This window comes from Pseudoduganella lutea, assembly GCF_004209755.1.
Lineage (GTDB): Bacteria > Pseudomonadota > Gammaproteobacteria > Burkholderiales > Burkholderiaceae_D > Rugamonas > Rugamonas lutea.
Window position 1 is genome coordinate 5910252 of sequence record NZ_CP035913.1, and the last position, 115343, is coordinate 6025594.

At 65.9% G+C, this 115343-nt stretch carries 96 protein-coding genes and 1 riboswitch (2 of these 97 cut by a window edge); of the genes, 56 read left to right on the forward strand and 40 right to left on the reverse strand.

Translation table 11 applies throughout. The features are described 5' to 3' along the window. The 10 genes in view from EWM63_RS32560 to EWM63_RS25065 are tightly spaced (at most 16 nt apart) and all read left to right on the forward strand, a layout consistent with a single transcriptional unit that may run on beyond the window. Positions 1 to 16, forward strand: the 3' portion of a protein-coding gene (locus EWM63_RS32560) for a glycoside hydrolase family 3 protein (RefSeq protein WP_229487498.1). The gene continues 1160 nt to the left of window position 1, outside the view; only the last 16 of its 1176 coding nucleotides appear in the window; the start codon falls outside the window, past its left edge; the stop codon is at positions 14 to 16. Further along, positions 13 to 1233: a glycoside hydrolase family 3 C-terminal domain-containing protein gene (locus EWM63_RS32120; protein ID WP_371861254.1), complete on the forward strand. Its 1221-nt coding sequence runs from the start codon at positions 13 to 15 to the stop codon at positions 1231 to 1233. Before EWM63_RS32560 ends, EWM63_RS32120 begins: the two co-directional genes overlap by 4 nt. Further along, the gene (locus EWM63_RS25030; RefSeq protein WP_130188949.1) at positions 1230 to 1835 is read left to right on the forward strand and encodes an NADPH-dependent FMN reductase; all 606 of its coding nucleotides are present in this window, start codon (positions 1230 to 1232) and stop codon (positions 1833 to 1835) included. Before EWM63_RS32120 ends, EWM63_RS25030 begins: the two co-directional genes overlap by 4 nt. A gap of 10 nt (positions 1836 to 1845) precedes the next feature. Next, positions 1846 to 2493 carry a gluconate 2-dehydrogenase subunit 3 family protein gene (locus EWM63_RS25035; protein ID WP_130188950.1) on the forward strand — a complete coding sequence of 216 codons (648 nt, stop codon included), beginning with the start codon at positions 1846 to 1848 and terminating at the stop codon, positions 2491 to 2493. A gap of 8 nt (positions 2494 to 2501) precedes the next feature. Continuing rightward, positions 2502 to 4214 carry an FAD-dependent oxidoreductase gene (locus EWM63_RS25040; RefSeq protein WP_130188951.1) on the forward strand — a complete coding sequence of 571 codons (1713 nt, stop codon included), beginning with the start codon at positions 2502 to 2504 and terminating at the stop codon, positions 4212 to 4214. Positions 4215 to 4230: 16 nt separating this feature from the next. Further along, a complete protein-coding gene (locus EWM63_RS25045) occupies positions 4231 to 4917 on the forward strand; it encodes a TetR/AcrR family transcriptional regulator (RefSeq protein ID WP_130188952.1) in 687 nt (228 codons plus the stop codon). A gap of 10 nt (positions 4918 to 4927) precedes the next feature. Next, positions 4928 to 5875: a sugar phosphate isomerase/epimerase family protein gene (locus EWM63_RS25050; protein ID WP_229487499.1), complete on the forward strand. Its 948-nt coding sequence runs from the start codon at positions 4928 to 4930 to the stop codon at positions 5873 to 5875. A 9-nt stretch (positions 5876 to 5884) separates the two neighbouring features. Next, positions 5885 to 6880, forward strand: coding sequence for a sugar phosphate isomerase/epimerase family protein (locus tag EWM63_RS25055; RefSeq protein WP_130188953.1), 996 nt, complete (start codon positions 5885 to 5887; stop codon positions 6878 to 6880). A 12-nt stretch (positions 6881 to 6892) separates the two neighbouring features. Next, positions 6893 to 8104 (forward strand): MFS transporter, encoded by a 1212-nt coding sequence (locus tag EWM63_RS25060; RefSeq protein WP_130188954.1) that lies wholly within the window; start codon positions 6893 to 6895, stop codon positions 8102 to 8104. Positions 8105 to 8106: 2 nt separating this feature from the next. Then, positions 8107 to 8880, forward strand: coding sequence for a sugar phosphate isomerase/epimerase family protein (locus tag EWM63_RS25065; protein WP_130190606.1), 774 nt, complete (start codon positions 8107 to 8109; stop codon positions 8878 to 8880). A gap of 170 nt (positions 8881 to 9050) precedes the next feature. On the opposite strand, the gene arsN2 is transcribed toward EWM63_RS25065, so the two are convergent. After that, on the reverse strand, positions 9051 to 9488 hold the full coding sequence (gene arsN2 / locus EWM63_RS25070; RefSeq protein ID WP_165390915.1) for an arsenic resistance N-acetyltransferase ArsN2: 438 nt from the start codon (positions 9486 to 9488) through the stop codon (positions 9051 to 9053). Positions 9489 to 10007: 519 nt separating this feature from the next. On the opposite strand from arsN2, the gene EWM63_RS25075 reads away from it, so the two are divergent. Continuing rightward, positions 10008 to 10655, forward strand: a complete 648-nt coding sequence (locus EWM63_RS25075; RefSeq protein ID WP_130188956.1) for a TetR/AcrR family transcriptional regulator — start codon at positions 10008 to 10010, stop codon at positions 10653 to 10655. Between the two features lie 179 nt (positions 10656 to 10834). Further along, positions 10835 to 11767, forward strand: a complete 933-nt coding sequence (locus EWM63_RS25080) for a TIM barrel protein (protein WP_130188957.1) — start codon at positions 10835 to 10837, stop codon at positions 11765 to 11767. 121 nt (positions 11768 to 11888) lie between these two features. Here the strand turns inward: EWM63_RS25080 and EWM63_RS25085 are convergent, their stop codons facing one another. Both EWM63_RS25085 and EWM63_RS25090 read right to left on the reverse strand, forming a co-directional pair. Then, entirely contained in the window at positions 11889 to 13370 is a 1482-nt protein-coding gene (locus EWM63_RS25085) for an MFS transporter (RefSeq protein WP_130188958.1), read from the reverse strand. Positions 13371 to 13416: 46 nt separating this feature from the next. After that, positions 13417 to 14325: a LysR family transcriptional regulator gene (locus EWM63_RS25090; protein WP_130188959.1), complete on the reverse strand. Its 909-nt coding sequence runs from the start codon at positions 14323 to 14325 to the stop codon at positions 13417 to 13419. Between the two features lie 233 nt (positions 14326 to 14558). Between EWM63_RS25090 and EWM63_RS25095 the strand changes: the two genes are divergently transcribed. From EWM63_RS25095 to EWM63_RS25110, 4 genes are all read left to right on the forward strand, one after another. After that, on the forward strand, positions 14559 to 15773 hold the full coding sequence (locus tag EWM63_RS25095) for an MFS transporter (RefSeq protein WP_165390916.1): 1215 nt from the start codon (positions 14559 to 14561) through the stop codon (positions 15771 to 15773). Positions 15774 to 15908: 135 nt separating this feature from the next. Further along, a complete protein-coding gene (locus EWM63_RS25100) occupies positions 15909 to 16898 on the forward strand; it encodes a sugar phosphate isomerase/epimerase family protein (protein ID WP_130188961.1) in 990 nt (329 codons plus the stop codon). A 30-nt stretch (positions 16899 to 16928) separates the two neighbouring features. Continuing rightward, positions 16929 to 17321, forward strand: coding sequence for a C-glycoside deglycosidase beta subunit domain-containing protein (locus EWM63_RS25105; protein WP_130188962.1), 393 nt, complete (start codon positions 16929 to 16931; stop codon positions 17319 to 17321). A 332-nt stretch (positions 17322 to 17653) separates the two neighbouring features. Next, a complete protein-coding gene (locus EWM63_RS25110) occupies positions 17654 to 19882 on the forward strand; it encodes a TonB-dependent receptor (RefSeq protein WP_130188963.1) in 2229 nt (742 codons plus the stop codon). A 148-nt stretch (positions 19883 to 20030) separates the two neighbouring features. On the opposite strand, the gene EWM63_RS25115 is transcribed toward EWM63_RS25110, so the two are convergent. Both EWM63_RS25115 and EWM63_RS25120 read right to left on the reverse strand, forming a co-directional pair. Beyond that, positions 20031 to 20222 (reverse strand): hypothetical protein, encoded by a 192-nt coding sequence (locus tag EWM63_RS25115; protein ID WP_130188964.1) that lies wholly within the window; start codon positions 20220 to 20222, stop codon positions 20031 to 20033. After that, positions 20209 to 20727, reverse strand: a complete 519-nt coding sequence (locus EWM63_RS25120; protein WP_130188965.1) for a hypothetical protein — start codon at positions 20725 to 20727, stop codon at positions 20209 to 20211. The genes EWM63_RS25115 and EWM63_RS25120 overlap by 14 nt, the downstream gene beginning before the upstream one ends. A gap of 229 nt (positions 20728 to 20956) precedes the next feature. Between EWM63_RS25120 and EWM63_RS25125 the strand changes: the two genes are divergently transcribed. After that, positions 20957 to 23107: a TonB-dependent siderophore receptor gene (locus tag EWM63_RS25125; RefSeq protein ID WP_130188966.1), complete on the forward strand. Its 2151-nt coding sequence runs from the start codon at positions 20957 to 20959 to the stop codon at positions 23105 to 23107. A 74-nt stretch (positions 23108 to 23181) separates the two neighbouring features. On the opposite strand, the gene EWM63_RS25130 is transcribed toward EWM63_RS25125, so the two are convergent. After that, entirely contained in the window at positions 23182 to 24510 is a 1329-nt protein-coding gene (locus EWM63_RS25130; protein WP_165390917.1) for an NAD(P)/FAD-dependent oxidoreductase, read from the reverse strand. 34 nt (positions 24511 to 24544) lie between these two features. Beyond that, entirely contained in the window at positions 24545 to 24937 is a 393-nt protein-coding gene (locus tag EWM63_RS25135) for an HAD family hydrolase (RefSeq protein WP_130188968.1), read from the reverse strand. A 98-nt stretch (positions 24938 to 25035) separates the two neighbouring features. On the opposite strand from EWM63_RS25135, the gene EWM63_RS25140 reads away from it, so the two are divergent. Continuing rightward, positions 25036 to 26040 (forward strand): LysR family transcriptional regulator, encoded by a 1005-nt coding sequence (locus EWM63_RS25140; RefSeq protein ID WP_130188969.1) that lies wholly within the window; start codon positions 25036 to 25038, stop codon positions 26038 to 26040. A gap of 44 nt (positions 26041 to 26084) precedes the next feature. Here the strand turns inward: EWM63_RS25140 and EWM63_RS25145 are convergent, their stop codons facing one another. Then, positions 26085 to 26978 (reverse strand): LysR family transcriptional regulator, encoded by an 894-nt coding sequence (locus EWM63_RS25145; protein WP_130188970.1) that lies wholly within the window; start codon positions 26976 to 26978, stop codon positions 26085 to 26087. 91 nt (positions 26979 to 27069) lie between these two features. Between EWM63_RS25145 and EWM63_RS25150 the strand changes: the two genes are divergently transcribed. The 4 genes from EWM63_RS25150 to proX all read left to right on the forward strand — a co-directional run bounded on the left by EWM63_RS25150 (position 27070) and on the right by proX (position 31458). Next, positions 27070 to 27501 (forward strand): PACE efflux transporter, encoded by a 432-nt coding sequence (locus tag EWM63_RS25150; protein WP_130188971.1) that lies wholly within the window; start codon positions 27070 to 27072, stop codon positions 27499 to 27501. 515 nt (positions 27502 to 28016) lie between these two features. Then, positions 28017 to 29267, forward strand: coding sequence for a glycine betaine/L-proline ABC transporter ATP-binding protein ProV (gene proV, locus EWM63_RS25155; RefSeq protein ID WP_130188972.1), 1251 nt, complete (start codon positions 28017 to 28019; stop codon positions 29265 to 29267). After that, entirely contained in the window at positions 29264 to 30367 is a 1104-nt protein-coding gene (proW, locus tag EWM63_RS25160; protein WP_130188973.1) for a glycine betaine/L-proline ABC transporter permease ProW, read from the forward strand. The genes proV and proW overlap by 4 nt, the downstream gene beginning before the upstream one ends. A 41-nt stretch (positions 30368 to 30408) precedes the next feature. Beyond that, positions 30409 to 31458: a glycine betaine/L-proline ABC transporter substrate-binding protein ProX gene (proX, locus tag EWM63_RS25165; RefSeq protein WP_130188974.1), complete on the forward strand. Its 1050-nt coding sequence runs from the start codon at positions 30409 to 30411 to the stop codon at positions 31456 to 31458. A 55-nt stretch (positions 31459 to 31513) separates the two neighbouring features. Here proX and EWM63_RS25170 read toward each other — a convergent pair whose 3' ends face one another. Both EWM63_RS25170 and EWM63_RS32125 read right to left on the reverse strand, forming a co-directional pair. Next, positions 31514 to 32806 (reverse strand): PQQ-dependent sugar dehydrogenase, encoded by a 1293-nt coding sequence (locus EWM63_RS25170; protein WP_229487500.1) that lies wholly within the window; start codon positions 32804 to 32806, stop codon positions 31514 to 31516. Next, complete coding sequence (locus EWM63_RS32125) at positions 32803 to 33372, reverse strand: DUF2231 domain-containing protein (protein WP_229487501.1); 570 nt, start codon at positions 33370 to 33372, stop codon at positions 32803 to 32805. The genes EWM63_RS25170 and EWM63_RS32125 overlap by 4 nt, the downstream gene beginning before the upstream one ends. Positions 33373 to 33517: 145 nt before the next feature. On the opposite strand from EWM63_RS32125, the gene EWM63_RS25175 reads away from it, so the two are divergent. Together EWM63_RS25175 and EWM63_RS25180 are read left to right on the forward strand one after the other, a co-directional pair. After that, positions 33518 to 35578, forward strand: a complete 2061-nt coding sequence (locus EWM63_RS25175; protein WP_130188976.1) for a TonB-dependent receptor domain-containing protein — start codon at positions 33518 to 33520, stop codon at positions 35576 to 35578. A gap of 100 nt (positions 35579 to 35678) precedes the next feature. Next, a riboswitch (cobalamin riboswitch) is annotated at positions 35679 to 35899 on the forward strand. 115 nt (positions 35900 to 36014) lie between these two features. Then, positions 36015 to 38063 (forward strand): TonB-dependent receptor, encoded by a 2049-nt coding sequence (locus tag EWM63_RS25180; protein WP_130188977.1) that lies wholly within the window; start codon positions 36015 to 36017, stop codon positions 38061 to 38063. Between the two features lie 170 nt (positions 38064 to 38233). Here the strand turns inward: EWM63_RS25180 and EWM63_RS25185 are convergent, their stop codons facing one another. The 3 genes from EWM63_RS25185 to EWM63_RS25195 form a co-directional block, all read right to left on the reverse strand. Continuing rightward, positions 38234 to 39301: a porin gene (locus EWM63_RS25185; RefSeq protein WP_130188978.1), complete on the reverse strand. Its 1068-nt coding sequence runs from the start codon at positions 39299 to 39301 to the stop codon at positions 38234 to 38236. Beyond that, positions 39298 to 39993, reverse strand: a complete 696-nt coding sequence (locus tag EWM63_RS25190; RefSeq protein WP_130188979.1) for a YczE/YyaS/YitT family protein — start codon at positions 39991 to 39993, stop codon at positions 39298 to 39300. Before EWM63_RS25190 ends, EWM63_RS25185 begins: the two co-directional genes overlap by 4 nt. 71 nt (positions 39994 to 40064) lie before the next feature. After that, a complete protein-coding gene (locus EWM63_RS25195; protein WP_130188980.1) occupies positions 40065 to 41834 on the reverse strand; it encodes an adenine deaminase C-terminal domain-containing protein in 1770 nt (589 codons plus the stop codon). 154 nt (positions 41835 to 41988) lie between these two features. Here EWM63_RS25195 and EWM63_RS25200 point away from each other — a divergent pair, with 154 nt between their 5' ends. Beyond that, the gene (locus EWM63_RS25200; protein ID WP_130188981.1) at positions 41989 to 42906 is read left to right on the forward strand and encodes a LysR family transcriptional regulator; all 918 of its coding nucleotides are present in this window, start codon (positions 41989 to 41991) and stop codon (positions 42904 to 42906) included. Between the two features lie 45 nt (positions 42907 to 42951). Here the strand turns inward: EWM63_RS25200 and EWM63_RS25205 are convergent, their stop codons facing one another. Next, positions 42952 to 44325 carry a uracil-xanthine permease family protein gene (locus EWM63_RS25205; protein ID WP_130188982.1) on the reverse strand — a complete coding sequence of 458 codons (1374 nt, stop codon included), beginning with the start codon at positions 44323 to 44325 and terminating at the stop codon, positions 42952 to 42954. A 539-nt stretch (positions 44326 to 44864) separates the two neighbouring features. Between EWM63_RS25205 and EWM63_RS25210 the strand changes: the two genes are divergently transcribed. The 11 genes from EWM63_RS25210 to EWM63_RS25260 all read left to right on the forward strand — a co-directional run bounded on the left by EWM63_RS25210 (position 44865) and on the right by EWM63_RS25260 (position 62159). Then, on the forward strand, positions 44865 to 45908 hold the full coding sequence (locus tag EWM63_RS25210; protein WP_130188983.1) for a LacI family DNA-binding transcriptional regulator: 1044 nt from the start codon (positions 44865 to 44867) through the stop codon (positions 45906 to 45908). Beyond that, positions 45905 to 47176 (forward strand): sugar ABC transporter substrate-binding protein, encoded by a 1272-nt coding sequence (locus EWM63_RS25215; protein ID WP_130188984.1) that lies wholly within the window; start codon positions 45905 to 45907, stop codon positions 47174 to 47176. The genes EWM63_RS25210 and EWM63_RS25215 overlap by 4 nt, the downstream gene beginning before the upstream one ends. Beyond that, complete coding sequence (locus EWM63_RS25220) at positions 47173 to 48240, forward strand: carbohydrate ABC transporter permease (protein WP_130188985.1); 1068 nt, start codon at positions 47173 to 47175, stop codon at positions 48238 to 48240. The genes EWM63_RS25215 and EWM63_RS25220 overlap by 4 nt, the downstream gene beginning before the upstream one ends. Further along, complete coding sequence (locus tag EWM63_RS25225) at positions 48237 to 49124, forward strand: carbohydrate ABC transporter permease (RefSeq protein ID WP_207221153.1); 888 nt, start codon at positions 48237 to 48239, stop codon at positions 49122 to 49124. The genes EWM63_RS25220 and EWM63_RS25225 overlap by 4 nt, the downstream gene beginning before the upstream one ends. A gap of 14 nt (positions 49125 to 49138) precedes the next feature. Further along, complete coding sequence (locus EWM63_RS25230) at positions 49139 to 50116, forward strand: glycoside hydrolase family protein (protein WP_130188986.1); 978 nt, start codon at positions 49139 to 49141, stop codon at positions 50114 to 50116. A 56-nt stretch (positions 50117 to 50172) separates the two neighbouring features. After that, positions 50173 to 52515, forward strand: a complete 2343-nt coding sequence (locus tag EWM63_RS25235) for a GH32 C-terminal domain-containing protein (RefSeq protein WP_130188987.1) — start codon at positions 50173 to 50175, stop codon at positions 52513 to 52515. 1 nt (position 52516) lies between these two features. Then, complete coding sequence (locus tag EWM63_RS25240) at positions 52517 to 53656, forward strand: ABC transporter ATP-binding protein (protein WP_130188988.1); 1140 nt, start codon at positions 52517 to 52519, stop codon at positions 53654 to 53656. Next, a complete protein-coding gene (locus EWM63_RS25245) occupies positions 53653 to 54621 on the forward strand; it encodes a carbohydrate kinase family protein (RefSeq protein WP_130188989.1) in 969 nt (322 codons plus the stop codon). The genes EWM63_RS25240 and EWM63_RS25245 overlap by 4 nt, the downstream gene beginning before the upstream one ends. A gap of 71 nt (positions 54622 to 54692) precedes the next feature. Next, positions 54693 to 57539 (forward strand): TonB-dependent receptor, encoded by a 2847-nt coding sequence (locus EWM63_RS25250; protein WP_130188990.1) that lies wholly within the window; start codon positions 54693 to 54695, stop codon positions 57537 to 57539. A gap of 576 nt (positions 57540 to 58115) precedes the next feature. Beyond that, on the forward strand, positions 58116 to 59072 hold the full coding sequence (locus tag EWM63_RS25255; protein ID WP_130188991.1) for an alpha/beta hydrolase: 957 nt from the start codon (positions 58116 to 58118) through the stop codon (positions 59070 to 59072). 90 nt (positions 59073 to 59162) lie between these two features. Further along, positions 59163 to 62159, forward strand: a complete 2997-nt coding sequence (locus tag EWM63_RS25260) for a TonB-dependent receptor plug domain-containing protein (RefSeq protein ID WP_130188992.1) — start codon at positions 59163 to 59165, stop codon at positions 62157 to 62159. 70 nt (positions 62160 to 62229) lie between these two features. Here EWM63_RS25260 and EWM63_RS25265 read toward each other — a convergent pair whose 3' ends face one another. Together EWM63_RS25265 and EWM63_RS25270 are read right to left on the reverse strand one after the other, a co-directional pair. After that, positions 62230 to 63321, reverse strand: a complete 1092-nt coding sequence (locus tag EWM63_RS25265; RefSeq protein WP_130188993.1) for an excisionase family DNA-binding protein — start codon at positions 63319 to 63321, stop codon at positions 62230 to 62232. 123 nt (positions 63322 to 63444) lie between these two features. Continuing rightward, a complete protein-coding gene (locus EWM63_RS25270; RefSeq protein ID WP_130188994.1) occupies positions 63445 to 64365 on the reverse strand; it encodes a LysR family transcriptional regulator in 921 nt (306 codons plus the stop codon). A gap of 102 nt (positions 64366 to 64467) precedes the next feature. On the opposite strand from EWM63_RS25270, the gene EWM63_RS25275 reads away from it, so the two are divergent. Both EWM63_RS25275 and EWM63_RS25280 read left to right on the forward strand, forming a co-directional pair. After that, positions 64468 to 64794, forward strand: coding sequence for a nuclear transport factor 2 family protein (locus tag EWM63_RS25275; protein ID WP_130188995.1), 327 nt, complete (start codon positions 64468 to 64470; stop codon positions 64792 to 64794). A 295-nt stretch (positions 64795 to 65089) separates the two neighbouring features. Next, complete coding sequence (locus EWM63_RS25280) at positions 65090 to 66709, forward strand: GMC family oxidoreductase (RefSeq protein ID WP_130188996.1); 1620 nt, start codon at positions 65090 to 65092, stop codon at positions 66707 to 66709. A gap of 15 nt (positions 66710 to 66724) precedes the next feature. On the opposite strand, the gene EWM63_RS25285 is transcribed toward EWM63_RS25280, so the two are convergent. Then, the gene (locus EWM63_RS25285) at positions 66725 to 67792 is read right to left on the reverse strand and encodes a LacI family DNA-binding transcriptional regulator (RefSeq protein WP_165390918.1); all 1068 of its coding nucleotides are present in this window, start codon (positions 67790 to 67792) and stop codon (positions 66725 to 66727) included. 387 nt (positions 67793 to 68179) lie between these two features. On the opposite strand from EWM63_RS25285, the gene EWM63_RS25290 reads away from it, so the two are divergent. From EWM63_RS25290 to EWM63_RS25315, 6 genes are all read left to right on the forward strand, one after another. Beyond that, the gene (locus EWM63_RS25290; RefSeq protein WP_130188998.1) at positions 68180 to 69121 is read left to right on the forward strand and encodes an ABC transporter substrate-binding protein; all 942 of its coding nucleotides are present in this window, start codon (positions 68180 to 68182) and stop codon (positions 69119 to 69121) included. Between the two features lie 160 nt (positions 69122 to 69281). Beyond that, on the forward strand, positions 69282 to 70790 hold the full coding sequence (locus EWM63_RS25295; protein WP_130188999.1) for a sugar ABC transporter ATP-binding protein: 1509 nt from the start codon (positions 69282 to 69284) through the stop codon (positions 70788 to 70790). 9 nt (positions 70791 to 70799) lie between these two features. Continuing rightward, complete coding sequence (locus tag EWM63_RS25300; protein ID WP_371861126.1) at positions 70800 to 71867, forward strand: ABC transporter permease subunit; 1068 nt, start codon at positions 70800 to 70802, stop codon at positions 71865 to 71867. An 11-nt stretch (positions 71868 to 71878) separates the two neighbouring features. Next, entirely contained in the window at positions 71879 to 72793 is a 915-nt protein-coding gene (locus EWM63_RS25305; RefSeq protein WP_130189000.1) for a carbohydrate kinase family protein, read from the forward strand. A gap of 231 nt (positions 72794 to 73024) precedes the next feature. Continuing rightward, positions 73025 to 74257, forward strand: a complete 1233-nt coding sequence (locus tag EWM63_RS25310) for a maltoporin (RefSeq protein WP_130189001.1) — start codon at positions 73025 to 73027, stop codon at positions 74255 to 74257. A gap of 249 nt (positions 74258 to 74506) precedes the next feature. Next, positions 74507 to 74800 carry a hypothetical protein gene (locus EWM63_RS25315; RefSeq protein WP_130189002.1) on the forward strand — a complete coding sequence of 98 codons (294 nt, stop codon included), beginning with the start codon at positions 74507 to 74509 and terminating at the stop codon, positions 74798 to 74800. Positions 74801 to 74832: 32 nt separating this feature from the next. Here EWM63_RS25315 and EWM63_RS25320 read toward each other — a convergent pair whose 3' ends face one another. The 4 genes from EWM63_RS25320 to EWM63_RS25335 form a co-directional block, all read right to left on the reverse strand. Then, positions 74833 to 76413, reverse strand: coding sequence for an EAL domain-containing protein (locus EWM63_RS25320; protein ID WP_165390919.1), 1581 nt, complete (start codon positions 76411 to 76413; stop codon positions 74833 to 74835). 195 nt (positions 76414 to 76608) lie between these two features. Then, on the reverse strand, positions 76609 to 77394 hold the full coding sequence (locus EWM63_RS25325; RefSeq protein WP_130189004.1) for a DeoR/GlpR family DNA-binding transcription regulator: 786 nt from the start codon (positions 77392 to 77394) through the stop codon (positions 76609 to 76611). Between the two features lie 34 nt (positions 77395 to 77428). Beyond that, the gene (locus EWM63_RS25330; RefSeq protein WP_130189005.1) at positions 77429 to 77908 is read right to left on the reverse strand and encodes a heme-degrading domain-containing protein; all 480 of its coding nucleotides are present in this window, start codon (positions 77906 to 77908) and stop codon (positions 77429 to 77431) included. 10 nt (positions 77909 to 77918) lie between these two features. Next, positions 77919 to 78956, reverse strand: a complete 1038-nt coding sequence (locus EWM63_RS25335) for an oxidoreductase (RefSeq protein WP_130189006.1) — start codon at positions 78954 to 78956, stop codon at positions 77919 to 77921. Between the two features lie 259 nt (positions 78957 to 79215). Here EWM63_RS25335 and EWM63_RS25340 point away from each other — a divergent pair, with 259 nt between their 5' ends. Both EWM63_RS25340 and EWM63_RS25345 read left to right on the forward strand, forming a co-directional pair. Further along, positions 79216 to 79866: a hypothetical protein gene (locus EWM63_RS25340; protein WP_130189007.1), complete on the forward strand. Its 651-nt coding sequence runs from the start codon at positions 79216 to 79218 to the stop codon at positions 79864 to 79866. A gap of 273 nt (positions 79867 to 80139) precedes the next feature. Next, the gene (locus EWM63_RS25345; RefSeq protein WP_130189008.1) at positions 80140 to 81744 is read left to right on the forward strand and encodes a pectate lyase family protein; all 1605 of its coding nucleotides are present in this window, start codon (positions 80140 to 80142) and stop codon (positions 81742 to 81744) included. A gap of 141 nt (positions 81745 to 81885) precedes the next feature. Here EWM63_RS25345 and EWM63_RS25350 read toward each other — a convergent pair whose 3' ends face one another. The 6 genes from EWM63_RS25350 to EWM63_RS25375 form a co-directional block, all read right to left on the reverse strand. Then, complete coding sequence (locus EWM63_RS25350; RefSeq protein ID WP_130189009.1) at positions 81886 to 83982, reverse strand: TonB-dependent receptor family protein; 2097 nt, start codon at positions 83980 to 83982, stop codon at positions 81886 to 81888. 1 nt (position 83983) lies between these two features. After that, on the reverse strand, positions 83984 to 85378 hold the full coding sequence (locus EWM63_RS25355) for a PepSY-associated TM helix domain-containing protein (protein ID WP_130189010.1): 1395 nt from the start codon (positions 85376 to 85378) through the stop codon (positions 83984 to 83986). A 173-nt stretch (positions 85379 to 85551) separates the two neighbouring features. Continuing rightward, positions 85552 to 85980, reverse strand: coding sequence for a DUF2946 family protein (locus tag EWM63_RS25360; RefSeq protein WP_130189011.1), 429 nt, complete (start codon positions 85978 to 85980; stop codon positions 85552 to 85554). Positions 85981 to 86085: 105 nt separating this feature from the next. Further along, positions 86086 to 87384, reverse strand: coding sequence for a polyamine export protein PaeA (gene paeA, locus EWM63_RS25365; RefSeq protein ID WP_130189012.1), 1299 nt, complete (start codon positions 87382 to 87384; stop codon positions 86086 to 86088). Positions 87385 to 87581: 197 nt separating this feature from the next. Continuing rightward, the gene (locus EWM63_RS25370; RefSeq protein WP_130189013.1) at positions 87582 to 88133 is read right to left on the reverse strand and encodes a DUF6484 domain-containing protein; all 552 of its coding nucleotides are present in this window, start codon (positions 88131 to 88133) and stop codon (positions 87582 to 87584) included. Next, entirely contained in the window at positions 88133 to 90226 is a 2094-nt protein-coding gene (locus tag EWM63_RS25375; protein ID WP_229487502.1) for a type VI secretion system Vgr family protein, read from the reverse strand. Before EWM63_RS25375 ends, EWM63_RS25370 begins: the two co-directional genes overlap by 1 nt. On the opposite strand from EWM63_RS25375, the gene EWM63_RS25380 reads away from it, so the two are divergent. Both EWM63_RS25380 and EWM63_RS25385 read left to right on the forward strand, forming a co-directional pair. Then, the gene (locus EWM63_RS25380) at positions 90225 to 90404 is read left to right on the forward strand and encodes a hypothetical protein (RefSeq protein WP_130189014.1); all 180 of its coding nucleotides are present in this window, start codon (positions 90225 to 90227) and stop codon (positions 90402 to 90404) included. The genes EWM63_RS25375 and EWM63_RS25380 overlap by 2 nt on opposite strands. 240 nt (positions 90405 to 90644) lie before the next feature. Further along, a complete protein-coding gene (locus EWM63_RS25385; protein WP_130189015.1) occupies positions 90645 to 90872 on the forward strand; it encodes a hypothetical protein in 228 nt (75 codons plus the stop codon). 9 nt (positions 90873 to 90881) lie between these two features. Here EWM63_RS25385 and pdxR read toward each other — a convergent pair whose 3' ends face one another. After that, the gene (pdxR, locus tag EWM63_RS25390) at positions 90882 to 92321 is read right to left on the reverse strand and encodes a MocR-like pyridoxine biosynthesis transcription factor PdxR (RefSeq protein WP_130189016.1); all 1440 of its coding nucleotides are present in this window, start codon (positions 92319 to 92321) and stop codon (positions 90882 to 90884) included. A 76-nt stretch (positions 92322 to 92397) separates the two neighbouring features. Here pdxR and EWM63_RS25395 point away from each other — a divergent pair, with 76 nt between their 5' ends. Continuing rightward, positions 92398 to 92832, forward strand: coding sequence for a carboxymuconolactone decarboxylase family protein (locus EWM63_RS25395; protein ID WP_130189017.1), 435 nt, complete (start codon positions 92398 to 92400; stop codon positions 92830 to 92832). Next, positions 92829 to 93431, forward strand: coding sequence for an FMN-dependent NADH-azoreductase (locus tag EWM63_RS25400; protein ID WP_130189018.1), 603 nt, complete (start codon positions 92829 to 92831; stop codon positions 93429 to 93431). Before EWM63_RS25395 ends, EWM63_RS25400 begins: the two co-directional genes overlap by 4 nt. Positions 93432 to 93436: 5 nt before the next feature. Here the strand turns inward: EWM63_RS25400 and EWM63_RS25405 are convergent, their stop codons facing one another. Both EWM63_RS25405 and EWM63_RS25410 read right to left on the reverse strand, forming a co-directional pair. Next, positions 93437 to 94030, reverse strand: a complete 594-nt coding sequence (locus EWM63_RS25405; RefSeq protein WP_371861127.1) for a DUF308 domain-containing protein — start codon at positions 94028 to 94030, stop codon at positions 93437 to 93439. Next, a complete protein-coding gene (locus EWM63_RS25410; protein ID WP_307720799.1) occupies positions 94027 to 94797 on the reverse strand; it encodes a TetR/AcrR family transcriptional regulator in 771 nt (256 codons plus the stop codon). Before EWM63_RS25410 ends, EWM63_RS25405 begins: the two co-directional genes overlap by 4 nt. Positions 94798 to 95024: 227 nt before the next feature. On the opposite strand from EWM63_RS25410, the gene EWM63_RS25415 reads away from it, so the two are divergent. Both EWM63_RS25415 and EWM63_RS25420 read left to right on the forward strand, forming a co-directional pair. Further along, the gene (locus EWM63_RS25415; RefSeq protein WP_130189019.1) at positions 95025 to 96362 is read left to right on the forward strand and encodes a hypothetical protein; all 1338 of its coding nucleotides are present in this window, start codon (positions 95025 to 95027) and stop codon (positions 96360 to 96362) included. After that, positions 96359 to 96886, forward strand: coding sequence for a M15 family metallopeptidase (locus EWM63_RS25420; RefSeq protein WP_130189020.1), 528 nt, complete (start codon positions 96359 to 96361; stop codon positions 96884 to 96886). Before EWM63_RS25415 ends, EWM63_RS25420 begins: the two co-directional genes overlap by 4 nt. On the opposite strand, the gene EWM63_RS25425 is transcribed toward EWM63_RS25420, so the two are convergent. Next, positions 96883 to 100014, reverse strand: a complete 3132-nt coding sequence (locus tag EWM63_RS25425) for an alpha-1,6-glucosidase domain-containing protein (RefSeq protein ID WP_229487503.1) — start codon at positions 100012 to 100014, stop codon at positions 96883 to 96885. The genes EWM63_RS25420 and EWM63_RS25425 overlap by 4 nt on opposite strands. Positions 100015 to 100863: 849 nt before the next feature. On the opposite strand from EWM63_RS25425, the gene EWM63_RS25430 reads away from it, so the two are divergent. Continuing rightward, positions 100864 to 101817, forward strand: a complete 954-nt coding sequence (locus EWM63_RS25430; protein ID WP_165390920.1) for an IS1595 family transposase — start codon at positions 100864 to 100866, stop codon at positions 101815 to 101817. A gap of 86 nt (positions 101818 to 101903) precedes the next feature. On the opposite strand, the gene EWM63_RS25435 is transcribed toward EWM63_RS25430, so the two are convergent. From EWM63_RS25435 to EWM63_RS25470, 8 genes are all read right to left on the reverse strand, one after another. Next, positions 101904 to 102215 carry a hypothetical protein gene (locus tag EWM63_RS25435; RefSeq protein ID WP_130189021.1) on the reverse strand — a complete coding sequence of 104 codons (312 nt, stop codon included), beginning with the start codon at positions 102213 to 102215 and terminating at the stop codon, positions 101904 to 101906. A 352-nt stretch (positions 102216 to 102567) separates the two neighbouring features. After that, the gene (locus EWM63_RS25440) at positions 102568 to 103650 is read right to left on the reverse strand and encodes a M12 family metallopeptidase (RefSeq protein WP_130189022.1); all 1083 of its coding nucleotides are present in this window, start codon (positions 103648 to 103650) and stop codon (positions 102568 to 102570) included. A 104-nt stretch (positions 103651 to 103754) separates the two neighbouring features. Continuing rightward, complete coding sequence (locus EWM63_RS25445) at positions 103755 to 104912, reverse strand: hypothetical protein (protein WP_130189023.1); 1158 nt, start codon at positions 104910 to 104912, stop codon at positions 103755 to 103757. A 1300-nt stretch (positions 104913 to 106212) separates the two neighbouring features. Continuing rightward, on the reverse strand, positions 106213 to 107346 hold the full coding sequence (gene lldD / locus EWM63_RS25450; RefSeq protein ID WP_130189024.1) for an FMN-dependent L-lactate dehydrogenase LldD: 1134 nt from the start codon (positions 107344 to 107346) through the stop codon (positions 106213 to 106215). A 146-nt stretch (positions 107347 to 107492) separates the two neighbouring features. Then, a complete protein-coding gene (locus EWM63_RS25455) occupies positions 107493 to 108563 on the reverse strand; it encodes a glycosyltransferase family 4 protein (RefSeq protein ID WP_165390921.1) in 1071 nt (356 codons plus the stop codon). Continuing rightward, positions 108560 to 109609 carry a glycosyltransferase family 9 protein gene (locus EWM63_RS25460; protein ID WP_130189026.1) on the reverse strand — a complete coding sequence of 350 codons (1050 nt, stop codon included), beginning with the start codon at positions 109607 to 109609 and terminating at the stop codon, positions 108560 to 108562. The genes EWM63_RS25455 and EWM63_RS25460 overlap by 4 nt, the downstream gene beginning before the upstream one ends. Positions 109610 to 109728: 119 nt before the next feature. Next, positions 109729 to 110169 (reverse strand): hypothetical protein, encoded by a 441-nt coding sequence (locus tag EWM63_RS25465; protein ID WP_130189027.1) that lies wholly within the window; start codon positions 110167 to 110169, stop codon positions 109729 to 109731. 102 nt (positions 110170 to 110271) lie between these two features. Next, positions 110272 to 110517 carry a hypothetical protein gene (locus EWM63_RS25470; protein ID WP_130189028.1) on the reverse strand — a complete coding sequence of 82 codons (246 nt, stop codon included), beginning with the start codon at positions 110515 to 110517 and terminating at the stop codon, positions 110272 to 110274. Between the two features lie 313 nt (positions 110518 to 110830). Between EWM63_RS25470 and EWM63_RS25475 the strand changes: the two genes are divergently transcribed. Together EWM63_RS25475 and EWM63_RS25480 are read left to right on the forward strand one after the other, a co-directional pair. Then, the gene (locus EWM63_RS25475) at positions 110831 to 111265 is read left to right on the forward strand and encodes a SiaC family regulatory phosphoprotein (protein ID WP_130189029.1); all 435 of its coding nucleotides are present in this window, start codon (positions 110831 to 110833) and stop codon (positions 111263 to 111265) included. Between the two features lie 72 nt (positions 111266 to 111337). Further along, the gene (locus EWM63_RS25480) at positions 111338 to 112927 is read left to right on the forward strand and encodes a methyl-accepting chemotaxis protein (protein ID WP_130189030.1); all 1590 of its coding nucleotides are present in this window, start codon (positions 111338 to 111340) and stop codon (positions 112925 to 112927) included. Positions 112928 to 112971: 44 nt separating this feature from the next. Here EWM63_RS25480 and EWM63_RS25485 read toward each other — a convergent pair whose 3' ends face one another. After that, positions 112972 to 114564 carry an EAL domain-containing protein gene (locus EWM63_RS25485; protein ID WP_130189031.1) on the reverse strand — a complete coding sequence of 531 codons (1593 nt, stop codon included), beginning with the start codon at positions 114562 to 114564 and terminating at the stop codon, positions 112972 to 112974. A 324-nt stretch (positions 114565 to 114888) separates the two neighbouring features. Here EWM63_RS25485 and EWM63_RS25490 point away from each other — a divergent pair, with 324 nt between their 5' ends. After that, positions 114889 to 115343, forward strand: partial view of a PEP-CTERM sorting domain-containing protein gene (locus EWM63_RS25490; RefSeq protein WP_130189032.1) — the 5' portion only. It continues 133 nt past the right edge of the window; the window shows 455 of its 588 coding nt (coding positions 1-455); it begins with the start codon at positions 114889 to 114891; its stop codon lies off the right edge, out of view.

The window sequence follows — 115343 nt, forward strand, 5'->3', positions numbered from 1 at the left end:
TGCACGCGCGGCATGACGATCGACTATTTCGACAATGCCGATTTCGCCGGCCTTCCGGTGCTGAGCGAAACGCGCGATACCAATTCGCTGACCTGGTTCCACGGCGTGCATGAAGCGGGCGCCTTCCAGGCCGCCGCGGGAACGCGTGCCAGCGGCCTGTTCACCGTCACCGAAGCGGGCGAGCACCGTTTCCATGTGGGCGGCACCGGTGCGCTGCGCCTGCTGGTCGACGGCCGTGAAGTCTTCCGCCGCGACGAACAGCTGGCGCCGGGCGACGTGATGGGGCGCCTGAAAAGCGGCGATGCCGACAGCGTCGCCATCCACCTGGAGGCGGGCCGCACGGTCGAAGTGGTGGTGGAACTGCGCTATACGCCGGCCCGCTGCCAGGGCCTGTGGTACGGCGTGCGTGCCCCGGGAACGGCCGAAGCGATGTTGACCGCCGCGGTGCAGGCGGCCCGCGATGCCGACGTCGTCATCCTCGTGGTCGGCGAAACGTCCGATGCCAGCGTGGAGAGCAAGGACCGCGCCGATACGTGCCTGCCGGCCGAGCAGGTCGCCCTGATCGAAGCAGTATGCGCCGCGAATCCGCACACGGTCGTCGTCACCAATGTCGGCCATGCGTTCGACACACGCTGGGAAACCCGCGCGAGGGCGGTGCTGCACTGCTGGTACCCGGGACAGGAATTCGGCACGGCGCTGGCCCAGGTGCTGGCCGGCGACCGCGAGCCGGGCGGCCGCATGCCCGTCACGATCGCGCGCGAGGACGGCGATTACCCGGCCCTGTCGCTGCAGCCGGACGCGCAGGGCGACCTGCCCTACAGCGACGGCGTGCGTTTCGGCTACCGGGGCCTGGCGGCGCGCGGCACCGCACCGCGGCAGCCGTTCGGCGGCGGGCGCGGCTATGCCGAGTTCCACCTGCGCGATGCCGGCGTGCGGCTGGCCGGCGACGGCTGCGAAGTGACTGTCACGCTGCGCAACACCAGTGCGCGGGCCGGCGCGGAAGTCGTGCAGGTCTATCGCACCGAACCCGAGCTGACGCTGGTCGGCTACGCCAAGGCCTGGCTGGAGCCGGGTGTGGCCACGAATGTCGTCATCGCCATTCCGTTGCGCCGCATGCAAGTGTGGCGCGGCGCCTGGCAAACGCTGGAAGGCCCGGTCCACCTGCTGGTGGGTCATTCCAGCGCCGACCTGCCGCTGTCGGTATCCATCACATTACAGGGAGACACACCATGAACCAGTACACGAACCAGGCCCGCGCCAGCGGCAGGGCACCCTTCATCGTCGGCGTCGGCGGCACCACCCGCCCCGGTTCCAGCACGGAAAGCGCGTTGCGCTCGACCTTGCGCCATGCCGAGGAGCTGGGCGCCGAGACCATGCTGTTCGGCGGCGAGGCGCTGGCGTCGCTGGCCGGCTATGCGCCCGAACTGAGCGATCGCACGGAAGGCCAGCGCGCGCTGGTCGAAGCGGTGCGCCGCGCCGATGCGGTGATCTTCGCCTCGCCCGGTTACCACGGCGGCGTGTCCGGCCTCGTGAAGAATGCCATCGACCTGCTGGAAGACCTGCGCGCCGACGAACGCGTGTACCTGGACGGCATGCCCGTCGGCTGCATCGTCACCGCGGCGGGCTGGCAGGGCTGCAACACCACGCTGGCGGCCATGCGCTCGATCGTGCACGCGCTGCGCGGCTGGCCCACGCCGCTGGGCGTCACGCTCAATACGGCCGGCGTGAAACTGTTCGATGGCGATGGCCAGTGCACCGATGCGCAAGTGAGCGCCAGCCTGCGCACGCTGGCCGAGCAGGTGGTCGGCGTTCGCAAGCCGGCCTTTGCAGCGTGAGGGGCGCGCCATGACGATCAACAGAATACGGTTCGACCGGCAACGCCCAGCCGCCGCGAAAGAAGGCGTGTCGCGCCGCGACGTGCTTGCCGCGCTGCTGGCCGGGGCCACGCTGGCCACCACCTGGACCGGTGCCGCGGCCGCCGCGGCGCTGAAGGCGGCCGGCGCAGCGGCGACCGTGCGGCCCGGCCTGAGCGCGGGCGAAGCCGCCATCCTGTCGGCCGCGGCGCAGGTGATCATCCCCACGACCGACACGCCCGGCGCAAGAGAGGCCGGTGTACCGCAGTTCATCGGCGCGCTCGTGTCGAACTGGATGACCGACGACGAGGCGACCCTGTTCCGCGCCGGCCTGGCAGGCCTGGACGACAGTGCCCGCCAGCGCTGGCAGCGCGGCTTCGCCGAATGCACGGCGGAGCAGGGCGCCGAACTGCTGCAGGCGCTGCGCGCGGCCAGCCCCTATGGCGGGCGCACGTTCTCGCTGGCCGACCGCATCCTCGATCCGAAGGCGCCGTTCTACCTGCGCCTGCGCGACCTGGTCGTGCTGGGCTATTTCACGTCCGAGGCGGGCAGCAACCAGGAACTACGTTACCTGCCGGTGCCAGGCAAGTTCGAATCGAATGTCGACATCAAGACCTGGCCTTACCAGGTCGTCATCTGAGGACCGCCATGAGCAAGGACAAGGACAAGGACAAGGGCGCGCAATTCGACGCCATCGTGATCGGCTCGGGCATCACCGGCGGCTGGGCCGCGAAGGAACTGACCGAGAAGGGGCTGAAGGTGCTGGTGCTGGAACGGGGCGCGAAGATCGAGCATCAGACCGGCTACATCCACGAGTTCACGCCGCCATGGCAGGCGCCCAACGGCGGCCTGCCGGAACGCGAGCTGCATGCGCGCGATTACGAGATCCAGAGCAAGATCGAGCGGGGCGCGTTCAGCTGGGCCAACCGCCATTACTGGATCAACGACCGGGAGAATCCCTATGAGCAGGTCAAGCCGTTCCGCTGGCACCGCGCCAATGTGCTGGGCGGGCGATCGCTGACGTGGGGCCGGCAATCCTACCGCTGGGGCAACGACGACTTCCTCGCCAATGCCCGCGACGGGCATGGCAACGACTGGCCAATCCGCTATGCCGACCTGGCGCCGTGGTACAGCCACGTCGAACGGTTCATCGGCGTCAGCGGCCAGCCGGAAGGGCTGGAACATTTCCCCGATGGCGAGTACCTGCCGCCGATGGAGATGACGGCGCTGGAGCGCGCGCTCAAGGAGCGCATCGAAGCACGCTGGAAGGAGCGCCGCGTCACGATCGGCCGCGTCGCCAATCTCACCGTGGAACACAATGGCCGCGGGGCGTGCCAGAACCGCAATATCTGCAACCGCGGCTGCTCGTTCGGCGCGTATTTCAGCTCGCTCAGCTCGACCTTGCCGGCCGCGCAGAAGACTGGCCGGCTGACGGTCCGTACCGACAGCGTGGTGGAAGCGATCGATGTCGACCCGAAAACGAAGCGCGCCACCGGCGTGCGCGTGATCGATGCGAAGAGCGGCGAGAAGATGACGTTCAAGGCGCGGGTGATCTTCCTGTGCGCCTCCACCTACGGCACGCTGCAGGTGCTGCTGCAATCGCGCAGCGAGGCGAACCCGAACGGCATCGGCAACCACAGCGACAAGCTGGGGCGCTACCTGGTCGACCACCATGGCGTGGCCGCGTTCGGCGAAATCAAGGGCTTCGAGGACCGCAACTACAAGGGCCGCCGTGCCACCGGCATCCTGATCCCGCGCTTTCGCAATCTCGGCCGGCAGGACGAGGACGCCGACTTCACTCGCGGCTATGGTTTCCAGGGTGGCGCCATGCGCGACGACTGGACCAACACGGCCGCGTTGACGGACGACTTCGGCGCCGGCATGAAGCACAACATCGCCCGTCCCGGCAAGTGGGTCGCCTTCCTGGGCGCCTTCGGCGAGCAGCTGCCGCAGGTGAACAACCGCGTGACGCTGAACGACAAGAAGCCCGGCAATTACGGCTTGCCGCAACTGTGCTTCGACGTGGCCTACGGCGAGAACGAGCGCAAGATGGCTGTCGATGCCGGTAAACAGGCCGAGCAGATGCTGAAAGCGGCCGGCGCCGAGCGCGTGCAGCTGATTCCCGTGCGGACCATGCCGGGCGTGTCGATCCACGAGATGGGCGGCGCGCGCATGGGGCACGACCCGGCGGAGTCGGTGCTCAATGCCCACAACCAGGTGCATGGCGTGGACAACCTGTTCGTCACCGATGGCGCGGCCATGGCCTCGGCCGGCACCGTCAATCCGTCGCTGACCTACATGGCGCTGACGGCACGCGCGGTCGATTACGCGGTGGCGCAGATCAAGGCCGGGCGCATCTGACGCACGGGAAAATTCCATGCATGCCATCGACCCCCACGTGCGTCCGACAAAACAGGACCGCAGCCAGCGTTCGTTCGAGCGCATCGTCGAAGCCACCATCGGGCTGCTGCGCGAGCGGTCCTATGAAGACATCAGGCTGGCGGAAATCTGCGAGCGGTCCGGCGTGTCCACCGGCGCGCTGTATGGGCGGGTCGGCGGCAAGGACGACCTGCTGCGTGCCGTGCAGGTGCGCTTCCTCGCGGAGCTGGCGTTGCGCTTCGAGGCCCACGCCGTGCGCATTGCACGCGGCTCGCATGGCCTGGCCGATACCGTGCCGGCCGTGGTGGGTGCGCTGGGCAACCTGCTCGACGAGAACGCCGGCGTGCTGCGTGCGTTCATGCGCGCCAGCGCGACGGATCCGGCGATCGAGGAAGTGGGCAAGCGGTCGGCGCAGCAGAATCATGCGCGTTTTTCCGCGCTGCTGATGCGGCACGTGGACGAGATCCGCCACCCGCAGCCCGAACGCGCCGTCGCCAGCGGCATGCTGCTGGTGTATTCCGCGCAGGCGCGCTCGCTGGGGCTGGACAACGTCAGCGGCCAGCTCGGCGCAGCGGAGTGGCAGGCGCTGTTGCGGGACCTGAGCGACATGATGCTGGCCTACCTGACGTTCGGCCAGGCTTCGACACACCAGATTTATAACCAACATTCCAATTCCAATGATTGAAAGGCGGGAGATGACGACCGATAAAAAACTGCGCTGGGCCTACATGGACCACTGGCGCATCGATACACCGCAGGGCCAGCTGTCGCAATACACGTCCGTGAAGCGCTTCGACGCCTTCCTGAAGCAGATCTCGGCGATCGGCTTCGAAGCGATCGAAACGTTCGATTTCCACCTGGGTCCGCTGCGCGAGCTGTTCGGCTCGCTGGAGGAGGCCCGCGCCTTCATGCAGGAGCGTGGCATCGACCGCGTACTGAGCCTGTTCCATGCGGTGATGTACGACGAGCGCCAGAGCGCGCCGCACGTGCGCGCCACGCACGACCACATCTTCAATTACGCGCAGCACATCATGCGTTCCTCGCAGGGCCTGGGCGTCGAGAACTTCATCGTGATGCCGGCCGGCCTGTACTACGACGTGGAACCGGTCACCGACGACAAGCTGCGTGCCTGCGCCGAGCTGTGGAACCGGGTCGGCAAGATGACGCTGGAGTATGGCGTCAAGACGTGCTGCCACCACGAGTTCTTCTGCGGCATCCGCTCCGCCGAGCAGCTGCGCAAGTTCTACGAATGGACCGATCCCCGCTACGTGTTCCTGTGCCTGGACACGGCGCAGCACGTGATCGCCGGCGTCGACCCCATCGACCTGTACCTGAAGCTCCACGACCGCTGCGGCGGCTTCCACATGAAGGACACGAAGCATGTGGACCTGGCGGGCGACTACCGCCGCAAGCCCGATGCCGAAGTGATGGCGCCGACCACGCCGCGCTGGTTCCACGAGATGGGCACGCCGGGCGGCCTGGTGGACTTCCCTGCGCTGATGGCGGCGATGAAGGAATGCGGCTACGAGGGCTGGGTCGGCGTCGAGCACGACAAGGCCGATGTCGGCGGCGGCAACTACCCCGAAAGCACGGCACTGTCGGCCTGGTATATCCAGCACGTGCTGAAGAAAATCTACGCGTGAGGTGACGGCATGAACGACAAAGGCATGAATCAGCGGATCAAATGGGCATATGGCGTCAACCAGTGGAAGGCCGGCTTCACCAGCTTCGCGCGGCTCGAGGAAATCGAACGGGCTCTGAAGGTGACTGCCGCCTGCGGCTTCGATGCGGTGGAACTGAACGCCGGCAGCGGGCGCTGGGATCCCATCGGGCGACCGGAAAACGTCGCCATCAACTACGGCTCCGCGGCGCACTTCCGCCTGAAGCTGGCGGAACTGGGGATCCACCGCGTGGCCAGCACGTTCTTCGATCCCACCGTGATGAGCTTTGAAGAACTGCACTTCGGCCTGATGAGCACCGTGCCCGCCGACCGTGCCCGCATCGTGGCGCAGGCGCGCATCCATGCGGCGATGCTGGCCGAGCTGGGCGGCGAAGTGCTGGTGGTACGGCCATTCCCGTCGTTCTGGAAGGAGGGCGGGCTCGATGACGAACGCATGGCCGCCGCCGCGGCGTGCTGGAACGAGGTCGGCGCCATGGCCGCGTCGCTTGGCCTGAAGACGGCGCTGCACGTGGATGCGCTGTCCGCGCTGCGCACGGTGGGTGAATTCGAACGCCTGCTGCAGCTGTGCGACAGCGACCATGTCGGCCTGGCGATCGACACCGCGGAGCTGACCATCGCCGGGCACGACGTGGTGGCGCTGTACCGCCGCTTCCACCAGCGCGTGGTGCACTTCCATTTCAAGGATGCGCTGGCGGTCGACACGCTGGGCGAGTATCGCCTGGCGAACGCCGAGCGGGCGATGATCGCGGCGGGCGGCGAGCGCGAGGTGCCGCGCTGGTTCGGCGAGATGGGCACGGGCCTGGTCGACTTCCCCGCGCTGCTGGCGGCGATGCGTGAACTGGGCTACGCCGGCTGGGTCGTCGTCGAAAGCGACAAGGGACCGGAGCCGATCGCGTCCGGCATGATGCTCAACGCCTGGTACCGGCAGAACGTGCTGGAGCCGGTGCCCGCCCACGCGCAGCGCTGACCCGGAGCCGCCATGCACCCGCACCAGACCACCCACGCGGCCGGCGCCGCCGCCGGCAGTGCAGCGTCGTCGCGCCAGGCCGGCACGGCGCAGGGCATCGCGCTGATGGCGATCATGGCCATGCCGACATTGGCGCTGGCCGCGCTCGTGCCGGGCCTGCCGCAGCTGTTCCAGCAGTTTTCCGCGGTGCCGAACGTCCAGTTGCTGGTGCCGATGATCATCACGGTCCCGTCGCTGTGCGTGGCCCTGTTCTCGGGGTTCATGGGCGCCATCGCCGACCGCTGGGGGCGGCGCCGGCTGCTGCTGGTGTCGCTGTTCGCCTTTGCGTTGCTGGGCCTTGCGCCGATGCTGTTCGACAGCCTGCTGCTGATCGTCGCCAGCCGGGTCATCGTGGGCCTGGCCGAAGCGGCCATCCTCACGGTGGGCAACGCGCTGATGGGCGACTACTTCGAAGGCGAGCAGCGGCAGAAGTGGCTGGGCTACCAGAACATGTTCGCGCCGCTGATCGGCTCGGCCATCCTGCTGTCCGGGGGCTTCCTGGCCGGCATGCACTGGCGCTACCCGTTCCTGCTGTACCTGAGCGGCTTCGCCGTGTTCGCGCTGGCGTTCTTCGTGTGCGCCGAGCCCCGCAGGGCGGCGCCCGGTGCGGCGCGTCCGGCCGCAACGCCGTTTCCCTGGCGCGTGTCGCTGCTGGTGTGCGGTGTGACGATCCTGTTCGCGCTGGTGTTCTTCGTGCAGGCCGTGCAGCACGGGCGCATCTTCGCCGACATGGGCGTGGCATCACCGGAACGTATCAGCGTGCTGGCGACCGTCGCCAGCCTCGGCACCGTGCTGGGCGGCTACCTGTTCAAGCGCTTCGCCGGCATGTCGGTCACGATGTGGATGGCCGTCGTGCTGGTGTTCTATGCCGTCAGCTACCTCGGCGTGGCGTGGGCGCCAAACCTGTTCACCGGCCTGCCGCTCGATGCGCTGGGCCAGGTGGGCGGTGGGCTCATGCTGCCCGTGCTCGTCACGTGGGCGCTGCATCACTACGGTTTCGAACACCGCGGCCGCGGCATGGGGCTGTGGGGCGGGGCGTTCTTCCTGGGCCAGTTCCTCAGCCCGCCGTTGCTGACGCTGATCGGCGGCTTCGGCTTCACTTTCCTCGGCAGCGTGGCCGTGGTGGGCGCGCTCTGCGCCGCCGCCGCGCTGGCCATCACTGTCACTCACCTGAAAGCAAAATGACCATGCAACTTGCAGCCTGTATCGAATGGATGTTTGCCGACGCCGGCACCGACCTGGCGGCGCGCATCCGCGCCGCCGGCGCGGCGGGCGTGAAGTCCGTGGAATGCCACCTGTGGCGCGACAAGCCGCTTGATGCGATCGAGGCGGCCCTGCGCGAGTCCGGCGTCCGCCTGCGCAGTTTCTGCGTCGACCCGCGCCGCAGCCTGGCCGATCCGGCCGACCACGACGCCGTGCTGGCGGCCATAGCGGACGCCATTCCCATCGCCCGGCGCTTCGATGGCGCGGCGATGATCGTCGCCTCCGGCTTTACGCGCGCCGGTGTGCCGGAACAGGACCAGTTCGACGCGGTGGTCGCGGTACTCAAGCGCGCCGCGGCACTGGCCGAACAGTCGGGCACGATGCTGTGGCTCGAACCCGTGTACATGGTCGTCGGCGGACAGCGCATGTTCGTCGACACGATCGGCCGCGGCCTCGATATCGTCGCGGCCGTCGACAGCCCGGCACTGCGCCTGCTGGCCGACGTCTACCACTCCGCGCAGACGGACGAGGCGCTCGGTCCCGCGATCAAGGGTCGCATCGCATTGGTGGGCCACGTGCAGGTCGCCGATACGGACGGCCGCCACGAGCCGGGAACGGGATCGATCGACTGGACGCAGGTGATGTCGGCCCTGCGCGAGGAAGGCTATCGCGGCGAGATCGGGCTGGAGTATTTTCCCACGCTGCCCGATGCCGCTTCGCTCGACGCGGCGCGCAAGGCGCTGGGGCTGGCCGGCTGACGCATGGGGTCAGGCAATCAAAACCGGTGACAGGCGCCGCGCAGGGCTGCCCCATATTCCCGCAACGTTGCCTGCATAGTGGAGCCTGCTATTGTTTCTGCCTGACATACGACCACCCGAAGTCTGCTTTCGCCCCGAAGCAGGCTTCCATCCAGGACGTGTGCGAAGTGCTATGGCAAGCCCAGCCGGGCGATCATCAACGTAGCTGAAGCAGGGCAAGCGCCCTGGAGTTGGTGGGATGCGTGCAGCGCGGCAGGTGCACAACAGCGTTCTACTGAGGAGAAACCATGCTGCGAAAAGAAGTCCGCGGCCGCTGTAGTGAGCAGGTACAGACGATCGATGCCGTGGCTGCGTGCTCGCGCTTTGATGGCATCCAGCAGCTGCTTGCCTAAGCCCTGTCCGCGCATTCGTTCAGTCACCGCCAAAGACCGTAACAACGCTACGTCGCCGTAACGTTCGTACCTACCCACGCAACACGTCGCGCCTCCGGTTTCGCCGACAAGAAAGTCCTCAAGGTGATCGCGGGCGCCGTCAAGTGGCAGACTGGATGCCAGCAGCAGCGACTCGATCACCGGCCAGTCTTCCGTGACGGCGGATCGATACGTCAACAGATACTCCACTTTACCCCGCTGTTATTCGTTGAATTGGGCTTCAGGCGCATTGACAGACACTTCCTGCGACGGATGCGAGAACCAATCACCGCTTCAATCCACAGCACAAAGCGGCCGGTCGTAATAGTTCAGTGTATAAGCTTTGCTGCTGTCCGGGCAAGCCCAGTCTGTCAGATCGAACGCCGCTCTGTAGCTGACTCTATGGTTTGTATCCAACCTGGTCGTTTTGTGGCCGACTTATTGCTCGTCCACGATTGCCGTTGACTTGGCGGCGTTTGATGCGATCGACGGCGGCAGCGCCCAGGTGTCCGACACCAGCGGCGCGGCCGTCATCAGTATGTCGAGTTAACAGAACGCCATCGGGGCCAATTACCGGCCCTGGCCCCGTTGCCGATTGCCGCCGTTTCGATTGCCTGCCCGGCACACCGCAGGTCAGGGCGCTACTTCATAACCGGAGTTCTGGTTATAATCCCTCTCTGCTTCGCTTCCTCTCAACATTCATCTCCCGCGAGTCCCATGCCGCCCATCAGTGCCCATGCCCGCGTGCCCAAGCAGGGCCGCAGCCGCGAATCCTTCGAGCGTATCATCGTCGCCACCATTGAACTGCTGGGCGAGCGCGCGTACGACCAGATCACGCTGGCCGAGATCTGCCAGCGTTCCGGCGTGTCGACCGGGTCGCTGTATGGCCGGGTCGACGGCAAGGACGAACTGCTGCGCGTGGTGCAGGTGCGTTTCCTGGAAAACCTCGCCGAACAGTTCACCGCCGAAGCGGACCGCATCGCCGCCGAGGCGAGCGGACTCGCGCAGGTCGTGCCGGCCGTGGTGGCGGGTCTCGGCAACCTGCTGAAGGAACACGCCAGCGTGCTGCGTTCGTTCATGCTGCGCGGCTCGACCGATCCCGTGATCGGCGCGGCGGGCAAGAGAGCGGCGCTGGACAACCATGCGAAGTTCATCCGCCTGATCCAGGCGTGCCGCGACGAGATCCGCCATCCCCACCCGGACCGCGCCGTCGATACCGGCATGCTGCTCATCTACGCGACGCAGGCCCGCTTCCTGGGCCTGGACAGCATTGGCCGACTGGACGAGGCGGGCAGCTGGAACCAGCTGCTCGACGACCTGTCCGACATGATGCTGGCATTCTTGTTGTTCAAGCCGAAGCGGTAAAAACGTTCACCCGCTAGCCGCCTGGCTTTCGCAGATTTGTCAGCGAAATATAAGTAGAATTCTAATTATAATCAGTGTGCGAAACCGCAATCGCGTGCCGCATCGACCGGAGAGCATCGCGTTCGCTGTGGGACCGCGATGGCGGTTCCGAATGTTCAGCAACCTGGAGAAGTCGTCACATGAAATCCGTCAGTTCCCACCGCAGGCAATTCTTGGCGCTACTGGCGGCGTCCAGTGCGGCCACGCTCCTTCCGACAGGACCGGCCCACGCTTACCCGTCCTTTCCGCCACTGCGCGGCAGGCTGCGCCAGGGCCTGACACCGCACCTGTTCAATGCCGATCTCGAAGACACGTGCAGGATGGCCGTCGCGCTCGGGATCAAAGGCCTGGATTTCGTCAGTAATCCCGCCGACTGGCCACTGCTGAAGAAGCATGGACTGACAATGACGATGCTGCGGGTGGATCATGGCGGCGGACTGTCCCGTCTCGGGAGAGCGCCCGCAGGCCCTCCCGGCTGGAATGCGATCGGCACGCCGGACCAGGGCGGGGTATTCGAGGCGGCGCTGCGCGACCGGATCGATGCCGCTGCCATGCACGGCATCCCGAACATCATCCTGACCTGCGGCGAGCGTGGCGCCATCGGTCATGAAGAAGGCAAGCGCAATGCGCTGGCCTTCCTTCGCCGGGTCAGCGCACACGCGGAACAACGTGGCGTCACGTTGGCGATCGAGAATATCAATTCGGGCCACAGCGGCGGCCCGCCTGTCTCACCCGGCAGCATGTTCGACCACTTGTCCTGGGGACTGGATGTGGTCAGCAAGGTCAATTCGCGAAGCGTGAAGTTGCTGGTCGACCTCTACCATGCCCAGCTCATGGACGGCAACATCACGAACTTCCTGCGTGCCAACATGCAGTGGATCGGCCATTTCCATACGGGCGGCGTGCCCGGGCGAAACGAGATCGACGAGACACAGGAACTGAATTATCGACACGTCGCGCGTGTCATCGCCGAGCAGGGTTTCACCGGTTTCGTCAGCCACGAATGGATGCCTTCGGCAAGCGCGGACAAATTGACGGTCCTGCGGAAAAGCATCGAGATCATCGACGTCTGAGCTTCTTCGATCCGCCGGGCATGTCGATGCAGGGCGGGGCTGCCGGTCGATCGCATGTCCCCGGCGATGCGGCCATTGTCGTCCACAGGCACCTGAGGCTGACACTTGCCTCGCAAGAAGCTCAATGCCCGCGTGATGCCGGCCGCTGTCCCGTGGCCGGCATCACGCGGGCAAGACGCACCGTGAAATACAGCGCGGCCGCCAGCAGCGCCCACAGCAACGGCGCGGCGTACAGGTAGGCATCGGCATACCCTGCAGCCTTGCCGCCCGCGGTGGCTGCGTGGAAGAATACCCATCCCGTCAGCGCCACGCCCACCGCGCCGGCGATCTGCTGCACGGCGGTGAACAGGCCGGCGGCCACGCCGGCGTCGGCGATCGGCACATCCTGCAAGGTCGCGTTCGACAGCTGCGGCCCACACAGGCCCATGCCCAGCCCCATGCCGAACTGCGCCAGCAGCAGCGCCGGATAGACCAGCTGCCCACCATGCACCGACCACGCCGCCAGCAGCAGGCTCGCACACGACACGCCGATCCCGATCATCATCACCCGCACGCCGAGGCGGCGGAACAGCCACGGGCCAAGCAGCACGATGGCCCCCATCGCGCCGGCGGCGATCGGCGCGCACGCATAGGCCATCTCGGCGGCACCCAGTCCCAGGCCGGACTGCAGCACGAACGTCATGGCCAGCAGGTGGCCGGGCAGGATCGGGTTGATGCACAAGGTGCACAGCAAGCCCAGTGCCACCTTGCGGCGCTTCAGCAGGGCCGGGTCGACGAGGGCATTGCCGCGCGTGGCCTGGCGCCAGCGCAGGTAGCGTACCGTGCCCCAGGCCAGCGGCACGGTGGCGACCAGCAGCGCGACCAGGCCAACCGGCCAGCCGCGCGCGGGGCCTTCGATCAGCGGTGCCAGCAGGGCGAACAGCACGAGCACGGACAATGCGGCGCCAGCCGCGTCGATGCGGCTGGCGTTCACGCCGCGACCGGGCGGTAGCAACAGCCAGCCGGCGGCGAGGCTGAACAGGCCGATCGGCAGGTTGATGAGGAAGGTGAGCCGCCAGCCCAGGCCGAACCAGTTCGCATCGATCAGCAGGCCACCGACGATCGGGCCCAGCGCGGCGGAAAAGCCGCCGAGAAAGCCGAACACCGTATACACCTTGTAGCGCTGTTCGGGCGGGTACATGACCTGCACTAGCGCCATCACCTGCGGCACCATCAGCGCCGCGCTGGCGCCCTGCAGCAGCCGGGCAACCTGCAGGGCCAGCGCATCGGGCGCCAGGCCGCAGGCCACCGACGTCAAGGTAAACAGTGCGATCCCGGCCAGGAACATGCGCCGGTAGCCAAGGCTGTCGCCGAGCCGCCCGCCGACGATCAGCAACACCGCGAACGCCATCGCATAACCGGCGATGATCCATTCCAGCGCCGCCTTGCTGGCGCCCATGCCCGACTCGATCGACGGGATGGCGACATTGATGATGGTGGTGTCGAGCAGGTCCATCACGAAGGCAAGGGCCACGGCCACGAGGGCCAGCGTGCGGCGGCGCGGGGTAAAGGAGGCTGCCGCGGCAAAAGCGCTGCCCTCCGCGGCGATAACGGTATCGGTCATTGCAGGTTTCCAGGTTGTCGGCGCCCACCGGGCGCCGCGGGTTTTTCTAGACGGTCGCGGCGACCTCGATGATCCGTTCACGGATCCAGCGGATCGCCGGGTCGTTGTTGCGGTGCTTGTGCCATTGCAGCATCTGCACCAGGCGCGGGATGCGCGGTGGCGGTTCCCACACGCGGATCGGCAGCGTTTGCTGCGCCTGCAGCGCGATGCGCCGGTGCACGGTGGCGATGCGGTCCGTGCCGACCACCAGCGAGGGCAGGGCGGTCAGCGTCGGCGCGGTGACTTCGACGCGGCGTTTCACATCGAAGCTTTCCATGAACCAGCCATCGAAGCTGGCCAGCGGCTTGCCGGTCGTGAAGGCGGCCGCCACGTGGCCGCAGGCCAGGTAATCGTCGAAGGTCAGGCGTTCGCGCACCCGGCTGTTGCCTTCCCACGTCACGCACAGGTAGTCGTCCTCGAACAGTGCGGCCGATGGATGTTCCTTCGACAGGTATTGCGACGGGATCACGAGGAAATCGGCGTCGCCCTTCTCCAGAAGGTCGGCCGGCTTGTCGTGCTGGTGGCGCAGGTGCAGCCGCAGGCCCGGCGCCTCGCGGTACAGGGCGGCCAGTAGCGGCGGCACCAGCACGGCCGTGGTGTAGTCGGACACGAGCAGGATCACGTCGCGCGCTTCGCTGGCCGGGTCGAACCGGGGCTGCGCGGCGATCGTGGTATCGATGCGCATCAGCACCTCGCGCACCGGCTCGACCAGGTCGCGCGCCCGCGGTGTCAGCATCATCTGGCGGCCGGCCGCGACCAGCAGTTCGTCGTTGAAATAGGCGCGCAGCCGGGCCAGCGCGCTGCTGGTGGCGGACTGGCTGAGAAAGACCTTCTCGGCCGCGTGCGTGATGTTGCGCTCGGTGAGCAGGGCATTGAGGATCACCAGCAGGTTCAGGTCGAGCTTGTTGAAACGCATTGCATCTCCAGTGCGCGAACGGGTGGAAAAAGTGCTCCGAATATAGCGACAAACGGGCCGGTGGCCCGGCCGGGTGGCTATTCAAGTTTTGGATATCTGCTATCCATACAATCCGGTAGCGTGGATAAACTTTTTGATGGGAAAAGCCAGGATTAAGCGATATCATAATTCGAATTCTGATTTTTAACCAGTTCGAACGGCCGCAGAGCCGTACACCAACGATGGAGACGAAGATGCAGAACAACGGTCCTCAAGCAGTCCGCCAGGCCGACTGGCGCCAGGGATGGATCCTGGTGTTTTCGGGCTTCCTGCCCGTGATGGCGATCATCGCCCTGGCGCCCACGCTGCCCACGCTGCTGGCCCATTTCCACGATGTGCCGAACGCAAAGCTGATGGTGCCGCTGCTGATCACGGCCCCCAGCGCCTGCATCGCGCTGTTCGCGCCGGCGGCCGGCATGATTGCCGACCGGTTCGGGCGCCGCAAGCTGCTGTTGTGGGCCATGGCCTTCTACGGCTGCGGCGGCCTGATGCCCTTCTTCATCGATAACTTCTGGGCGGTGGTGGCGGGGCGCTTCGTGATCGGCATCGGCGAAGCCGGCGTGCTCACCGTCGTCAACACGCTGCTCGCCGACTACTTCGATGAACAGGCGCGGCACCGCTGGCTGATGATCCAGGGCGTGGTCGGCTCCATGCTCGGCACGCTGACGATCGCCTCTTCCGGCTTCCTTGCCGCGCAGGGCTGGCAGTTCCCGTTCCTCGTGTATGGCGTGGCGATCCCGATCTTCCTGGCCAGCCTCGCTTACCTGTACGAGCCAGCGCCGCGCGCGAAAAGCGCAGGCCGGGCGGCGGGCAGCCCGCCCGCCACGCCCTTCCCGTACATGGTCGCCTTGCTGGTGTGCGGCGTCACGGTGGTGCTGTCGACGATCTACTACGTGCAGGTCATCAATTTCTCGCTGCTGCTCAAGGAAATGGGCATCGGCGATCCGAAGTCGATCGGCTTGTGGATGGCCATTCCCAGCATCGGCGTGCCGATCGGCGCCGTGGTGTTCAAGCTGACGACGCGCTTTGGCGCCGGCGCGCAGATCTTCCTGGTCTTCCTGTGCTATGCGATCGGGCTGGGCGGCATCGGCCTCGCGCCCGACTACAAGGTGGCACTGGCCTTCGCCTTCGTGCAGCAGCTGGCCAACGGCATCATCGTGCCGGCGCTGATCGCCTGGACGCAGGGCAAATTCTCGTTCGAGCACCGCGGCCAGGGCATGGGCCTGTGGGCCAGTTCGTTCTTCGTCGCCCAGTTCCTGTCGCCGGCGGCTGTCAACGCGATGCGCGGCATGGTCGGCGACCTGCAGGCGGCATTCCTCGCCTTCGGCATCATCGCCGGGATCTGCGCGATCGGCGCCTGCCTGCTGCGGCTGCGGCGCCCGCCGGCGGTGTCCGGCGCGTTCTCCTAGCGCGACCCTCTACGGGCGTCCGGCACCCGCTGCATGGTGCCGCGCCGCGGCGGCGGAACGCCCGGTTTTCCACACGAATCACATGGCCCGACCCGGCCAGGGACTCCTGCAACCCAAATTCTGAAAAGGACCACCATGACCACACCCCACGACATCAAGCGCGGCGTCTCGCTGTACAGCTACCAGTACGAAACCTTCCTGCGCAGGATGACGCTGGACGATTGCATCGCCCATGCCGCCAGCCTGGGCGCGCGCGGCATCGAAGTCGTCAGCGAACAGTCGTTCACCGGCTTCCCCGACGTGCCCCAGGCGCAGATCGACGGCTGGTTCGACTCGCTCGAACGCCACGGCGCCTATGCGCAATGCCACGACATGTTCCTGGACGTGAAGCTCTACAAGGACCGCAAGCTGAACTTCGAAGAAATGGTCACGTCGCTCAAGCGCGACCTGCGTTTCGCGAAGCGGCTCGGCTGCCGCAACGTGCGCGTGATCGTCAACACGCCGCCGGAAGTGGTAGTGGCCTGCGTGCCGCTGGCGGAGGAACTCGACGTGCGCATGGGCATCGAGGTGCATTCGCCGTTCCACTTCGACCACCCGTGGATCCTGCGCTACACGGAACTGACGCGCGCCACGGGGTCGGACCATGTGGGCTACGTGCCCGACATGGGCATGTACACGAAGAACTACCCGCCCGTCTTCCGCGACCGCTTCCTGCGCCTGGGCGCCACGCCGAAGATCGTCGAGTACATCCTCGAGGCACATGCCGCGCGCGTGCTGGCCGACTACGTGCTGATGGACGTGCGCAAGCTGGGCGGCAATGCCGTGGACCTGCAGATGGCCGAGACGCTGCGCCACAACATCTGGAGCAATCCGCGCCGCATGCTCGAATTCATGCCGTGGATCTTCAACATCCACGCCAAGTTCTACGAGATCGACGACAGCGGCCGCGAGCCGGCCATCCCCTACGAGGAAATCATTCCCGTGCTGATCGAGGGCGGCTACCAGGGCCACCTGTCGAGCGAGTACGAAGGCCAGCGCCACATCGAGGATGCGTTCGAGGTGGATGGCCGGGAGCAGGTGCGGCGGCAACAGGACATGTTCAAGCGCCTGCTCGGCGAAGCCTGACCATCACAGAAAGCATTCAAGGAGAATCCCATGTACGACCAGCACATCATCTATCCCGGCAGCGTGCGCAATACCGACGACGGCGCCGGCTGGCAGTTCGGCGCGCGCCTGCCGTATTACCGCGGCCAGATCCTCTCGGCCGTCGAGGACATCGCCATCACCGTCGACGGCGAAAAGATCGCGCGCGAGCAGGTGCGCTTCACGGTTCGCGGCCGCACCTTCACGCTCGACGAACTGGAAACGGAATACGTGGAACGCTGGGAATTCGGCGAAGTGGCCCAGGTATCGGTGCTGCGGCCGGGCGGGCTGCCGGCCGGCGAGCACCAGGTGACGGCGGCGGTCCAGCTGCGCATCTCGTACCTGCCGTGGAGCCCGGTCACCAGCTGCACTACCGGCGCCACGATCGCGCCCGCGCACGCCTGATCGCCACGATCCGCCAGGCGGCTATTGCCGCCTGATCGAACGTCGGGGCGGCCCGGATGGCGCCGTGATCGGCGGCCCTGGCAGCGCATCACTTTCAGATCCAGACACGTTTGACGCGCCTTCGCGCGGACGTGGAAACCCCTGCCTGGCACGTGGCCATGCGGGGCTTCGCACGCCCGTGCCGGCGGCGCCGGTATTCACCGGATCGATGCCAGTCATCCAAACAATCAGGCCGGATGGGGCATCGAAACGGGCAGTCCAGCAACTATCATTTTTCGCACAACACAACACCCGACAGCGGGTCACGACCCGCCGATGACCAGGAGACGAAAATGAAACACCCCAAGCTCAGCTCGATCACCCATGCGCTTTGCGCCGCGGGTTGCCTGTCCTTCGCGACAGGCGCCGCCGCCCAGGCCGGTGACGCCAGCCAGGAAGCAAAGCCGGACCGTGGCGGCATCGCCGAAGTGATCATCACGGCGCAGAAGGTGGCACAGCCGGCGAGCAAGACGCCGCTGGCGCTGTCCGTCATATCGGGCGACGACTTGAAGAACGCCGGCACGAACGACCCGCGCGCGCTGGCCGAAGCGCTGCCGAACGTGGAAATCGCCCAGGAGAGCGGCATGCTGCAGGTATCGATCCGCGGCGTGACGAGCCTGGACATGACGGAGAAGGGCGACCCGTCGGCGGCATTCCATGTCGACGGCGCCTACATCCCCCGCTACGAGGCGCAGGCCGCGGCCTTCTTCGACCTGGACCGCATCGAAGTGCTGCGCGGCCCGCAAGGCACGCTGTACGGCCGCAACGCCACCGCCGGCGCGATCAACCTGATCACGAACAAGCCCACGCGCAAGCTGGAAGGCAAGGTCGGCGTCGAGCTGGGCAACTACCGCACGCGGCGCGTCGATGCGATGCTGAACGTGCCGATCGGCGACAACTGGGCGATGCGCGCGGCGATCAACACCAACAAGCACGAAACGTACTACAACGCGGGCCCGAACACGATCGAGCTGGAAAGCCAGGACGACAAGTCCGCGCGCCTGCACCTGCTGGGCACTTTCGGCAAGGACACCAGTCTGCTGCTGACGGCGGAACAGAACAGGATCGGCGGCGGCGCCTCGTCGCCGGTGCCGATCACGAACTTCTTCGACGGTGAACTGATCGGCAAGCTGGGCTTCACGCCGGCCGGCCGCGGCAACCATATCAAGGATCCCGTCTACGTCGACCGCGGCAAGGGCGTGCAGCGCACGGCGTTCTGGGAATTCAAGCAGGATGCCGGTTCCCACCGCGACAACGAGGCCACGTCGCTGCGCGGCGAGTTCAAGACACGCGTGGCCGACATCGACGTCACGTACCAGCTGGCGAAGATGCGGCTGACGCTGGACCAGCTGAACAACGGGGTCTACTTCGGCTTCCCGTTCACCACGCTGAACGTGGGCGACAGCGACGCGGTCTCGCACGAGTTCCGCCTCAATTCCACGGGCACCGGGCCGCTGCGCTGGGTGGCCGGCGTGTACAAGTTCGACGAGGACATCTTCCGCCGCGCCGCCTACACGACCTACGTCACGGCACCCTTCGGCCAGTTCAACATCGTGCTGCCGTTCCTGGCCACGCTGAACAACAAGTCGACGGCGGCGTTCGGGCAAGCCACCTATGCGGTGCGCGACGATACCCGGCTGATCGTCGGCGTGCGCCGCACCCGTGACCGCAAGTCCGGTTACGATCCGCTCAGTGGCGAAGCCGCGGTGCCGCCGGCAACGGAGAGTTCGAAGGCGTATTCGGAAGACGTACGCTTCAACAACACCAGCTGGAAGCTCGGCATCGATCACGACCTGCGGCCGAACGTGATGGTGTATGGCAGCATCTCGACAGGCTACAAGGCGGGCGGCTTCAACGCCGAACGGGACACGGGCGTGTACCGGCCGGAGACCCTGAAGGCCTACGAGGCCGGCATCAAGGGCCGCTTCCTGGACAACCGCCTGCAACTGTCCGCCAACGTCTTTCATTACGCCTATGAAGACCAGCAGCTGACGACGACGACCTGCCGTACCAACGATCCCGCATCGTGTCATTCGTTCACGGCGAACGCGGCCAACTCGGAAGTCGACGGCGCCGAGTTCGAAGGCAAGCTGCGCGTGTTCGAGGACGGCACGCTGAGCACGAGCGTGGCGTTCACCGATGCAAAGTACAAGAGCTACCATCCGACCGCCACGATCGATTTCTCCGGGCAGAAGCTGGACCGCGCTCCCACGTCGACGATCAGCCTGGGCTACACGCATCATTTCACGCTGGGCAATGGCGGCGAGATCACGGCCACCGCCAACACGCGGCACTCGACGTCGTATTACATCAGCGACCCGGTCGAAGGCATCCGCTACCGCCAGCCGTCGTACTGGAAATCCGATGCCTCGATCGGCTATGCCGACCCGGACGGCAAGTGGAACGTGCAATTGTTCGTCAAGAACATCGAGGATACGGTGAAGATCGAAAGCCGCGTGCCGGGTTCGTTCTTCCTGAACGATCCGCGCACGTACGGGGTGCGGGCGGCGTATAACTTCTAAGGGTCGGTACTGCTCGACATCGTGCCTGCCGGCTCACGGCAGGATTCGTTCGACATCGGTTCGGGCATCCGGCGAGGCGCGGGAATGGGGGGAAGCCTGAGGGACTTCGGGCATGGCATGAAGGGTGGCAGCGCCGTCTGGCGCCAAGTCACTCCTGTTCGAGGACCAGCCCTGACCAGGAGCGCAGCAATTCGTACACGGCGTGAAAGCTCATGTGCTCACCAGGCTGCCCGGCAATCCGGTGCGGGTCGCCGGTCACGATCTGCAGCGGCGCATGTCGCTCAGAGTCCGAAGCAGAATGGTGCTGCACCAAAATGACCACCGTGTCACTTGCTGTCAACTTGTTTTCGCTTGGCCAGTATTTCCTCACCCCTTGCCGTCCGCTCCGGTACACCCTCCGAGAACGTGACTTCCGCCGTGTCATCCGGATAGAGATGGATGCCAACATAGCGGATGTGTGGCGGGATCTGTCCGGGTGCGATGACCAATGCATTCTTCATGTTCACCGTTTCACCGTTGCGGGGCATGCCTCTCGGACCGTCGAGCCGCCAGCTCAGGGTCTGGGCGCCGAAGGGGATGCGGACGCCAACAATTGTCCCGGTAGCGCCGTAATTATTCATGACCCCGAGGTCCTCGCCGTTGAAGAAGATGTCAAAGACAGGGCGGTCGATGTACGAAAACATTTCCGCATTCAATACGATATGCTCGCGCGGCTTTCCTTCTCCCTGGTTGCAAGCCGCCAGCGGCATCAGGAACCCCAAACCGAGAAACTTGAGCATGCCGCGCCTGTCTTGCAGGCCCGATCCGTTTTTTTCACTACCTGTTACGTGATTCCAGTTCTTCACCTGTACACCTTCATTTGATCGGCTATCGCATGCCACATGTCACAGGGGATGTTATCGCAACGCGCCTGCGCGAAAGCCGGAAATGATACCAAATTTGTTACGCCAGTCGTGATCACCGTCGGGTGCCAGCCGAGCAGGCCGAAGGTTGAGGCTATTGACAGTTATGCATCAGAAAAAATAGAATGAGAATTATTCTCATTTAAAATGCATCGCCATCTAACCGCCGACAATGACAACCACACTCCATCGCACGCACATCGCCCAGTCCATCTTCCTTTTCCTGGCCGCCGCGAGCGCCGCTCGGGCATCGGGCCAGGATGCAACGACGTCCCAGGACGCCACCATGCCGGTGGTGACCGTGACGGGCGCGGCGGCCGATGACACGGGCTACCTGGCGAAGCGCTCCAGCACCGCCACGAAGATGGACATCCCGCTGCTGGAAACGCCACAGTCGGTCACCATCGTCACGGCCGACCAGATCCGCGACCAGGCCTCGCCGAACCTGCAGGAAGTGCTGCGCTACGCCGCCGGCGTGCGCAACGAGCTGTATGGCGTGGACAACCGCGGCGATTATGTCTCGCTGCGCGGCAGTTCGGATCTGACGACGCTGCTCGACGGCCTGCGCCTGCCGTTATCGGGCAGCTGGGGCATCGTGCGCACGGAGCCCTACGCCTACGACCGCATCGAAGTGCTGCGCGGGCCATCGTCGATCATCGCCGGCGAAAACGACCCGGGTGGCGTCGTCAATCTCGTTTCCAAGCGCCCGCAGGCGGAGCGGGCGCATGAAGCGGGCATCCGGCTCGGCAACGACAACCTGCGGGAACTGCATGGCGACTTCACCGGGCCGCTGACCGCGGACGGATCGCTGCTGTATCGCCTTGTCGTCGTCGGCAAGGACAGCGACACGCAGATCCGCCATGCGGATGAAAAGCGCGAGCTGTTCGCGCCATCGCTGACCTGGAAGCCCAATGCCACCGACAGCGTCACGGTGTATGCCGAGTACCAGCATGACCGCAGCAAGAACACCAATGCCTTCCTCGGCCTGGAAGGCACGCTGTATGCCGCGCCGAATGGCCCGATTCCCACCGACCTGTTCATCGGTGAACCGGCCTGGGACCGTTATGGCGGCACGCGAAAGCGCGCCGGCTACGCGCTGGACGTCGCGCTCGGGCCGGACTGGCAACTGCGGCACAACCTGCGCCACGACCGGGTGACGGGCCTGATGAAATCGATGTATGCGGCGTGGTGGGACGGTTTCGTCGACGCCACGGGCGCCAGCGACCCGACCGGCCAATACATGAACCGCATCGCCTACGTCAATCGCGACAGCACGCGCACGACGTCCGGCGACCTGACGCTGCAGGGCAAGGTGCGCACGGGCGCCGTGCGCCACACGCTGATGGTCGGGATCGACGGCACGGCCCACGATGCCGCCGGCCAGTCGTCCGAACTGGCGGCCTCACCGCTCAACGTCTATGCGCCGGTGTATGGCGTGGACCCCGATCCGGGCGAGATCGACGCGCCGTGGAGCGAAACGCGCATCCGCCGCATCGGCGTGCTGGCGCAGGACCAGATGAAGTTCAACGATGCGCTCAGCGTGCGCGTGGGCGCGCGGCGCGATCGGGTGCGCAACAGCACCGTCGGCGGCGATGTCAAGAAGGATGCCGCCACCAGCATCAACGTCGGTGTCGTCTACCAGGCCAGGCCGGGTCTCGCGCCTTACGCGAGCTATTCCGAATCGTTCGTGCCCGTATCCGGCACCGATGCGGCGGGGCGGTCGTTCAAGCCGAAACGCGGCGAGCAATATGAGGCCGGCGTGAAATGGGAACCGGTGGGCCTGCCGGTGCAGGCCACGGCATCGGTGTACACGCTGAAGGAAAAAAACCGGCTGGCGAACGATCCGGCCAACCCGAACTTCAGCATCCAGCTCGGCGAAGCCCGCGTGAAGGGGATCGAGGCGGAAGTGAAGGCCGATGTCGCCGCGTGGAACCTGCTGGCCAGCTATTCGTACACGCGTGCCCGCGCCAGCGCCGGTTCGTATGGCGGCGACCTCGATGCCAGCTGGCAGATCGAGGGCATTCCCGAACATGGCGGTTCCGTGTGGGCCATCCATGATTTCGGCCGCATGGGCATCGCCGGGCTGAAAGCGGGTGGCGGCCTGCGCTATGTGGGCCGCAACGGCGACGGCACCGGCAAGGTGACTGTGCCGTCGGTCACGCTGGGCGACTTGATGGTGTCGTACGACATGCGGGCATGGCGTTTTGCCCTGAACGTGAACAACCTCGCGGACAAGGACTACATCGCCACGTGCCTGTCCCGCGGCGACTGCTGGTTCGGGCAGCGCCGCAAGGTCGTGCTGTCGGCCGACTATCGCTGGTAATCACTGGCGGGACCGCGGCGTCGGCGTGACGCCGCGGTCCCGCTGTTCGCTCTCAGCGCCCGCCGGTCCGACGTTCAGTGCCACTTGACCGGCATCAGCCACTTCGACCGCACCCAGCGCACCACCATCTGGGCGCACATCCGCACGGGGCCGAGATTGGCCATCACATAGCGCTCGTAGGCCACCAGGTACAGCGCCTTGGCGACCATGCCCTGCACGTTCACGTGGCGGTCGCCAATGACCTGGCGCAGCATGCCCACGGCGCCATAGCGCCCGAGCGACACGAGTGTGCCATGGTCGCGGTAGCGGAATGCCGGCGCCGATCGCTGCGGGCGCGCCAGCAGGTGGTACAGGAAGTCCGCCTGCTGCCTTGCCGCCTGCGCGCTTGGCGGCACCATCGCCGTGGCGCTGGCCACCTGCATCGCGGAGCAGTCGCCCATCGCATGGATGTGCGGGTCGTCGATGGCGCGCAACTGCGCGTCCACGAGCACCTGCTTGCTGCGGTTCAGGGCGATGCCGAGCCGCGTGTTGATGGACGGACCCTGCACGCCGGCGGCCCAGACCGCGATGGCGGCCGGATACACTTCGCCGTCGGCTGTGATCACATGTTCGGCGGTGACTTCGGCCACCGCCGTGTCGGTGCGGATATCGATGCCCAGGCCGCGCAGCTTGGCGGCGGCAATGTCGGACAGCGCCGGCGCGAGCGAGGGCAGCAGCCGCGGCCCGCGCTCGATGATCGTGATGCGCACCTGGCATGCCGAATCCAGTTCGTTGAGCCGGTAGCGCACCAGCGTATCGACCGTGTGGCGCAGGTCCGCCGCCAGTTCCACCCCCGTGGGGCCGGCGCCGACGATGACGATGTTGACCAATGGGGCGGCAGGCGCGGCAGGTGCCGCGGACGGCAGCGTCGCGCCGTTGCTGTTCAGGCGCTGGCGCGCCCCGGCGGCGGCGCACAGGCGCAGGAAGCGCCGGCGGAACGCTTCGGCCTGTTCCACGCCATCCAGCGACAGGCAGTGGTCGGCGGCGCCGGGAACGCCGAAGAAATTGGTGACGGACCCGAACGAGAGCACCAGCCGGTCGTAGCGCAGCGTGGTTTCCTGGCCCATGGCGTGGGGCAGGCGGGCGCGGATCGTCAGCGCGCGCGCCGCGCGGTCGACGTCGACCACCTCGCCGCACATGAATTCGAAATGATTGTCGATCGCCTGGCGGGCATGGTCGACATGGTAGTGGTCGGGATCGATGGTGCCGGCTGCAACGGAGTGCAGCAGGGGCTTCCAGAAGTGTGTTGGTGCGCTGTCCACGAGGACGATGCGCGCCTTGTTGCGGCGGCCGAGTTCACGGCCAAGGCGGGTCGCCAGTTCCAGACCCGCCACGCCGCCGCCGGCAATGACGATGGTTTGCATTCGATTTCTCCATGATGTTGAAAAGCGCTGCTGGTCAGAACCGGGCGTTGCCACCCTCCGTGACGCGGATGTTCTCGCGACGTGCCGCGTTCGTGGCCGGCTGCGAGGTCGACACGACGAGCGCGTCGCCGGCATTCACGCCGAGCACCTGGAGCACGGTGGAATAGGGCGACTTGTGGCCGCGGGCCGCGAAGTCCGCATCCGTCAGCACCACGGAAAACAGGTGGTGGGCCGCATCGCCGAAGCGTTCGCGCAGGCGCATGTCCGCCTGGCTGTGGGGCAGGTCGCTCACCACCGCGCAATGGCAGCCGCCATCGATCGCCTTGTCGAGCAGCCGTTGCGCCTCGATGTCCGAGCGCATCGGGAACATGCCCCGGCTGGGTACCTTGAACGTGGATAGATCGAAAATCACCGCTTGTGCCGTCATGCGTCCTCCTGGATGGATGTGTTGCGAAGGTTTCACTATACGGGCGGGTCGGATAAAATAAAAATAAGATATTTCCGGATTGTTATAAGGGATTGCTGATGTATCCAGCCAGTTTCAAGCAGTTGCAGGCCCTCGTGCAGGTGGCCCGCCACCAGAGCGTGTCGCGCGCGGCCGAAGCGATGCACGTCACGCAGCCCGCCGTCTCCATGCACCTGCGGATGCTCGAGGAATCGGCGGGCCTGCCGCTCACGCGCAAGCAGGGGCGCAATATCCAGATGACGGCAGCGGGCGAACTGCTGGTCGGCTATGCGCAGAAGATCCTGGCCGTGTGGGAAGAGGCGGGGAACGAGATCGCCGCGCTGAAGGGCGTCACCAGCGGCACGCTGCGCATCGGCGCCGTGATGACGGCCGAACACCTGCTGCCGGCGATGCTGGTGCGCTTCACGGGTGGCCACCCCGGCGTGCACATCAAGCTGCGCGTCGGCTCGCGCCCCGAGGTGATCGGCATGCTGAGCCGCGACGAGATCGACCTGGCGATCATGGGCACGCCGCCGCGCGAATTCCCCACCAGCGCAAGCCGGTTCGCCCGCCACCCCATGGCATTCTTCGTGGCGCCCACGCATGCGCTGGCCGGCAAGGCCGTGGCGCCGGCGGACCTGATCGGCCACAACCTGCTGGTGCGCGAGCCCGGCTCCGGCACCCGGTCGGCGATCGAGCACCTGTACCGCGAAGCCAATGCGCCGCTGTCGATCGGTTCGGAATTGTCCAGCAACGAGGCGATCAAGCGCATGACGGCCGCGGGCCTGGGCGTGGCCTTCCTGTCGGTGCATGCCTGCACGCTGGAAGTGCGCAACCGCCTGCTCGAAGTCCTGCCCGTGCCGGGCACGCCCGTGCTGGCCGACTGGCACGTGATGCACAAGGCCGACCACCCGATCCCCACCGTGGCCGCCTCGTTCCAGGAATTCATGGTCGAACATGGCCAGCAGGTCATCACCGGCGAACTCGAAGGCGGCCCCGCGCCGCGTGATCACGGAGACGGCGAGGCGGGGGAGGGCGAGCCGGCTCCTGGCCGGGCGCCATCACGCCGTGGGGGGCGACCGTAAGCGCGGCGACCGCGTCGTTGCCTTGCTCGAGCCCGCACGCCGCGTCAGCGGCCTGTTTCGCGGTAAGCGGCGAACACCTGACCCATGAAGTCGACCACCGCCCTGATGCGCGCGCTGGTGCGCAGGGAGGCGTGCATCGACAGCCAGATTTCCTGGTCCAGTTCGGGGATGTGGGGAATCGCGGCCACCAGGTCTTGCTGGTCGCCGGCAAGGAACGTGGCGAGCACGCCCAGGCCGGCGCCATGGGACACGCCATCGAGGATGCCGAGCCCGTAGCTGCACCGCATCCATGGGGCCGGCGCGCCGGGCAGTGCCCGCAGCCACCGGTCGGACTGGAACTCCGCGCGGGGTTCGTCGAAGCCCACGAACGGCACGCGCGCCCAATCCCCGCTGGACAGCGCGGCCGCATGGCGCTCTGCCACGTCCCGGCTGCAGTACAGCCCGAAGGACAGGGTGCCGAGGCAGCGCGTGACGAGGTCGAGCTGTTCCGGACGGTAAGGCCGGAGTGCGATATCGGCTTCGCGCCGCGCCAGGCTGTAGGGCCGGTGCGATGTCACGATTTCCACTTCGACGTTCGGATAGGCGTCGTGGAAGCGCGCGAACCGGGTGGTGAGAAAGTAGGAAAGCCACTCGTCGGTGTTGATCCGCACCACGCCGGACGCGGCATGGGCATCCTGGCGATCGCGCGTGCGCTCGACTTCCAGGGCGATCTCGCCCATCTGGCTGGCCAGGGCAACCATGTCGGCGCCGAACGCCGTCGGCAGGCAGCCGGCCTGGAAACGTTCGACGAGTTTTTGCCCGACCGCTTCCTCCAGGTCGTCGAGCCGGCGCGACAGCGTTGCCGGGCTCATGCCTGCTTTCTTGCTGGCCCTGCGCAGCGTGCCTTCCTGCACGATGAGCAGCAGCAGCCGCAGGTCATCCCAGTTCAGGTGTTTCATATTTGAAGCGTGATGCCCCGTATTCGTCTATATGCATACATTTTATTCCTATGCGATCATACTTTGTTCAGTCTGCAAGGAGAAAAATCAAATGCGTACATTCGGCGACCGCGTACGGCACGCGCTCCTGTTCGAGGCCGTGGCCCTGGCCATCTTCATCCCGGGATCGGCGGCGGTGTTCGACAAGCCGGTCGAGAGCATGGGCGTGATCGGCGTCGCGTCGGCAACCATCGCCACGCTGTGGAATTTCATCTTCAACATGGGGTTCGACCGTTCCCTGCGCGCGCTGCGGGGCACCGTCCACAAGACCATGGCGATCCGCGTCGTGCACACGCTCCTGTTCGAGGCGGGGCTCGTGATCATGCTCATCCCGATGATCGCCTGGTACCTGGGCATCGGCATTTGGGCGGCGCTGGTGATGGACCTGGCGATCGTGATCTTCTACCTGGTGTACGGCTTCCTGTTCAATCTCGCCTACGACCGGATCTTTCCCATTGCGGCCACGGCGGCACGTCCGGCATGACGCCTGGCCTGCAGCGGCAGCCACCGCCGGCTGCCCGGTCTGGTGCGGATTACTAGCACATCCAATCCGGCAGCGCCTGGACTTTTGACTGCTGTTGCGTTATAATGACGCAAATTCACAACAGATCGACGCCGCAGCAACCTCGCATCACCCGTGCCGCCAACGGCGGTACCGCAAGGATTGCACGCTTTTTCGTGCAACACGTGCGAGACATTCATCGGGCCTCGCGCCCATCTCCGTAAATCGTCTGGCGCATGGTGCGTCCGATACCTGTGCCATGCAATGACATGGCGCCCGCGTGGCTGAACGTCCTGAACCCCAGCTTCCTTCAGCACGCACACGACACCCCAGGATCCAGGCGGTAACGCCTGCGCCCACGCGTGTCCCGCCCCGTTCCGTCGCCTGCCCGCGTTCTGCGCCGTGGCATCGCCGCCGGCCCGGGGTTCGCCGATTCCCGTTCGCGGCCCATGGCCGCGGGGTGTCGTTCATTCGCGAAATCGAAGGAGAACCACAACGTGGCAAAACAGATCGTCATCGACCATGTATTCAAAGTATTCGGCGACCAGCCCGACGCCGCCCTGGCGCTCGTTCGCGAGGGCGCAAGCAAGCAGGACATCCTCGCCCGCACCGGTTGCACGATCGGCGTGTTCGACGCCAGCTTCACCATCGAGGCGGGCGAGATTTTCGTCATCATGGGGCTGTCCGGTTCGGGCAAGTCGACACTGGTGCGCATGCTCAACCGCCTGATCGAGCCGACCGACGGCCGCATCCTCGTCGACGGCGGCGATATCAATACCTTGCCGGACGCGCAGCTGCGCGCGTTGCGCCGCAAGGACATCAGCATGGTGTTCCAGTCCTTTGCGCTGCTGCCGCAACTCTCCGTGCTCGACAACACGGCGTTCGGCCTTGAACTGGCCGGCATGGCCCGGGCCGAGCGCCATGCGCTGGCCCTGCAGGCGCTGGAGCAGGTGGGCCTTGCCGGGTATGCCGGCAGCTATCCCGATGAACTGTCCGGCGGCATGCAGCAGCGGGTCGGCCTGGCCCGCGCGCTGGCGTGCGACCCGTCGATCCTGCTGATGGACGAGGCGTTTTCCGCGCTCGACCCGATCATGCGCACGGAAATGCAGTCGGAGCTGCTGCGTCTGCAGCAGATCAAGCGCCGCACCATCGTCTTCATCTCGCACGACCTCGATGAAGCCATGCGCATCGGCGACCGGATCGCCCTCATGAAGGATGGGCACGTGGTGCAGGTGGGCACGCCGGAAGAGATCCTGCGCAGGCCCGCCAACGACTGGGTGCGCAGCTTCGTGCGCGGCGTGGATGCGGCGGCCGTCTTCAAGGCCGGCGATATCGCCCGCAAGAGCCAGATCGTGGTGTCGGAATCGCCCACCCGGGGCGCCCGCGCGGCGCTGTCGATGCTGGAAGAGCAGGACCGGGCATTTGCCTATGTCGTCGACCCGAAACGTGCGTTCCTCGGCCTCGTGTCGGCCGATTCGCTGCGCGGCGCGCTCGACGGCCATACCGGACCGCTGGGCCTGCAGCATGCCTACCTGGATGACGTGCAGTGCATCGATGCGGACGAACCTGTTGCCGGCCTGGTGGGCCAGGTGGCGCAACTGCCGTATGCGGTGCCGGTGGTGGCCAGCGACGGCAGCTTTCGCGGCGCCATCAGCAAGACCACCTTGCTGAAGTTCCTCGACCGCGACACGCCACCGATCGCCGATCCACGCGGCGCCGATAAACAAACACAGGAAGGACAAGCATGATTGCCAATACCATTGCCTCGCTGGAGCCAGGCGTGGCGCCATCCACCCCGTCGAACCCATGGTTGCCCGCGCCGCCGGGTGATACTTCCTGGCTCGACGCCGCAGGAACGGCCCCCACGCCGGAGCACGCCGATGGTTCGCTGCTGGCGCAACTGCTCGACGGCTCGCTGCCGCTGCAATCGTGGATCAACGATGGCCTGGGCTGGGTCGTCGCGCATTGCCGCCCGTTCTTCCAGGCCGTGCGCGCGCCGATCGACGCCACGCTGGCCGGCGCGGCTGACGTGCTGCTGGCCGCGCCATCGTCCGTGGTGATCGCCATCATCGGCCTGCTGGCCTGGCAGTTCACCAGCCGCACACTGGCCATCGGCACCGTGCTGGCGCTGCTGGTCGTGTCGATGCTCGGCGTCTGGCCGGAGGCGATGGTCACTCTGTCGCTGGTGCTCACGTCGCTCGCGTTCTGCCTGGCGATCGGTCTGCCGCTGGGGATCTTCCTGGCCAGCAGCGACCGCGCGCAGAACATCCTGCGCCCGCTGCTGGACGCCATGCAGACCACGCCGGCCTTCGTGTACCTGGTGCCGGTCGTCATGCTGTTCGGTATCGGCAATGCGCCCGGCGTGATCGTGACCATCATCTTTGCGCTGCCGCCGCTGGTGCGCCTGACCAATCTCGGCATCCGCCAGGTGCGCCCCGACCTGGTCGAAGCGGCGCGCGCCTACGGTGCGTCACCGTGGCAGTTGCTGACCCGCGTGCAGATGCCGCTGGCGATGCCGTCCATCATGGCCGGCATCAACCAGTCGCTGATGCTGTCGCTGTCGATGGTGGTGATCGCCTCGATGATCGCCGTCGGCGGCCTGGGCCAGATGGTATTGCGCGGCATCGGCCGCCTGGACATGGGCCTGGCCACCGTCGGCGGCCTCGGCATCGTGCTGCTGGCCATCACGCTGGACCGGCTTACGCAGGCGATGGGGCAACCGCGCCGCGGCGTGCGCCACTGGTACGAAACGGGGCCGCTCGGCAGCCTGCTGCGCCTGGCGGGCCGCACCCGGTCGCCGGGTGACGCGGCACGCGACGCCACCGCGCCGGCCACGCCCGCACGGTAAGCACGGACAAGTACATCAGACGCATATGACAAAGGATCTTCATGCAACAACTCGAACACTTCAAGGACACGTATAAAACGCAGCGCAGGTTCCAGTGGTTCTCGGCCCTGGCGCTTGCCGCGCTCACGCTGACCACGGGCCTGGCCATGGCGCAAACGCCGGACGCCGGCCTGCCGGGCAAGGGTATCAAGGTGCAGGCGCTGCAAAGCCCGATCGCCGAGGAAACGTTCCAGACCATGCTGGTCGACCGCGCCCTCGAACGGCTCGGCTACGAGCCGCAGCCGATCAGGGAAGTCGATTATCCAACCGCGCACATCGCCGTCGCCAATGGCGACGCGACCTATCTCGCGGTGCACTGGGACCCCTTGCAACGCGATTACTACGACAATGCCGGCGGCGACGCAAAGCTGCTGCGCACGGGCCAGTATGCCGGCCCGGCTGCCCAGGGCTACCTGATCGACAAGGCAACGGCCGACAAGTACCACATCACCAGCGTCGACCAGCTGCGCGATCCGGACGTGGCCAGGCTGTTCGACCAGGACGGCGACGGCAAGGCCGACCTGGCCGGCTGCAATCCGGGCTGGGGCTGCGAGGCGATGATCGAACACCACCTGGACGCGTACAAGCTGCGCCCGACGGTCACGCACGTGCAGGGCAGCTATGCGGCGCTGATCGCCGACACGATCGGCCGCTACCAGCGCGGCCAGCCGGTCCTGTACTACACGTGGACGCCGTACTGGGTGAGCAGCGTGCTGGTGCCGGGCAAGGATGTCGTGTGGCTGCAGGTGCCGTTCTCGGCGACGCCGCAGAAGACCGACACGCGCCTCGACGATGGCAGCAACTATGGCTTTTCCGTGAGCATCACACGCATCGTCGCGAACCGTGCCTGGGCCGAGAAGAACCCGGCGGCGGTGAAACTGTTTGAAGTGATGCGCCTGCCGATCGCCGACATCAGCGCGCAGAATGAGCGCATGCGCAGCGGCGAGAACACGCAGGCCGACATCGCGCGCCACACGGCTGGCTGGATCAAGTACCACCAGCAGTTGTTCGACAGCTGGATCGCCGAGGCGCTGGCGGCGGCGAAATCGTGAAGGAAAGGCGCCATGGCGACCCGGCGCAATGCCACGGTCGCCCCGACACGCGCCATTAGCGGCTGCGGGTCACCCGCCACACCGTATTGGACAGGTCATCCGCGACGATCAGCGCGCCGCGCGGGTCCACCGTCACGCCGACCGGCCGGCCGCGCGTCGTGCCGTCGTCATCGCGGAAGCCGGTCACGAAATCGACCGGCTGGCCAGCGGGCCGCCCTTTGTCGAACGGCACGAAGATGACCTTGTAGCCCACGGGCTGTGCGCGGTTCCAGCTGCCGTGTTCGCCCACGAAGGCGCCGTTCGCGAACGATTCACCCATCGCCGGCACGGAAAAGCCCACGCCCAGCGCGGCCACATGGGAACCGAGCGCGTAATCGGGCTTGACGGCGGCCGCCACCTTGTCCGGATCCTGCGGCTTGACGCGGGGATCGACGTTCTGCCCCCAATAGCTGTAGGGCCAGCCATAGAAGGCGCCTTCGCGCACCGACGTCAGGTAGTCGGGCACCAGGTCCGGCCCCAGCTCATCGCGTTCGTTGACGACCGCCCACAACTGCTGCGTTTCCGGGTGGATCGCCAACGCCGTCGGATTGCGCAAGCCCGTCGCGTAGGGCTTGTAGGCGCCTGTTTCGGCATCGACCCGCCAGACCATGGCGCGGTCGCGTTCCGCTTCCATGCCGCGTTCCGTGATATTGCTGTTCGAGCCGATACCCACGTACAGGAAGCGCCCGTCGGGGCTGATGGCCAGTGCCTTGGTCCAGTGGTGGTTGATCTCGTCGGGCAGTCTGGCGATGCTGGCCGGTGCGCCGCCCGCCTTCGTCTGTCCCTCCGTGTAGTCGAAGCGGACCAGTTCATCCTGGTTGGCCACATAGAGCTTGCCCTCGTGGAAAGCCAGGCCGTAAGGCGCATTCAGTTTATCCGCGAACACGGTCTTGAGCTCGTAGCGGCCATCGCCATCGGCGTCGCGCAGCAAGGTCAGGCGATCGCCGCTTTCGACCTTGGACGTGCCCTTGGCCTTGATATAGCCGGCGATCACGTCCTTGGGTTTGAGCTTCGGGGCGCTGCCGCCGCGGCCCTCGGCAACGAGGATGTCGCCGTTCGGCAGCACGAGCGTCTGCCGCGGAATCTTCAGGTCGGTCGCGATGGCCGTGATGGTGTAACCCTTCGGCACGACGGGTTTGCGGTCGCCCCAAGCGGCCGGCTCCGCGATCTTCATGCTGGGCAGCAGGCCCCGTTGCGGCTCGGGCATCTTCGGATCGGCACCGAGCGCCTGGGCACTGCCGCCATCGTCGCCGCACCCCGCCAGCAACAGCGCCGCGCACGAGACGGTCATCAGCATCGGGCGGTTCATCGCGCACCTCCAGCCCGTGTCGCCAGCGCCCGCCATGCGGTGATGCAGGCCAGCACGGTGACGGCGATCGACAAATACAGGCCGGACGGCATGGCGGCCCAGGCATCCTTTGCGTGCACGAAGGCATCGATAAGGCCGATCACCCAGGTGGCCAGCAATAGCAAAAAATGCACCAGTGCAGGGCCTTTGCTGCCCTTCGACCGGAGTAGCGCGACCAGCGCGAAGAGCAGGGCAAAGCCGCCCAGCACCAGGGCGCCGGCGATCAGCCAGGATGCAAAATTGCTCCATTGGATCTGGTAGCTGTTGTAGTAGGCCAGGTCGCTCAAGAGCGCACCCAGGAACAGGGGAACGGTTCCCGCAAGCAGCATCGCGTGCAGCGGGCCGGGGGGCTGCCGGAAGGCAGGGGCGTCGATTGTCGGGGAGGGCATGGCAAGGTCCAGGTTGTGTCGCTTGGCCCGATCGTAGCGATTAATAGAACGCGTTGTCGCATGGTTGAGCCCGGTCGAATGGGCCGGCAAGCGGACCTGCTGGCCCGCTGCCCCTTGTTGTTCGGATCGCTGCACCATCCGCCGGCGCTCAGGGTGCCGGTGTACGGGCATTGCCACACTTTGACAAACTTTTCCGTTAGTAAATGAGTATCATTCTCATTTGCTGCTGTCGAGCAGCCATCGAGAACACCCAGTCCTTCGCCAACAAGAAAAGTTTGGATCCATGCGTCTTCCAGAAAAATACAAAAAAACCTTCAGCCGTACCCCCGTCGCCATCGCCATTCCCCTGCTGTTCGCCAGTGCGGGCGCCCTCGCACAGCGGGCCACCGAAGAGCAGCTGGCCACCGTCGTCGTCACCGCTTCCGGCTACGAGCAGAACATCCGGGATGCCGCAGCTTCGATTACCGTCATCACCGGCAGCGAAATCGCCAAGCGCTCGTACACCGACCTGGCCGACGTGCTGAAATTCGTGCCCGGCGTTTCCGTGCAGGGCACCGGCACCGAGCAGTCGATCTCGATTCGCGGCATGGGCAACGCCTACACGCTGTTCCTGGTCGATGGCCGCCCGGCGCAGGGCGGCGACACGTTCGAATTCAATGGCGGCGGCCGTGGCCAGCAGATCTCGTTCATGCCGCCGCTGGACATGATCGAACGGATCGAAGTGATCCGCGGCCCGGCGTCGGGCCTGTACGGCTCCGACGCGATGGGCGGCGTGATCAACATCATCACGAAGAAGGTCTCGAACACGTGGAAGGGCGCCGTCACGGCCGAATACGTGCATCCCGACGGCGGCAACGACGTCAACGGCGAGGCCTACAACACGAGCTTCATCGTGAACGGGCCGCTTGTCGACGACGTGCTGGGTATCCAGCTGTCGGGCGGTTTTCGCGGGACCAACGAGGGAGGCGTCATCCAGTTCGGCGACGCCACCACGGGCGACGCGGACTATAAGCAGCGCAACATCGGCGCCAAGGTCACGTGGAAGGCCGACGGCCGCAACACGCTCACGGCCGGCGGCAGCCGCACCGACACCGACCGCTGGCGAAACCCGGGCCGCTCGCTGGCCGCCACGGCGGCCGCCAGCTACCAGGGATCGACGAAGGACAACCTGTTCCTCGCGCACGATGGCCGCTACGGCAAGGTCAGTGCAAGCACCTACCTGAACTACGACGCCGCCAGCAATCCGACCACCCGCACCAGCGCGCCCAGCGGCGTGGCGCGCGGCATCGACTTCGACACGCTGACCTTGAACAGCCAGGGCACCTGGCAGGCCGGCGATGCGCACACGCTGACGGCCGGCTTCACCTACAAGAAGGAGAAGCTGGAGGACGGTGCCACGAGTGCCGTGAACGTCCATAACGCCGACACGGACGCATTCGTCACCATGGAGCGCTACCAGCTTTCCGCGTTCGCGGAAGACGAGTGGCGGCTGCGCGACGGCCTGGCGCTGACCACGAGCGCCCGCTACGACTACAACGAGCAATATGCCGGCCACTGGAGCCCGAAGGCCTACCTGGTCTACCGCGCCAGCGACGCGCTGACCGTCAAGGGCGGCGCCATCACGGGTTACAAGGCCCCGTCGCTGCGCAACGCGGCGCCCGATTTCTCCGCCACCTCCCGCGGTGGCGTGAGCATCGGCAACCCGGACCTGAAGCCGGAAACAAGCGTCAGCTATGAATTCGGCGTGGACTACGAACGCACCGACCTGGGACTCAAGGCCAGCGCCGTGGTATACCGCACCGATTTCGACGACAAGATCACGCGCTCGGCGGACTTCCTGTGCCGGCCGAACGTGCCGTGCTTCCATGGCGGGCTGGAATATCCCGCACATCAATACGGCTACAAGCAGACGATCAACGTGGACAAGGCGCGTATCCACGGAACGGAGCTCGCGCTGGACTACCGGTTCACGAACAACCTGTCGGCACGTGCGAACTACACGCTGACCGATTCCGAGCAGCTGACGGGGGCCAGCAAGGGCAGCCCGTTGAGCGACCAGCCGAAGCATGCCGCGAACCTGGGCCTGAACTACGACCCTTCGCGTGGCACGAGCCTGTGGGGCCAGGCGGCTTATACCGGCAAGTTCATCAGCACCGACCTGGCAACGGGCGCGGCCACGTCACAAAGTTATACCCTCGTCGACATGGGGATCGTGCACCGCCTGAAGCGGAACCTGACGCTGAAGTTCGGCATCTACAACGTGGCCGACAAGGAAGTCGCCAACAGCTCGAACGGCTATGTGGACGGGCGCCGTTACGCCACTGCCGTGAACTACACGTTCTGAACAGCCTCCAGCGCAGCGGGGCGCCCAGCCTCGCGTTCCAGTGACTTGCGCGAACAGCGCTTCCGGAAGGCGCTGACAAGCACCCATCCTTGCCTGTAGAATCCGCCCCCGAGTGAACGGTGTCCCGCCATCGACCGGTGGCGGGGTGAAACGGGAAGCCGGTGACGCGCGGGATCGCCATCCCGCCAGTCCGGCGCAGCCCCCGCTGCTGTAAGCCTGACGACCCGCCCCGACGCCACTGCGCTGCTCACACAGCGCGGGAAGGCAGGGCCGGGGAGGACGACGGCAAGCCAGAAGACCGGCCGGTCACGAAAAGAAGGCAGGGCACGGGGTGTGGCCTTGCCGTCGATCGTTTGTTTTCCCGTGCTGGCAAGCCATCGCGTGGCTGATGCCGCGTGCGGCGCACCTGCACGGCATATGCTTGCCGACCCAGTTCATGAAAATTCATCCGCTTCACACCAGGCTCCTGCCTGCCGCCCTTGCCGTCATGTCGTTTGCCGCCCATGCGGACGATCCGCCATTCCAGCGCGTGCTGGTCGAAGGTTCCCGTATCAGCCAGCTTGGCGAGGCCGACTCCGCCGCCGCCGGCACGGTCACCCAGAGCCAGCTGCAAGCCCGCACCACGTACCGGCCCGGCGAACTGCTGGAAGCCACGCCGGGCCTGGTGGTGAGCCAGCACAGCGGGGAGGGCAAGGCCAACCAGTTCTACCTGCGCGGCTTCAATCTCGACCACGGTACCGACCTGCGCACGGCCGTCGACGGCATGCCCGTCAACCAGCGCAGCCATGCGCACGGGCAGGGCTGGACCGACCTGAATTTCGTGATCCCCGAACTGGCCGGCCGGCTCGACTACCGGAAAGGCCCGTACTCGGCGACGGCGGGCGACTTCGCTTCCGCGGGCGCCACCGAGCTCACTTACGTCAACCGGCTCACGTCCGGCATTGCCAACATCACGGCCGGCCAGAACGGCTACGGCCGCGCGCTGATTGCCGCGTCGCCGGAACTCGGCAACGGCACCGTACTGGTCGGCCTGGAGGCGATGCACAACGATGGTCCGTTCACCCGCGGCGACAACTACCGCAAGGTCAACGGCGTGCTGCGCTACAGCGAAGGTTTCGAGAACAACGGCTACTCCATCACCGCCATGGCCTACCGCGCCAAGTGGCACGCCACCGACCAGATCCCGCAGCGGGCCGTCGATGCCGGCACGCTGGGCCGCTTCGATGCGATCGACCCCACCGACGGCGGCAGTGCGCACCGCTACAGCCTGTCGGGCAAGTGGCAGCGCAGCGACGACGACAACAGTGCCAGGGTATCGGCCTATGTGATCGCGAACCGGTTGGCACTGTTCTCGAACTTCACCTATTTCCTCGACGATCCCGTCAACGGCGACCAGTTCGCCCAGCCGGACCGCCGCGTGACATCCGGCTTCGACGCCAGCTATTCCTGGCACCATCACCGGGCCGACGTCGCATCGACGACCACCGTGGGCATCACCGCGCAGAACGACAACATCCACAACGGCCTGTATCGCACGCGGGCGCGCCAGGTGACCGGCACCACGCGCGAAGACCACATCGTCGAGACCAGCGGCGCCCTGTTCGTTGAAAACCAGACCCGCTGGAACGCCACGTTCCGCACGGTGGCGGGTCTGCGGGCGGACCGCTACCGCTTCGACGTCCACGGCGACAACGCCGCCAATGCCGGCACCGCCAGCGACGGCATCCTCTCGCCCAGCGTCAGCCTGGTCTTCGGGCCCTGGGCGCGCACCGAGTTCTATGTCAACGCCGGTACGGGCTTCCACAGCAACGACGCGCGTGGCACCGTGATCGCGGTCGATCCGAAGACCGGCGAACCGGCCGACAGGGTCACGCCGCTGGCCCGCACGCGCGGATTGGACCTGGGCGTGCGCAGCGAGTGGGTGCCGGGGCTCCAGTCGTCGCTGTCGCTGTACCGCCTCGACATGGATTCGGAGCTGCTGTTCGTCGGCGACGCCGGCACCACCGAGGCGGGGCGGCCGAGCCGCCGCCACGGCATCGAGTTTTCCAACTACTACAAGCCGGTAAAGTGGCTGTCGCTGGATGCGGATCTCGCCTACGCGCGGGCGCGCTTCCGCAACGCGGACCCGGCGGGCGACCGTATCCCGGGCGCGGTCGAAGGGGTCGCGCAGTTCGCCGCGACGGTCACGCCGACCGGGCCCTGGTCCGGCGCGCTGCGCCTGCGCTGGTTCGGCCCGCGCCCGCTGGTCGAGGACAACAGCGTGCGCTCAAAGGCCACGACAACGCTGAACGGCCGCATCGGCTACCGCATCGGCAAGGCCACCCACGTGGAACTGGAAGCGTTCAACCTGGCCAACCGGCGCGCGTCGGCGATCGATTATTTCTACGAATCGCGGCTTGCCGGCGAAGCGGAGGCAGTGGAAGACGTGCATTTCCACCCGGTCGAGTCGCGTTCGTTCCGGGTATCGCTGACGCACCGGTTCTGACACCCCGGATCTTGCAGGCTGCGCTCGAGCCACTGGTGTCGGACACCTTCAGGTGTCGGACACCGGTTTTCCGCGCAGAATCCCGGAAGAATCTCGCGAAAACCGGTGTCTGACACCAGACCGCAGCGGCTACTGACGCATCACATACGACAAACCAAGTCGCAGTAGCGTCAGAACCGCGTCCGCAACCCCAGCGCCAGCGTGTCGCCACGGCGGTAGCCCCTGATCCGGTCGCGCATGCCGACAACGTACACGTCGCTGCGTTTCGACAGAGAGTGGTCGTAGCCCAGTGACAGCGTGCCGCGCTGCCTGCCGTCCTGCGGGCCGCGTTGCCACGTGGTGTCGGCAAACGCGGCAAGCAGCTTGCCCGCACCAAAGGCCACGTCGGCGCTGGCGCTCCAGGTCGTGCTGGTGCCGTTCGAGGTGGCGCCGTCCGCCGCACCCGCATGCGCGCTGTTGCGCGCGTGCTCGTAGTTCGCGTAGAGCGTCACGGGACCGACACCGGTCTTTCCGCTCACCATCCAGGCATCCTGCCGGCCGTAGCCCGCCTTGACATTGCCGGGCGTGCCCGGCAGCGGGTTGTCCACGTGCACCCGCTGCAGGAAGCCGCCCACGCCGTGGCGCCCCTTGAAATACAGGAAGCTGGCCCCCGCGTTGTGCCGGCCGCGGGCACCCGCAATTTCACCGAACTGGTAATGCAGCTTGGCCGTCAGCCCACCCAGGTTCGGCGAGGTATAGCGGACCTGGTTGCTCCAGCCGGTATCGCCCGCATTCACCGACTCCCATCCGGTGCCGTTATACAGCGGCACGTTGGCGTGCGCGACGATTGGCGAAAACGTGAACGAATCGCCGAACGCATTGAACAGCGCCGCCGGCAGGAAGTTCGGTGCGCCGTCGCGCCCGATGCGCAGCGTGCCGAACTTGCCCGATATGCCGACGTAGGCATTGCGGCTGAACAGCGTTTCGTTGCCGTTGAAGCGGCCGGGGGCACCGGTGTCGTTGCGCAGATAGCCGGCAAGCTTGAACTCCACCCTGAGCCCGTCGCCGAGATCTTCCGTGCCGTCGATGCCCCACCACGAGGTGCTCATGCCGCCGGCATTCACGGCGGCGACACGCTTGCTGCCCGGCGGCTGCGCCATGCCGATCCAGGCGTCGAGCAATCCCGAAAGCCGTATTTCCTGCGCCCCCGCGCCGGTGGACAGGGCGATCGCCAGGGCGCCAGCGAGGAGCCGGTTCATGATGGCACCTCCTGCCGCGCCACCCTGGCCGGCCGGAACCGCCTGAACAGGAAGAAGTACAGCTTGATGTACTGGCCGATCAGGATGGCATTCAGGATGGTGCCTTCGCGGATGAACTTGGGCTCGCCCAGGAACAGGTAGCCGATGGACGCGGAAATCAGCAGCAGCGTGCAGTCGAACGTGGACTTGATGTTGCCCCACTTGTAGCCCAGTCGCCGGCACAGGGTGTCGACGAACATGTCGATCGGCATGAGCACGAGGTTGGCCCGTATCATCAGGAACAGGCCAAGGGCGATCAGGGCATCGGCAAAGGCCAGCAGGCACAGTTTCACGGAATAGTCGTGCAGCACCAGGCCCTTGGTGACAAGCAGGTTCAGGTCCAGGAAGGCGGCCAGTACGAAGGCCGGGACCAGCGAGGCAAAGCTCTTCAGCCCGAAGTCCTTCGGCAGGGCGAGATACGTCAGCAGCAGCATGAACAGCTCGAGGATGAAGTTGTAGGTTCCCTGGCTGAGCGGCGGGTGCACCAGGGTCATGGTGCGGGTCAGGCTGCTTTGCGGCGAGATGCCGATGCCTGCGCGGATGGCCAGGCTGACGCCGAGCGTCAGGATGTAGATGCCCAGGATATAGATGGTCCAGCGCCGTGGCAGGCTGCCGGTATCGACGATGTCCGCTTCCTTCGGGTGGTGTGCCAATTCGATCTCCTCGTGGTTGTCGTGCGGCCGGCACTTCGGCGCCGGCCGGTCTTTCCGTCAGCCTGGCGGCATCACACCATGAAACCGAAGCGGTCCAGGGAAATGAACAGGGTCAGGAGCTTGTTGACGACGGGTTCTCCTTCATTGCGGTTGCCCATGTCCGCCAGCGCTGCATCGATCGCGCGGGTCTTGGCCACCAGCTCGGCGAGCGGCATGTTGGCGATCACGCCGTAGATGTCCAGCGGCAGTGCCGCCTTTACCTCCCGGCGATCGGTCACGATGCAGCCGCCCACCTGGGCGTCGACCTGCCGCAGGCAATGGCACATCTCCGCGCTGTCCTGTCCCACGGCGACGAAATACGCCTTCGGCGCCGGCCAGAACGTGGCCACGGCGCCGCGCTCGATGGCGACACCCTTGAACAGGCCGTTGACCACATGGCGCGTGCCCTTGGCATAGCGCTGCACGACCGAGATGCGGTTGAGCGGCACGCCATCGACCTCCGGCACGACCTTCCCATCCCGCAGCGGCACCCAGACTTCGTCGTAGAACTTCAGGTGGCCGCGGCCATACACGTCGAACAGGTAGACCTTGGCCTGCCGGCCATCCGCAGAAATTTCCAGGGGCACGATATCCAGGTGCTCCGGCGCCAGGTCGTGCAGGCCCGGCACCGGTGTCTTGACCATGCCGGAATAATCGACATCGGCCTGCCGCAGCAGCTTGCGGTCCCTGGCTACGAGTTCGCCATCCTTGAAGACATAGCGGGGATTGATCTTCGCCAGGCTGTCCGTCAGCACGATATCGGCGAAGCGGCCCGGCGTCAGCGAACCGAACTTGTTGTCCATCCGGAAGGCGCGCGCGGTGTAGAGCGTGGCCATCTTGATCGCCTGGATGGGATCGATCCCCATCTCCGCGCACAGCGAGATCACCCAGTCCATGTGGCCCTGCGTCTGCAGGCGGTCGACCGAGATATTGTCCGCGCACAGCTGGAAATTCTCGGCGGGCCATTTGCGCTTGACGATGGCGCGCAACATGATCTTGATGACTTCACTGCTGCCCACGCCGAACTTGATCTGGGTTTGCAAGCCATAGCGCACGCTTTTCTCGATGTCGTCTTCCTTCCACACGTCGTGGTTGGCAAACGCGCCGATGGCCGGCATGTAGTTGAGCATCATGTCGGACAGCGCGGTCACGCCCCAGTGCGTGTTCATGAAACCGCCTTTCACACGACCCAGCGCGGATTTGCGGAAATCGTCGTCGTTGCCCACGCTGTAGGTCAGGTGCGCCAGCTCGCCCAGGCCGATCACCGGATCGAGTTTCAGCAGCGCGTCGGTGACTTCCACCGTGGTCTTCTTCCCGGGCGCAAAGGCAAACACGCGATAGGGCAGGCGGTCGTGGTGGCGAAACAGCGCTTCGGTGGCTTGCACCGCCTCGTCGCCGGCCGCGCTGACGAAGTCCAGGCATTCGGAGAAGATGGTGGTCGTCCCGCAGGGCACGATCGCTTCGCCGAACGCGGCGGGATGCGCCAGTTGGGCATCGAAGTGGATGTGCGCGTCGATCAGGCCGGGAATCGCATACAGGCCCTCGCCATCGAACACCTCGCGCACCTTGACGATCGCTTCGTCCGGGTTCAGGGCGACGATGCGCTTGTTGTACACCAGGATCGAACCCTGGTACACGGTTTCGGCATGCACATCGAGGATGTGCAGGTTTTTCAGCAGCAGGTCGGCTTCCTTCTTTCCGTTGAGGATGTCGAAGATGGCCCGGACCTCGTTGTAGTGCGCGTGGACCTGGTCGGTCTGTCCGGCAGGGGTATTGGTACGTTCGTTGACTTCCTGGTACATGGCGGTCTCGCTTTCATGGAGGTGGCGTGAAGGGGAATGGTGTTGCTGGTGCCATGAAAACCGATTTGGACCGTGCGGAAAAGCAGCGATTTTTGCGCGGACCGTGCGTTTTTCGAGTACGCTATTTTTTACACGAAGGGGAGAGGGGACCCGCATGCTGCATTCGCGCCTGCTGCGCTATATCGACGAAGTGGCCCGCTGCGGTTCGATCCGCGCGGCCGGCGAAAAGCTGCACATCGCGCCGTCGGCCATCAACAAGCACGTGCTGCTGCTGGAGGAGGAAATCGGCGAGCCGCTGTTCGAGCGTTTGCCGCGCGGCCTGCGGCCAACGCCCGCGGGCGAGATCCTGCTGGCGCATGTGCGCCGCACCATGCTGGAATACCGCCAGGTGGAAGCGGAGATCCGCGAGCTGCAAACGCTGCAGAGCGGAGAGATCATCGTCGCCACGGCGACCGGGCTGGCCAGCGGCGTCGTGGCGGCCGCCGCGTTGAACTTCTATGCGCGCCATCCGCAGATGACGATATCGATCCGCACCATGTCCGTGCGCGAGATCCAGGCATCCGTCGCCAGCGGCGAAGCCGACCTGGGCCTGGGCTTCAACCTGGCCGCCTCCCCGCAACTCGAATGCCTGTGGGAGCGGGACACGCGCCTCGGCGCGGTCATGTCGTCCGGGCACCCGCTGGCGCACATGGAATCCATCCCGCTGGCGCACTGTACGTCGTATCCGCTGATCTTCGCGGACCGCTCGATGCTCATCCACGGCAACATTGCCGACACGTTTGCCGGGGCCGGCCTGGACGTGGCGCCCACCTTCCGCACCAATTCGATCGAAACCATGAAACGCCTTGCCGCGGCGGGCGACGGCATCGCCTTTCTCAGCAAGTTCGATATCACGGAAGAGTACCGCCGGGACGTGCTGGTCTACCGGCCGATCCGGGACCGCGTCTTCAGCCGGAACGTGCTGTCCCTCGTGCGACGCGACAAGCATGGCCGCGGCATCGCCAGCCTGCTGTTCGCGGACGAAGTCATGAATCTGCTGGCGGGTCAACTGGGCGGGACGGACGCCGTCTAGAAGTGCGCCGCCCGGTCGCAGGCGGCGCGGCCGGTCGCGCGGTGACTACACGGCCCGGGCTTTCTTCTCCAGCACAGGGTGCGGTGTCGCCGCCTGCACGGCTTCCCCGTCGTTCGATTCGTCCTCGAGCGCTTCCTTCTCGCGGCCCGGCAGCATGAGGTTCAGCACCGATGCCACGATGGCGCCGGTGCTGATGCCCGAGCCGAAGATTTCATGCACGATGGCCGGCATCCTCGCCAGCAGTTCGGGGCGGGCGCTGACGGCCAGGCCGCAGCCCAGCGACACGGCGATGATCAGGCCATTGCGCTTGCTGTGCTCCACGCTGGCCAGCATCTGCGCGCCGGCGGCCAGGATCATGGCGAACATCATCAGGCAGGCGCCGCCCAGCACCACTTGCGGAATCGTGACGACGATCGCGCCCAGCACCGGGAAGAGGCCGGCCAGCAGCAGGAAGGCGCCGGTCAGCGCCACCACGTGGCGGCTGGCCACGCCGGTGAGCGAGACCAGGCCGACATTTTGCGCGAAGGTGGAAACGGGCGGGCCGCCCAGCATGGCCACGCACGCCGAGCCCACGCCGTCGCCCAGTACGCCGCGGCACAACTGCCGGCCGCCCACTTTCGTGTTGGTCGCGGAACCCAGCGCCATCAGGGTGCCGGTGGTTTCGACGATCGCGACCATGTACGCGACGCCCATCGCAAAAATGCCGCTGGGCGGGAACGTCATGCCGTATTGCAGCGGTTGCGGCAGCGCGAACGTGGCCGCCTTTTGCACGGGACCGAAGTCGACCAGGCCCATGGCCAGGCAGACGAGATAGCCGGCGGCCACGCCGATCACGACGGCGGCGGCGGACACGATGCCTTTGCCGAACTGCACGACGCCGACGACGGTGACCAGCACGAACAGGGCGATGCCCAGGTTGACCGGATCGGCGTAGTCGGCGGCCCCCTTGCCGCCGGCCGCCCAGTCCACCGCGACGGGGATCAGCGACAGGCCGATCATCGTGACCACGACGGCAGTCACGGTATGCGGGAACAGCTTGCGGATCTGCGGCATGAAGAAACTGCCGACGATCATGATCACCGAGCCGGCCAGCGTGGACCCGAGGATGCCGGCCACGCCATGCTCGTGGCCGATGGCGAGGGCGGCGCCGACGAAGCTGAAGCCGGTGCCCATCACGCAGGGCAGGCGGATCCCCAGCGGGCCCAGGCCCTTGCACTGGATGATGGTGATGACGCCCGAGCCCATCAGCGAGGCGTTGACGAGCGCGACGACCTGGTCGGCCGGCAGTTTCAGCACGGCGCCGATGACGAGGGGCACGGCGATGATGCCGCCCAGCGCGGCAAGCATGTGCTGGGCGGCCAGCAGGATGGTGGTGGGCAGCGGCGGACGGTCGTCCACCTGGTAGAGCAGCTTGTTCATGGGTGTCTCCAAATTGTGGGTGAATCGCTGTGTCCGGTGCTGCCGGCATGCCTCGCCGCGCGGGCGGTGTCGCCCGCGGGAATGGGAGGACTGGCGCAATGGCCTGGAGAGAAGGGTCTGACGCCCCACGGATGCCCGGGTACGGGCACTGGTTGAACGAGCGTGTGCCCCTGTAAGCGGGCTGCTCGCATCGACGGGCTTCACCGGGTGATGCCACCGTCTACTCTCGGCCAGGTCGTGCCGGTCCGGTATACGCGGCTGCGCATGATGGGTATGGCGTGGCGTGACTGTCACAACCGGCTCGCGGGCATGCGGTTCATGCTTGCTTGAAGACAAACGTTGCCGGCGTGCGAACTTGCATGAAGTCGCGTTTTCCTGGGCGCTCACCCGGCCATGCCGGGGCATGCGCGCATGTGCAAGACATTTACGGGACAGCGATTTTGATTGACGCCCACGCACGCATTCCTTATCATCGACGCAAATGACAACGTTGGACATTTCGTGACCGGGATGTCTGGCGGACAAGACAAGGAGACTGTGTGGCAACGATTCACGACGTCGCCGAGAAGGCCGGCGTGTCCATCAAGACCGTATCCCGGGTCCTCAATGGCGGTACCGAGGTATCCGAAAAAACCCGTACGCGCATCGAGCAGGCGATGCGCAGTCTCGAATTCACGCCGTCCGCCGCGGCCCGCAGTTTGCGCGGCCGGCCCACCGGGCTGGTGGCCGTGATTGCCGAACAACTGACCACCACGCCCGATTCCTCCGAAATCATCAAGGGCATCCAGCTGGTTTGCGAGCAGCAGGGCAAGATGCTGATGATCGGCGAAACGGGCGGCCATGCGGACGTGGCGAGCCGCCTGGTGGCGGACCTGCGCGAACGCCGCGTCGAGGCGATCCTGTTCGCCACGCCGTTCCATTGCCAGGTCGCGCTCGAACCGCTGCTGGGCAGCACGCCCACGGCGCTGGCGAACTGCTTCGAAGCGGCCGGCCGCTACACGCAGGTGGTACCCGACGACGAAGGCGGCGGTTACGCCGCGGCCAGGATCGTGCTCGATGCCGGTCATCGCCACATCGCCTTCCTGCAGCTGATCCCAGGCATGGTGGCCACCGCCCTGCGCCTGCGCGGCTTCGAGCGGGCCATGCGCGAGCACGGCATCACGCCCAATGCGCAATGGCTGATCCACGGCGCCGAAGCGCACGAGGGCGACGAATTCGCGCACCTTGCCGATGCCGTCGACCGCCTGTTCGCCAGCGACCGCCGGCCCACCGCGATCCTGTGCGGCAACGACAAGATGGCCATGCGCGTCATCTTCATCCTGCAGCGCCGTGGCCTGCGGGTACCGGCCGACGTGTCGATCGTGGGATTCGACGATTTCCGCCTGATTTCCGAGGCACTCGATCCTGGCCTGACGACCGTGGCGCTGCCGTACCGCGAGATCGGCGAGCTGTCCGGCCGCTATGTGCTGGAGCACGCGGGCATGGCACCGGCCACGGTGCGGGTGCCCTGCGTGCCCGTGATGCGCGGCACGGTCGCTGCCCCGGCAGCGCACAAGGGGCCAGCGCGGGCGGGCAGCCGATGAAGCACGCATTTGTGATCGCGCTGGCCGCGCTGGCATTGCCGGTGCTGGCCGCGCCTGTCGAAATCCGCTTGTGGCGCCACGATACGGGCGACGCTGAAATGGCGGCGGGAAGGGCGGCCATCGAGCGCTTCAACCGCTCGCAGGGCCGTTGGAAAGTGGTCATGGAAGCCATCCCGCAGGGTTCGTATACGGAGTCGATCACCGCCGCATCGCTGGTGCGCCAGCTGCCCTGCGTGATCGCGATGGACCAGCCGACGGTACCGAACTTTGCCTGGGCCGGCCACATCCGCCCGCTCGCGCCGCTGCTGCCGCCCGCGGCCGTCGCGTCCCTGCTCGAAGGCGGGCGTGGCACGTACAAGGGGCAGTTGTACAGCGTGGGCCAGTTCGACGTGGTGCTGGCGCTGTTCTCGCGCAGGTCGGCGCTGGAGGCATTGGGCATCCGCATCGCGACGATGGAACGGCCCTACACGGCCGCCGAGTTTCACGACGTGCTGGCCCGGGCAAAGAAAAGCGGGCGTTACCGCTTTCCGCTGGACCTGAACGGCCGGTTCAAGGGCGAGTGGTACAGCTATGCTTTTTCGCCCTGGTTGCAGAGCGCCGGCACCGACCTGATCGATCGCGAGAATTACCGGCGCGTCGACGGCTTGCTCAACAACGATGCGGCGGTGGCGGTCGGCCGCTACTATGGCCGGCTGTTCAAGGACCGGCTGGTCGAGCGCATTCCCGCGGACGACAAGGCATTCGAGCAGGGCCGGACCCTTTTCCACTACACGGGGTCGTGGAAAGTGCGCGAATACAGCAGGCAGTTCGGCGCCGACCTGGTGGCGATGCCGCCGCCGGACTTCGGCAAGGGGCCGCGCATCGGCGCCGCTTCCTGGCAGTGGGGCATCACCCGCGGCTGCCGGCAGCCCGAAGGCGCGGCAGCCTTCCTCGCCCACCTGGTCACGCCGGAGGAAATCGGCGCCGCATCGCGCGACACGGGCCTGGTACCCGTCAGCGAAGAGGGCGCGGCATTGACCGAACATTACCGGCCGGGCGGCGACTGGCGCCTCTACTTCGAGTTCGCCCGGCGCTACGCCGTGGTGCGGCCGGCCAGCCCCGGTTATCCGGCCATGTCGTCGGCGTTCGAAAAGGCGCTGGCCGACATCCGCAGCGGCAAGGATGCCGCCGAGGCACTCGACGAGGCGGTGGAAGCCATCGAACACAATATCGCGCGCAACAACGGCTATGGCTTTGGCGCGCAGGGCGGCAAGGGAGGCCTGCCATGAAAACCAGGTTCGGTCATGACGGCCCGTTCGCTGTCGGCGCGTTCGCCGCGCCGGCGATCCTGCTGTTCCTCGTCTTTGTCGTACTGCCGATGCTGCTTGCCGCCGGCGCCACGCTGACCAACCACCGGCTGATGTCGCCCGAACCCACGCAGTATGTGGGGCTGGACAACTACCGGCGCCTGCTTGCGTTCGACATCGCCGCCATCGATCCGCTGCGCGATGGAAGCGGGGCGATCGTGCGTGACGACGAGGGTGTGCGGTTCCCCACCTGGCGCCAGGTGCGCAAGGCGCGGCCGGAACTGGGTTCCTATCGTCCGGCCTTCCAGTTCGACGTAGGCGGCAGGCGCATCGTGCTGGCCGCCAGCGATCCGCTGTTCTATCGCTCGCTGATCAACACATTCCTGTTCGCGGCGCTGGTACTCCCGCTGCAATGCGGCGTGGCGCTGGGGCTGGCGATCCTCGTCAACCAGAAGGTCCGCGGCCGGGTATTCTTCCGCACCGTGTATTTCGCGCCGGTCGTCACGTCGATGGTCGTGGCCTCGATCGTCTGGGCCTTCATGCTCAACACCGATCGCGGCATGCTCAACGAGCTGCTGCGCAACCTGCTGCACGATCCGAACGCGGGCCCGGACTGGCTGGGCGACAGCCACTACGCTCTGCCGGCCATCGCGCTGATGTCGGCCTGGCAGGGCGCGGGCTTCCAGATGCTGGTATTCCTGGCCGGCCTGCAGTCGATTTCACCCGAGTTGTACGAGGCGGCCACGCTGATGGGCGCCAACGCCTGGCAGCGCTTCGTGCACGTCACGTTGCCCGGCCTGCGCAACACCATCATCTTCGTGCTGGTGTCGACCACGCTGCTGGCCTTCGGCCTGTTCACGCAGGTCGACGTGATGACGTCCGGCGGGCCGCTCGATTCCACGTCCACGGTGGTGTACCACGCCGTGCGCAGCGGCTTCAAGGAGCAGGACGTCGGCTACGGCTCCACGATCACGCTGGTATTCTTTACCATCGTGCTGGGCCTGTCGATACTGCAGCGCATGCTGGTCAACAGGGGGAACACATGATGAACCGGCTTCTTCGCAACCGCCTGCGTGCCACCGCGCTGCTCGTGGTGATGAGCGCCATCGGCATCGTCTTCGTCGCCCCGTTGCTGTTCATGGTTGTGTCGTCGTTCAAGGGCGACGACGCGATCTTCGCCAACCTGGACACCTGGTCGGCTTACCTGCCGTCGGATGCCTGGTCGATGGCGAACTACCGCGCGGTGTTCGAGAAGAGCGACCTGCCGTCGTTCCTGTTCAACTCCACGCTGATAGCGGCGCTCGTCGTCGTGGGCGGCATCATCGTCAACAGCATGCTGGCGTTCTCGATCGCCCGCATGCGCTGGCGCGGCCGGCAGGTCGTGCTGGCGCTGGTGGTGGCCATGGTGATCGTGCCGTTCGAGGTGATCGCGATCCCGCTGCTGTCGCTGGTCGCGCGCCTGCCATGGCCCGGGTTCGAGCACGGCCAGTTCGTGCTCCACAGCGGCTGGTTCAACAGCCTGCACGTGCAGGTGATTCCGTTTCTCGCCAACGCCTTCTGCGTGTTCCTGTTCTACCAGTTCTTCCGCGATATCCCGCCCGAACTGGACGAAGCCGCGAAGATGGACGGCGCCGGACCGTGGACACTGTATGCCCGCATCATCATGCCCAACAGCGGTCCGGTGATCGCCACCGCCGCGATCGTGCTGTTCATCTCCGCCTGGAACCAGTACCTGTGGCCCATCATGGTGATCCAGGGCGAAGCGTTCCGGCCCGTGCAGCCCGGCATCCAGCAATATTTCGGACGCACCAATTCGTGGGGCCAGATCATGGCCTACGCAACGGTGATTACCCTGCCCGTACTGGCGGTATTCCTGGCTTTCCAGCGGCAGTTCGTCGCCTCGGTGGCCGGCACCGGCATCAAGGGCTAAACCTTGGACTACACATGTCACTCAAACTGAACGACAAATTCATCTGGGACTTCTGGCACTTCGAAGAAGCCGGCCGCCAGCACCTGTTCTTTCTGCAGGCCGACCGCTCCATCGGCAATCCGGACCTGCGGCACTGGAATGTGTCGGTCGGCCACGCCGTGTCGCAGGACCTGCGCGACTGGACCGTGCTGGGCACGGTGTTCGGACCCTCGACCGCGCCGGCGTGGGACGACTACACCACCTGGACCGGCTCCGTGATCCGGGCCGAAGGCCGCCATCACCTGTTCTACACCGGCACGTGCCGCGCCGAGAACGGCATGCGCCAGCGCATCGGCCACGCGGTGGCGGACAGCATCGACGGGCCGTGGGAACGGGTCGGAGATGGCCTGGCGCTGGACCTGGACGAGCGCTTCTACGAGGAGTACCAGGAAGGGCGCTGGCATGACCGGGCGCTGCGCGATCCCTGGGTGTTGCCGGACAAGATCGATGGCCAGTACCACATGTTCTATACGGCGCGCCGTAACGACGGCCCGCTGTACGAACGCGGCGTCATCGGCCATGCCGTCTCGCCCGACCTCGTGCACTGGACCGCCACGGCGCCCGTGTATGCCGGCGGCCACTACGGCCAGCTCGAGGTGCCGCAGGTGTTCGAGCGCGACGGCCGCTGGTACTGCGTGTTCTGCAATGTCGCCGCGCACTGGTCGGACGCGATGCGTGCCGCGCACCATGGTGGCGTGTCCGGCACGCATTACCTCGTGGCCGATCATCCGCTGGGCCCGTGGGCGCCTGCACCCGGCTTCCTCGATGGCGATGTGCCGTGCCGCCGTTATGCCGGCAAGATCCTGCGCGATCCGGTGACCGGCCAGGACAGCCTGCTGGCATTCCTGGACAACGGCGCGGACGGTGCGTTCGTCGGCGCGATCTGCGATCCCATTCCGCTGAAAAGGGAAAACGGCTTGTACACGCTGGCCGATCTTTCAGCGCCGGCATGACAACGTTGGACAACGATTGAACAAGCACTGAACAATAACAGGGTGGAGGAGACGACATGACATTCAAATGCTTGCCCCGCAAGTTGCCACGGCACGCCGTACAGGGATTGCTGATGGCGGGCTGCCTGGCCGCCGCACCGGCGATGGCGGCCGACAGCGGCCCGGCCGGACTGGCGCACTGGAGCCTGGACGAGAGACGCGGCAGCCAGGCCGCGGACAGCGTGTCCGGCCGGCGCGATCCGGTCGACCACGTATTCAACAAGGCGCGCTTCAAGCCCGATTCCGATCCGTTCTGGCGCGCGCCCGGCGCTTGTGTCCGGAACGGCTGCCTGCTGTTCGACGGCTACTCGACCGACGTGACGGCGCCGCCCCTGGCCACGGCGGCGCTGCGACGCGGCTTCACGCTGAGCGCATGGGTCGCGCCGCATGCCTTCGAGTGGGGCGATGGCGGCCATTACTCGGCCTTCCTCAGCCAGTTCGACGGGCAGGCAAAGCAGGGCTTTATCTTCGGCATGTATCGCTTCGGGACCTGGGGCATGAAGCTCGGTTTCGGCGGTGCCATCGTCGACGTGCGCGTCACGGATCGCAAGCTGCCCCGCGATCGCTGGTCGCATGTCGCCGCGAGCTACGACCCGGCGGCGCGGCAGGTGGCCCTGTTCCTCGACGGCGAGCGCGTGGCGGTGGCCGCGGCGCCGGCCGGGGGCGACTTCGCCATGCCCTCGCTGCCACTGACGATCGGCCGCTATTCGCAGCCGGAACGGGTGGGCGGCGTGTTCGAACTCAATACCTTCCTGGGGCTGATGGATGAAGTGCGCATCGGCGGCGGGTCGTCCACGGCCGCCGACGTGGCGCGGATCATGCGCGTGGACCTGGCCGCCCGGAACGGCAGGCCGCCGCGGCTGGAGCCGTCGGATGTGACGATCCCGGCCAGCACCTTCGAAGGCGACCGGTACCGCCCGCAATACCACCTGATGCCGGCGGCGGGCTGGATGAACGAACCGCACGCGCCGTTCCATCACCAGGGCCAGTACCACCTGTTCTTCCAGAAGAATCCGTTCGGGCCGTTCTGGCACCAGATCCACTGGGGCCACTGGGTCAGTCGCGACATGGTGCACTGGCGGGAATTGCCGATTGCCCTGGCGCCGGAAGACGACGGGCTCGCCACCGACGGCATCTGGTCCGGCAGCGCCACGCATGCGGCCGACGGCACGCCGGTGCTGTTCTTCACGGCCGGGAACGACAACGCGCGGCCGAACCAGCGCACCGGCATGGCCATGCCGTGCGGGGCGACCAGGGCGCCCGACCCCGACCTGGTGTGCTGGAAAAAACATCCGGTGCCCGTGACGGAGCAGGCGGAGGGGATGGGCCGCTTTGGCGAGTTCCGCGATCCGTTCGTATTCCGCGACGGCACCCGCGAACGCTGGTTCCAGCTGGTGGGCTCGAACCTGCCCGGCCGCAGCGGCACCGCGCTGGTCTACGAATCGACCGACCTGCGCCACTGGACACCGCGCGGTCCGCTGTTTTCCATCGACGCCGCACCCTTCGAACACTTCGACAGGACCTGGGAGCTGCCGGTACTGCTGCCGCTCGGCCAGGGCAGCGATGGCCGCCAGCGGCACGTCTTCCTGAACGACGTGCGGGGCCAGGCGTATTACTGGATCGGCGTGTTCGACGCGGCCACCGCCCGCTTCGCACCCGACAGCGAAGCGCCGCGGGTGTTCGACCTGGGCGAAGGGCATTTTTCCGGACCGAGCGGCTTCGTCGATCCGAAAACGGGCCGCACCATCGTGTTTTCCATCGCCCAGGGCGAACGCACGCTGCAGGACGAGCGCGATGCCGGCTGGGCCCACAACGGCGGCTTGCCTGTCGTGCTGTCGCTTGGCGCCGATGGCGACCTGCGGCTGGCCCCCATCGCCGAACTCGCCGCGCTGCGCCGCCAGCCGCTGCTGGCGCTGCAGGGCCCCAGCCTGGCCGATGCGGCGGCGGCGCTCGGCGCGGTACGCGGCGATGGCCTGGAGATCGAACTGGAACTGGCCCCGACAAGCACGCCCGGAAAGCGCGGCCTCGGCCTGCGCATCGCGCCAGGCGATGCCGAGCGCACCGACCTGTATGTGGACACGGCGCGCGCACGGCTTGAAATCGACCGGTCGCGCACCGCGCGCGACAAGCCTTACGGCGTGCAGGGCGGCACCTTCGACCTTGCCGGCGAAAACCTGCATCTGCGCGTGTTCCTCGACCGTTCGATGGTCGAGGCGTATGTCAACGGCCGCAAGAGCCTTACCAGCCGCACGTATCCGACCCGCACGGATGCGGACGGCCTGGCCCTGCTGGCGCAACCCGGCGATCGCATCGTCTCGCTCAGGGTGTGGGCGATGGGATCGGCCGTAACGAGGAATTGAGATGGCAACCATTGCATTGCAGGGCGTCGGCAAGACCTACCCTGGGAAGGAATCGCACTACATCCAGCGCAACGTGGACTTCACGATCGCCGATGGGGAATTCGTCGTGCTCGTGGGCCCGTCCGGCTGCGGCAAGTCGACGCTGCTGCGCATGATCGCCGGGCTGGAGGACATCAGCGAAGGCGACATCCGCATCGATGGCGAGCGGGTCAACGACACGCCACCGGCGCAGCGCGGCCTGTCGATGGTGTTCCAGAGCTATGCGCTGTATGCACACATGAGCGTGTTCGAGAACATCGCCTTCGGGCTGAAACTGGCCCGCGTGCCCAGGGCGGAAATCAAGGTCGCGGTGCACGCGGTGGCGAAGATGCTGCAGATGGAGCACCTGCTCGACCGGCGGCCGCCGCAATTGTCCGGCGGGCAGCGACAGCGCGTGGCGATCGGCCGCGCCATCGTGCGCAAGCCGCGCGCCTTCCTGTTCGACGAGCCGCTGTCGAATCTCGATGCCGCGCTGCGGGCCGACATGCGTGTGGAGATCGCGCGGCTGCACAAGCAGCTCGGCGCCACCATGGTGTATGTGACGCACGACCAGGTCGAGGCCATGACGCTGGCCGACCGCATCGTGGTGCTGGGCCCCGCTGGCGTGCAGCAGATCGGCGCACCGATGTTCCTGTACGAGCGGCCGGCCAATGTGTTCGTGGCAGGCTTCATCGGCAGTCCCAAGATGAACCTCGTGCCCGGCACCCTCGACACGGCCGGTGGCCTGCAGGTAGGCGGCTGCCGGCTGCCGTGGCGTGAAGGCGCCGCGGGCGAGGCGGGCCACGTCACCGTCGGCATGCGGCCGGAGCACCTGGTGCCCCGGCCGGACGGCGCGATCCGCGGCGAGGTCCTGCTGGTCGAACGGCTCGGCGCGGAATCGTATGTGCACCTGGCAGTGCCGGGGCTCGACAAGCCGCTGATGGTGGTGGTGCAGGGCGAGCCGCCTGCCGCGCGCTCGGCGTGGGCGGTCAGCCCGGTGCCAGGCACGCTGCACGTGTTCGACAGCGCCGGCCTGCGTATCGAAGTACCGGGCACCGCGGCAAGCGCCGGGAATGCATTCGGATCAACCGCCGGCACGGCCGGCATTTCGGAGGTGGCATGATCATTGTTTGTGGTGAAGCGTTGTTCGATGTGTTTACCGACGGCGAGTCGGCGGCCGGGTTCGCCCTCGCGGCGCGCATCGGCGGGTCGCCGTTCAACGTGGCGGCGGGGCTGGCCCGACTGGGCACGGCGCCGCGATTCTTTGGCGGCCTGTCGCGCGACCAGTTCGGCCGCAAGCTTGCCGCTGCGCTGGAACGGGAAGGCGTCGACCTCTCGTGCGCGCCGCGGCCGGATGCCGCGACGGCGCTGGTGGCGGTCGACGTGGATGCCGAAGGTGTGCCGGCCTACACGCTGTATGGCAGCGCGACGGCCGAGCGCATGGTCATGCCCGCCGACCTGGCACGCGTGCCGGAAGACGCCGCGGCCATCCATGTCGGCTCCTACTGCATGGCGGTCGAGCCGGTCGCATCCACGCTGCGGGCACTGGTGGCGCGCCAGCGCCACCGCAGCCTGATCGCGTTCGATCCCAACGTGCGCCTGACGATCCAGCCGGACCGCGCCGTGTGGCAGGCGGCCGTGGCCTGGATGCTGCCGATGACCGACCTGCTGAAGATCAGCAACGAGGATATCGGGCACCTCTATCCCGGCATGGCCCCGCAGGCCTTCATCGACCATGCGCTGGCCGCGGGAGTGGCGCTCGTCGTCGTCACCCGGGGCGGGCACGGTGTGCTGGCCGTCACCGCGGCGCTGGCCCCGCTGGACCTGCCGGCCGCGCCGGTCGACGTCGTCGACACCGTCGGTGCCGGTGACACGTTCCAGGCCGCGCTGCTGTCCTGGCTGTCGCGACACGGCCTGCTGGCACGCACGGCCTTGCAGGCGCTGGATGCACGGACACTGCGCGAAGCACTCGCATTCGCCGGCCGTGCGGCGGCCATTACCTGTTCGCGGCGCGGCGCGGACCTGCCCAGGCTGGAGGAGGTGGCAAGGAGGTGGCAACTACCGGCTGAACCGGCCGCGCAGTCATGACAACGTTAGACATCATCAACTCGCTACACACCGCCTGAAGGCGGCCGATAATCATAAAAGGAGATGCGGCAATGACCTATTCGTTCAAACCCCATGCAATCAAACGCACCGTCACGCTGTCGGCGGCACTGGCGATCCTGCTGGCGCCGGCGTTCGTGTTCGGGCAGCAGCAGGTGGCGCAGGAGGCGGCCGCCGGCGACGGACAAGCCGGCGGCGACGACCCGTCCGCGGTCGTCATCGTCACCGGTGTCACGCAGGCCACCACCAAGAAGAACGCCACGTTCTCGATCAATACGCTGGGCAGCGAGGAGATCCAGCGCCTCGCGCCGATGAGCACCGCCGACCTGCTGGCCAACTTCCCCGGCATCTATACCGAGGGCAGCAGCGCGGGCGAGGCGAGCAACAACATCACCGTGCGCGGCCTGCCCGTCACGGGCGGCTACCGTTTCGCGCCGCAGCTGGTGGACGGCCTGCCGGCCTACGAGGAGCCGGAAGCGCCGTTCATGAACAACGACGTGTTCATCCGCGACGACCTCATGACCGAGAGCGTGGAGCTGGTCAAGGGCGGGCCTGGCGGCATCCTTTACTCGAACGGCCTTGGCGCCACGGTCAACCACGTCACGCGCACCGGCGGCGACCAGCTCGCGGGCGGCTACAAGATCGAATATGCGGACTACGGTTTTATCCGGCAGGATGCGTTCATCTCCGGTCCGCTTGCCCGGAACCTGACCGGCGCCGTCGGCGGTTTCTATCGCCGCAGCGATGGCGTGCGCGATACCGGCTACACGGCCGACAAGGGCGGGCAGGTGCGTGGCAACCTGGTGTACACGAGCGATGACCGCAAGACCACCGCGCGCCTGGACGCGCTTCTGATCAACGACCGCACCGCGTTCTTCCAGAACCTGCCGGTCTCCGTGCCGCGGTTCACCACGAGCGGCACGCCGGCCAATCCCACGGTGATCAACCAGGACTCGATCCAGCCGCTGGGCATCGATTTCGCCCATGGCACCACGGCGTCGCCCTACAACCGGAAGTTCAACATGATCGGCGAATACGGCACGCGCACGGTCGACCAGGCCGACGGCATCCATCCCGACTTCCGCATGCTGACACTGAGTGGCACGCATGAACTCGACGGCGGCCTGAAACTGTCCGCCGGCCTGCGCCACACCACCGGGAGCAATGGCTTCAATGCGGTCTTCACAGGCAACGATACCGCCTCGTCGCGCAACTTCCTCAACGCGCGTTACCAGAACGACGTGGTGTCGCCGGCGCATGGCGCGGCGCTGGGCTGCAATCTCGCCAATGCCAAGCTGGCGGGGTTCTTCAATGTCCCCGCCGGCAATGCCTGCTCCGCCTTCGCCAACATCAGCCGCGAAGACTTCGTCAGCCGCTACAGCAAGGCGACCGGCGTGGCCGCGCGCTATCTCGACGATGGCAGCGCCGTACCGGCCGGGAAGAACCTGAACTTCCTGATTCCGTTCATCGCCGACGTGGAGGCCTCCAGTACGTCGCTCGACCTGAAGGCGCAGAAATCGTTCCAGCTGCGGGGCCGGCATGACCTCACGTTCGGCGTGTACAAGAGCCGTTACCGCTACGCGCCCAATTTCCAGCAAAGCCTGCTGGTCACCGACGTGGCGGACCAGTCGCGGCTCGTGGACCTGGTGGCCGTCGATGCCCAGGGCAACCGGGTGGGGCCGAGCCTGACGCAGGGCGGGGCGATCCTGCCGGGGTGGGGCGGTTTCGTCAGCGACATCCGCGGCAACGGCAACGCCGCTTACCTGCTCGACCATTGGGAAGCGTCCGGCAACAGGCTCAAGATCGATGCGGGCGTGCGCTGGCAGAACCTGAAGGCCGATGCAGTGCGCCGCGACCGCAACACGATCACCGACCTCACGCCCGCCGGCACGGTGGTGGGTTCGACGGCCGATACCACGGCCGACAACGAAGTAAGCCTGCCGGGCGAAGCGCACCGCCTGAAGGAAACCTTCCACGGCTTCGGCTGGTCGGTGGGCGGCAACTACAGCTTCAGCAGGGCGCTGGCCGTGTACGGCCTGGCATCGAATTCCTTCCGGCTGCCCAGCCTGCAGGACCTGAACGACCTGGCCACGGCATCCGACATCGTCGTCAATGGCCAGCAGGTCCAGGTCGACGCGGTCGAACGCATCCGCCAGTACGAGGTGGGCCTGCGTTACCTGACGCGCGGCTTCGGCGCATCCGTGGCGGTGTTCTACAACAAGTTCTCGCCGCGCAGCGCGGTGAACATCCACAAGGACATCGAGTCGGCGTCGTGCGCCACGCAGGGCGGCGTCACGCAGATCAATTCCTGCCCCGACGTGGCGCAGCTGTACGGCCGCGGCATCCAGAACGTGGGCACGGAAATCGAGCTGTCGTGGCGGCCCGCCGCCGTCGAGGGGCTGGAACTGAAGGGCAACTTCGTGCTGCAGAACCCCAAGGTGAAGGGCGCGAACTACACCATCACGCAGGAAGACAAGGACCCGCAAGGCGTGATCACGGGTTACCACTACGTGCACGTCAGCGAGGATGGCCGCCGGCCGCGCCGCCTGCCGAAGGTGATGTTCAACCTGATGCCGTCGTTCGACCTGAAGCCGCTGACCGATATTCCGGTCAGCCTGTATGCGCAGTACCAGCGCTATGGCACGCGCTTCTCCGAAGCGTCGGACAACAACGTGACGCTGTTCCCGGCGTATCACATCGTCAACGCCGGCGCGCAGTACCAGATGACCGAGCGGTGGCGTGCCCACCTGCACGTGGCCAACCTGACCGACGAGGTGTCGTTCACCGAGGGCGACCCGCTGTTCAGCGACCTGCTGTCACCGGATGGCACGCGCAATCGCGGCGTCGCCCGGCCGCTGTTCGGCAGGACCATTCGCTTCAGCCTGACGTACATGTTCTAGCGGGCGCATGGCAACGCGGGCGGTGGAGCGGCGGATGTTCATGCCGGCCACGCTCGGAGGTCCGGGTTGCGAGCCGATGCAGCCCTTTGCAACGGTAAAGTCCGGGCTTTCATGCCCGGTGCCGTGCCGGTCGGGTGGCGCAGATGGTGGCAAGCCGCTGCGGCCCGTCCGGCCATCGCCCCTGGCAGTGTTGCCGCCGCCGGCAGGGCGGAGACGATCCGCCCGGCACGGGCGATGCGGAGCCGCCAGTGCCTGCTGATACGCAAAGTGACGCAGGGTTTGGTAACGCTATCCTGGCCCACTAATCCATGTTTAGTATCGATGCCAATCACTTTTATTCGTGCACCGATCACCATATCGGTATCGCTGCAAGCTGGAACTGCACCTTCCGGAACCCGTTTTCACTCTATGGCAACGATTTCATAGCGTATCGCAGGATGCCTGAGATTGAAGCGACAGTTGTGACAGCTTCGCAACATTTTCTCTAACATTCCCGTACCATAAATGTTTGCGCTATCTTAGCGATCGGCACCACCCGGTATGGGTGGCGATCCACATAAAAACACAGGAGATAGCATGAACCGAACACAGTGGTGGACCCGGGGCGCGGTGCGCCCGGCGCTGGGCGCGATGGCAATGGCCTGGACGATGGCCTCGCCCGCAATGGCGCAGAACGACAAGATGGTACCGATCGCGACGCCGCAGCAGAAGGAGGCGATCGTGCTCGGCACCGGCGCGCTGCCCGGCGCCACCGCGGCCGAAAGCTGGCACACCCAGTATGGCAGCACGTTCGCCCGTAACGTCACGGTGGCCACGCTGACGCCGTTCCTGCCGGCGCCGGGCAAGGCCACCGGCGCGGCAGTGATCGTGGCGCCGGGCGGCGGCTTTCGCACGCTGTCGATGAACAACGAAGGGTGGGACGTCGCAAAGGCGCTGGCCGGCAAGGGCGTGGCCGCCTTCGTGCTGAAATACCGCCTGAACCAGACACCGGCGGACATGGCCGGCTTCGAGCGCTCGATGGCGGAAATGTTTTCCGCGACGGCGAAGCGCCCGCCGGCGCCGCAAGATCCCGGCACCACCTATGCACCGCAGATCGCCGACGCGCGGGCCGCCTTCGCGCTCGTGCGTTCACGGGCGGCAGCATGGCACGTGGATGCCGACCGCATCGGCATGCTGGGCTTCTCGGCCGGCGCCATGCTCACCATGGCGACGGCATTGCACGGCGAGGACGCGAAGCCGGCCTTCATCGGTAACATCTACGGGCCGCTCTCGGCCGTCACCGTGCCGGCCGATGCGCCGCCGCTGTTCGTGGCGCTGGCCGCGGACGATCCCTTCTTCGCCAACGCAGGCTATGGCCTGATCGACAGCTGGCGCAGCGCGAAGCGCCCGGTCGAGTTCCACCTGTTCGAACAGGGCGGCCACGGGTTCGGCATGTACCCGAAGAGCACCACGAGCACCGGCTGGTTCGACGGCTACGTGCGCTGGCTGGGCATGCACGGCTACCTGCAGCCGAAGCGCCAGCAGGTTCAGTAAGCAGATCCGCCCGGACAGGCGGCGGGGAGTGGGGGCGCCCGAAAGCGCGCCACCGCTCCCACGCGCCGCCACAAAAACACTGGAGACGACATGCATACCCCAAACAAGCGTACCCTGATCAACCTTGCCGTGGCCAGCGCCTGCGGCATCCTGTCGATGTCGGTCCACGCGCAGGAGGCCCCGCCGGCAACGCCGGCGGTGGCCGGCGCGCAGCCCGATGACGGCAAGCCGGCCGATACCCCCGCGGTCGCGGCGGCGGCGTCACCCGCGCCGGACACACCCAGTGCCGCCAACACCGTGGTGGTCTCCGGCTCGCGCATCGCGGCGCGCGGCTTCACCCAGCCCACGCCGACCACGAGCCTGACGGCCGCCGACTTCGAGAAGGCGGCCAAGCCGAACATGTTCGAGTCGCTCGTCGAACTGCCCGCCCTGCAGGGCAGCACGGGCCGCACCACGAATACCTTCAGCACGTCCAGCGGCATCCAGGGGCTGTCATCGCTGTCGCTGCGCGGCCTCGGCACGATCCGTACGCTGACCCTGCTGGACGGCCAGCGCGTGGTCGGCGCCAACGTGACCGGCATTACCGATGTCAGCCAGTTTCCCCAGTTGCTGGTCAAGCGCGTCGATGTCGTGACGGGCGGCGCTTCGGCGTCCTATGGTTCCGATGCGATCGGCGGCGTGGTCAACTTCATCACCGATAAACGGTTTACCGGTTTCAAGGCCAACGTCGCCGGCGGCATGACGAAATACGACGACGACAAGAGCGGCACGCTGCAAGGTGCCTGGGGCAAGGGTTTCCTGGATGGCCGCCTGCACGTGACGGTCAGCGGCGAATTCACCAAGCAGAACGGCATCGATTCGCCGGGCTTCGGCGAAGTGGGCGCCAACGGCCGCACCTGGTACGACAATCCCGCCCTGCAGGAATCGACGCGCGAGATGCAGGCTGCCGGCATGCCGCGCTACAAGTACATCCACCATGCCCAGCATGTGCAGTACGCGAAGTATGGCCTGATCACCAACGGTCCGCTGCGCGGCACGGCGTTCGGCCCGGGCGGCACGCCTTACCCGTTCGAGTACGGCACCGATTGCGTCGGCAACTTCTGCGTCGGCGGCGACCGCTCCGGCAGCGTGGGCGCGGGCACCAACCTGGCGATGAACTTCAAGCGCCAGGTGGCCTATGGGCGCGTGTCGTGGAACCTCGATCCGGACAACGAGATCTACGTCACCGGCAACTGGGCGCAGGTGAAATCCGCGTTCTCGCCGAACCCGGGCGCGGCCAAGCAGGGCAACCTGGCGATCCGCTGCGACAACGCCTTCCTGCCGGCGTCGGTCGCCGCAGGCTGTGCCGCCGGCTATCCGAACGGCACCATGAACGTCGGGACCGCGAACGCCCAGTTCCCGGCCAACATCAACGTGCATCCCACGCGCACGCAGCGCCGCCTTGTCGTGGGCGCCAACGGCAAGTTCGCGCTGTTCGGCAAGGACTGGTCGTACGATGCGTATGCGGAGCACGGCGAGAACACGACCGTGATCGACGTGCGCGACATCACGCTGAACCGGCGCTACAACTTCGCGATCGATGCCGTCAGGGATCCGGCCACCGGCCAGGTCGTGTGCCGCAGCGCCGATGCGCGCGCCGCCGGCTGCCGGCCGATCAACATCTTCGGCGACGTGCCCATCGACCTGGCAGGCTGGAACTATATCGCGCCGCGCAACGGCCCGATGCAGCACACGGATTCAAGCCAGAACGTTGCCAGCGTCAACTTCAACGGCGAGCTGGCGCAAGGCTGGGCAGGGCCCATCGCCATGGCGTTCGGCGCCGAATACCGGCGCGAGAAATATGCCGTGCGCGGCGATCCCTACGGCGCGGGCGTCGCCTGGGAGTCGCCTTACAGTGCGGCCTATCCGCAGGATCCCACGCTGTCGGTCACGGGCGACAACTGGTTTGCGGGCAATTACCACAATGGCCAGGGCAGCTTCAACGTGAAGGAAGCCTATGTCGAGTTGAACATCCCGCTGGTGAAGTCCGCCACGCTGGGCGAGGCCAGCCTGAACATCGCCGACCGCGAGGAAAAATACAGCACCGCCGGCCACGCCCGTGCGTGGAAGCTCGGCGCAACGTGGCAGACCCCGGTCGATGGCCTGCGCCTGCGCGCGGTAAGCTCGCAGGACGTGCGCGCGCCCAACCTCTCCGAGCTGTATGCCGCCATGACGGTCACCAACCAGGCCGTCAACAATGCCCAGGGATCGTCGATCCAGATCCAGCAGCGCAATGTGGGCAACCCGAACCTGAAGCCGGAGACGGCGCGCAACAATTCCTTCGGCATCATCCTGAGCCAGCCGGGATGGGCGCGCAACTTCAACCTGTCGATCGACTACTTCGACATCAAGGTGAGGAACGTGATCAGTTCCCTGAACCCGCAGCAGGAAGTCGACCTGTGCTACGGCGGCAACCAGGAAGTGTGCGCGGCCGTCTCGATCGACGGCCCGGCGGGCACGAACTACGTGCTGGCGCAAAGCTTCAACTTCGCCTCGCTGCACACGCGCGGCGTCGATATCGAAGCGGCATACCGCGCCAACATGGCCAACTGGGGGCTGCTCGGCACCGTCACGCTGCGTGGCCTGGCATCGCGCACGATCCACGCCATCTCCGACCCGGGCGTTCCCGGCACCACGCCGAGCGAGGGCGCAGGCAACATGACGGGCGCCACGCCGAAGTGGAAGGCGCTGCTGTCGCAGTCGTGGGATGGCCTGCTGGGCGGGAAGCTCGGCCTGGCGCTGACCGAGCGCTGGATCAGCGCGGGGGTGATCAACAACGAATACATCGAATGCCAGAGCAGTTGCCCGCTGCCCACCGCTGCGCATCCGACGATCTTCGACAACCACCTGCCCGGTGCCGTGTACATCGACTTCGGCGGCAATTACAACCTGTCGAAACAGGTGACCGCCTACTTCAAGATCGACAACCTGGCCGACCGCGATCCGGTGCTCGTGCCGCAAACCAATCTGAGCCTGGCGCTGAACCCCGCCATCTACGATGCGGTCGGGCGCACTTATCGCGTGGGGGTGCGCATGACCTTCCAGTAGAAGCGGTTTCGCAGGCGGCGGTGGCCGGGCGCCGCGGCCATCGTGCGCCGGGGTGCCCGCCGGAGAAAGGCTACCTGCGCCGCGCGGACCGTATCGCGCGGCGCACTTCATGCGACGCCTGGCGCGCAAGGCGGTCCAGGATCTGCCGGCCGTCGTCGCCGAGCTGGCGCGGTTTCGTGTCGATCACGCACAGCGAGCCCAGGGCGAACCCCATGTCATCGGTGATCGGTGCGCCGGCGTAGTAACGGAAATGCGGCGCCTCGGCGACGGCCGGGTTGTCGGCGAACCGCGTGTCGCCATCGAGTTCGGAGAATTCCTGCACGCCCGTCTGCAGCAGCGTGTAGTTGCAGAATGCCCAGTGGCGCGGCGTTTCGGCCAGGTCCAGCCCCACCTTCGCCTTGAACCACTGCTTGTCCTCGCTGATGACGCTGATGAGCGCGATCGGCATCGACAGGGTCAGCGCGGCAATCCGGGCGATGTTGTCCAGCGCTTCTTCCTGTGCGCTGTAGAGCAGGCCGGAACGGTGCACGGCCGCCAGGCGCCGCGGCTCGTCCGGCCCGACGGGGAAGGGCGCGTCGAGAAGCGCGGCGGGCAGCGGGGCGGGCACTTCGGACCTGAGCGGCGAGTGCTTCGCCAGCTCACCGGCCACGCTGTCCGGCATGCCGCGCAGCTGGATTACCTTGCAGTTCAGGCCAGGTTGCAGCAAGGCGTCGATCTCCCCGGCGGGCAGCGACGTGGCGATCACGATGCGCATCCGGTTCAGCAGCGGGATCTCGTGCAGCGACGACAGGAAGCCCGGCATCAGGTCGTCCACGGTGTCGACGTGGACCACCAGCATGTCCGGTACCGTCGCCCCGAGCGTTACGGCGGCGGCGACCGGGTTGTCGAGGCAGGTGAGGCCTGCGACGTTCATCGATGCGAAGGCACTGGTCCAGCCCTGGTGATGGCGCGCCGGCGCCAGCACGAGCACGTCCCAGCCGGGCGACTTGATGTCGTTGCCGTATTCCAGCGTGGCCAGCACGTCGGTCTCGTACATGCGGCGATGGCCGCCGGGCGTCTTCCACGACGGGATCACGCCGCTTTCGATCCACAGCTGCGCCGTACGGGCCGAAACGCCGAGGATTTTCGCTGCCTGCGCCGTGGTGATGATGGAACTTTTCATGAGCGGCAGTATAGCCGATGGCTTCCGATCGTCCGGGGGGCATGTGCCCGGCCAAGGCCGCGGCGATGCTTGTCCGGGCGGTGGCAACCACGAGCCGGCGACTGACCGTTAGCGCACGTCAGGTCACGGAGGCAGCGTGACGTCGAGCAGACCCTCGCCGGCCAGCAGCGTGGCCTGCTCGATGAGCGCCCGCATCTTCGGCTGGTTCTGGCTGCGCATGGGGAAATACAGGTACAGGCCGGAGGTTTCCGGCACCTGGCCGGCGAGGGTGCGCACCAGCCGTCCATTCAGCACGTCGTCCGCGATCTCGATATCGGGCAACCATGCGATACCGAGGCCCTGGCGTGCCAGTTCTGCGATCAGCCGGGTATCGTTCGCGCACAGCGGCGCCTCGGTATCGAGCTGGATCTCACCTTCGGCACCGGCGAAGCGCCATGGCGGCAGGACGCCGGATGTCGAAAAGCGGTAGCGGATCGTGGCGTGCCGCAGCAGGTCGTGCGGCGAGGCCGGCTCGCCGTGCGCAGCGAAGTAGTTGGGGGACGCCACGATGGACCATGGCAGCGGCCGGCTGAGACGGATCGCCACCATGTCCTGCGCGATCGCCTGTCCCAGGCGCACACCCGCGTCATAGCCCGCCGCCACGAGGTCGACGAGGCCATCGTCGAGCGACAGCTCGAACGTGATGTCGGGGTATTTCGCCCGCATGCGCGGCACCAGGTGCCGCGCCAGCAGGAAGCCGAACGCGCGCGGCGCGGTCACGCGCAGGTGGCCGGAGGGACGCTGCTGGAACTGCGCCAGTTCCGCGAACGCATCGTCGATCTGGCCCACCGCCGGCCGGAGCGCGGCCAGCAGGGCCGCGCCGGCGTCCGTCAGCAGCACGCTGCGCGTGTTGCGGGTGAACAGCGTCACGCCATGCCGGCTTTCCAGGGCACGCACGCCCTTGCTGACGGCTGTGGGGGTGACATTGAGCCGCCTGGCCGCCTGCGTGAAGCTGCGGTGCTCGGCGACGGCCAGGAACAGGCGAATCAATTCAAGGGAGCTCATCGTTCTCATTATGAACCTTCGGTTCAAGGAGCATTGCGGTTTACATGGTTTTTCATCATGTCCAGCGCGCCTACACTGCAAGCACATTTCAAGGAGAACCCCATGATTCCATTACCAGACGCTGTCGCCGCCTATGTCGCGGCAGCCAACGAACACGATGCCGCGCGGGTCGCCGGCTGCTTCGTGCGCAACGGCACGGTGTACGACGAAGGCAGGCTCCGGCGCGGGCACGCGGCGATCGCCGCCTGGGCGAGCGAGACGGCGACGCGCTACCAGTCGGTGATCGCGCCGGCCGGTATCGCCGGGCAGGATGGCCGTCACGAACTCACGGCCTCCGTTTCCGGCAATTTCCCGGGCAGCCCGGCAACGCTCAAGTTCCGGTTCGTGCTGCGCGCCGAACGGATCGAAGCGCTGGAGATCACGGCATGAACGACCTTACCTTCGACGGCAGGCACGCCCTCGTCACGGGCGGCACGAAAGGGATGGGCGAGGCGATCGAATTTTCAGTTCGGCCGACCCCAAATCCAGGCCCGACCCGCCCGTCACGCGTCCCATTGTCCCTTGGCTAGTGCCGCTACCTGTCGAGGCAAGAGAAAAAGACAATAAAAAAATCGATAGAATCGGTAAAATCGATATAATCGGCGGTACTTGCTTGCATTTCAAGCAAGCGCCCGCCAATCTCCAGCAGGACGATGGCGCCGCCCACTTACTGAAGAGCATGAACATGACCACCGCCACGACCAACACCTCCGACCACGAATTCGCCGAGGGCGTCCGCGCCAACCAGGACCACCTGTCCACCTCCCAAAACACCCGTTTTGACTTCATCGTCTGCGGCGCCGGCTCGGCCGGTTCCGTCGTGGCGGCGCGGCTGGCGGAAAACCCCGAAGTACGGGTGCTGCTGCTCGAGGCGGGCGGATCGGATGAGGTCGACAGTGTCATGGAACCGGCACAGTGGCCGCTCAACCTCGGCTCGGAACGCGACTGGGGCTTCATGGCCGAGCCGAACGCGCATCTCGGCGGGCGCGCCATCCCCATGAACATGGGCAAGGTGCTCGGCGGCGGCTCCAGCATCAACGTCATGCTGTGGGCGCGCGGCCACCGGGCCGACTGGAACCACTTCGCCGCCGAATCGGGCGATGCGGCATGGAGCTACGAATCCGTCCTGAACATCTACCGCCGCATCGAGGACTGGCATGGCCCCGCCGATCCGGACTACCGCGGCAAGGGCGGTCCCGTGTACGTGGCGCCGGCGCACGATCCCAAGCCGACCGCGACCCTGATGCTGGAAGCTGCCCGCTCGCTGGGCGTGCCGACCTTCGACAGCCCGAACGGCGCGATGATGGAAGGGAACGGCGGCGCGGCGATCAACGACCTGCGCATCCGCGACGGCAAGCGGCTGTCGATCTTCCGTTCCTATACGTGGCCGCGCATGGCGCAGCCGAACCTCACGGTGCTGACCGGCGCGCTGGTGTCGAAGCTGACCTTCGACGGCAACCGGGTCACGGGCGTCGACGTGCTCCACGGCGGCCGCCTGCGCTCGTTCTCGGCGGCGCGCGAAGTGGTGCTGTCGCTGGGCGCGGTGAACACGCCGAAGGTCCTCATGCAGTCCGGCATCGGCCCCGAGCAGGAGCTGAAGCGGCATGGCATCGCGGTGCGCCAGCACCTGCCCGGCGTCGGCCAGAACCACCAGGATCACGTGTCGTTCGGCTGCATCTGGGAATATGCCGAACCGCAGGAAGTGGGCAACGGCGGTTCGGAAGCCACGCTGTACTGGAAGAGCGACGCCGCCCTCGACGCGCCCGACATGCTGCACTGCCAGGTGGAGTTTCCCGTGCCGAGCGCCGAGAACGCGGCGCGGGGCACGCCCCAGCATGGGTGGACGATGTTCGCCGGCCTGGCGCACCCGAAGAGCCGCGGCCAGTTGCTGCTCTCCGGCCCGGACGCCGGCGACGCGATGATCATCCGCGCCAACACGCTGTCGGACCCGGACGACCTCCGGGCGGCGCTGGCCAGCGTGCAGATGTGCCGCGACCTCGGCAACGCGGACGCCTTCCGCGGCCTCGTGACCGGTGAAAGCATGCCCGGCAACCTGGGGCGGGAAGATATGGAGCAGTATCTGCGCCAGGGTGCGGTCACCTACTGGCACCAGTCCTGCACCGCGAAGATGGGGCGCGATGCGATGTCGGTGGTCGACGGCAAGCTCGCCGTGTACGGCATCGCGGGCCTGCGCATCGCCGACGCCTCGATCATGCCGCGCATCACCACGGGGAACACGATGGCGCCGTGCGTCGTCATCGGTGAGCGCGCCGCGGACGTGATCAAGGCGCAGTACGGGATCTGACGACGCGTCGCGGCGCTACGCCGATTCCCGCGGCACGATCCCGCCGCTGAAGCGCTTGCGGTAAGGCGCCTCGCCGGCACCATCGAGCTGGGCCTGCAGGCATTCCATGGCGGCCACGCCGATGGCGGCGACATCCTGCCGGAACGTGGTCAGCGGCGGGTGCAGGTAGGCGGAGATCGGCAGGTCGTCGTGGCCGACGATGGCGAGGTCCTTGCCGGGCTCCAGGCCGAAGCGCCGGCAGGCCGCCATGGCGCCGATCGCGAGCCGGTCGGTGCCGCAGGCGAGGGCGGTGGCGCCGGCGCGCTTGCAGGCGCCGCTGGTGAGCCAGTCGAGCACATGCCGGAAGCCATAGGCTTCGAAATCCCACGTCGGCTGGGTGCCGGCCGGCAGGACCAGCGCCGGGATGCCGGCTTCCGCCATCGCGTCGTGGTAGCCGGCCAGCCGTTCCACCGGCGACGGATGGGCGACCGGCGGGGCGCCCAGGTACGCCGGCCGGTGGCCGCGGCCAAGCAGGTAACGCGTCAGCATCGCCATGCTCTGCCGGTTGTCGTTCATGACGTAGTTGCAGTCTTCATGCACATAGCTGTCCAGGTAGACGATGCGCATTTCCTGCTCCAGCCGCCGCAGCAGGTCCAGGTTCTGGCGCGATGCGACCGCCGTCAGCACCACGCCCGCCACCTTCATCGAGCGCATCGTCATCAGCGCCGCCGCTTCCTCGGCCGGGTCGTTGTACGAGCACTGGATGATCACGTCCATGCCCAGCGCCTTGGCCTTCTGTTCGATCGCGCGCAGGGCTTCGGCAAAGAAGGGTTCGTTGATCACGGGAAGGATCACGCCGACGGTGCGCGAGCGGCCCCGCACCAGGCTGACCGCATGCGGGTCGGGCACATATTCCAGTTCGCGGCATGCCTGCAGGATGCGCGCCCGGGTGTCGGGCTTCAGGCCTTCGCCATCGTTGAAGTATTTCGATACCGTGGCGCGCGACACGCCGGCCAGCGCGGCGACATCGTGCATCGTTACCGGGCCGCGGGGCTCCGGGCTCCGCGAACCGCCAGCGGCCTGGGCATTCTTCACAGTTTTCATTCGTTGTGTATTGACACGTGTAATGTTGGCGCCCGGGCAGATGTCCGGGGCTGTCTGCCGTGCATGGCCGGGCCATGCAATGCCGCAACGGCGCACCATGATAGCAAAAATACCTGCGTGCAAGCAGAGCAATACAAGGTGAGGCACGCCGTGCATTCTTGACGCTGAGCACGCCATGGCAGGCGAAGCCAGGACTGGCCGCCGATGGATTTTTCCGCACGGTATCGCCGGTGCAATCCTGCCACAGTCTTGCAAAAAAATCAGTTGACGTCAAAAAGTCGACACGTGTAAAGTTCGCTCGTGACAGCAGAATCACGACACGGGCCGCAAGACGGCCTGCGGCACGAAGGCAATACCGCGCCTACTCATCACAACCGGAGACATGCAATGAAAAGACAAGCCCTGTGCGCCTGCATCGCGGCAATCGGCCTGGCGCTGGCAGGCCAGGCCGGCGCGGCGCGGCCGTTGAAGGCGGTCGGCGTCGCCGTCAGCGACCTCGCCAATCCATATTTCGTGGCCATCGGCAAGGGCGCGGGGGACGCGGCCAGGAAGATCGGCGGCAGCAAGGTCAGGGTCACCACCGTGTCCAGCAAGTACGACCTGAATACGCAGGTCGGCCAGATCGAGAACTTCATCGCCAGCAAGGTCGACATCCTTGTCGTCAACGCGACCGATCCGAAAGGCATCGCGCCCGTGCTGCAGAAGGCCCGCGACGCCGGCATCGTCGTGATGGCGGTCGACGTCGGCGCCGACAACGCCGATGCCACGATCATGTCCGACAACACGATGGCCGGCGTCGAGTCGTGCAAGCGCATCGTCCAGCGCCTGAACGGCAAGGGAAACGTGGTGATCGTCAACGGCCCGCCCGTCACGGCCGTGATCGCCCGCGTGGCCGGCTGCAAGCGTGCCTTCGCCGGCACCGCCATCCGCATCGTGTCCGACAACCAGGATGCGAAGGGCAGCCTCGATGGCGGCATGGAAGTGATGACCAACCTGCTGACCGCGCATCGCCGGATCGACGCGGTCTTCGCGATCAACGACCCGTCGGCGATCGGCGCCGAACTGGCGGTCAAGCAGGCCGGGCGCGGCGACGTGCGGATGGTGGCCTCGGTCGATGGCGCGCCCGACGCGGAAGCCGCGCTGAAATCGCGCAACAGCATTTTCGCGGTCACCGCCGCGCAAGACCCGTACCGGATGGCCACGCTGGCGATTGAAATCGGCTATGGCATCATGCACGGCAAGCGGCCGGCCAACTCCACCGTGCTGATTCCAACACCGGCGATCACGAAAGAAAACGTGGCGGCCTACAAGGGCTGGGCCAGCCACTAGCGCGCCCGCCTGGGCACCTGCGTTGCGCACCTTGACGGCGCACCCGCATTGCACAGGCTTACCGCTTGCCCGGCCGGCCCATGCCCTGTCCAGGGCGGCCCGCGCGGCCAGGCCCGCACCTACCCATCCATACCCACCCAAGAACCTCACTGGAGGAGACATGGTAACCGCAATTCCAGAGCCGGTGCTCGAAGTATCCGGCATTCGCAAACGCTTCGGCGCCGTCACGGTGCTCGACGGCGTGCAGCTCACCATCCGCCCCGGCGAAATCCATGCGCTGATGGGCGAGAACGGCGCCGGCAAGAGCACGCTGATGAAGATCCTTGCCGGCGTGTACCAGCCCGATGCCGGCGAGATCCGCGCGGCCGGCAAGCCGGTGCGCATCACCTGCCCGGCCGACGCCCGTGCCTGCGGCATCAACCTGATCTACCAGGAGCTGTCGGTGGCGCCGAACCTCACCGTCGCCCAGAACATCTTCATGGGCGCGGAACCGCGCGGCCGCTTCGGCATCGTTGACACCGCGCAGATGCACCGGCGCGCCGCGGAAGTGTTGCGCAGCCTCGGCGCGACGTTCGCGCCGACGCGGATCGCGAGCGGCCTGTCCATCGCCGACCAGCAGCAGGTGGAAATCGCCCGCGCGCTGGTGCATGAAAGCCGCGTGCTGATCATGGATGAACCGACGGCGGCGCTGTCCGAGCGTGAGACCGAGCGCCTGTTCGACGTGATGCGGGGCCTGCGCGCGCGCGGCATCGCGATCATCTATATCAGCCACCGCATGGCCGAGGTGCGCATGCTGGCCGACCGCGTCACCGTGCTGCGCGACGGCACCTGGATCGGTGAGCTCGACCGCGAGGAAGCCACGCCGGAAACGGTGGTGCGCATGATGGTGGGCCGCGAACTCGGCGGCTTCTACGAGCATGCCCGGCAGCGCGCACCCGGCGCCGTGCGGCTGAAGCTCAGCGGCGTGCACGGGGCCAGGGTACATCCCGCCTCGCTGGAAGTGCGCGCCGGCGAAATCGTCGGGCTTGCCGGCCTGGTCGGCGCCGGCCGCACCGAGCTGGCCCGCCTCGTGTTCGGTGCCGACCGGATGGCCGGCGGAACGGTCGAGCTCGACGGCATCCCCGTCACGATCCGCGCGCCGGCCGACGCCATCCGGCAGGGCATCGCCTATGTGCCGGAAGACCGCAAGGGGCAGGGACTGTTCCTGCAGCAGTCGCTGCTGGCGAACGTGACGATGAACGTGCTCGGCGTGCATGCGCGCTGCGGGGTATTGCGGCACGGCGAACTGTTGAGCGTCACGCGCGCGGCGATCAGCCGCCTGTCCGCACGCGGCGCCGGTCCCGAAGGCATCATCGGCGGCCTGTCCGGCGGCAACCAGCAAAAGCTGTTGCTGGCGCGCTGGCTGGCCATCGGGCCGCGCGTGCTGATCCTCGACGAGCCCACGCGCGGCGTCGACATCGGCGCCAAGCACGAGATCTACCGGATCATCCATGAACTTGCCGACGCCGGCGTGGCCGTGCTGTGCATTTCAAGCGAGCTTGCCGAGATCATCGGCGTGTGCGACCGGGTACTGGTCATGCGCGAAGGCTGGCTGGCCGGCGAACTGGAAGGCGAACAGATCACGCAGGAAAACATCATGGCGCTGGCCACCCTGGCCCAGGCCGCATAAGGAGATATCATGCTCACCCATCCGAAGACCATCGAACCCTCGCTGTCCCCGCTTCCGGGGCAGGGAGACCCCGGCCTGGCGCGGCGTGCCGCCCCGCGGGCCGGCATCGGCCAGGCGTTCTCGCGCATGTTCGCCACGCTCGGCATGCTGCCCGTGCTCGTTGCGCTGTACATCGTGTTTTATTTCCTGACTGGCTACTTCGCGGAGGACGGCATCTCCAATTTCGCCACGTCGGCCAACACGATGAACGTGCTGCGCCAGACGTCGATCAACCTGGTGCTCGCCACTGGCATGACCTTCGTGATCCTCACCGGCGGCATCGACCTGTCGGTCGGCTCGGTGCTGGCCGTGTCGGCGGTGCTCGGCATGATCGCCTCGCTGCCCGGCAACGCGCCGGCACTGTCGCTCCCCGTGTTCCTCATGGCCGGCCTGGGCCTGGGCCTGCTGAACGGCGTGCTGGTCGCCGGCTTCCGGATCAACCCTTTCGTGGTCACGCTCGGCACCATGACCGCGCTGCGCGGCGCCGCCTACCTGCTGGCCGACGGCACGACGATCCTGAACCGCGAGATCCCCAGCTTCGAATGGATCGGCAACGATTCGTTCGCCGGCCTGCCGTGGCTGGTGTGGGTTGCCGCGGCGCTGGTGGTGGTGGCCTGGTTCATCCTGCGGCGCACGGTGCTCGGCATGCACGTGTATGCGGTGGGCGGCAATGCGCAGGCGGCCCGCCTGACCGGCATCAAGGTCGGCCTGGTCACGGTGTTCGTGTATGCGTTCTCCGGGCTGTGCGCGGGCACCGCGGGCGCCATGTCCGCCAGCCGGCTGTATGGCGCGAACGGCAATTGGGGATCGGGCTACGAGCTCGACGCGATCGCCGCGGTGGTCCTCGGCGGCACGAGCCTGATGGGTGGCGTGGGCACGATCTGGGGCACGGTCATCGGCGCGCTGATCATCGCGCTCCTCAACAACGGGCTGACGATCCTCGGCCTGTCTTCCTTCTGGCAGTACGTGGCCAAGGGCACCGTCATCGTGCTGGCCGTGATGCTGGACAAATGGCGTTACCAACAACAGGCGAACTGATAATGCAAAACATGAATTCTTCCCGCCCGCTGCCCCGCTACGTGGTCTTCGGCGAAGCGCTGACCGACATGATCCGCCAGGACGACGGCACCTGGCACGCCCATCCCGGCGGCTCCTGCTGGAACGTGGCGCGGGTGGGCGCGCGGCTGGGCGTGCAGACGGCTTATGCCGGTGCCGTCAGCATGGATGCCTTCGGCGACGAGATTGCGGCAGCCGGGGCGCAGGCCGGCCTGGACGAGCGCTTCCTGCAGCGCGTCGATGCGGCGCCATTCCTCGCCATGGTCACGTCGCGCCATCCGCCGCGCTATGTCTTCCTCGGCGAGAACAGCGCGGACCTGCATTTCCAGCCCGGGCAATTGCCGGAAGGCTGGCTGGACGCCGCCGACGTGATCCACCTGGGCAGCCTGTCGCTGGCGCGTCAACCGCTGGCACGGCGCCTGGTGGAGCAGGCCGTGCTGGCGCAGCGCGCGGGCAAGCGCATCGCGTTCGATCCGAACTTCCGCGATGCGATGCGCGACCCCGCCTACCGGCCCACCTTCCAGCAGATTGCGTCGATCGCAAGCTGCATCAAGGTGTCCGACGAAGACCTGGAAGGCCTGTTTCCGGGCCTGTCGCCGCGCGATGCGCTGGCCGAACTGCGCGCGCTGGCGCCGCAAGCCGAGATCCTGCTGACGCGCGGCGCGGACGGCCTGTGCCTGATCAGCGGCGAGCGCGTGCTGGATGCGCCGGCGTGCCGTGTCGACGTGGCCGACACCGTGGGCTGCGGCGACGCCGCGATGGCGGGCTGGGTCAGCGGCATGCTGCTGCATCCGGACATGCCTGCGCCGCGCCAGCTCGCACGCATCGCGGCCGTGGCCGCCGTGGCGGCGATGCACGCGGGGCCGTATGCCCCGACGGCGCAGGAAGTCGACGCCATGCTCGGCTAGCGGCTGAACGCTGATTGCAAGCCACGCGGCTTGCAGTCTTCCGTGCCCGCGGGCCGGGCCGCCCGGCCCGCCGCAATACAGGGCTGAGGGCACAGGGCCCACCAATCCATCCCGGACCATGCAACCCGCCACGGCACCGTCGCGGCGGGACGGGAACCGCTTTTGCCGCGCGCTTGCAAGCCGCGACCGGCGGGCGGCCATGCACGACCAGAAAATCAATCAGGAGACATCATGCGCATCAAGCACATCGCGCCGGCGCTGCTCGCGCTCGCGTCGGGTTTTCCCGCGGCCGCCCTGGACATCGACTCGTACCTGCGCGCCCACGCCGGCGTCAATTCCGCGCACGGCGGGCAGACCTGCTTCGGCCTGGCCGGCGCGGAGTCAAAGTACCGCCTCGGCAACGAATGCGGCGTGTATGGCGAGCTGCTGCTCGGCCAGCAGCTGCAGCGCGGCACCGACGGTTCGACGCTCAAGGCCTACGCCATGCTCAACCTGGGCAACAATGCCGCGTCCAGCAATGCGCGGCGGCCGCAGGGCGGCTGGACCATCGGCTTGCCGCAGGCTTACCTGGCGCTGGAAAACCTTCCCGGCCTGGGCGGCGCGACACTGTGGGCCGGGCGCCGCTACTACAAGCGCGAGTCGACGCACATCACCGACTTCATGTACTGGAATCCGTCCGGCCTGGGCGGCGGCATCGAGAACGTGCCGGTCGGCGGCTTGAAGTTCAGCTATGCCTTCCTCCACGACGACCGGCAAACGATGCCGAACATGCAGGTCGGCGATATCGCCAGCCGGCATGACCTCCAGCTGCGCGGCCTGCAGGTGAACCCCGGCGGCGCGCTGGAACTGGGGCTGACGCTCATCCACGGCAACGGCAGCGGTGGTGGCGATCGCCACGGCGGGTCGATGCTCACGGTGCAGCACCGGCAGACCGGGGTGCTGGGCACCGGCGAGAACCGGCTGGTGCTGCAATGGGGCACCGGGGCGGGCGCGGACAATGGCGCAACCGGCGACACCGCCAACGGCAGCGACGTGCATCGCCTGCGCATCGTCGAAGGCTGGCAGGCGCAGGTCAACGAGCGGCTCGGCGCCGAGCTCGTCGCAGTCTGGCAGCGCGACACCGCGCACGATCCGGCAAAGGCGAAGACGTGGGCCAGCGCGGGCGGGCGCCTGTCGTATGGCGTGACCCGGCATGTGAAGCTGCTGGCCGACATCGGCCATGACCGCGTGGCGCCGAAGCATGGCGACGTGCGGCGGCTGACCAAGTTCACCGGCGCGGTCGCGCTGTCCGCCGGGCGCGGCTACTTCGACCGCCCCGAACTGCGCCTGTTCTTCACGCAGGCGCGCTGGAACGACGCGGCCCGCGCCGCCGCGGCCGATGGCGATCCGCTGGCCGCGAACGGCATCTTCGGCAAGGCGCTGAACGGATACACGATCGGCATCGCGCTCGAGAACTGCTGGTAGGGGCGATCGCGCGAGTGCGGGGCGGTCCCGATCGGCTGCCCGCACTGTTCCTGGTGTCGGTGATTCTTACAGTGGCACCGTACGCGATCGGCCCGGCGTCCGCGTTCGCCCGTCGTACATAGCGTTGCACGGTTTTTGCTAGACAGGAGATTTCCACTCCTCGGCCACACATGCAATTCGCTATCCATCTTCCTTGCCCATGTTCCGGGCGCGCAGCGGCAGACACGATCCTCTTTTCCGGGGCAGTGCATGCGCTACACGTATGAAATCACGCCCCGCCCGGAAAGCCATGGCGGCGGCTGGCGCCTGCGGCTGCATGCCGATGGCGAGGAAGTGGGCGGCGACGTCTTTCACGCACGCGAAGCCGCCGCCGATGTCGTGGCGGCATGGTGGTCCACATTGACGGATGACGAGCGGCTGGCATGGCTCGACCGCAGCACTGGCGGCACACCCGCCCACGCGCATCGGGCGTATGCCCGCGCGGCGGCATACGACGACGCCGAGCGCGCTGCGCGCCGGTGGCTGGAGCGCGTTGCTTCCTGATCCGTCGCCCGCTCGACAGCAGCGGCTGCCTCCTATCGCTCGGCGATCTCCGCCTGCCTGGCGAGGTATTCGCGTTCGAGCGCATCGAATGCCATGGGCCTGCCGAACAACCACCCCTGAGCGACGTCGACGCCATGCTCGCGCATGAACGACGCCTGCTCTTCCGTTTCGATACCCTCGGCGACCATGCGCAGGCCGATCCGCTGCGCCATCGCGATGATGTAGCCGACCACCTGGCTGGTCGGGGCGCCGGTGCCGATGGACTGGATGAACGCCCGGTCGATCTTCAGCAGGTCCAGGTCGAGCGATTCCAGTTGCGACAGGCTCGAGTAGCCGGTGCCGAAATCGTCGATCGCGACCTCGATCCCGCGCTCGCGCAGACGGGCAATGGTTCGCCGCGCCAGGTCCGGGTCGACGAAGGCGCGTTCGGTGATCTCGATGACCAGGTTGCGCGGACCGGCATGGCTGCGTGCCAGGAAATCGTCGAGCATCGATGGCAGGTTTTCCGAATGCAGGTCCGCCGCGGCGATGTTGACGGCGATGTGGAAGTCCGGATGCTCCGACAGGAACATGCCGATGTCGCGCGCGATCAGCGACAGCAGGCGTTCCGTGAGCTTGCCAACGAGGCCATTTTCCTCGGCGATCGGAATGAACAGGTCCGGGCCGATCAATTCGCCGGTGCCGCGGCGCATGCGCAGCAGGGCTTCGGCGCCGACCAGCCGGCCGGTCTGCAGGTTGACCAGCGGTTGATAGACGACGAAGAACTCGTCGTGCCGAAGGGCGTAGCGCAGCGCCGCCGCGATGGACATCTGGCGCCGCGCCAGCAGCAGGATCGCCGCCGCGAACGCCAATCCTGCGGCGAGACCTGCGGGCACGAGCCGCCATGCGTTGGCCTTCTCGCGTTCATGCAGTTGCGAGGCGGGAAGCGCGGCCAGGGCGACTGTCGCGCTTTTCGTGGAACGGACGATGGCGACCAGATGGGTGTCGTCGACGAATGTCACCGCCCGCTGGTCGCGCAGATGCGCGCGCCAGTGCGGCGAAACGGCCCCCCTGGCAACCGCGGGAGGCGAATTGGCTGGCTGGTCCATGTGGAAGATCGCGATGGAAATACCGGACCTGGCACCGGATGTGTCGACCGGCAGGTCGCTATGGATGAGCACCGCATAGCCGTCGCGTTCCAGGCCCAGCAGTGAATCGGGGCCCATGCCATCGACCGGCACGTGCAGGTAAACCCGCACGCCGGCCGCTGTCTCGAACGTCCGGTCGCCCAGCGGCATGCGGGTCGAGCCGATGGAGGAGCAGACGATGACACCGTCGCGCACCTGCCCGATCGCCTGCAGGTAGGTCGACGAGAGATCGATCCGCCGCATCAATGCCTGGGCTTCCGGGGTGCAGTCCGTGAGGCCGGCACGCTTGATCCGCCCGATGCCGACGAATGCCTGGCGCGCCGCTTCATCGGTCCGGTGTCCCACGTCGCGCGCATAGGCCAGCGCCAGCTCGGCTTCCGTTTCATAGGCGCGGCGTTGCGCTTCGCGATAGGCAAGGAAGGGGGAGAGCAGGGTCACCGCCAATGCGGCGAGCAAGCCGAAAAGGTAGAAGGTCTTGCTGCGCATGCTGCTCATCGGGGATCGCGGTGCCGCCCGCGTCGTAAAACGGATGCAGCGAGTATATGCTTGTCCACCGCGCAAGAGCGATGCTTGCGGTGGTCGCCGGGAAAAATACCTGTCGCCGCGCCCGGACGGTATCCGGGCATGCTCCCCGGCCTCTCCGGCGCTGGTGCCATGCCAGTCCGGCCGATGGCGCGCAGATTACTCCCGCGCGCCATCGGCAAGCACGACCGCCACCCCGACCGTTTCCAGCGCCGTCATCACCGCGGCGGGCGGCGGCGCGTCCGTGACCAGCACATCGATGGCGTCGAAGGCGCACAGCCGGTGCAGGAACGCCTTGCCGAACTTCGTTGCATCGGCCACCACGATGACCTGGCTGGCCTGGCGCATCATCGCTTTCTTCAGCGAGCTTTCCTCGTCCGACGGGCAGGTAAGCCCTTGCGGGTCGATGGCGCACGCGCCGAGCACCAGCTTGTCGAACTGGAAGTGCGCAACGCCAAGCCGCGCCTGCGCGCCTTCGAGGCTGCGCTGCCAGGGATTGAAACGACCCCCGGTCAGGTGCAGTTCCACGCCATCGCGCCCGCCCAGGGCTTCGGCGATGTCGATGGAGTTGGTCACCGCGTGCAGCGGTGATGAGGTCACCGCGCGGGCGACTGCCGACACCGTGGTCGACGTGTCGAACAGGACCCGTTCGCCGTTGCGGATGAGCGCGGCGGCCGCGGCGCCGATCGCCTGCCTGGCGGACGAGGTGCCGCCGCGGTCCTGGTACTGGCGCACCTGGCCACCCTGCGGCGGCAGCACGGCGCCGCCGCGCACGCGCAGCACGCGCCCGTCCGCGTCGAGCCGCACCACGTCGCGGCGGGCGGTATCGCGTGTCACGCCGAACAGCCGGCAGATGTCCTCGATGCCGATGCGGTAGTGCTGCCCGAGGTAATCGCAGATTGCGTCCAGCCGCCGCGTCTGCGACAGCGCGTTCAGCTCGTTCATCCTTGTTCGTCCATCTCTTCGCTCATCCGCGCGCTCATCGCGGCGCGTCCAGGTACTCGCGCAGCACGGCGGTCAACAGTTCGTGGTCTTCCTTCTGCGGCAGGCCCGAGACGGTGATCGTGCCGATCATGCCCGTGCCGCGCAGGAGCAGGGGAAAGGCGCCGCCGTGCGCCGCGTAGTCCGCGGCATCGGTGCCGCTGTCGGCCTCGAAGGTCTTGCCCTTGCTGCGGTACTGCGTGCCCACGTGCCACGAACTGCGGCCGTAGCGCTGGACCACGTTGTTCTTGCGGCGCACCCAGTGCGCGTTGTCCGGCGAGGTGCCGTCCATCGCGTGATGGAACAGCTGGTGCCCGTTGCGCGCGATGTCGACCGTGATGGCCTTGCCCTGCGCGCGTGCGCGCTCGACGAGCGCGGTGCCGAGCCGCAGCGCGTCGGCGTTGGAGAACGCCGTGAACTGCAACTGGGATTCCTCGAGGGCGAGTTCCTGCAACAGCGTGGCGTAATCATCCTGCATGGGGTTCTCCTCAGACGGCATCGATGGTGCGGCGTTCATGGTGGCTGCGCAGCGCGAGCTCGATCACCCGGATCACGTCCACCGCCTCCTGCGGCTTCACGGGCACTTCCTTGCCTTCGGCGATGGCCTCGTACATGCCCTGATAGAAGGATTCATAGGCCCCCGCGACGGTTTCCACGGTGCGCTGCGATCCGTCCACCGCCGTGACGGTGGCCCAGGCGTCGGGCGCATCGCGGCCCCAGCCGGCATCGCCGGGGCGCATGCCGGCCTTCAGGGCATCCTCCTGCGGATCGATGCCGTACTTGACGAAGCTGCCCTGCGTGCCGTGCACCTGGTAGCGCGGGCCGGGTGCGCGCACCAGCGCGCCGGCGTGCAGCACGGATTTCGTGGCGCCATGGTCCAGCACCAGCTCGAACGCATCCTCGACCTGGGCGCCGTCGCGCTGGATCGACAGGTGCGCGGTGACGGATTGCGGCATGCCGAACAGCTGCAGCGCCTGGTCGATCAGGTGCGAACCCAGGTCCCACAGCACGCCGGCACCGGGCTGCGCCTGTTCCTTCCAGCGCACCTTTACCTGCGGCGCATAGCGGTCGAAATGCGCGCGATACGTGTGGACTTCGCCCAGTTCGCCGGATTCGATCGACCGGCGCAGCGTCAGGAAATCGCCATCCCAGCGGCGGTTCTGGTAGACGCCGAGCTTCAGGCCTTTGGCCCTGGCGAGGGCGACCAGCTCGTCGCCCTCGGTGGACGACAGCACGAACGGCTTGTCCACGACCACGTGCTTGCCGGCTTCCAGCGCGGCCCTGGCCAGCGTGTAATGGCTGGCGTTCGGCGTGCACACCACGACCAGGGCAATGTCCGGGTCGTCCAGCATGGCTTGCGGCGTGTCGTCGCGCTGCACGCCGGGATAGGGCTGCAACGCGTCCGCTTGCGCGCTGCGACTGGCGATGCGGGCCAGGCGGAGGCCCGGCACCGCGGCAATCATCGGTGCGTGGAAAATGGCCCCGCCCAGGCCAAAGCCGATCAATCCTGTCGCATAACGCTGCATGTTTATCCTTTGTGAAAGTCGTATAAGTCAAATCGCTTACGGATTGTAAGCGATTTTAAGCGTTTGGTCTTGGAGGCGCCATCTGGACATTCATGCCGCTACCGGGTCCGGCGTACCGGAAATCGGGCCGGCCATGCCGACGCTGCAGGGTGCTTTCCTGAAAAGCATGATGGGAGTACGCTGCATGCAGTCGATCCCTGCGCGCGTGCGGGAACGCACCCGCGTTTGCCGGCGCGCCTGAAGGCGAAAGGAGGTCCGAATGCGTCGTCGCTCATTTATCGTGCTCGGCTGTGTTTTCATGTGCCCCGTTGCCCAAGCCGTCGCGCCCGTGGTTACGCTGGCGGTGCTGGTAAAAACCCTTGGGGAAGCGGGCGAGGCGATGTCGAAAGTCGTCAAGGGCATGCGCGATCTCGTGGAAGCCGGCACCGATTCCTACGGTTTTGTCGCTGCCGTGCGCGATCGCGACAGGCTGAAACGCCTTTCCGTGCAATTCGCGGGGCTGACGTCGGATTCCAACATGATGGTGCTCGATTCACTAACGCGCTATATCGCCCATGTCGAACGCGCACCTGGCGGGCGCAGCGACGCGCAGGCGCAACTGCTCTGGCGCAAGGCGGTCGACAATTTCAGGGTGGTGCTGCAAACCGTGCATGGCTTGCTGAAAGACCTGAATGAAGAGAAAAGCGATCTCGTTCTCCAGCCGGTCTTCCTGTCGCTGAACGACATCCTGCATTCCCGTTCGAGCATGCTCGCCGAGCTCGAAGCGTTGCCGCCGCCAACGTCCCGCGAGGATCTCCGCCTGCTCAAGGAAGCACGCGAAGCCTACAGGGTGCTCAGCGAACGAACCCGCGAGCTGATCGCGCAGCTGAATGCCTACATCTCGCGGATCGGCGATACCACCGCGCCTTGAGCGCCGGAAGGTCACTGCCTGGTCGGCATTTTCCGATGACATGGCCGCACTCTGGCAATTGGGCGTGCCGCCTTCCAGCGCCGGCGCGGGCAAGTTCGCCCGGACAGCAACAAAACAACATTGAAAACGTTTGATCAGCGGGCAAACAATCAACGCGTTGATAAAACCTCATCAATTTCACCAGCGACCGGTGCGTTTTTCGCCAATCCACGCATTTCTGGTCGAGCCAAATCTATACTGGCCTGACCAATATGACCTTGAAGAGGCGAAAAAATGGAGACACGATTTACAGGATTCCCGCGCGCGAGACGACCAGCCGGCACAGTGTTCGGCATGCTGGCCGCGGCACTGCTCATGCAGGGATGCGGCGGCGAGGCAGGCATGGACCCGGCGACCGGGCCGACAGCTGCCGCGAAGGCGGCGGGCGCCGAGCCGCGCACCCTGTCACAGCAAGCCGCGGCAGCGCCACGGGGGCTTGCCGCGGCAGCCACCGGCTGGGCGTCGCAGGGCGCGGGCACCACGGGCGGCGCCGGCGCCCCGGACAGCAATGTCTACGTGGTGCGCAACTGGGCCGAGCTCAATGCCGCGCTGGCCAATGCCAACAGCCCGACCTACGCCGCCAATCCCGCCGCGGCCAAGCTGGAACCGAAGATCATCCGCATCGCCGGCACCATCTACGGCACCGACCTGGGCAACGGCCAGCTGGCCGACGAGGCGTACTACAAGTCGACCAACACGACGGCCGCGAAGTGGGACTTCAAGCTGTACCTGCAAAGCCTGGACACGGCCTTCATGGCCGACCTGGCGAGCCGCGTGGCGCAGGGCGATCCGGAGGCGATTGCCCTGCGCGCGCGCATCTCGGCGCTGAGCTCCGCGCGCACCACGCTGCGCCGGCTGCAAAAGACGCAGATCCAGTCCATCGTGCCCTCCAATACGACGATCGTCGGCGTGGGGCGCGACGCCCGGCTGGTCGACGGCTATTTCTCGATCAACGCCACCAGCAACATCATCATCCGCAACCTGGAACTGCAGGCGCCGGCGGATCTCACGCCGAGCTGGGATGGCAAGGGCAGCTGGGATTCCAGCTTCAAGGCGATCTCGGTGGTGACGGGCAGGCAGCTGTGGATCGACCATTGCACGCTGACCGACCGTGAACAGGCCGAGGAAATCGTGACGATCAATGGCGTCACGTCGCGCGTCAACCGCTTCGACGGGCTGATCGACATCGAGGACAGCAGCGACTACGTCACCATCTCGTACAACGTGTTCAAGGACCACGACAAGACGAACATGGTGGGCGGTTCGGGCGACCAGAACGGCGTGAAGGAACGCGAGTTCAACCGCCTGACCTTCCACAACAACGTGTGGCACAACATCACGCAGCGCGCGCCGCGCGCCCGCTTCGGCCGCATCCACGTCTACAACAACTACTACCGCGGCGACACGGGCGCGGGCGATTATCGCCTGGCCTACTTCATCGGCATGGGCGCGGAATCGAAGATCCTGTCCGAGTCGAACGCGTTCGAGATCACCGGCCCGAACACGGGTTCCTACGCATCGAAGGTGGTGGCGAACCTGAATGGCTACCAGTTCAAGGACGTGGGTTCGTGGATCAACGGCGTGGCGGCTTCCGCCGAGATCGATGCCGCGGCGCGGGCGGCACTGGAATCGAACTGGGCCAACGTGCTTGCCGCCGCCTCGAAAAGCGGCTTCACGGTCGGGCCTTATACCAATGAGCTGGGCTGGACGCCCACCTACAGCTACCGCCCGGGCGCATCGTTCCACGCGGTCAAGGCGCACAACCTGGCCATGGCCGGCGCGGGCAGGATGGCGATCGATGGCGCGAACCCCGACGTGACGTCCAGTTTCTCGCAGTAGTCCCCGGGCCTCTGACGAACCGCCTGGCGTGGGGCCTGGGCGCGCTGGCCCAGCCCACCTGCCAAGTAACGTTGGACACGCGCAGCTTTACCGGCCAGGCGCTGCTGGACCTCACGGAGCTGGCCGCGCCACCTGTCCACTTCAGAACCGCAGGCGTGCCCCGAAGTAGGCCGACCGGGGCTCGCCGCCGGACAGGATCGCGGCGTTCGGGGCGGCCATAGCGCGCACGCCATGACGGGCGATGTACTCGCGGTCGGCAAGGTTGCGCAGCTCGAGGTAGACATCCACCTGCTTGTTGCTGAACCCGGCACGCAGGCCCCACAGCGCGTAGTGGTCGATCGCGTACGTATTGTGGAAATCGGCGTAGCGTTTGCCGATGACGTCGAAGGTCGGGCCGGCATACAGGCCGCCCACGTGGCGATACAGCAGTTCGCCGCGCACGGCATGGCGCGGCGCGGCGGGCAGCCGCTTGTCGCCATACAGCGCGTCGTCATCGAAACGGAAGCGGTTCAGCAGCACGCTGAGCCGCGGTTCGATGCGGTGCGCACCCACCCGGTCCAGCGTGAAGCGCGCACCCAGCGCCGCTTCCACACCGGCATGGATGGTGGCGTCGATGTTCTGCGACAGGCTCGTGCCCGGTGCCGAAGGGTCATCCACCGACAGGATCTCGTTGCGCAGCCTGGCGTAATACGCGGCCACGTCCCAGCTCCAGTGCGCGCCGCCGGCCGTGTACTCGCCGCGCGTGCCGATTTCCACGGACGCGCCGTGCATCGCGTCGAGCGCCGTGTCGTTGCCGCTGACCTGGTCTTCCATCTGGTAGGTGGTCGGCGCTTCGTACAGCCGGCTGGCGTTGGCGAACGCCTCGACGCCCGGCGCCACTTCGCGGATCACGCCGACCCGTGGATTGAGACTGCGGTAGTCGGCCTTCGGATTGCGCACGCTGCCCGTCGCCACGGCCGTATTGCGGATGTCGCGGTCGGCCAGCACGCCTTGTGCGCCAAACACCGCCGTCCAGCGCGGCGCAACATTCCAGCGGTCCAGCACGAACAGCTCGGTGCTGTCGGCGGCATTGTCGACGCGGGTCGCCAGCGCGGTGCGGCGGCCACCGTCGTTGCCGTAGTTGCCGCCCTTGACCGTGGTGCGGCCCTGCATCACCCCGGCCACGAGATCGTGCTGGCCGATCTTGCGCTGGTAGCGCAGGGAGGCGCCCGCGTTGCGCTGCGTCGTGTCGATCAGCAGGCTGAAAAACGGGTTCTGGACGATGGGGTGATACAGCGCCTGTTCTTCGTACGATACGCCGAACGTGAGGCTGCTGTCGTCGTCGATCCGCCAGGTCGTCCTGCTGGCGACGCGGGATGCCTCTACGTTCCACTGGTAGTGCCCCGTGACGGCTGCCGCATCCGCGCCGTCCGGATCGGCAAGCCACTGGGTGCGGGTCAACGCGCCCGGCAGTTCCTCGTCGTTGCGCGTGTAGCTGACATAGAGGCGTGTGTCGACCCGCTCGTTCACCCGCCAGCCGGCGTTGGCGTGCACGCTGTCGCGCTGCTGGCGGTTATGGACGCGATAGCCGTCGCGGCGCTTCGCGTCGATGGTCACGATGCCGTCGAATGCTCCCTGCACGACGCCGGCGCTGACGCGTGCCTGGCGCTGGCCATGGCTGCCGGCATTGACGAACAGTTCCAGGGGCGCCGAGTCGCGCGCCGTCGGCGTGATGTACTCGATCGCGCCGCCCAGCGTGCTGGCGCCATAGGCCAGCGCGTTGGCACCCCGCGCGACCACGATGTGGCGGGCGCCGAGCGGATCGACGAAACGGTTGTGGTTGTTGCCATCGGCGGCCGTGACCGGCAGGCCGTCCTGCAGCAGCTTGACCCCGCTGCCGTCATAGTCCACCGCATCGAGGTTGGAACCCCGGATCGAGATGAACGTGCTGTCGGAACCGGAGGCGCTGGCCGCCCACACGCCCGGTACGAAGCGCAGCATGTCGGCAGTGTTGGCGACGTTGCGCTGGTACAGGGTGTCGGTGTCGACGAGCGTGACACCGCCGGGGGTGCGTGCCTGCTCCGCGGCCAGCGCGCGGGCCGTATCACTGGCCGGCTTGCTGGTCAGTTCGCCCGTGATCGTCACCGTCGGCAACGGCTGTGGCGTATCCCCGGCCAGGGCGACGGGCGATGCCGCCAGGCAGGCGGAGATCGCGATCAAGGGGTACGCGGTGAAGTGCTGTTGTTTCACGATGGTCATCTCAATTTGTTGTTGTTTGTTGTGGATTGCCCCGAAGGGACTGGAGCAGCCAGTCGAGCAGCAGGACCGCCAGCATGGAAGCGCCCAGCAGCGGGAAGATGCAGCCGAGGACGGCGGCGATGGCCAGCACGCCCCGGGCAAGCCGGTCGGACTCGCGGCGCGGCGGCGCGGCCAGGCGGCCCGCCGGCCGGCGCAGCCACCAGGCGGCGATGCCGCTGATGCACATGGCCACCAGCGCCAGGCAGCCGGCGAGCATCACGGCGAGGTTGATCGCGCCATACTGTTCGCCCTGGTGAACGGCGACGCCCCACTCGGTGATGCGCCCCACGGGGCGGATCTGGGCTGCGCCGATGTCCATCAGCACCGCGCCCGAGTACTGGTCCACATGGACCACGCGCCGCTCTTCCAGCTTGCCCGGCATGCGGATCGCGCTGTAGACGCCGTGCGCATCGCGCGGCAGCACGAGGCGGTAGCCATCGTGCAGGCCGATGGCGGCCAGGGTGCGCACCACGCTGTCCGGACCCTGCGCGTGGGCTGGCGCCGGACCGTGGCCCACGTCGGGGTGGGCGGCGGCGCCATGATGCGCGGCGTGCGGATCGGAGGCCGGCACGGGCTGCGCCTGCTGGCTCCATGGCAGTTCGCCCAGCGCCGCGGCAGGCAGGGTGGAACGGGGGATGCCGGCCCAGACACCGTGGGGCACGCCCAGGTCGCGGGCGCTGAGCCAGGCATTGACATTCGTGCCCCACACGATCGACCAGGGCATGCCCGTGAGCGCGAGGAACAGCACGACGACGCCGGCGAAGATGCCCGTCACGGCATGCAGGTCGCGCCACCATGTCCGGCCTTTCGCGGCGGGCCGGATCGACACCACGCCGCCGCTGCGCCCGCGCGGCCACCACAGGTAGATGCCGGTGGCGACAAGCACGATGATCCAGCCGGCCACGATCTCGATGAGCACATTGCCGGCATCGCCCAGTACCGACAGCGAATGGATGCGCTTGACCAGAGTCATCATGCGGTCGGCCTCGGCCACGCTGCCGGTGACGCTGCCCGCGACCGGATCGACGAAGACCTGCAGCGTGCCGGCACCGGGGCGCTGCACGTCGACCTGCGCAGTGTGCAGGCCGTCGGCCGGCAACGTGAGCGCTGCGGCCCGACCGGGAAAGGCGCGCACGGCCTGGTCGATCAGATGGCTCGCCGGCAGCCGCTCGCCGGGCGCAGCGCCTTCCGCGCGCAGCATCTCTTTTGCATAGACGATGTCGTCGATCTGCGCATGGAACAGGTAGGCCCCGCCCGTGAGGGCCAGCGACAGGATGAACGGCACGCAGAAGAGGCCGGCGAAAAAATGCCAGCGCCAGATGCGCCGGTACAGGGTGGAACCAGTGGTGGTGTCCATGGGATCACCACCGGAGCGCGGGCGGCGCGACGGCACGCCGGTGCTTGCGGGCAGGATGAATGGCCAAGATATTTCCTCGTCAACAGGTAAGCGGCAGCCGCCTGGACAGCCAGGCGGCGGGAATACGAATCGAGATATGACAGCCGGCGGCGCGCGCGGTGCGGCCGGGCTGGTCAGGCGAGGAGGGGAGGGCCGCGGGGCTTGCCGGCGGCCCAGGTGAACAGCGGCGCGGGCGAATGGTAGAACAGGGGTGGAAGAAGGGCCGCGTCAGCCTGCGGTGCGATGGCCAGGCCGGCAGCGGGAAGCGCCGGCAAGTCGGATGCCAGGCGGCACCACGGGCAGTCGTCCATGTGGCCGGCCTGCTTGCCGGGCACCTTGTCGTCATCCCCGGCAATCGTTGTCGCCATCACCGCCGTTATCGTGGCAGCGTCGTAACGCATGCCGCTTGGTGCGCAGATCCCTGCCAGCATGGTGTTCATGAGGCGGCTTTCGGCACCGTTAGCGGCCAGGGCGTATGAAATCGACGGCAGCAAGGCGGCAGCCAGCATGGCCGCGACAGCCAGCCAGGTAACCAGGCGCTTCCATTGCCGGAGGTTTGACATGTGGCGATTCTAGCAGCACCCGTTCGGGGCACGCCATGGTGTTTCGCTATAGGCGCCATACGGGCAGTGCATACGTGGCCTATGCGCCAGCGGGGCCGGACCTGCCTATGGGGTGTCCTTCGGGGCGAGGTGCTTCACGAGCAGCTGGTCGATCCGGTAATGGTCGACGTCGAGCACCTCGAACTTCACGCCCTGGTATTCCACGCTATCGGTTTTCTTGGGCACCTTGCGCAGCATGAACATCATGAAGCCGGCGGCGGTCTCGTAGTTTTCTTCCTCGGGCAGCGAATCGAGTCCCAGCGTGCGCTTGACGTCTTCCACCGGCGTGCTGCCGTCGATCAGCCACGAGCCATCGTCGCGCTGGATGATCTGCTTGTCCTCTTCCAGCGTGTTGCCCCAGCTGCCCATCACGGTCAGCATGATGTCGCTGAGCGTGATGACGCCCATGACCAGCGCATATTCGTTGATCACGACGGCGAAGGTTTCCTTGCTGGCCCGGAACCGGTCGAGCAGCTCGGACAGCGTGAGCGTGTCCGGAATGATCGGCACGGTGCGGATCGTCAGCTCGTTCAGCTGCACCGGCGCCTGCTTGTGCAGCAGGCGCACGAGGATGTCGCGCGTGTCGACATAGCCGATGACGCGGTCGATCGTGCCGTCGCACACGGGAAACTTCGAATGGCTGGCGACCTTCTCGCGGATGCTGTCCTCGGTCTCGTTCAGCTTGAAGTACACGACGTTGTCGCGCGTGGTCATCGCCGAGGCGACCGAACGCGATTCGAGCTGGAACACGTTCTCGATGAAATGCTGCTCCTGTTTCTGCAGCACGCCGGCCTGCGCCCCCGCTTCCACGGCGGCGGAAATCTCGTCGAAGGTGATGCTGTCTTCGCGCGTCATGTCGATCTTGAAGATGCGGAAGATCACATTGGCGGCCGAGTTGATCAGCCAGGACAGGGGCTTGCAGATACGGATGAAGAGGGAGATGGGGGCGATCAGCATTACCGCGATGCGCTCCGGCGCCCGCATGGCCAGCCGTTTCGGCATCAGGTCGGCGAACAGGATGAACATGAACGTGACGGTGAGGAACGACACGGCGAAGCCGATATTGTCGAGCGCAGGGCCGTTGTAGAACGTGGAGATCCAGCCGATGAAATGCGGCCGCAGCGCGCCCTCGCCGACGATGCCGCCCATGATCGAAATGGCGTTCAGCCCGATCTGGCTGGCGGCAAAGAAGTCGGCCGACTGCTCCTGCAACGCCATCACTTTCAGCGCGCGCGCATCGCCCGCTTCGGCAAGCAGTTTCAGCTTGATCTTGCGTGCGCCGGCAAAGGCGATCTCGGTGAGGGACAGGAAACCCGCGGCAAGCACCAGCAGGATCAACAGCATGACATTTTGAAGCAGACTCAAGGGGCACCCGGACAGTAGACCGGCATGCGGTCGTTGCCGTCAGTATATTTGTTGCAACGAATGGTCGCAATGGGAGCACTGTTCGCTGACGGGCCGGCACGGCGCACCTGGCGCGTGTCGAATGCGCCGCCCACTTCGACGGCAAAGTGTCTGGGTCGAGGAACGCTCGACAACGCGGCCCCGTACTCAGTCGACGCTCAGTTGATATTGACGGAGCCGCCCCGGATGCGCTGGGTCGCATCGGCATGGCTGGTGATATACGTGCCGCGGATCTGGATGCGGCCGTCCGCCGACAGGATGATGGCCGCGTCGCCGCAGCGAAGCTCGATCTCGTGTTCGGCCGTGAGCGTGACGCGTTCGCCGTCGATGGTGGCGTCGACGGCGGGGCGGGGCGCTTGCGCGGGTGCCGGTGCCAGCATCAGGCCGAGGACGATCGGGCGTTCCGGATCGCCCGCTTCGAAGCCCAGCGCCACCGGCTGGCCGACCTGGCCGGGGTCGAGCGGCGCAACGCTGCGCGCACGCACGCTGCGCAAGTCGAATGGCGCGATATCGACCAGCGCGGTGCCGTCGGTGTCGAAGCCGGCCAGCGTGCCCGTCGCGATGCCATTGGCATGTCGCGCGCGGGGCGGGGTGGAGACGATGACGTCGTGCAGCAACTGGTCGGCGCCGGGCGCTTCTGCTGGCGAATCGGCAGCGGTCAATGTGGTCGCTGTGGTCGCAGTGGTCGATGGACGGTCGGGTTGCGGCATCAGTTCTCCTGGATCTTCTTGGCCTTCATCGTGATGTTGCCGTCGGCACTGAAGTTCTGCTGGTCGGACGTGCCCACGCTGAAGGTATGGCCATTGATGGCGATAGTGCCGTCGGACTTCATCAGCAGGCTGGCCTGGCCCACCGTAATCGACAGCTCGTCGCCGGCGGTGATCGAAATGCTGTTGCCCACTTTCGTGACCTGGTTCACGCCGACGATGGTCGCCATGATCCCGCCCACGTTCAGGTCGTAGCCGAGGCCCACGTTTTCCATCCGGCCCATGCCTACGTTCTGCACGTAGGCCATGCCGATGTGTTCCGTCTTGGTCATGTTGACGGTGGTGCTCCAGTTCATGTCGATATTGTCCTGCTCGTTGCGGACCACGTGCTTGGTGCGGTCGCCGCCGATGGTGATCGATTCGTTCTTGCCCACGTCCTCCGTGCGGTTGTCGCCGATGGTGATCTTTTCGTCGTGGTCGACGGTCTCCGTGCGGTTGCGCTTGATGTGGCTGGTTTCGTCGCGGTCGATCGTCTTGCGGCGGTCGTTGCCCACCCACTTGTCCTCGTCGTGCTCGACTTCGGTGAGCTGGTCCTTCTCGGCGTGCAGCCAGAGCTGTTCGCTGCCTTTCTTGTCCTCGAAGCGGATGGCGTTGGCATTCTCGTAGCTGCCGCCCGGCGTGGAGCGCGACAGGATGCCGCTCTGCGTCTTGTTGGCCGGCAAGTCCCAGGCGGGCATCGTGTCCGCGTTCGGCACCATGCCCGTGATCAGCGGGCGGTCGGGATTTCCGTCCAGGAACTGGACGATCACTTCCGATTTGATGCGCGGAATGGATGTCATGCCGAAGTTCGCGCCGGACCATGGCGTGGCAACGCGCACCCAGGCCGAGCTGCGGTCGTCGTTCGCGCCCATGCGGTCCCAGTGGAACTGCACGCGTACGCGGCCGTATTCGTCCGTATAGATTTCCTCGCCTGGTGGACCGACCACAAGCGCCGTCTGCAGCCCGTAGATCTTGGGCTCCGTGCTGTTGTAGCCGCGGCCCGGGCGCCATGGCACCTTCGTGCGGCTGCACGTGATCTGGTTCGCATAGCGGGACAGCGAGGCATCCGCATGCTGGTAGTTGTTGTTGGCCGTGTGGTGCACGTCGAGGATCAGGAAATCGTGGTCGCCACCCTGCACGACGTCGAAATGGTTACTCAGTTCGAAGCGGCGGCCCGGCTGGGCCGTGCGGTCGTTGCCATGGCCCTGGAAGTACTTGCCCATGGCTTCGACTTCCTCGATCCGGATCCTTGCCTGGGCATCGCCGCCGTCGAGATCGGTGTAGCCATAGGCACCGGCGTACTCGTAGCTTTCGATGCGCAGCACGTCGCCCTGTTCGTTCGTCGTCGGCACGTCGACCGCTGTCGGCCGCGGCTTCTTGAAGTCAAAGCTGGACAGCGCAATGCTGGATGGCACCAGGCGGCGCACCGGTGCCCAGTCGCCGAGGCCGTCGTCCTCCATGCTGCCCGCCTCGCGCTGGAACGGAATGTCCGTGCGGGCGCCGTCGATGGGCGGCGCGCTCGTCGAGTCGTCCGACAGGATCAGCTTGTGCCCGCTGGCCGTATGCTCGTACCAGTAATACCATCCGAGCGCCTCCCAGCGCCGGTGCAGGTAGTTGTAATCCGTTTCGCCGTACTGGCATGCGCAGGTCATTGTCGGATCCGGGCCGGCCACGCGCATTTCCCATGCATGGACAGGGTAATCGGCGAAGATCTCGTCCGTTTGTTCGCCCAGCGACAGGTTGTGGAACAGGTAGTTGTCGCGGCGCAGGCGCAGGTAAGCCAGCCACGGCGACAGCACCATGGTGTAGTACACGAGCGCGCCATCCGTGCTGTCGCGGCGGAACTCGAACACATAACCGTTGAAGTAGCGCTTGGTGCCATCTTCGCGGACCAGGTCGATCGTGACCATCTTGCCCTGGACGTCCTTGAGCGCGATGTTCTCGTCGTCGGAGATGACTTCGACAACGAACCGGAAGTCGCGCGACAGGCTTTCCCTGGCATCGAGGCGGTTCGCCAGCATCAATGACGCGGGGCCGTCGCCGTTGGGAAACGTCATGCGCAACAGACGATTATGCTGGCTGAGCCTGCCCAGCAAGTCTATTCCAGTGCTGATCAGCGAATTCATAGGCGAAATGAAAGGTGGCGTTGATTGCGAGGATGACCTGGCTGCCGGCTGTGCAACGGCAGTGCTCGGCAGCCACGGCATTATAGCGAATTACTTTTCAAATAACTAATGTGCATCGCCCGTATTTAATAACATCGGAATGCCGATGTATCTTGTAAATCATTCGTAATATCTGGAAACTAATTCAACTACAAAATAAACCTTGTTATTGGACGCCTCGTACCTCGCAAGAAAGCCGCGCGCTATTTCCTGGAAACAGGGGACGGACCCCTGTTTCCAAGAAATGGCGCGCCGGGTGAAATGCGAATGGTAGGATGGCGTTTTACGACACGCCATACCAGAGGAAGCAATGACCGTTTTTGCCATGCCCGTCTTCGATGCCACCGTGATCTACGACGGCAAGGAACTGTTCAAGGGCCAGGGGGCCGCCAGCATGTGGGCGGAGAAACTCGCCAGCGAGATCAAAGGCCGTGTGACGGTCGAGAAAATCGGCACCGGCTGGGCGCTGTGCGGCAATGTCGACGGCGTCGATTGCCGGTGGGGCATTCACGGCCAGCGCCTCAAGCGCCTCGAATAAGCCGTAGCATTAACGCACGCCGCGCACGACGGCCTCCAGCCGCTGTACGGCAACGGCCGCTTCGGACGCCGTCGCGAAATTGGCGAATCCCATCAGCAGGCCTCCGCGCGGCGATTCAGCGAAGCGCCAGTCGCCCAGCGCGTTCACGGCCAGGCCAGCCGCCTTGGCTGCCCTGGCCAGGCGCCGGTCGTCCTCGCCGGCGCGCAGGTGCGCCAGCACATGGATGCCGCCGGCCTGCGCCTGCACGTGCAGGCGATCGCCCAGGGCCTGCGACAGCGCATTTACCAGGTAGCCACGCCGTGCCGCATACAGCGCACGCATCTTGCGCAGGTGGCGCGAAAAATGGCCTTGCTCCATGAAGGCCGTGACCATGGCCTGCGGCATGATCGAGCCCGCGCCGGGCACCAGGTCGGCCGCCGCATCGAATTTTTCCACCTGCGACGGGGGCACCACGAGATAGGCCAGCCGCAGGCCCGGGAACAGCACCTTGCTGAACGTGCCGGTGTACAGCACGCGCCCGTCCGCGTCGAGGCTCTTCAACGCCGGCAGCGGCCGGCCGTGGTAGCGGAATTCGCTGTCGTAGTCATCCTCGATGATCCACGATCCGCGGCTGCGCGCCCAATCCAGCAGCGCCAGCCGGCGCGGCAGCGACAGCGCGACGCCCATCGGGCTCTGGTGCGTTGGCGTGACGACGGCGAAGCGGGCATCGGCGGCACGGCGCACGCCAGTCGCCACGTGCAGGCCTTCGTCGTCGACGGGCACCGGCACCAGCCGCATGCCCGCATGGTCCAGGTATTGGCGGGCCAGGATATAGCCCGGATCCTCGTACCAGCCTGTGTCTCCGGGCTGGAGCAGCGTGCGGCACACGAGGTCGAGCGCGCCGCGGTATCCCGCGGTGACGAATACCTGCTCGTGGGTGCAGGCAATGCCGCGCGAGATGCCGAGATAGCTGGCGATGGCGCGGCGCAGCGGTTCGTATCCCGCCGGATGCGGATAGGGCATGGCCGCTGTCTCCACCGTGCGCAGCGTGTGCCCGGCAACGCGGGCCCAGGCCTTGCGGGGAAAGGCATCGAGGGCGGGTACGCCGAGCTGGAATGGCTGGACACCTTCCTGCGGGCCGGACGATGCGACCTGCGGCCGGCGTGCGATGGCCGCCTGGCCCGGTTCGGGCACGTTGGCCAGTCCGGCCGCAACGACTGTTCCCGCGGCGCCGCGGGCGACGAAATACCCTTCGCTTGCCAGCAGCTGGTAGGCCATCTCGACCGTTCCCCGGGCCACGTTCAATGCGCTGGCCAGGCTGCGCACGGACGGCACCCGCTGTCCGGGCGCCAGCCTGCCCGTGGCGATGGCCTCGCGAAAGCGCTGGTACAGCTGCAAGTAGATGGGCGCGTTCGAGGTCCGGCTGAACGCCCATTGCCGCTGCAAGGTCGTGATGTCCTGGTCATTCATTGAATTCTTGGCCCTGTCGGCTGGGCCATGATTGTCTTAAATTATCGGCTTCCCAGCAACCAGACAAAGAGAAGCCATGAGTACCCCAAAACGATTGCCCTACCATACCCTGTCTCCCGAAGCCTACCGGGGGCTCGGCGCGACAAAGCTGGCGCTGGAAAGAAGCAGCCTCGGCAAGGAGCTGATCGAACTGGCCTGGCTGCGCATGTCGCAGATCAACGGCTGCGCGTTCTGCCTCGAGATGCACGCGAAGGCCCTGCGCGCGGGCGGCATGCAGGATGCCAAGCTGGACAGCCTGGCCGGATGGCGCGTGGGCGAGCATTACACGGCGCGCGAACGCGCGGCACTGGCCTGGACCGAATCGCTGACGCACGTGGACCGCACCCACGCGCCGGACGAGGACTACGGGCCGCTCACGGAGCATTTCAGCGATGCGGAGATTTCGGACCTGACCTTCGCCATCGCGCTGATGAGCGCATTCAACCGGCTTGCCATCGGGATGCGGCAATGAAGCATATCCTGCACATCGATTGCAGCCCGAGGGACGCCTCGCACAGCCGCGACCTGTCCGCCGCGCTGCTGGCGCGACTGTTGAAGCGGTACCCTGGCGCCGCCGTCACGCGGCGCGACCTTGGACGAGAACCCGTTCCGCACGCGGCCTCCGCCTATGCCACAGCGCTGTCGTCGCCGGCGGCGCTGTCGTCCGGCGAAGCGGCAACGGCCACGCACCTGTCGGAACAGCTGATCGGTGAAATCGAACGGGCCGACGCCCTGGTCATCGGCACGCCGATGAACAACTTCACGGTACCCTCGGTGTTCAAGGCGTGGATCGACCAGATCCTGCGCATGGGGCGGACGATGGGCGTGACGGCGACGGGCGAGAAGACTGGCCTGCTGGCGGACAAGCCGGTCTACATCGGCATCGCCTCGGGCGGCGTGTTCCATGGCGCGCACGCGAAGCAGCCGGACTTCCTGATTCCCTACCTCGTTGCCGCATTCGGCTGCGTGGGCATCACGTCGCTGCAGTTCTTTCCCTTGCAGGCCACGGCATTCCTCGACGGCGACCGGCTCGCAACCGACCGCGAGGCGCTGGTCGCGGCAATGCGCTGACGCCTCTACGCCGCGCGCCGGATTCCCCGCAGGGTCAACGCGACACCTGCGACCAGGAAGTAGAACGCCCCGAAGCCGGCATAGCCGGTGACGGTGAAGATCGACGGGGTGACCGGCAGGCCGGCCTGGTAGACGAAGAATGCGCCGGCCAGTGCGGACTGCGCGCCACTGGCGATCATCGCCCACTGGGCGCCATGGGTTTTCCGGCGCCGCAGCGCGGTAGCCAGCTGGAGCAGGCCGGCGACGATGGCCCACGCACCGAACACGGCGAGGACCCGGTGCATGTTCGGCAGCGCGATGGCAATGGCGATCGCGATCGCCACGCTGATGCCGGCATTGAGGGCCTGGGACCGGTTGCCGGCAAGGCCGCCGGCGCGCAGGCCATCCGCCAGGTTTGCCAGCGCATCCCAGGCCGGGTAAGCGACGAGGAGGAGGGCGGCGATGCCCGGCGAATGCGGCGCCAGGCCAACGGCGGCGGCGATCCATGCGAATGCGAACAGCGCGCGGCCAAAATAATATTGCTTCAACCAGCGTGCCATGGCGGGGTGGTCCGGCGTGACGGATCGCGTTGTCGCGCTCCCGTTGATGGTGTCGTTCATGGTGGTTCCTTTGGGAAGGTTGATCGGACAAGATGAGACTTCATGGTGCTACCTACTAGTTGGTAGGCAACGTGACGCAAAAAAGGTGATCCTGCCGCGCGACTGAGCTGCCTGGGCGATGAAAGTCCAGCCGTCGGCCGACGCCCCGTCCCTGACAAGCGCAGGCCGCGGAACGGCCCGGTGCCACGGGTCACGCCGCCATGCGCTGCAATTGCGGGTCCATGATCGCGCCGAATGCCGTCACGTCCCCATAGGCGCGGGCCGACAGCATGGCCCCATGCACGGTGGCCATGAAGGCTTCCGCTTCCACGCGGGGCGGATGGACCAGCGCGATCGTTTTTTTCCCGCACGCCGCGTTCGAATACGGACGTGATCCAGCCGGACAGGAAGCGGAAATAGCCGCGTACCTCCAGAGCCACGTCGTCGGGCAGCATCGGCAATTCGACGGCGAGCAGCGCACAGATGCAGAACGGTGCCGTTGCATCGCCGATGCAGGTTTTCCAGTACTGGACATAGGCCCGCAACTGGTCGAGCGGGCCGGAAATGCCGTGCTCGAGGTTCGCGATGCCTTCTTCCGCGGCCTTGCGGTACTGCGCGACAAGCGTGCGCACCAGGTCCACCTTGCTGGGGAAATGGTGATGGATGCTGGCCTTGCGGATGCCCACCACGCCGGCAATGTCGGCATAGCTGAAGCCGTTGTAGCCGCCGGCGGCGATCAGGGAGCGCGTGCAGGCAAGGATGTCGTCGGCGGTGGTCGTTGATTTCATGGTTCTAGTCTACCTACTGGTAGGTTGGCATGTCAAACGGTTTCTGGAGGCCAGGACAGATGTTGTTTGATGCAAATCAATCGCATGGCTCTTTGACGGCTGCAGCAGAGCCCGGGCGGTATATTCGCGCCTGGATGTTGCGATTTCGCAAATGGGTATTCCGCCGTCATGGGAACTACTCTAGTCTGGTCAAGGTCCGCTGCCCGCCGGGTGGCCGGGAGTCCGCCATGTTCAATTCCGAAACCCTGGAAGTCGCCATCGGCATGGCCTTCCTGTTCCTCATGATGTCGCTGGTCTGCACAGGCATCCGGGAATACATCGAGGGATTCCTGAAGTGGCGGGCCATGGACCTCGAGCGGGCCGTGCGCACGCTGCTCGACGACAGGGACGGCCAGGTCGCCGCCTATTTCTATGGCCACCCGCTCATCTCGTCGCTGTACCAGGGCAGCTACGATCCCGCCGTGCTGGCCACCACGGGGAAGTGGGAGTCAAGGTGGAAGATATTGCGCGCGCTGCTGCGCCGGGATGCGCCACCCGATGCGGCTGCGCGAAACATGCCGCGTGCCGGCCGCCGCCACCTGCCGTCGTACATCCCGTCCGAACTGTTCGCCAAGGCGCTCATCGACATTGTCGGCCGTGGCCCGGCCGGCGTGGATGCCGAACACACCGCAAGCGATGCGGTGACGGTCGAGCTGTTGCGCGAGCGGGCGGCGGCGATTGGCTCGCCGATCCTGCGCCGCGTCGTGCTGAGCGCCATCGATTACTCGAAAGGAGACCTGAACCAGTTGCAGCTCGACCTGCAGCGCTGGTTCGACGGCTCGATGGACCGCGCAGCCGGCTGGTACAAGCGGCGCACGCAGGCGATATTGTTCGGGCTCGGGCTGGCCGCCGCCGTGTCGCTCAACGTCGATGCCCTGTATGTGATGGAACGGCTGACCAACGACAAGGCGCTCCGGTCGGCGGTGGTGACGGCCGCCGGCAGGCTGCCCGAATCGGTCGACCGGATGATGCCGACCGCCGGCACCGGTGCGCCGGCGGTCCTGGCGCTTGATGCGCCGGCCCTGCAGGCGGCGGAGAAGGCACGCGACCTGCTGCGCGAGATCGGCATGCCGATGGGCTGGGTGCACCTGGGCGGCATGGGATTTTTCGAAGGCATGCGGCCGGTCCAGCTCTGCAAGAGCGTGCGCGCGTCGGCGTGCACGGGCAGCCGGGAACATCCCAGCTATGCGCGGATCGCCGCCGGCTGGCTGATCACGGCGATCGGCGTGATGCTCGGTGCGCCGTTCTGGTTCGACGTGCTGAACAGGTTCATGGTGATCCGTTCGACCGTGAAGCCCCACGAAAAGTCGCCCGAGGAAGGCAGCGAAGACCGCAAGGGCGCGCGGCCGCCGCCACCGGCCCAGTCGCTATCGCCGGTCCAGGCAGAGCCGCCGGCACCGGCCATGACTGGTCCAACGGGCGGTGGAGGAGCCCGTGCGCTCGCGGCGCCGCCGCCGGAAGCCGCCGACTTCGTCCCGCACGCGTGGCGCGACGGCGTCGTCAACGAAAAGGAAATACCGCTATGAGCGCAGGTTCCAGCCATTCGGCGCTGATGGTCGACCGGGACATGGCCCGCCTCGCGCCCGCGTTCGCGCAAGCCGTGCGCGCGGCGCTGGATGAATGCAACGCGAAAGCGGCATCGCTCGATGCGATCCTGTATGAAGGCTACCGGTCGCAGGCGCTGCAGGCCCTGTATTACCAGCGCGGCCGCACGGTCAGGCCACCGCAGGTTCCGGTCACGAATGCCCCGACCAACCTGCAGAGCTGGCATGGCTACGGGCTGGCCGTCGATATCGTGCACCGGACGGGATTCTGGGCGCCACCGGAAGGGGAGGCGTGGTTCCACCAGGTCGCCGCCATTTTCAGGCGGCACGACTGCAACTGGGGCGGCGACTGGCAGCGACCCGACCTGGCGCACTTCCAGTGGGCCGCCTGCCCGGCCAGCCCGTCCGACGCGGCACGGGAGCTCGTGCGCACGCGGGGCTTGCTGGCCGTCTGGGACCATTTCGGCGCCCGCCGGCCCGCGCCGGCGGGGAGCGCTGATGCTTAGTCGTTCGCGTGCTGCACGAACACGGCCGTGGTGCGGGCCGGGATCGTGAAGCTGCCCGTGTCCGGCGCATAGGCGGAAGCCTTCACCACCGCGTCGCTGCCGGTGCGCTGGATGCGGTGCAGCTGCAGCCTGCGGCCTTTCAGCTCGGGGATGGCGACGGCGCTGGCCGCCTTGCCCACGTTGATGACCACGACCACCTGCTTGTATTGCGCGCCCGGGTACTTCGTCGGTTCCGTGCCCGAGATGCTCATCGCCACCACGCCCGGCACCTGGTTCGGCCCCGTGTTGTGGAACTTCAGGCGGTCGATCACATCCTGTGCCGTGCGCAGGCGGAACAGCGTGCTGTCCTGGCGGATCGCCAGCAACTCCTCGAAGCCCGCCTTGGCGGCCAGGATCGCCCGCGTATCCGGTGCGATGAGCGGATTGGCCAGCACCGGCGCCATCACCGGCCAGCTGCCTTCGTTCACGCCCGCCACCGGCAGGCCCACGCCGAAGTTGTTCGACGTGTAGCCGTAGTCGAGGCGGTTGAACCAGTCGCCGGCGTTGTAGCTGTCACGGTCCAGCGACTTCGAACGGAGGATTTCCTGGCCCGCGTGGAAGAACGGCACGCCTTGCGACAGGATGTTGATGGCCGCGCCCAGCGTCTGCACCCGCACGCGGTCCGCCAGCGGCGTTGCCTGCGGCAGCTTCAGTGCGTTCACGTCGAACAGCGTCTGGTTGTCATGCGCTTCGATGTAGTTGATCGTTTCCGCCGGGCTGGCGGCGAACCCCGCCTGCTGGCCGAAGTAGTCGATCTCGGCGTTGCTGCGCACGTTGCCGAAGCGGTCCGTGAAGCGGTAGTCGCGCAGCGTGCCGGAGAGGGCCACGCGTGCCAGGTCGGCCAGGCGCAGCGCATCGTCGCGCGTTTGCGTGGACTCGGCGTTCGGGTCGAGCCACACGCCGTTGATGAAGCCCTGCTGGGTGACCAGCGCACTGCCCGTGTCGCAGCAGCCGCCGCCCCGCACGGTATCGCGGATGCGGTCGTTGAACGAGCCGATGCCGGTGCCGAACATATTGGCCTGGCGGGCCTGCACGAAGCGCGCGTCATTGCCCACGGCGCCGAAGTTCCATGCCTCGCCGTACAAGTAGATGGGGCGGCCCGCCGCGGTGTCGGCGGCCACTTGCAGGCGCTTCATCAGCGCCAGCGGCGTGAAGCCCATGATGTCGAAGCGGAAGCTGTCGATCTTGTACTGCTTCGTCCACAAGGCCACCGAGTCGATCATCAGCTTGGCCATCATGGCGTTTTCCTGTGCCGTGTCGGCGCAGCAGCTGTCGTTCAGGATATTGCCTTCCGCGCCCAGCCGGTAGTAGTAGGCTGGCACGATGCGGTCCAGCACCGACAGCGGTCCCTGCTGCGACTGGCTCGTGTGGTTGTACACCACGTCCATCGTCACGCGCAGGCCGGTTTCGTGCAGGGCCTGCACCATCGACCGGAACTCGCGCACGCGCACGGCGCCGTCCTTCGCGTCCGTGGCGTAGCTGCCTTCGGGCGTGTTGTAGTGCACCGGGTCATAGCCCCAGTTGAAGCAGTCGGTGTCGCGCGTGGCGGCCACCGCGGCCTGCTGCGTGGTCGCATCCGCGGCGCCGCCCGGAATCACGGGCGTCACGCAGCCCGCTTCGTCGACGCTGGAGAAGTCATAGCTGGGCAGCAGGTGCACGTGCGTCATGCCGGCCTTCTGCAGCGATTTCAGGTGGCGCATCGGCGCCGCTTCCGTGTCCGTGAACGCCAGGTACTTGCCGCGGTGGGCCGCCGGCACCGTGTTGTCGGTCGCGGAGAAATCGCGGATGTGCAGTTCGTACAGCGCGATGTCGGTGGGGGAGTCGAGCTTGGGAATGGCATGGTCGTCCCAGCCCGCCGGTTTCAGGCCCGGGCTGTCCAGGTTGGCCACGAAGCTGCGCGTGCTGTTGGCGGACACGCTGAGCGAATACGGGTCCGTCACCGTGTTCGTGACCAGCGTGTTGTTCGCCCAGCGCGACAGTACCTGCACCGTATACGTGTAATAAGCGCTGTTGGTCCACGACGCGTTTGGCGCCGTATACGACCACACGCCGCTGGCGGCGTTGCGCGTCATCGGCACCGACGTCGCATTGGCGGCGCTGGCGCTGGCATACACGTCCAGTCGCACCGACTTCGCCGTCGGGGCCCACACGCGGAAGGTGGGCACGCCCTGGCGGTCGAACGTGACACCAAGTTGCGCGTTGCTGGCGCGCGTGGCGAACAGGTCGTCCAGCATGCCGGCCTGCTGCAGCGACGTGACCTGCACCAGGCTGCCGTCCGCGGCGATCTGCGCAATGGCGAACTGGGCGCTGGCCAGCCTGGCGCTGTCGAAGCGGGCAGCGTCACCGCCGCCGGCACCGGCCAGGCGCAGGCCGGTGGCACCGGCCAGGTGGGGGAATTTCTGCCGGATGGCTTCCGGCAGCGCGGCCGCCTCGAGGGGCAGGCTGCCGTCGGCACCGGCCAGGCCCGTGGTGGCGCTCGGGCTGGCCGTCATGCCGCCATTGAGCGCGTAGTACAGGCGGTAGGTGGCGTTGGCCGGGGCGCCGGGCCAGGCCAGCGTGGTTCCCGACAGCCAGTGCGCCTTGGCGCTTCCCAGGTTGCCGTAGGTGAGGGCCGGCTGTTCGGCGTGCACGGTGCAGTCGCCTTCGAGCAGCCACACTTCCTGGCCGGCGGTCATCACGTCCGGACGCAGGGCAGCCTGCTGGTCGGCGCCGCAGTTCTTGGTGCCGTTGCCGTCCGTGACGAGGAAGGAAATGGCCGTCTTGCCGGCGGCGAGCGGGATGTCCACGTAGGCGCCGAACGCGTCGCGCTGCGTGAACATGAAGCGGCCCGAGATCCAGGCCGGGCTCGGAGTCTGCGGACCGTCCCAGGAATACACGCCCCACTGGGCTTCGTCGCCCTGCATGCGGTGGAAATGCATGCGGATGCTGCCGGGTGCGACCGGCGCCGCGGCACTGGCCCGCTCCGTGGCGGCGGCCATGCGGACGGGCGCCGCGGCCGCCTGCGGCGCATCCGCCGCGTCGTCGCCACTGCCGCCGCAACCGGCGAAAAGGCTCGCGCAGGCAAGCGCCAGGCCAAAACGTGAAATCAAACTACTTGTCGGGTACATCATGTCTCCCTGTGATTGATATAGAGGGGCCAAGGCTCCTACAGATAAAGCTGCCTGCCGAGCCAAGCGCTTGTAATAATACTACTCAGTCTCTCGATACTGAGGATGACAGCATGGTCTGTTGTTTTATTTTCACTACATACGTGATGTAGTCAAAATGAGATGGCGTTAGCGGCGCGTTGACAGGGCTGGCTACGTACCGTGCGCGCGATAACGGCTGTGTTGGTGCCGCGCGTCTGACCTGTTGATTTGATTCCTTGTCGGGGATCATGGCTTGGTGGGCGCCGGGCATTGAACGCCGCGTTGGCAGGTCGACAGACACAGCAACATGGCGGCCTCCCACGGGGTGGTGTCAGCCAGGATGCTCTAAACGTTCGGGTAGGCGTTCAAAGTTCAGCTTGAACCAACAACGCCGGAGGCGATCTACTTGGGCCTTGTAGCGGATCTTCCACCGCAACGCGCGGTATGTTCGGTGCACGGCAGACTTCGTACAGGGCGGGGACATGGAAGAGACGTTGCGCTGTGAAGCCCGGATGCCGATCGTTGGACAGGCTCGGCATTACGAAACCACGGTCGACGTCACTCCGGTATTTGTGTTGGTTGGGGCGACTTTGACAAGAGGCATGAGGCCATGGCTGCAGTGAATAGATTTCTGCATATCTTCCTCAATCTGAAACGCGACACGCTAACTCGAGCGTTTGCTCAGAGCTATCAATCTGTTCCGTTTTCGGTGAAAGAGGATGGCGCTGTGCGCGTAAACCTGGGAAACTTCCCTGCGGAATCACGGTCTGATCTTCTGTTGAGATACTTCATGTATTCGCGGAGGAGACGATGGGCGCAATGGAGTTCCACGTGGTGTTCAAGGCGCTGGCGCAGCTCCAGCTTTCCGACGATGAGATCGCTCTTTTGCAAGGCTTCGTGGCGAACGTCGTGCAACCTGGCCAGTGCCTGCACCTGATCGAGGAGGCTGCCGGCAAGCGGCCTTGTCCCAGATGCGGCGGCACGCGATGCCACCGCAGCGGCCATGCGAACGGCCTGCAACGCTATCGCTGCGTGGCCTGCCGGCGCAGCTTCAATGTGCTGACCGGCACGCCGCTGGCCCGCCTGCGTCTGCGCGACAAATGGTTGCCGTACTTCCAATGCCTCATCGAGTCCACCACGGTGCGCAAGGCCGCCGAGCGCGTGGACGTGGCGAAGTCCACCAGCTTCCGCTGGCGTCACCGGTTTATTGCCGCCGTGCGCCGCGAAGGCCGGCCGAAGCTCTCGGGCATCGTCGAAGCCGACGAAACGTATCACCTCGAATCACAAAAAGGTTCGCGGCACCTGGACCGCCGGCCCCGCAAGCGTGGTGGCAAGGCGTCAAAGCGCGGGATCAGCAAGGAGTTCGACTGCATTCTGGTGGCGCGTGACCGCACACGGCAAACCTGTGAATTCGTGACAGGCCGCGGCCCGGTCAGCGCCAGCCAACTGTCGGAACACCTGAAGCCGGTGCTGGCGCCGGACATCCTGTTGATCAGCGATGCCGCCAAGGCTTATGCCACATTCGCCAGGCAGGCGGGCATCACGCACGAGGAGGTCAACGTCAAGGCGGGCATCCGAGCGCGTGGCGCCATCCACATCCAGGGCGTGAATGCCTGGCACAGCCGCTTCAAGGCCTGGCTGCGCCGCTTCAACGGTGTAGCCAGCCGCTATCTGGCCCACTACACGGGCTGGCTGCGTGTGCTCGATACGGCGGCGTGGACGGCACCGGCGCAATGGTTGCGTGTTGCGGTAGCGTCTGCCTGATGCGGCACCACGACAACGGCGCTCACAAAAAGTTCCATACCTTCAAGCAATGACCACTTTACGCGAACAGCGCCAAGAGGATAGCCTCAGCAGAAGGGCGCCTCTTTAGAGCAGTCAAAAAAATAAAAGGCGCCGCTTTTCCGACGTGGGAGCATCAGGTCCGTAACGATTGTACCGGCACATTCGTTGAGCTCGCACAATATGCCGGTTTCAATTTTTCGTCCGACAAGAGCCGCCAGTTTCTGTTCAATCTCTTCGCGCTGAGATTCATCTTTCGTTTGACGCAGCAATTCCGCGAGCAACGATGGCAGGCCATGCCGTTCATACTCCGGGTAGAGGCTGGTTACTTCCTTCAAATGAAGTAACTGAAGGGCCGACCGGACATCTGCATCCGTCACGCCAGGCTTGGGATTTACCCTGGGTGCCTGTTAATCGGACAATGCATAAAGTTTCAGAAGGGCCTGATTGAACCTGTAACTGATTTCAAAATCCAGCTTTTCAATGATGTCTCTCCGTTTTTCGATTTCAGTGTAACGTTGTTGAGTATATGTTATCCCACCTCCCGCGCCGGTGATGAATATCGCTGATAATAACCAAATGCCGAATGTCGAGTTTAAAAGTAACCATAGCTTTGACCTTGCTGGGGGATCTCTACTCGATCCAGGCAGTGAACACCGTACCTCGTGACGGAATTGTTCTTCCAGCCGGATCTCCGTCAAGCGCTCAGTACTCAAGGTCATGGGCTGGGATCTACGACTCATCAATGATCAACCGCAATGTTTGCGATTCGGTTTTATAATGTAATCTTACCCCTATTACATACTCCATTCCAGATTTCAAGTCTGCTTTAATTTGCGCATTTCGCTCCTGCCCGCTATCTTCATCGGCAGCAATCTGCGTATTTCCTTGCGGAGTTTTTTCAAAAAGTACCAATGTGGAATCGGATTGGCCGATAGTATAGACAGTGTAAGAGCCAGACTTATGAGGTGTAAAGGAAAAGCTGGTCGTTTCTCCTACTGCCAGCTCTAATTGTTTGGATTTCCCCAAGGTCAGCTCTGCATGATGGCCTCGTGGGAACCAGGTTTCAGCCCATTCGATGTCCTGCGATGACAGTCCTCCAGCTGGACGGAGTCCATCGGCGTATGGTTCCGGTTTATTAATCAGCCCGGGTTCGAACCAGTACTCCATGATCGAATTGGGGTCCCAGGCAGAGCCATTGGTGTCAGCTTTCGATAGTTTCCTAAGTACATTCCACTCGATATCCTTGTCCTTCCAGAAATTCGGCTCGCCGCGGAAGTATTCCATCACAGCGGTTTCGTTCCATTCAATACCGGCATTCATATTCTGATGCTCATGTTCAAGCCCGATTGCATGACCTATCTCATGCAGCGCCGTGTCCTCTCCATAGCTATTGTCCAAGGCCCAGCCAAAATTCATCGTTCGTTTACCGTGATCCTTTTCCGTACGGTTGTCGGTTCCCACCAGCGACCACGAGCCGTCTCCCTGCTGGAAACCAATTCGCAACACCGCTTCCAGCGGAGAATCCACTTTGCTGAAGGAGATTCCCAAACCTAGCGCCATCCACCTCTCAAAGGCTGATTGAACTACAGCAATATCGGAATCAGATCCTCTCCAGATATCTGGGCCATTTTCGGAACGATCGCTGAAGCAGAAATACGTCAGATTGGTTCCGGCCGTCCATTTTTTTCTCGACGTAATAATGGCGAAGGTCTTTGTTTGATCGCCGAGTGCCGAGATCTGTTTTGGAGGCTCGCGTCTAGGTTGCGAGCAGTAACGTCTTTCGTTGACAGTGTTTTTTGTTAATACAGACATGATTCCTCCCACTATTTTAAGAGCGAAACGATTGAATATTATCGATAGTGCAAAATCAATGGACGTACAGGTTCTCAAATGACCTGGTAAAAAAATTCCCCACTTTACCGAACCCTAAGTACTGGCATTGTTGGTCTGCGCATCAGCAGCTTTTGACGCGTTGAGCGAACCCCATTGGCTGTCGGTGATGCAGGTGCCGATGCAGAAGGTGTAATTCCGGCATTTCCTGCTCCCGCAGATGCAGATGCAGGTGAAGGTGCAGGTGCCGCAGGAAGCGGCACGGGGTTGAGGAGGTTCTTGATGCCTTCTTCCCACCTTTCGGTTACTGTCGATTTCGCCAGTAAAACTGGAAGAAAGCCGCGGGACAGTTGCGCAGCCAGCTCCGGAGATGTGCGGTTAACCAACAGGGATGCGATTGGCTCAGTTGTCGATAGAGCTGCACCAGCGGTTCGCTGGCCCGGATTCTTTAACCACGCGTACAGCACAATTGCTTCTTCTTCAGTGACCATCTCTCCCAGTGCTGATTGTAGCGACTGTAAAATCATCACCACGTCCGCATCTGAAGTTGCGACACGCTCCGCAACAATTGTTCCCTTGTCGATTGATTGGTCTATTAACGATCGAATTTGCGCTGGCCGGCATATTTGCTCGTAGTCCCCTAATAGGTGGATCACATCCAGACTTTGAAGTTTATCAAAACGATCCTGGGAATTGATGTCACTGAGCCATGCGCTCCTTGACTCCTTTACAATTTTTGTTATCGACGAAGCGGCATCTGAAAAAAGGAAGGCGTTGGTAAAAGACTCCATACTGGAACCGGCGAAACTGAATGTGGTTGCCACGCCAGATATCTCTTTGGCAGAACTCCCTGTCAGGCCCATAATGGCAGAGGCGAATCCGCCCACCAGACTTAATTGCCGCCGCTCGTTCGATGCCGACTGGTTGGCACTTCCAATCGCATCCAGATAACGACTGCACTCCAGATCGAGCATTATGATGCCAGACTGGTATGCCGCAAGTGCTTTGCCGTTATCCGTCGTGTCTTGAATACTGGTCAGCAAATCGCTTTGGAAGATCTGTATTGCTTGCTGCCTCGGCGTCGCAGAAGCTTCCGTAGTTGCTACCAATGACATGTCGGCGAGTGGCGTGCCGGGTGCTACCCCGCGCGTCGCGCAGCCGGTGAAAAGTGTCGACTGTAATGCAGCCACAAACAGTGCTGCCAGTCGCGCCTTGATTGGTCGAAGATTCTGGCGTTGTGACATAGGATATCCCCCCAACTGAGCGAGCGTTGCTTAGGTTCGGAGCTACAATCAAGAAAAGAAAATGTGCCGTCAACCGATGTGGGCGTTTGGCGTCGCATCGAATGAGGACGCCAAAGCAGAGTCAAGCACTTGCCACGCCGACCCCATGTTCAGCAATGAAGTCCTAACGATCGCATTTATCAGGATCGCGTAATATTTTTCTTAATGTGCAGGAGAGGGGCACAAAGGAGGGTGCTGATATGCGAGCAGTCTCTGAGTTTGAGCTGCATAGGACGGGAATTTCATATCTCCTCCTGAAAGGAAGCACACGCCTAGTTCGTTGTCTTTTTAGTTCTTGAAATGATGGTACTCGCGCGAAGCGGGTGTGTCATCATGAAAGTGACGTTGGATCGATCATTGTACAAAAAGAGACAAGTGAATACTCAACAGTAAATAATGCCGGAGGCGTCGGGAATTCTTAACGCAGATGCCGCTTTGCAAGCTTAAGTAAATTTTGCGAATCGTGATAAATCGTGATTTACGATGCGCACAACTTACTATCAAAGCTTTTGGATTTAAAGTTGTATAAGCGCAAGATGTCCTGCGTAATGATGAGGTGCGAAAGCGGATGGATCTTGGCCGATCGCTCGAACAAACAATGTCTGTCTTGAATATCCGGGGGTATCCTTACGGGTCGGCTACTTGCAACATTAAAGCTTGCCATAACCTGCGGGCCACTTGCGTTGCGTGACAGTCGGCTTTCACCCCATATCCGACTCCGAAACTATGCACGCCCCTGAGTGAACTTGATAACCAGCAACCTGTCAGGTCATCTACTCACGGGCATTTCCGAGGCTACGGGTATATAGATTGCCGGGCACCGTTTGCCTGCATCATTCGTGACTTGGCAAGAGCCGCCGGAATCTGCATGAAAAGGGCCACCTGGTCCCATATAGGCAACGCCGCCCGGCCGTGAATTTCCGGCACCTGCTGGAGCCACATATAGCGGACCGCCGGGACCTGCCTATATCGGGGCGCCTGACCCTGCGTAGCAGCCATTGCCAGGTGACGTTGAACCTGAACCATTCACTGTTACGGTGACAGGTGGCGCAGTTTGCGTAGTCATGCAGTGAGAAACAACACGGACGACCGAAACGGGTAAAGGGTGTCTGCCCAAGGCCGCTTTCGACAAATCCATCAAAGCGCAATTCTCTATAGAAAAACAATCCGAAATAACCGAAAAAAGAGGCCTCTGGTCGTACCGGGGCCAGAGGTTATCGCAGTGTGCTTTTGCGTGATCGGCATCCGGCCATCAGCCAATTCACCGCGCCAGTACTTCCGGCCCGATCTCGCGCACGGATTTCACGCCGGTCAGCACCATATTGGTCCGGATATCCTTCTCCATGATGGCCAGCAGTTTCGCGATGCCGGCCTCGCCCTGTGCTGCCAGCGCGTACACGAACGCGCGGCCCAGCAGCACGCCGTCGGCGCCCAGCGCCAGCAGCCGGAACACGTCGGTGCCGGTGCGCGCGCCGCCATCGGCGAAGATCGTCGTCTTGCCCCGCACGGCGTCGGCGATTGCCGGCAGGGCGCGGGCGGTCGACAGCGCGCCATCGAGCTGGCGCCCGCCATGGTTCGACACGACGATGCCATCGGCGCCGAAGGCCACCGCGTCGCGCGCGTCGTCCGCGTCCAGGATGCCCTTGATGACCATCGGGCCTTGCCATTCGTCGCGGATCCACTGCAGGTCCTGCCAGCCGATCGCCGGATCGAAGTTCGCGCCGAGCCAGCCGATGTAGTCGGCCAGGCCGGTGGCATGGCCGCGATAGGCCGAGATGTTGCCCAGGTCGTGGGGGCGGCCGAACAGGCCCACGTCCCATGCCCAGCGCGGATGCGTCATGGCCTGCAGCATGCGCCGCAGGGGGCCGTTCGGGCCGCTCATGCCGCTGTGCGCGTCGCGGTAGCGGGCGCCGGGCACCGGCATGTCGACCGTGAACACGAGCGTGGAAGCGCCCAGCGCCTTCGCGCGCTGCAGCACGTCGCGCATGAAGCTGCGGTCCTTCAGCACATACAGCTGGAACCAGATCGGCTTGTCCGCGGCGGCGGCGACCTCCGACAGCGAGCACACGGACACGGTGGACTGGATGAAAGGGATGCCGCGCTTGCACGCCGCGCGCACCGCCTGCACTTCGCCGCGCCGCGCATACATGCCGGTGAGGCCCACCGGGGCCAGCGCGATCGGTAGTTCATGGCGCATGCCGAACCATTCCGTGGACAGGTCGAGCTGTTCCGATCCCTTCAGCACGCGCTGGCGCAGTTTCACTTCCTGCAGGTCGGCCATGTTCGCGCCCAGCGTCTGCTCGGCGCCGGCGCCGCCATCGAGGTAGTGGAAGAGGAACGGGGGCAGCTTGCGGCGTGCCGCCGCACGGAAATCGGTCGCGGATGAAATGATCATGTAATGGGTCGGTTGTCGGTTGCCACGGCATGCGATGCGTCCGAACGCCGGGCGCATCGCCAAACGATCAATTGTAGTGCCGGAATCGGCCCGTTGCAGTCAATATTCTGAGAGAACGCAGCGAAGGCGAGGGCGCGCGCCGCGGGCTATGCGGCCAGGCACTGGCAGTACAGGTCGAGGTAGGCGGCGGCAGCCTTCTCCCACGTGAACCGCATGGCATGCGCGCGGGCGCGGGCCGCGCCCGTTGCGCCGCCATCATCGCCCTGGAAGCGTGCCAGCCCGGTGGCGAGGACTTCGCGCATGTGTTCCGGATCGAAGTGATCGAAATACCTGGCCACGTCGCCGCCCACCTCGGGGAGGCTGGTCAGGCGCGACAGGAACACGGGGCGGCCGTGGTGCATGGCTTCGAGGACCGGCAGCCCGAAGCCTTCGGCCAGCGAGGGAAACAGGAAGGCCTCGCAATGCGCGTAGTACCAGTCCTTGTCGGCCTGGCTGACGGGCCCCGTGATCGCCACCTGGCCAGCGACGCCAAAGCGCGCCGCCTCCGCCAGGATCTTCTGCCGGTAGTCTTCCTTGATCACGCCGGCGATCACCAGCGTGTGGTCCGTCGACCGCAGCAACGGCACGAGCACGTGGAAGTTCTTCTTCGGGCACACCATGCCCACGGTGAACAGGAAGCGCCCCGCCGGCACGAAGCGCGGCGCGTGGCCATCGGGCGCAAAGCTGGCATCGGCGCCGTTGTGGATGACCGAGATCTTGTGCGCGGCATCGGGGAAGAAGCGCAGGATGTCGGTTTTCACGAATTCCGAAATCGCCACCACGCGGTCGACGCCGTCGATCTTGCGCGCCAGCCTGCGCAGGTATCGTTGCAGCTTGCGGCTGCCCGCCGGCTGTTCGTGCACCTGGTTCAGGTCGTGCACGGTCATGACCGTCCTGGCGCGCACGCGGTCGGGGCCAAAGCGGCAGTACTGGTCGGTAAAGTGCACCACGTCGTAGCGGCGACCCTGCGGAAAAACCCAGCGGTGGTACCTGCGGTGGTCCACATAGGAGACCTGCGGGCCCAGCACCCCGTGCTGTGGCGGATACGCGTAGGCGCTCGTATCGAAACTGCCCGCGCCCTGGCGCACGAGTTCGCGGCCCAGGCTCCGGCCGAACGTGTGCAGGCCAGTGTTTTCAAAGCGCATGGAATCGAGCGTGACCAGCAACCTCGGCATCATGAACCGGTGCCCGCCAGCCGTGCCCCGGCGTGGCAGGCCACGGTGCGGTCGCGCCACCGTGAAATCACCTCCGCCACCTGCGCGGCGCTGATCGCCTGCATGCACTCGCATGCCTGCGGGCCGGTGCAGCTGTCGCACTGCCGCGCCGCGGCAAGCGACGTCGCGTTCGTGCCGAGGGCGCCCCAGCGGGTGATGTCGATCGGCTGCACGGGCGGGAACAGGCCAAGCGCGTTGCGACCCAGTGCCGCCGCGACGTGCAGCGGCCCGGTGCCGCTCGCCACCAGTCCATCGGCCATGCCGATCAGCGCGACCAGGCCTTCGAGGTCGAGCTGGCCGCACAGGTTGCGCACATTGGGGCTGGCCAGCAGTGCGCCGGCATCGCGCGCCAGCAGTTCGCCCTCGGCGCGACTGCCGGTGATCCAGATCGCGATGCCGGGATCGCCGCGCAGCCTGTCGGCGAGTTCGGCGTACCGCTCCAGCGGCCATTCACGGCCATTGCCATTCGACTTGGGGTGCAGGATCAGGTTGAAGGTCGCGGCGTCGAACATGGCCGCGATCTCCGGTGAGCGCGGCGCTTGCAGGCGGTACAGCGGAAGGATCTCCGCCAGCGACGGCAGGTAGTCGATGCCGAGCGGCTTGAGCAAGGCGAAATTGAGCTGCGCCTCGTGCAGGCGCGAACGCACGCGGCTGAAATGCGCGAGCCGGTTGCAGGTCCACCAGTGGTGCAGGCGGTGGCTGCTGCCGACCCGGTTCGGCACCTTGGCGCGGCGCGCCGCCAGCGCCAGCGCGCGATGGGGAAAGGCGAAGATGACGGTGTCGTACCGGCCGTCCTCGAACAGGGTGTCCGCATCCATTTCCTCGACCGCGAGCACACGGTCGATGGCGCCGCAGCAGCGCACGACGGGCGCCGCATAGCCGCGGCACAGCATGTCCACCGTGACGCCCGGGATGAGCTGCTTCAGGTACCCGGCCAGAGGCAGGGTCAGCACGACGTCGCCGATGTTATCGGTGCGGCAGATGAGAATGCGTGACAGGGCTGGAGGCATTACGGGACGTCTGGAATCGTTCTCGAAGGGGTGGCCATATGGGGGAGATTCGCATTTTAAGCAAAATGCCCCGTCTTGTCTCTGTCGAGTCCGCCTTTTTTACGTCGGATGACGTGGTTTTACCTGGTGTGGCCCGCACGCGGCGCGCGCTTCAGCCGACGGCCCAGTCGCCAGCCGAGCCATGCCATCGGAACGAAGACGAGGTTCAGGTGGATGATGTCGAACCAGTCCGGCGCGGGCAGCGACAGCGCTGTGGCGATGCCGGCGGTCATGAACACGAAGCCGACGGCCATGGCGGCAAGCAGCGCATGGCTGGCTGCCAGCCATGCCGCCAGCGCGGCGCCCGACAGCGTGCCTGAAGCGTGGGCGAGCAGGATTGCCGGGTAGGGCATGGCGTCGGGCGCGGTCACGAATGCCAGCAAGCGCCCTGGCGATGCCACGTCGGGCATCGCTGGCGATGTGACTGCGACACTGGCAATGCCGAGAATGGCCGCGCCCACGGCGATGCCGAAGCACGCGCCGCACGTAACGGCAAGGATGTTGATCAGTAACTGGCGCATGCGCGGCCTCCGTCATCGCAGCAGGAGTGCCACGGCGGCGTACCCAGGCTGTCCACATAGCCTACGCAGGGAATGTGTCAGGGGCGTTACGGGGTTGCTGCGTCAGCCCCCGATCCCCGTCCGGCCCTGCATCGCCAGGGCCATGCGATCCGCCTGGCGCAGCGCTTGCCCGCTCATCACGCGCCGGATGACGGCTGTGTCGATACCGCGAGCCGTCAGGTACTCGACGGCGGCAACGGTGCCGGTGGCATGCCGGAGCAGGATGCCGTGGCGGACAATATCTGACTTGGCGGACACTGGCAGCGCGCCATCGCTGTCGGTGGCCCGGCGGGCATGGTCGGGTGTCATCTTTCACTGCTCCTTTGATCCGAGGACTTCGATTGCTCATGGCATCGAGGCGATGGGGGTCTTTCTTCACCCGGCGCCCGCGGCGCCGGCAAGGTCGGCAACGCGGAGAGCAGCGACAAGGCCCCCAGCGAATCCATAGTCTAGCCGCAAACGTTTTCACAAACTGTGTACCAGCTATCAAAACGTGCTGTTTGCGCACGTATTTCGCCCGTCCGCCCAGGAATTGCAAAAATGATATGTTGCCGTCTGTCACATTGACGTCACACCGACCTCCTACAATGCCCGCAGTTCGACACCCGACCACGATCCGTAAATGCCGTTGCCGCTTTTCCCTTTCCCCCGTCAGCCTGCCGCATCCCCCGCGGCAGGGGCGCCGTGCGCCACGACATTTGCCCAGCCGACCGCCGTGCTCGACACCGCGTGTCGCCGGCTGACGCTGATCGGAGCTTCCTGCCTGGACGATGCGATCGCATTCTACGGTCCGCTGATTGGCCGCCTGCGGGCTTGCCTCGATCGCCGCAGCCGCGACGCGTTCGACGTCGACATCGCGCTCAGCACGGTCGACATGGGCAGCGAAAAGATGCTGTTCGCGCTGTTCGACACCTTGCACGAGGGCGCGCTTGCGGGCAATTCCATCGCCATCCGCTGGCAACGGCAGGGCACGGACCGCCGCTGCAAGTGGTTCTTCGATACCTTGCGGGAGCGATTTCCGCTGCTGCGCTTTACCGATTGCGCCGACCATGCCTGAGCACCGCCCGGGAGCGCGGTCGCCAGTGCCGTCGACGCGTTGACACATTCACCCACGTCCTGACAAATCCTCATGCTGAACTTGCTTCGCCGTCGTACCGGCTCCCGCGTCGTTGCCGCCTTTGCCGCCATCCTTGCCATGCTGGGGCTGGTAACAGTTACTTCTCTCTGGTCCCTGCAAAAGGTGGCCAGCAATGCCGAACTGCTGGTCGACGACAAGCTTGCGCGCCAGCGGCTGACGATCGAGCTGCGCGCCAGCGAGCAGCTCAACGCCCTGCGCGCGCTGTCGATCGCCCGCAGCGACAGCCTCGAAGTGGCCGACGCGTTCAAGCGGCAGCTCGCCGATGGCGAAACGGTGACGAAGCGCCTGCTGCGACAGCAGGCAAGCCTCCAGATCGACGCCAGCGAAGTCGCGCTTATCGCCGCCACGCGGCAGCAGCAGCAGGGTTTCGAGGCCGTGCGCGACGAGATCTTCCGGCAGAAGGACATGGGCCGCACCCAGCAGGTCGATGAGCTCGTCGGTTCGGGTTTCGAGCCGCGCCTGGCGGCCTACATGGGCGCACTGGATGCGCTACTCGCGCACCAGGCGCGGGCGGCCCGGCAGGTGTCGGACGATTCGCATGCCACACTCGTGGCGATGCGCATGCTGCTCGGCGGCCTTGGCTTGCTCGCGCTGGTGGCCGGCGCCGTGCTGGCGCTGGCACTCACGCGCAGCATCGTGGTGCCATTGCGGGACGCTGTCGCGTTCGCCAAGCGCGCCGCCGTGGGCGACCTTGCCGGCACCATGGGCCATGCCCGCCAGGACGAGCTTGGCGAGCTGCTCGACGCGCTGAACGACATGGCGCGGCGCCTGGCCCGCACCGTCAGCGGCGTGCGCGATGCCGCGGCGGCGATCGATGCGGCCTCCGCCGAAGTCGCCCACGGCAACCTCGACCTGTCGCGCCGCACGGAACACCAGGGGGCCACGCTGGAAGAAACGTCCGCCGCGCTGAACGCACTGGCGACGACGGTGCGCGCCAATGGTGCCCAGGCCGTCGATGCCGCGCGGCTGGCGCAGGGCGCGGCCGATGTCGCGGCGCAGGGCGGCAGTGCGATCGCCCAGGTGACGGACACGATGGACGGCATCAGCCGGTCGGCGGCCAAGATCGTCGACATCATCGCCGTCATTGACGGCATTGCGTTCCAGACCAATATCCTGGCGTTGAACGCAGCGGTCGAGGCCGCTCGCGCCGGTGAGCAGGGCCGCGGCTTCGCCGTGGTGGCCAGCGAAGTGCGGGCCCTGGCGCAGCGCTCGGCGACCGCAGCCCGTGAAATCAAGGTGTTGATCTCGGCATCGGTGGCAACGATCGGGGAGGGGGCCGCGATCGCCGCCGGCGCCCAGGCGACGATGGCCGGGATGCTCGACCGGGTCGGTGGCGTGAGCTCGCTCATGGCGCAGATCGGCAGCGCCTCGCACGCGCAGACGGACGGCATCGCCCAGATGAACGACGCGGTGGCGGCCCTCGAGCAGGATACCCGGAACAATGTCGCGCTGGTGGAGCAGGTTGCCACGGCATCGGCTTTGCTGCGGCAGCAGGCGCAGGTATTGAGCACGCTGATGCGGCAGTTCCGCGTGGGTGCCGGGGAACTGCCACCCGCCGCTTTGGTGCCGCTGTTGGGCTGAACCCTCGGGGGGCCGCAGGTCCGGGACATTGCGCACATACTTTTCTACGACGGCGTTGGGGCAGCCCGCACGGCCGCGGCCTGCTCGTCCATCATGGCGACAAATTCCGGGAACGGCATCGGTTTGCCGAACAGCCAGCCCTGCGCGAACTGCACGCCACGCTCAAGCAGGAAGTCGCGCTGTACCGAGTTTTCCACGCCCTCGGCGATCATCTGCAGGCCGAGATCGGTGGCCATGCGGATGATGTGCGGAACCACCTGGCTCGTCGCGGCCCCGGTGCCGATCGCCTCCGTGAACGAACGGTCGATCTTGAGGTAGTTGAGCGGCAGGGATTCCAGGTAGGACAGGCTGGAATAGCCGGTGCCGAAGTCGTCGATCGCGATGGGAAAGCCCTGCCCGCGCAGCGCCGACAGGATCGGGCCGGCCACGTCTTTGTCCAGCAGCCCGCGCTCGGTGACCTCGGCCATCAGGCTGCCCGGGGGCAGGCTGGCCCGACCGGTGGCGGCCTGCAGGCGTTCGATCAGGTCGCCCGTGTGGAAATCGGCCGAGGACAGGTTGACACCGATGTGAAAATGCGGATGGGACGCCAGGAACGCGCCGGCCTCGTTCATGACCAGCTCGAGCACGCGGTCGGTGATGCGCACGATCAGTCCGCTTTGTTCGGCAGCCGGGATGAACTCGTCGGGACTGATCACCGGGCCACCCGGCCGGCGCCAGCGCACGAGCGCTTCGGCACCGACCCATTTCCCGGTCCCCAGGTCGACGATGGGCTGGTAGGCGACATGGAACTGGTGCCGGCGCAAGCCGGCCCGGATCGCCGCGGGCAGGGCCAGTTGACGGCGTGCGAGCATCACGATGACGAAGGCCAGCACGAGGCCCATGCCGGCGCCGGCCGGCACGAGGCGCCAGGCGATTTCGCGGGACCGTGCCGCCTGGTAGCTGGCGGGAATCGCTGCCAGCGCAGCGGTATTAAAACGCCTGGAACGGACCACCGCCACGGTGTAGCCGCCATCGACAAATGTCGCTTCCCCCTGCCGCCCCAGCTGGTCGAGCCAGCGCGTGTGGACACCGCCGTGCGACACCAGCACCATCCGGGGCGCGAGCAGGCTCACCGCCAGGACTACCCCGCGCTGGGTCATCGACGTATCGATCGGCAGGTCCTTGTGCAGCACCGCGGCGAAACCTTTCAGTTCCAGGACCAGATATTCGTGGCCTGGCGCGATGGGAAAGGTCACGTTGCGGCGCACTTTCAGGCCGCCGGCGGTTTCGAGCTCGGCCGGGCCGATATTGAAGCCTTCGTCATAGTTGCTGACAGAAGAGCATTCGAAAGCATCGCCGGCAACGTGGCCGATCGCCTGCACGTAGCTCGACCGCAGATCGATCTCCCGCATCTGGTCGATGCTCTGCGGCGTGCAGGGAGCAGCCCCATGCGCCAGCACGAGTGCGCCAATGCCTTCTTCGACCTGTTGCGCTGTCTTGCTGGTCCTGTGCAGGACATCGCGTGCGTACCAAAGCGCCTGCGCCGCCTCGCCGTGAAAGCCTTGCCGGCCAGCCTCATGGATCGCCAGCGAAACAGGGGCCACGATCGCCGCTGTCACGGCGACGGCGGTCAATGCGATTACCAGTACTTTTTTCATGGGCGCTCAATCCGGTCAGGCATTCGATTGTGTCACCGGCCTCTTGCAGGCGGCGCATAGGACGCGCAGGCCACGTGGATGGCAGTACAACGTTCGCACGCAAAGATATTGTCAAATCGGCCTGACCAATCTAGAATGGGCCTGACCGGATGAGCTGGTTTTATTGCAACATCCGGCCGCAACAAGTATGACTGACCGCCTTCGACCAAGGCCAGGCCGCCATCGGCCCGGCCACCCTCGAAGCGGCGCGGGACACGCGAGGTGTTCCACGGCGACCGCTCCCCGCGGCGCTCCCGACATCATAAAAACAGATCGGAGACACGCTTGAACACCCACCACCTATCCACGGCCGTGGCGCTTGCCGCCCTGGCCATCAGCACCGCGCATGCGGGCGTGCTGCCGCTGCAGAACGCCACGATCACGGCCACCTACAACGGCAGCGCCACCGGCATGCTCGGCCTGGACCACGGTTTCGTCACCGGTCCGGGCACGAACACCAGCACGCTCGATCCCACCAACAGCGGTGTCGAATTCCTGACCGACGACTTCCTGTTCGGGATCGATTTTTCCGCCGGCGGCGCATTGACGGTGATCGCCAATGGCGCGATCCCGGCCGGCGCCTACAGCATGCGCTTCGATTTCGGCACCAGCCTGGCCAGCCCGATCAGCGCCTTCACCTTCGTGGGCACGGACGGCGCCAGCGGCATGCCCGGCCTGTCGATCGTCGATGCGCACACCATCGCCCTCGACCTCGCCGGCGTGCAGTGGAACGAGTTCGG

Bases quoted from the DNA above. Each gene is read 5' to 3' on its own strand.
- EWM63_RS25295 (WP_130188999.1), top strand. From the start codon at position 69,282: ATGGTAACCGCAATTCCAGAGCCGGTGCTCGAAGTATCCGGCATTCGC.
- EWM63_RS25430 (WP_165390920.1), top strand. From the start codon at position 100,864: ATGGGCGCAATGGAGTTCCACGTGGTGTTCAAGGCGCTGGCGCAGCTC.
- EWM63_RS25455 (WP_165390921.1), bottom strand. From the start codon at position 108,563: ATGATGCCGAGGTTGCTGGTCACGCTCGATTCCATGCGCTTTGAAAAC.
- EWM63_RS25240 (WP_130188988.1), top strand. From the start codon at position 52,517: ATGGCAACCATTGCATTGCAGGGCGTCGGCAAGACCTACCCTGGGAAG.
- EWM63_RS25415 (WP_130189019.1), top strand. From the start codon at position 95,025: ATGTTCAATTCCGAAACCCTGGAAGTCGCCATCGGCATGGCCTTCCTG.
- EWM63_RS25245 (WP_130188989.1), top strand. From the start codon at position 53,653: ATGATCATTGTTTGTGGTGAAGCGTTGTTCGATGTGTTTACCGACGGC.
- EWM63_RS25475 (WP_130189029.1), top strand. From the start codon at position 110,831: ATGCCGTTGCCGCTTTTCCCTTTCCCCCGTCAGCCTGCCGCATCCCCC.
- EWM63_RS25060 (WP_130188954.1), top strand. From the start codon at position 6,893: ATGCACCCGCACCAGACCACCCACGCGGCCGGCGCCGCCGCCGGCAGT.
- EWM63_RS25375 (WP_229487502.1), bottom strand. From the start codon at position 90,226: ATGACGTTTCCCAACGGCGACGGCCCCGCGTCATTGATGCTGGCGAAC.
- proW (WP_130188973.1), top strand. From the start codon at position 29,264: ATGATTGCCAATACCATTGCCTCGCTGGAGCCAGGCGTGGCGCCATCC.
- EWM63_RS25250 (WP_130188990.1), top strand. From the start codon at position 54,693: ATGACCTATTCGTTCAAACCCCATGCAATCAAACGCACCGTCACGCTG.
- EWM63_RS25125 (WP_130188966.1), top strand. From the start codon at position 20,957: ATGACAACCACACTCCATCGCACGCACATCGCCCAGTCCATCTTCCTT.
- EWM63_RS25150 (WP_130188971.1), top strand. From the start codon at position 27,070: ATGCGTACATTCGGCGACCGCGTACGGCACGCGCTCCTGTTCGAGGCC.
- EWM63_RS25035 (WP_130188950.1), top strand. From the start codon at position 1,846: ATGACGATCAACAGAATACGGTTCGACCGGCAACGCCCAGCCGCCGCG.
- EWM63_RS25195 (WP_130188980.1), bottom strand. From the start codon at position 41,834: ATGTACCAGGAAGTCAACGAACGTACCAATACCCCTGCCGGACAGACC.
- EWM63_RS25220 (WP_130188985.1), top strand. From the start codon at position 47,173: ATGAAAACCAGGTTCGGTCATGACGGCCCGTTCGCTGTCGGCGCGTTC.
- EWM63_RS25225 (WP_207221153.1), top strand. From the start codon at position 48,237: ATGATGAACCGGCTTCTTCGCAACCGCCTGCGTGCCACCGCGCTGCTC.
- EWM63_RS25055 (WP_130188953.1), top strand. From the start codon at position 5,885: ATGAACGACAAAGGCATGAATCAGCGGATCAAATGGGCATATGGCGTC.
- EWM63_RS25330 (WP_130189005.1), bottom strand. From the start codon at position 77,908: ATGCAGGATGATTACGCCACGCTGTTGCAGGAACTCGCCCTCGAGGAA.
- EWM63_RS25315 (WP_130189002.1), top strand. From the start codon at position 74,507: ATGCGCTACACGTATGAAATCACGCCCCGCCCGGAAAGCCATGGCGGC.
- EWM63_RS25405 (WP_371861127.1), bottom strand. From the start codon at position 94,030: ATGAACGACACCATCAACGGGAGCGCGACAACGCGATCCGTCACGCCG.
- EWM63_RS25410 (WP_307720799.1), bottom strand. From the start codon at position 94,797: ATGAAATCAACGACCACCGCCGACGACATCCTTGCCTGCACGCGCTCC.
- EWM63_RS25185 (WP_130188978.1), bottom strand. From the start codon at position 39,301: ATGAACCGGCTCCTCGCTGGCGCCCTGGCGATCGCCCTGTCCACCGGC.
- EWM63_RS25445 (WP_130189023.1), bottom strand. From the start codon at position 104,912: ATGTCACAACGCCAGAATCTTCGACCAATCAAGGCGCGACTGGCAGCA.
- EWM63_RS25280 (WP_130188996.1), top strand. From the start codon at position 65,090: ATGACCACCGCCACGACCAACACCTCCGACCACGAATTCGCCGAGGGC.
- EWM63_RS25395 (WP_130189017.1), top strand. From the start codon at position 92,398: ATGAGTACCCCAAAACGATTGCCCTACCATACCCTGTCTCCCGAAGCC.
- EWM63_RS25255 (WP_130188991.1), top strand. From the start codon at position 58,116: ATGAACCGAACACAGTGGTGGACCCGGGGCGCGGTGCGCCCGGCGCTG.
- EWM63_RS25140 (WP_130188969.1), top strand. From the start codon at position 25,036: ATGTATCCAGCCAGTTTCAAGCAGTTGCAGGCCCTCGTGCAGGTGGCC.
- EWM63_RS25040 (WP_130188951.1), top strand. From the start codon at position 2,502: ATGAGCAAGGACAAGGACAAGGACAAGGGCGCGCAATTCGACGCCATC.
- EWM63_RS25380 (WP_130189014.1), top strand. From the start codon at position 90,225: ATGCGCAACAGACGATTATGCTGGCTGAGCCTGCCCAGCAAGTCTATT.
- EWM63_RS25460 (WP_130189026.1), bottom strand. From the start codon at position 109,609: ATGCCTCCAGCCCTGTCACGCATTCTCATCTGCCGCACCGATAACATC.
- EWM63_RS25400 (WP_130189018.1), top strand. From the start codon at position 92,829: ATGAAGCATATCCTGCACATCGATTGCAGCCCGAGGGACGCCTCGCAC.
- EWM63_RS25345 (WP_130189008.1), top strand. From the start codon at position 80,140: ATGGAGACACGATTTACAGGATTCCCGCGCGCGAGACGACCAGCCGGC.
- EWM63_RS25285 (WP_165390918.1), bottom strand. From the start codon at position 67,792: ATGAAAACTGTGAAGAATGCCCAGGCCGCTGGCGGTTCGCGGAGCCCG.
- EWM63_RS25180 (WP_130188977.1), top strand. From the start codon at position 36,015: ATGAAAATTCATCCGCTTCACACCAGGCTCCTGCCTGCCGCCCTTGCC.
- EWM63_RS25350 (WP_130189009.1), bottom strand. From the start codon at position 83,982: ATGACCATCGTGAAACAACAGCACTTCACCGCGTACCCCTTGATCGCG.
- EWM63_RS25065 (WP_130190606.1), top strand. From the start codon at position 8,107: ATGCAACTTGCAGCCTGTATCGAATGGATGTTTGCCGACGCCGGCACC.
- EWM63_RS25440 (WP_130189022.1), bottom strand. From the start codon at position 103,650: ATGTCTGTATTAACAAAAAACACTGTCAACGAAAGACGTTACTGCTCG.
- EWM63_RS25370 (WP_130189013.1), bottom strand. From the start codon at position 88,133: ATGCCGCAACCCGACCGTCCATCGACCACTGCGACCACAGCGACCACA.
- EWM63_RS25135 (WP_130188968.1), bottom strand. From the start codon at position 24,937: ATGACGGCACAAGCGGTGATTTTCGATCTATCCACGTTCAAGGTACCC.
- EWM63_RS25215 (WP_130188984.1), top strand. From the start codon at position 45,905: ATGAAGCACGCATTTGTGATCGCGCTGGCCGCGCTGGCATTGCCGGTG.
- EWM63_RS25360 (WP_130189011.1), bottom strand. From the start codon at position 85,980: ATGTCAAACCTCCGGCAATGGAAGCGCCTGGTTACCTGGCTGGCTGTC.
- EWM63_RS25485 (WP_130189031.1), bottom strand. From the start codon at position 114,564: ATGAAAAAAGTACTGGTAATCGCATTGACCGCCGTCGCCGTGACAGCG.
- EWM63_RS25470 (WP_130189028.1), bottom strand. From the start codon at position 110,517: ATGACACCCGACCATGCCCGCCGGGCCACCGACAGCGATGGCGCGCTG.
- EWM63_RS25045 (WP_130188952.1), top strand. From the start codon at position 4,231: ATGCATGCCATCGACCCCCACGTGCGTCCGACAAAACAGGACCGCAGC.
- EWM63_RS25110 (WP_130188963.1), top strand. From the start codon at position 17,654: ATGAAACACCCCAAGCTCAGCTCGATCACCCATGCGCTTTGCGCCGCG.
- EWM63_RS25290 (WP_130188998.1), top strand. From the start codon at position 68,180: ATGAAAAGACAAGCCCTGTGCGCCTGCATCGCGGCAATCGGCCTGGCG.
- EWM63_RS25320 (WP_165390919.1), bottom strand. From the start codon at position 76,413: ATGCGCAGCAAGACCTTCTACCTTTTCGGCTTGCTCGCCGCATTGGCG.
- EWM63_RS25145 (WP_130188970.1), bottom strand. From the start codon at position 26,978: ATGAAACACCTGAACTGGGATGACCTGCGGCTGCTGCTGCTCATCGTG.
- lldD (WP_130189024.1), bottom strand. From the start codon at position 107,346: ATGATCATTTCATCCGCGACCGATTTCCGTGCGGCGGCACGCCGCAAG.
- EWM63_RS25325 (WP_130189004.1), bottom strand. From the start codon at position 77,394: ATGAACGAGCTGAACGCGCTGTCGCAGACGCGGCGGCTGGACGCAATC.
- EWM63_RS25310 (WP_130189001.1), top strand. From the start codon at position 73,025: ATGCGCATCAAGCACATCGCGCCGGCGCTGCTCGCGCTCGCGTCGGGT.
- EWM63_RS25275 (WP_130188995.1), top strand. From the start codon at position 64,468: ATGATTCCATTACCAGACGCTGTCGCCGCCTATGTCGCGGCAGCCAAC.
- EWM63_RS25075 (WP_130188956.1), top strand. From the start codon at position 10,008: ATGCCGCCCATCAGTGCCCATGCCCGCGTGCCCAAGCAGGGCCGCAGC.
- EWM63_RS25480 (WP_130189030.1), top strand. From the start codon at position 111,338: ATGCTGAACTTGCTTCGCCGTCGTACCGGCTCCCGCGTCGTTGCCGCC.
- EWM63_RS25050 (WP_229487499.1), top strand. From the start codon at position 4,928: ATGACGACCGATAAAAAACTGCGCTGGGCCTACATGGACCACTGGCGC.
- EWM63_RS25420 (WP_130189020.1), top strand. From the start codon at position 96,359: ATGAGCGCAGGTTCCAGCCATTCGGCGCTGATGGTCGACCGGGACATG.
- EWM63_RS25030 (WP_130188949.1), top strand. From the start codon at position 1,230: ATGAACCAGTACACGAACCAGGCCCGCGCCAGCGGCAGGGCACCCTTC.
- EWM63_RS25270 (WP_130188994.1), bottom strand. From the start codon at position 64,365: ATGAGCTCCCTTGAATTGATTCGCCTGTTCCTGGCCGTCGCCGAGCAC.
- EWM63_RS25340 (WP_130189007.1), top strand. From the start codon at position 79,216: ATGCGTCGTCGCTCATTTATCGTGCTCGGCTGTGTTTTCATGTGCCCC.
- pdxR (WP_130189016.1), bottom strand. From the start codon at position 92,321: ATGAATGACCAGGACATCACGACCTTGCAGCGGCAATGGGCGTTCAGC.
- EWM63_RS32120 (WP_371861254.1), top strand. From the start codon at position 13: ATGACGATCGACTATTTCGACAATGCCGATTTCGCCGGCCTTCCGGTG.
- EWM63_RS25170 (WP_229487500.1), bottom strand. From the start codon at position 32,806: ATGAACCGCCCGATGCTGATGACCGTCTCGTGCGCGGCGCTGTTGCTG.
- EWM63_RS25085 (WP_130188958.1), bottom strand. From the start codon at position 13,370: ATGACCGATACCGTTATCGCCGCGGAGGGCAGCGCTTTTGCCGCGGCA.
- EWM63_RS25100 (WP_130188961.1), top strand. From the start codon at position 15,909: ATGACCACACCCCACGACATCAAGCGCGGCGTCTCGCTGTACAGCTAC.
- EWM63_RS25260 (WP_130188992.1), top strand. From the start codon at position 59,163: ATGCATACCCCAAACAAGCGTACCCTGATCAACCTTGCCGTGGCCAGC.
- EWM63_RS25205 (WP_130188982.1), bottom strand. From the start codon at position 44,325: ATGAACAAGCTGCTCTACCAGGTGGACGACCGTCCGCCGCTGCCCACC.
- EWM63_RS25335 (WP_130189006.1), bottom strand. From the start codon at position 78,956: ATGCAGCGTTATGCGACAGGATTGATCGGCTTTGGCCTGGGCGGGGCC.
- EWM63_RS25105 (WP_130188962.1), top strand. From the start codon at position 16,929: ATGTACGACCAGCACATCATCTATCCCGGCAGCGTGCGCAATACCGAC.
- EWM63_RS25265 (WP_130188993.1), bottom strand. From the start codon at position 63,321: ATGAAAAGTTCCATCATCACCACGGCGCAGGCAGCGAAAATCCTCGGC.
- EWM63_RS25080 (WP_130188957.1), top strand. From the start codon at position 10,835: ATGAAATCCGTCAGTTCCCACCGCAGGCAATTCTTGGCGCTACTGGCG.
- EWM63_RS25175 (WP_130188976.1), top strand. From the start codon at position 33,518: ATGCGTCTTCCAGAAAAATACAAAAAAACCTTCAGCCGTACCCCCGTC.
- EWM63_RS25355 (WP_130189010.1), bottom strand. From the start codon at position 85,378: ATGGACACCACCACTGGTTCCACCCTGTACCGGCGCATCTGGCGCTGG.
- EWM63_RS25230 (WP_130188986.1), top strand. From the start codon at position 49,139: ATGTCACTCAAACTGAACGACAAATTCATCTGGGACTTCTGGCACTTC.
- EWM63_RS25465 (WP_130189027.1), bottom strand. From the start codon at position 110,169: ATGCGCCAGTTACTGATCAACATCCTTGCCGTTACGTGCGGCGCGTGC.
- EWM63_RS25200 (WP_130188981.1), top strand. From the start codon at position 41,989: ATGCTGCATTCGCGCCTGCTGCGCTATATCGACGAAGTGGCCCGCTGC.
- proX (WP_130188974.1), top strand. From the start codon at position 30,409: ATGCAACAACTCGAACACTTCAAGGACACGTATAAAACGCAGCGCAGG.
- EWM63_RS25095 (WP_165390916.1), top strand. From the start codon at position 14,559: ATGCAGAACAACGGTCCTCAAGCAGTCCGCCAGGCCGACTGGCGCCAG.
- EWM63_RS25300 (WP_371861126.1), top strand. From the start codon at position 70,800: ATGCTCACCCATCCGAAGACCATCGAACCCTCGCTGTCCCCGCTTCCG.
- EWM63_RS25130 (WP_165390917.1), bottom strand. From the start codon at position 24,510: ATGCAAACCATCGTCATTGCCGGCGGCGGCGTGGCGGGTCTGGAACTG.
- EWM63_RS25305 (WP_130189000.1), top strand. From the start codon at position 71,879: ATGAATTCTTCCCGCCCGCTGCCCCGCTACGTGGTCTTCGGCGAAGCG.
- EWM63_RS25235 (WP_130188987.1), top strand. From the start codon at position 50,173: ATGACATTCAAATGCTTGCCCCGCAAGTTGCCACGGCACGCCGTACAG.
- EWM63_RS25090 (WP_130188959.1), bottom strand. From the start codon at position 14,325: ATGCGTTTCAACAAGCTCGACCTGAACCTGCTGGTGATCCTCAATGCC.
- EWM63_RS25385 (WP_130189015.1), top strand. From the start codon at position 90,645: ATGACCGTTTTTGCCATGCCCGTCTTCGATGCCACCGTGATCTACGAC.
- EWM63_RS32125 (WP_229487501.1), bottom strand. From the start codon at position 33,372: ATGGTGCAGCGATCCGAACAACAAGGGGCAGCGGGCCAGCAGGTCCGC.